The sequence below is a fragment of the Frankia sp. CgMI4 genome (assembly GCF_001756285.1).
Classification (GTDB): domain Bacteria; phylum Actinomycetota; class Actinomycetes; order Frankiales; family Frankiaceae; genus Frankia; species Frankia casuarinae.
In genome coordinates, this window is record NZ_MAQZ01000064.1 from 1 (window position 1) to 89845 (window position 89845).

Consider the following 89845-nt stretch of genomic DNA (forward strand, 5'->3'; position numbering starts at 1 on the left):
AAAAACCGGTGCGCCCGGTCGTGCGGCCACAGCGTGGACAGGCCCGCGCCGACGAGCATCCCGCACACCGTGCGCCGCCCGCCGGTGGCGAGCATCCCCACGACGAGCGCCCGGAACGTCCGGAACGACGGCGCGGTGAAACACGGCCGGAAACCCTCCAGCAGCACCGCCAGAGAAACCGGTATCGTCACGTCCGGGAGCATCGGCGTCCAACTTTCGGGTTGGTACAGGAAACGCTGATGCTCCCGCCACCAGCCCCTCGCGCTGGCCTTCCACCCCTCCGCCACGCACCGCGATACCACCGGCAGGCACCAGGGAATCATCCACCCGAAAGCAATCGGGAAAATTATCCAGCCGTTGCCAGACACTGATCTGGATCAAGAAAACTGCGAAACTCTAGTTACCTGCCCGTCTCGTTATCGGTACTGCCACCTGATCCATCCTCTTCCCCGCGACCCACCAGGGATCAATTTATGATCTGCTCGAAAGCAGCTTCATGTAGGTCTACCAGGCCAACCACGAGCGGCTCCCCGCAGCCGATGAAGGACGCGCGCCTCGACAGACAGGGGAGTCAGTCGTATATATGGCCTGGGCCTTGCTACCGAGCGCCGACCGCCCTAGACTCGACTGAGCGAGAGGTCATCTTCGGCGCGCGAGGGGAACTCCATCTGCATGTCACAAAAGAGCACATCGCGCAAAAATGTTCTGCTTATTTCCCTGGACACGCTGCGCGCCGACGTCGCATACTCAGGAATCTTCCCGACGTTGCGCGGACTCAGCGAGTCCAGCGTCATGTTCAGTCAGGCGATATCCTCTTCACCGTTAACCCCGGTCAGCCATGCCACGGTGCTGTCGGGCAGGCAGCCACCGGTACACGGGGTGCGACACCTGTTCCAGGAATCGATGAACTCTGAGGTGACGACACTCGCCGAGGTGCTGCGAGAGCAGGGGTACGCCACCGGCGCGGTCGTCGCCTCACCTGGAATGAACGCCTGGTACGGTCTCGGCCGCGGCTTCGACCACTATGACGATTGGGTTCCCCCGTTGGCCGACGGTGGTGACGCGCTGCGGGTGGTCGACGTCGAACTGCGCGGCACCGCGATGAAGCGGGCGCCGATGGTCACCGAACGGGCGTTGCGGTGGTTCGAGCGCCAAGGGCCGAGGCCGGTGCTGCTGTTCGCGCACTATTTCGACTCCCACTGGCCCTATGAACCACCGGAGGACGTGGGCATTCCCGTGCGCAACCCTTACGAGGGCGAAGTCGCCTACATGGACCGCAGCGTCGGACACCTGCTCGACGGGCTGGTCGAGCGCGGCCTTGTCCTCGAGGACACCGCTGTCGTGCTGTTCTCCGACCACGGCGAGGACCTCGGCGGCTGGTACCCCGACGACCATGCGGGCGAGCTGGGCCATCCTGAGGAGCGTGGGCACGGCACCCTGCTGTTCGACGTGACCCAACGAGTCCCGCTGATCGTGCGTGCGTCGTGGRCAGGCTCGCCGGGCACTGTGGTGGACAGCCAGGTTCGGCTGGCCGACGTGATGAGCACAATCCTGGAACTAGTGGACGTTCCCGCGCCGGAGACCGACGGGGTGTCGCTGGTGCCAATGATGAAGTCGGGCACCACCGCCGAGGACCTGCCCGCCTACTGCGAGACGTTCTACCGGCTCGAACTCGCCAAGGCAGACCCGCGCTGGCGCCACCTCAAGGCGCTCACCGCGGTCCGCAAACCCGACCACAAGATCATCTGGGAACGCGGAACCGAGAACGTGGAGCTCTACGATCTGGTTAACGACCCGGCGGAACGCTCGCCCTACGGGTTCTTCGGCCAGGCCCCGCGAAGGGGTTCGGATGAGTCTTGACGCATCCTCGTGGACCGACGCCGAGGGCGTGCCGGTGGTACGGCTGCTGCGCTGGCGCGGGGAGTGGTCCGCGGAAGACCCGGATGCCAACTTCCGTGCCGAGGTCGCCGACTACACCCGGCTCGAACCGCTGACCACGGTGAGCACCCTGGCGAGCAGGCTGGAGATCCCGGTCGGCGCGCTGGTGCGCTACGTGCTGGCGAGATGGGCCACCGGCGGYAGCGCGGGGCTACTGGAACTGGGGCCCACAATGGTGCGCAGGATGTGGGAGCCGGTACGCACCGCCGAGGAGGCCGACTCCGACGAACATCGGCTCGCCGCCTACCATCAGCTGCGGCAGATGCTCTCCTGGCTCAAGGTTCCCTTGGACGATCCAACGGTCTACCCGGTGGCCGGTGAGTGAGGCGGGCGGGCTCCCACCCGCGGCGAGGGTGGCCGGCGGAGCGTCAGGGGCACGCTGTTGCGCCATTCACCTGCACCCCGCGGCTGCAGCTCTACGGGTTCGCTCGACGGTCGTAGACTGGCCCCGGACACGATCATCCTCGCCCTCGACGATCAGCGTCGGCTGCCCACCGCGCTGCGCGCGGAACTCGGGCGGCACGTACCCGACTAACGTGCGGCGGRCACGCTGCCTGCGGTGGACGACGCAGGCTGGGTGGCCGGCGAGCGGTGCGGAATGGTCGACGGCCCGCGCCCGCAGGTGGCCCGGACCTGGTTGGGCCTAATGGTCGCTGACCGCAGGCGCCCCCCGAGCCGGTTCAGTCGCTGCTGGAGGGTGGTCCGGCAACGCCGCCGGCTGCCGGTGGCGGTCGTCGAGCAGGTGCGCGCCCCGCGTCGTAGCAGCCTGTCGAGAGCAGCGCAACCATGACGATCAGGACTCAAGCCACTGAACTGGCCGCTCGGCTGCCGGCCGGCCCGACTGTGCGCGAGCGTGAGCCGGTGGCGGGCGGGCGGGTCACCCGCGACGACGTGGCGCGGTTGGCGGGCACCTCGACGGCAGTGGTCAGCTACGTGGTCAACGGTGGCYCGCGACCGGTCGCGGGCGCCACGAGGGCCAGAGTGCTAGCTGCGATTGAGCAACTGGGGTACCGGCCCAACGCCCTGGCCCGAGGGCTGAGCATGCGCGGGGTAATGCTGCTGGGGCTGGTGGTGCCCGACGCAGCCAACCCGTTCTTCGCACGGTTAGTCCACGCGGTCGAGCGGGCAGCGGCCCGCCGGGGACACCTGTTGCTGGTAGGCAACACGGCGTTTTCCCCTAGCGCGGAAGAGCACTACCTTGACGCATTCTCACGGCTCTCCCCCGCCGCGCTCWTCGTAGTCAACTCCGCGGATACCCCCGGGATCCGACACGTCCTGTCGATGCTGGACTGCCGAGTGGTGCTGCTCCACAAGCGAGTCATCGGCTTCCACGGGCCGCTGGTCATCGGCGACGACTACCGAGGGGGCTGGCTGGCCGCCGAGCACCTGGTCGGCCATGGCCGTAAGAGGCCGCTGTGTCTGAGCGGTCCGGACCGGGAGTCCCCGGTGGCCGACCGCGAGCGGGGGTTCTCCGCCGCGCTGCGGGCTGCGGGCGCCCCCGTCACCTCGGTGCTGCGCAGCGGCTTCCTCCGTGCCGAGGCCATGCGCGCTACGCTGGCGGCCATAGCGGGCAGCTACCAGCCGGACGCGATCTTCGCTACCACCGAGGAGCATGCGCACGGGGTGCTCGCTGCGGYGCGGGCTGCGGGGGTGCGGGTGCCCGACGACCTGGCCGTGCTGGCCATGGACGGGCTACCGGAAGGTGAGTTCGCCGCGCCGCCGTTGTCGACCGTGGCGGTAGACATCGCGGGCTTCGCCGATATGGCGGTAAACGAGGCCCTGAACCCCGGACCGGGCGACACCCGGGTAACCGTCTTCGGCGTGCGGCTGGTTCCGCGTCTCAGCTGCGGGTGCGCCCCGGCGCCCGCTCGGACCAGTACGTCCACTACGGACGTCTGATCCGGGCTCACCCACATGAACCCGTCCCCGATGTTGAGGAGCAGACATTTGCCGACCCCCCATAACCGGGACCGGTCGGCGCTACGGATCCTGCTGACGAGCATGATCGGCAGCGCCATCGAATGGTACGACTTCTACCTGTACTCCACCGCGTCGGCGCTGGTACTGGGGCCGCTGTTCTTCCCTAAGAGCTCGCCTCAGGCCCAGATCCTGGCTGTGTTCGCGACCTACGCAGCCGGCTTTCTGGCCCGGCCAATCGGTRGCCTGCTTGCCGGACACCTCGGCGACCGGGTCGGGCGCAAGTCGATCCTGGTGCTGACTCTCGGCGTGATGGGGATGGCCACGTTTCTCGTCGGCCTGCTGCCTACCAGCAACCAGGTCGGGGTGCTGGCCCCCGCGCTGCTGATCGTGCTGCGCGTGTTGCAGGGGATCGGCATCGGCGGCGAGTGGGGCGGCGGGGTGCTGCTGGCGGTGGAGAACGCCCCACCGGGCCGGGGCGGATGGTACAGCAGCTGGCCGCTGCTGGGGTTCCCGGTCGGCCTCGCGTTGAGCACCCTCACCTGGACGGCGCTGGCCCAGCTGCCCAGGCAGGAGCTACTGTCCTGGGGCTGGCGTCTCCCGTTCCTGGCCTCTGTGGTGCTGGTGGGCATCGGACTGTACGTGCGACTGGRCATCGCCGAGACCCCTGAGYTCAGCCAGGCCAGGGCCGCGGGCGAGGTGGTGYGGCTACCGGTGGCACAGGTCCTGCGCGAGCAGCCGCGCCACGTGCTGTGCGGGCTACTGGCGGCGCTCGGAGTGGGCAGCACGGTCTCGCTCTACAGCGTCTTCCTGCTGTCCACCGTGGCCACAGGAGGTGGTCGCCACGATGTCGCGCTGACTGCACTGGTCATCAGCGCCGCGTTGCAGTGTCTCTCGATACCGCTGTTCGCCACACTGTCGGATCGGATCGGGCGCAAACCATTGATGGTGTTCGGTTACGCGGTCGCCGCAGCGACCACCGTCCCKGCGCTGCTGTGGTTCGACAGTGGAAACCTACTCGCGGTGAGCGCAATCTACGTCATGGCCATATCGATCGGGCACGGCGGCTGCTATGGTAATCTCGCGGCATTCCTCTCCGAGCTGTTCCCGCCTACCCGGCGATTCTCCGCGCTTGCGGTGACGTACCAAGTTGGTGTCACCGTCGCCAGCTTCCTCCCGTTGGCCGCCACAGCGATTGCCTCCGGCACGCGCATGACCGTCGATGTCGCACTGCTGTTCTGCGGTGTCGCCACCGTCGCCGCGATCGCGACTTCCCTGGCACCCCARCCTTTMATGCCATCCACCACCACCCCCGTAGGCGATCATGTAGCTACCGTGAGCTAATCACACTCGTCGCTCCCCTTTGCTGATCTGAGAGAGGACATCCACATGGCGACCCTACCCGACCTCGGTGATGCCGACGCCCTGCGGGACTGGCACACCTCCTTCCGTGCGATCCGCGAACACCAACGGATGTACTGGGATGACGCCGTCGGCGCGTGGCTGGTAACTCGGCACGCCGACGTCGAGATGGGCCTGTACGACCACCGGCTGTCCTCACAGGGCCCGACGTCATTCATGGCCCAACTGTCCGCCGAAGACCTGGCGAAATTCGCCGACCTGCAACGATTCTACGAAAGCTGGATGGTCTTCTCCAACGAGCCTTACCACACCGTTGTGCGCGGGTCGGTGCAACGCGTGCTGACCCCGAGAGCGGTGCAGAAACGCCAAGAGGCGGTCCGCGCCGCGGCGCGGTCACTGTTGGACCGGGCCAGAGCGGAGGTCGTCGACGTCAACAGCGACTTCGCCAGACCGCTGGCCACGGCGGTGATCTCGGAGGTGCTCGGTGTTCCAGAGCAGGAGTGGGACAACTGCTCCCGCTGGTCRCACCACATCATCGACTTCATCAGTGCGCCGCAGCCGGATGCGTCGCGGGCCATGGCTGCGGCGGAGTCCTACGACCAGATGTGCGACTATGTCTACCACCTGGTGGAGGAACATCRCCGCACCGGCCGCGACGACTCGCCGATGCTGGCCGTGGCCGACGTCGGCGCGCACGCGGTGGTGGGCACGTTCGCGCAGTTCATGACCGGCGGCTGCGACCCGATCTCGGCCGCGATCGCCAACGCGGTGGCCACGTTGCTCGCCCACCCCGACCAGATGCAGAGACTGGAGCGCGACCGCTCACTGATCCCGACCGCGATAGAGGAGTTCATCCGTTACGAGTCCCCATTCACCCTCGTGCCCAGAGTGGTGACCGAGCCGATGACCGTGGCCGGGCAGCACCTCCACGAAGGCTCTCGGGTACTGTTCATGCTGCTGGCCGCCAATCGCGACCCTGGTGTGTTTGAACGTCCGGACGAGGTGGACGTCGGCCGTTCACCCAATCCGCACCTGGGCTTCGGCAAAGGCAGCCATTACTGCATCGGCGCGGGCTTGGCCCGGCTGGAGATGACCGAGTCGATCGAGGCGATCATCGACATGGCGCCGAACCTGGAGTTGGCAGGCCAGGTGGAATGGTCCAGCAGCTTGGGTCTGCGGTCTGCGGTGAAACTCCCGGTATCGGTGTCCCGATAGCGCCCACCACGTGACGGTCAATTCGGATACTGGCCGCTGACCGCGGTCACGCTGACGTCCGCCACCGTGTTCGAATAGCCGGCGTGCGCGGGCGACAACACTTCTGGCGCGACGCATGCTGCTCGCGCAGGTGGTTCGCAGGGCGCCATGCATACCTGGATTTGGCTCAAGCCACGCCTTTTCAGTTCGATCAATATAGCCGTCCCCAGGCATCACACTGGGGTGCGGGCTGGAGAGGCTCATGCGCAGATGACGCTGGACGAGCGGGTGGGTGAAGGGCGTGTGCTCGTTGACCGACAACGAAGCGGCCACTCCGCTTGCGTGGCCCTGGTAGGAAGGGCTGAAGGGCCTCGGTGCCTATTTTCCACCAGTCGCTTTCGGAACGCGGATCCGATGCCGTGAACCGRTGCGAACTGCACTGCCRTCTCGACGGCTCGGTCCGGCTGAACACACTGGCCAACATGGCCGCAGCAGCACGACTGACCCTCGTCGCGCCCATCGAGCGTCTGGCCGTCGCACCGGAGGACGTGGGAGATCTGCCCTCCTTCCTGACATACATCGACATTGCCCTGGACGTGCTGCAGACCCCGGATGCGCTGCGCCGGACCGCCGCTGAACTGGTCGCGGACTGGGCCGCCGATGGGGTCGACTATGGTGAAGCCCGCTTCGCTCCGCAGCTGCACACCCGCGCGGACATGGCGATCGACGATGCGATTATCGCGGTGGCCGACGGSTTGGCGGAGGGAACGCGCGCACATGGAGTCGGCTCCGCGCTGATCGTATGTTGCCTACGCCAGCAGTCTCCGGAGATCAGTCTCATGGTCGCCGACGCCGCCGCGCGGCTACGGCACGTCGTCGCTGGTCTGGATCTGGCGGGCGACGAGCGGGTCCTTGGCGCGCGACACGTCGAGGCATTCAACCTGGCGCACAGCCAAGGTATCCCGGTGACCGTTCACGCGGGCGAGGCGGTCGGTCCCGAGAGCGTGTGGGAAGCGTTGGACGTGCTCGGCGCCTGGCGTATCGGGCATGGGGTACGCAGCGTCGAGGAAGCGGCGCTACTGGATCGTCTGCGCCGGGATCAGATCGTGCTGGAAACTTGTCCACGCTCCAATGTGCTGACRCGGGCCGTGCCCGCGCTGGCGGCACATCCAGTGGCGCGTTTCCTGAACGAGGACATCCGCGCAACGGTCAACACCGACGCGCGCACCACCGCTGCTACCACTCTCACCGCCGAGCTGGATTCGCTCGCCCGGGAGTTCGGCTGGAGCGATGACGAACCCGAACTGCTATGCCGCAACGCCGCCAAGGGCGCCTTCGGTCCGCTGCTACCGACATGGCCGAAAGTCTCATAACCATCCTGCTCACTGCGGGGATGTGTGACGAGTCGACCAATGCCTGGTACAGGACAATCTGTCCGGCGACGTTGCGCTCGGGCAGCAGTGCCAGGYAGACGCTGCCAGACGCGGGCCTCGGCCCAGCCGTGTCGCCGCCGCCAGAGGTCGCTCTCCACACCCCGAACAAACCCGTCGGCGAACATCTGCCCGCAGTGGCACCGCGAGCACCGGGTCGCGGCAGGTCAGGTCAGAGCCGGCAGGCCCAGCACACGCGCGGCCCAGGGCAGGGCGATGCGTAGCTGAACCAGCTGGATGCCGCGGACCCCCGGTGCGTCGGGGATAGGCGGCTGGCCTGCGCGCGCGGCGAAGAAACCCGCCACGTGCGCGGCCATAGCCGGGTCGAGGTCGGCTACGACCCGCTCGGGTAGCGGACCGCCCTCGGCACGCAGGCTCGGCAGCCAAAACGCGATGTCAAACTCAGGATTGCCGATGGCGGCGTGGTTCCAGTCGAACAGGACCGCACGGCCTTTGCGTAGGAAGACGTTGTCGCTGCGTACGTCGAGATGGAGGGTGGAACGCCCGGCGAGCGTCTGGCTGTCGGCCGCGCCGAGCAGAGCAGGCAGCGCCCGGTCCAGCCAGCCGTGCGTGCACAGGCCGAGCGAGAGGAAAGGGCCGGGGTCTTCTGCGACCAGCCGCCAGCCCTGCTGGCAGTAGGGGCTGGCCTCGATAGCCGRCAGGTCGGCGGGGRCGGGCACCCGGTGYAGCTCGGCCAGGCTTGTCTGCACTGCCTCGATCGCCTCGGGAGTCCACGGCGGCGGCCACTCGCCGTCGGAGAGGTTCTCCAGCACCAGCATCGGAGTCGCGCCGTCGTCGTCCCACCCTAGCGATTCAGGCAGGAACGACCCACCCAGTGAGGAGTAGACCGCGTGCTCGGTACGTAGCCAGGCCCCTGTCTCCTCATTGACCGCCTGCTTGACGAAGACAGAACGGCCCCCGGCCAGCTCGACGACCCAACGACGGTTCGGGGTGTAGCCTCTGTCGGTGATCGCGCGGGCGGCAACCACACGATCACCCAAGATCCGACGCAGCCGCTCGGCATCGGCCAAACTGAGTTCCACGACGGCATCATACTGACCATGAGTCAGCCACCCGCATCTGGATGAAGTGACGTGGGGCAACCTGCAGCGTCGGTGCTGCATAGCCAGACGAACCGATCACACGGTGACGGCACCCCCGGGCACGTCCGCCGGCATCAGCCTGCGTGGACCGATTCGACTCGGCCCGGTCCCGACCGCAGCAGCACCCCGCACACCAGCAGTCCCACGACCACGATCGCGGCGATGGCYAGAAAAGCGCCGTGCAAACCCTGGTTGTTCGCCTCGGCCTGGCCCGCCCCGCCGTCGAGGGCGGCAGTGGACCGCCAGGTGACAATCGCGGCGAGCACGGCGGGACCGATCGACTGCCCAATGTTCATGCCAACGTTGAGTAGTCCGGACGCAACACCCTGCCGCTCAGCTGCGACGGTGGCCGTGGCAGCAACGGTGATCGCGACGAACGCGATGCCCTGGCCCAGACCGAGCAGGATCATCGCGGGAACCAGCAACGGCACGCCACCACCGGTGGGCAAGAACGCCATCGCCACCTCGGCCACCGCAGCAATTGCCAGCCCGACAGGCAGGCTGCGGATGGGGCCGATTCTAGCGATCAGCAGGACTCCGACCTTGTTGCCTACGACCATGAAAAGCGTAACCGGAATAAACATCAGTCCGGCGACGAGCGCGGACATTCCGCTCACTGCCTGCAGATACAGGGTGATAGCGAAGAACTGCCCTCCGAGGGCGGCACCGAAAAACACCGACATCAGGTCGGCGACAGCCACCGGACGGACGCGCAAGATATCGCGGTGCATCAGCCGATCTGTGCTCCGCCGCTCCATAAGCACGAATGCTCCCAGTAGCACCACTACGGCCGTTGCCCGGACCAGGGTATCCGCAGCGGCAGAGACCGGACCCTCGGCGACCGTCCATACCAGAAGACCCATCGCCGCGCCTGCCGTTAGGACCGCGGGAAGACGGAACCGGGGCCCAGCCTCGGTCTCCCTGGTCGCGTCGACGGCGATCAGCCGTGGCGCCAAGACCAAGCACAGCAACCCAATCGGGACATTGACCAGCAGGACAGCCCGCCAGTCCAGTGCCCAGGTCAGTACCCCTGCGGCCGGTCCCCCCAGGGCCAGGYCGCCCGCACCGGTGACACCCCACCAACTCAGCGCCCTCGTACGCTGTTTCCCCTCGGGGTATCGCGTGACGACCAAGGCTTGGGCGGCCGGGGTGATGAGGCCCGCGGCGRCACCCTGCATGCTGCGGCCAACCAGCAACGCGGCGGCCGAGCCTGACACCGCGACTACCGAGGCGACGACGAATAGYGCGAGTCCCACCAAGAGCACCCGGCGCCGCCCGAACACGTCCGCGGCTCGGCCACCCAACAGCAGGAACGCAGCGAAGGCCAGCCCGTAAGTCGCGGTGACGTAGGTCAGCCCACGATCAGTGAGACCGAGGTCGTCCCCCATTGTTGGCAGCGCCACGAAGACGACGGTGAAGTCCATCGCGATCAGCAGGTGTTGGATGTTCAGCAGAAGGAGCGCACCAGTCGGGCTGGATTTATCAGCGTCAAGGTCGCGCCCGCCGCGAATCGCCCGACTCCCCCTCTTATTAACCATTTCACCCGATTCCTGATTGGATAAAGATTGCCTGACACTGGGCCTCGGTGGGCTACCGAGGCCCAGGCAGGCCGGCGAACGCGGCGGCTTCCAGGGTCAGCCGGCAGATGAAGCGTTTACCGCGGTCATGCAACGTCACCGCCAGGTTTGCAGCCGGAGGCGATCACGAAGAGCATGTGATCGACAAACAGGCCGTTTCGCTGGTGCACCGAGTGCAGGCGGCTGAACTCAGGCGAGGCAGAGCGGTACACCTCGCGGATGGCCTCTCGGGCGGACTCGTCGATAGCGCCGTTGTCCGACCAGACATCGACGTCCTCGATCGAGACATACCGCTCGGTCCGCAGATCGGTGCACCCCGAGCTGGCAACCAGCTTCGCCATGTCCTCGGGTAGGAAAAAGTGGCGCCGTACCGGATTGCGCAGACGCAGCACCTCGAAGTATTCGTCGCGGTCGTCCGGTCCGTAGGCACACAGGTTGATCAGTATGAGCCGCCCGCCCGGCCGCAGTACCCGCACCATCTCGCGCACCGCATCGGGCAGGCGCATGAACTGCACGCCCTGCCTGCACACCACGACGTCGAAGCTGGCATTGGGCCAGGGCAGTTCCTCCGCAGGGCTGATGACCAGCTCGTCGAGGTGTGGCCGGGCCTGAGCAGCCATGTCCTCGGTGATATCGACCCCGATGACTGCGCCAACCCTGCCGTGAAACAGTCGCGATACCAATCCGGTCCCGCAGGCAACGTCCAGCACGCGGTCGGTCGGACCCGCATTGGCGACACGCACGATCACTGCGCCTAGCTCGTCGTCGGTACACCAGGAACTGGACATGTCATAGGTGCGAGCGCGGGCACTGAAGTGGCCGACGACGTTTTCACGGTCGATCCCGGTCCCTTCCCGGCCGAGCTCCAGCCTGTTGATTTTCACGCGTCTCCCATTCATCACCGGGTTCTCAACTGGGGCAGTTCCATTGGCACCCGGGTGCGCGCCCACGCTGTCAGCCGCAGCGAGCGCACCGTCGCGTCGCGCCGGAGCCTACGGGTGTAGTTACGGTCCCGGCACAACGAACGCACCTCGATCACGGTGCGCAGTCCAGCCGAGCGCAGCGCCATGGCGACCATCGAAGGCGCCACCTCCTCCGGCGCGGCGTCGGCGTCCGAGCCATGGTCGTAGCCCAGCCGCCGGGCCAGCGGTGCAGCCACCGCAGCCACCTGCCTACGCTCGGCGGCGGTCAGGCCGGTGCGGTGCGCGCCKATCCGGTCGGCGCCGACCGGCTGCGCGGCCCGTCTCCAAGACTCGGCGAGCGCGCCGATCCGACGCGCCCCCGATGTGAGATGATGGTGCAACATCCCGGCATGCATGGGCTCGCCGAGAAAGGAGCAGAGTTCGTTCAACGCGCCCTCTGGCTCGGTCACCAAGTCCTCGTAGCGAAGCAGGTATACCACCGCGGGCCCGTGCCGCGCCAGCGCCGCGTCCGCGCACCGCTGCTCGCGTAGCCATAGCCGGGCCATCCGATAGGGCATGCTTGGGCCGAAGACCGCACGCTTGGCCGAGGCAGCGACGTCTAGGGGATCCCGGACCAGCCAGACGAACCGGGCGTCGGGATAGCGGCGTAGCACCTCGTCGATGTGGTCGACCATGAACGTGCTCTTGCACCCCCACCGCGGCTTGTCCTCGGCCTCGCGGTACTGTTCGTAGATCGCGGCTACAACGCCGAACGTGGAGGCGTCGGACTCGCGGACCACGCGTGCGAGATCTACCGGATGCGGCCAAGGATGCAGGTGAGCACGCACGATCCGCAGCGCGTCGCGGGCCAGCCGTGTGCGGTTGGYCGCAACACCGAGGTCTCCGTAGGACGCTGCCAGCGGGGCCAGGTACCTCATCAGGTGCGGCGGGTGCGGGACCGCGATGGCGGGGTGTGCGTCGAGCATGAGCCGCAGAAGATTCGACCCGGATCGCTCAGTACCAATAATCAGGACAGGGCGCGCCGACCCAGGTGGTGGAACGGCGGCGCTCACCACAACCACCGCCGCTCAAGCCGATGCGGCCGCGACATGCGCCGGGGCGGCCTTAACCATCCGCGCGGCCCCGCTGGGGATCAGGCTACTACCCAGGGCGGCCACATCCGGGCTGGCGCACCTGTCCAGGGTGAATCGCTCCGAGCCGGGGGCCAACGGGCCTGCCGCAGAGCTGAACYCCCGCCGCCAGTTGCGGCCCGCGTATGACGTCGACCGCTCCAGGCCGTCGTCGGGCTGCGGATGAAAGTACTGGAAGTTCTCGGGGAAGTGCTTGAAGTTCATCACCGGCCMCGGCTCGTAGGAGTCATAGATGCGCTTGTAGGCATCGCGGCAGACCTGCTCGGGCAGGCCACTGACGTTGAGAAACTCGTCCTCATACAGCGCCTGCTCGGTCGAGAGCCAATTCAGGTGGTCAATCTCGGAGCGGATAAGACCGGAGGCGATGGCYTGTTGGTAGACCGTGGTTCCCGGCATGGCCGACAGGTACTTGACTCGGGTGACATGGTTGTAGGTCTCKGCGAACTCCACCATGTGTCTCAGCGATTCCTCGCTCTCGTTGGCCAGTCCGACGATGAGYAGGGACCCGAAGCGCACGCCAGCGTCGAAGGTGGTGTTCATCGCCCGGATAGTCAGGTTCTCGCTGCTGCCCTTGCGGGCCTCACGGAGCACGTCCTTGCCYAGCGACTCCACGCCGTAGAGGATGATATCGGCGCCCGAATCACGCATGGCATCGGCCCTTGGCTTGTCCATGTCCGCACACCGCGTCAGGCACGTCCAGCCGATGTTGTATGGCTTGATGACGTCGCACATCTCGATGGTCTGGCCGCGGTGCGAGCTGAAGGTCAGATCGACAAAGAAGCAGAAGTCAATGCCATAGCGAGTCTTCAGCCAAGCCATGTCCCGATCCATCTTTTCCGGGGATTTGGCCCGTACTTGCGGAGTGGTGCGATAGCAGAAGGAGCAGTCCATCTTGCAGCCGCGGCTGTAGGAGGAGATGATCTGAGGCTGGAGGCCATTGTGACCCTGAGACTGCGGYCACAGCTCCAGCCGCATCCTGGGCAGCGCGTCGAGATCCATCATTTGACCCCGAGCAGGCGTCCGCTTGACCTCACCCTCCTTGGTGCGGTAGCAGATCCCACGGATACTGGGCAGGTCGCGCTCCCAACGAYCCGCCGCGTAGCTCTCCATCAGCTCCAGGATTGTGATCTCGCCTTCGCTGATCACTGCGATGTCGCAGGCGGTGTCGTTCATGAACACGTGCGGCACCGAGGTGACCAGCGAGCCGCCGCAGATGATCGGCACGTCCGGTTCTGCTTCCTTCATCTTAGCCATAAGCTCGCGACAAAAGGGGAAGTTGTCCTCGAATGTGCACACGCCCAGCACGTCGGTCTGTCCGACGATGGCATTGTAGGCCTCGTTTAGCGGGTCCAGCGAGTACCGCACGTCGATAATGCGCACCGGATAGCCCGCGTTGTGCAGGACAGTGGAGATGTAGCTGGCGCCCTCGTACGGGGAGGTGAGGAAGAACTCCCACCCACGCGGCATACTGAAAGGAGAGGGGCCGACGACCAGTGTGAAGCGAGGCAGCGATGGGTTCGTCGCCACCGGAGTAGAATCCTGCTCTCGCATCTGAGCCATGTAGCGGTGGTCGACGGTGTCGTCGGCGTTGGTATAGAGCTCAAGTGCCAGGGACTTACGTGCCATTGCAGTGTCCTCCCTGAAGAAGTGATATCGGCGTGGCCACCGGAATACGATTCGGCCGACTACCAGGTGCATGGCGCTAGTCGTCGACGGGCGCCGGATGACCGATATCCCAATCGTAACACCGCAGCCCAATAGGTCACGACAGGAAAACCGAAACCACCCGGAATAACTAGTGCCAGACCGCCCGCGCGACACTCGAATGAAGTTGCTTTCAAGCAGATCATAAAATGTTTCCTGGTGCGCCGCGGCGAAGTGTCGGGGCAGGTGGCAGCGTCGATGCGCCGAGGCCAGGAGGTAACAGATACGGCATGGCCCTCGACTGTTCACGACAGTTCCCACACCAGGCTGGCCCTCACCCAAAGGTGCCATGGGCCGCCGGGTCGCAGCTTCCTGAAAACAGTCGCCCGCCGCYGCGCCTGTCTGGCAGAACCACCGGCCATCGGCGAGGTTGCGAACGACCCGCGGGGGCTCTGGTGCATCGGCGGAGTCCGCTGTCCGCGACCGCCGATCGGTCGTGATCGAGTGATGCGTCGACGTCGTGTCCGTCCACTGGTGACAACTGGTTCCGACGTCGGAGTGCGCCGGGTTCCGGTTCCCACCCGAGGTGATCACCCTGGCGGTCCGCTGGTACCTGCGGTTCGCCCTGTCGTACCGCGACGTGGCGGAACTCCTCGCCGAACGCGGCCTCGAGATTGATCACGTCACGGTCTACCGGTGGGTGCGCCGGTTCACCCCGCTGCTGATCGACGCGGCCCGGCCATGCCGGCACACACCGGATGATCGTTGGTTCGTCGACGAAACGTCGGTGAAGGTCGCCGGACGATGGACCTGTCTGTACCGGGCCGTCGACCAGGTCGGCCAGGTCATCGACGTGGTGGCCGGCGAGAAGCGGGATCTCGCCGCGGCCCGCCGGTTCTTTACCCGCGCCCTGTCCCACGGCCGGCGGCCCGTCGAGGTGACCACCGACCGGGCCGCCTCCTCCCCACGAGTCCTCGACGAACAGCTCCCTGCCGCTCCTCACATCGACGACCAGTACGCGAACAATCCGATCGAGGCCGACCACGGCCGGATCACGGCACGACTACAGCCGATGCGATCGCCGCGCGGGACGGAACGGGTATCGCTGGTCAAGCTCGCTGGCGATCTCCAGGTGGATCATCCCGTGGCCCGCAGGCCGCCGCGGATGTCTTCCATCACTGCTCATGGGACGGTCCGCAGGCCTGATCCCCGCTTCCTTCTCTGGGCTGCGAGGTGCTGGCCAGAGGTGACCGCCTCGGGTCGGCGGGGGTGCTGCCAGGGGTCCAGAGCGCGCAGCGCGTCCGCGACCCGCCGCAGGGTTTGCTGGTCGGTGCGGTAGGCCACCGGTTCCACCGGTTGCGGCCCTGCCACCGGCGTTCGTGTCGGCATCACCGGAGCCGTGATGGCCGTCGTCGGGCGCAATCCACCCGGAATCTGCGCCCAGACGACCTTTCCGCCGGTACGCGCCCGGAACCATCCCCATCGGGTGCTCAGCGCATCGACAAGGGTGAGACCGCGTCCGTGCTCGTCGAAGGCGTCGGGGCTGGTGAGCTGCGGACCCACCTCGCTGCTATCCCACACTTCGACGAGCACGTGTCCGCTCGCGGCGGTGAGCCGTATCGCCACCACGTCGCGCGGGTGGCTGGCCTTGACGGCATTGGACGCCAGTTCACAGGCGACGGCTTCGGTGATCGAGACYGCGGCGCGGCTCACGAACCATGCGGTCAGCGTGCGAACCGTGCTCGTGCGCACGTCGGTCACGGCGGCGTCGGTGGGTGGGAAGTGCGCCACGGCCACCCGGACAATGGGCGTCGGGTCACCGCTCATGCCCGCGGCCCTGGCCGTGTCGCCTCTGGCTGTCTACGGCACCACACAAGCTCATCCCCGCCTGTCGTTGCGGTTGGTGACGCTGACCCCGCCGGGCCTGGCCTGGCGGCGGTGCATCCGGCGGGGACAGCGGACGGTGTGAAGGACGTGCCCGCGCTGATGCGGCCTGCGTGACCTGATCTGCGCGGATCGTCCCCCTGGCAAGCCGATGATGGGCCTGTGGACTTCCGGATGCAAGTACGATCGGAAGTCCGTTCGGACTTGTTGTGGTCCTGTGTGGGCGGCGACGCACGCAGCGGTGCCAGACTGTGGCGCCAGCGGGGCAAGGCGGAGTGGAGGGGTCGTGGCGGCACGATCGGGGCCAACGGTTCGACGACGCAGGCTCGGGGTCGAGCTGCGCCGCCTGCGCGAAGCGGCCGGGCTCACCGCCGCCGAGGCGGCCAAGGCGATCCGCGGGTCGGAGGCGAAGATCAGCCGGATGGAGAACGGGCTCGTCTCGTTCCGGGCGATCGACGTCAGTGATCTTCTGCACGCCTACGGCATCACCGACGACGCCCGACGTGAGGCGGTCCTCGCGCTGGCCAAGGAGACCCGGCAGCAGGGCTGGTGGCACACCTACGGGGATGTGGTTCCGCGCTGGTTCGAGGTGTATGTCGGGCTCGAAGCCGAGGCGAGCCACATCGCGACATTCGAGATGTTGCTCGTTCCCGGGCTACTCCAGACCGCCGACTAYGCCCGCGCGGTGATGCAGGCCGCCACGCCGCTGCTGGCTGATGCGGAGATCGATCGTGCCGTGGATCTCCGCCTCGGTCGTCAGAAGGCGCTGRCCGCCGACCCACCGCCGCAGCTCTGGGCGATCCTGGACGAAGCCGCGGTCCGCCGTGTGGTCGGTGGGCCCACGGTGACACGTGCCCAACTCGCCCACCTGATCGAGATGTCCCGCCGTCCCGAGATCACTATCCAGGTGCTGCCGTTCCGTCTCGGGGCCCACGCGGGCATGGGTGGATCGTTCATCCTGCTGGGCTTCCCCGACGGGGACAACACACCGGAGATCGTCTACATCGATCAGGCGACCGGCAGCCTGTACCTTGATCGCCCGGCGGACGTCAGTCAGTACCGGGAACGGATGGATAGGCTGCGGGCATCAGCCCACGATGAGGACGCATCACGCCGCCTGATCGTCGACGCGATGGAAGGTGTTGACGATGACCACAACCCGTGACACCCAGTTGCACTGGCGCAAGAGCAGCCATAGCAACGGCAACGGCGGGGCCTGCGTCGAAGTCGCCGAGCTGCCCGACGGTGGCCGTGCGGTCCGGGACTCCAAGGACCCCGGCGGGCCCGTCCTCGTGTTCACGGCGGCAGAGTGGACGGCGTTCCTCGCTGGCGCACGCGATGGCGAGTTCGGTTCCTGACAGCGACGTAGCGGCGTTGCTGATCTCCCAGTCGTGCGCCGTGGGTGAGACGGGCGCCTTCCGCCCGGTCTTCGTCTCCCGACGCCGACCGCTTCTGTGCGCCGTGCTCAGCCCGGCGTGATCTGCGCTACACCGATCGGGACACCGCCGGTCTCCCGTCTTCGATGATCAGGCGGGACGGCTTGACGGGACCAGGCGTCGCATCGGCCTACAAGGTGACCGGACATGGGTGGAGCCTCCGAGCCGTGGGCTCGGAGGCTCCAGGTGGCGCGGTCAGTCGTCGTTGCTGATGCGCCGATGCCGGTCCTGATAGGTGAGAGCGTCTCGGATCGTGTCGCAGCGCGAGGTGAGTTCGCGTGCTTCCGCGAGTGCGGCATCCCGAACCTTGATCACAGCGCGGCGTGATCCGTACTTTCCGCCGTAGATCTGCTGGGCGACGATGGCGAACACGCCGGTACGTCCAAGATCTTCAGCGCGGCGAGCGACAGCCATGATCCTCCGCAGCGTCGGGAAGTCGCGYCCGTCTCCCCATGCCGCCGCGAACACGACATCGGAGACGCCAGCGAGGAACGTCACCGCCGCGAGGTGATGCGCCTGCGACTCGATCTCTCCCGCGCTGGTCTCGCGGCGTGGGGGACGGTAGCCGTTGCGCTGGGCGGCGGACTTGACCRCCCACGCACGGACGGTGCCACGGTCAACGATGAACATCTCCCCGTCCTGGGGCTGGTACTGCCAGCGGTCGGGCTCTCGGGTGGCGACATTGACGGACGCGACGACGCAGTCCCGGACGATCACACCGAGCCTACGCGCGTAGATCAGGACGGCGTCGTGGGCGACGTCGTCGGACACGTCGTCCGTGCCATAGGGGGCGTAGCCGTTGCGGCTGATGGTGGCGCTGCGGTCGGCCCGCTTGCGGGAGCGGGACGCGTCGAGCTTCCGGCAGTAGCGGCGGGCGTGACCGACGATGGCCTCCCAGTCGGCTTGGGTGACGCGCGCCATGTCCTCGCGGGTGGCGGCCTCACCGGGAACGGTCGACGGAATCTCACGGGAAAAGAAGACATGCGACATGGAAAGACTCCACAGAAGGGTGAATTGGCGTCGCGCGCCGGGCGCAACGCGCCGATAACTAATAATCCCCCACCGGTACCGAGAAATCAATATCCCCAGACCATCTTTTCTGGAATTTCCCAGGCATCGCGCGTCCATTTTTCGTCGACAAAGATGCACCCATCACGCCTGCGGGGAGGGCGAAATAAGAATCGGACGAATAGCAGAAGAGGGCGGAAGGCGTGAAATCGTAGAATGGAAGATGTATAGAAAAGCGGGAGGGATGGAGGGATTCCTTTGCGGGGAAGTCTTCTATTCGGGAGGGCGTGCCGGTAGTGCCCGGAATTCCAGTCGACCGCCGCCAGCGAACGGCCAGTCCCCACAGGGTCCATCGATTATTAACAAAGCTCCGAGGAGCTAAAGTCGGGCTGTGTTCTGGTACTGCCAGCAGGCCGCTGACCTGCACCAGCGTGCGAGTGGGGGGTAGCGGCTCAAGCAGGCGACCGGATTGGCTGACGGACGGGCCCACCGTCGGGGTGCTGGTMGGGCTGAAGGGGCCAGGTATAGATGAGCAGCGGCCACCGAAGATGCGGACCGCATGAGCAGCGGTGGTCAGGTCTACTTGAGTAGCGCGCTGACCAGGGCAAACGCCTCGCTGGCAGTTCGCTGGGCACTGCCGCAGCCGGCGATCCGCTGCTTAAGTATCCCGGCCGCGCACCTCGGAGCGCTGCTCAGATAGACGCGAACTCCCAGGTCCGGCTGCTCATTCTCAGYCGATCCCCACAACGGCTGCGGGGAAGGGCCAGATGGGCAGCGCGACGAAAGCGAGCACTGCGCAGGAGCGGCGGGGGCCGGGTCCACCTTGAGTAGCGCGCTGACCAGGTTGGATGTCTCGCTGGGCACGCGGGCCGGCGTTCCGGTACCTRCCCATGCTGGCAGTGTCCGCGGGAACGTCGCCTCGGTGGGCAGCAGGGCCCGGGGCGTTTACTTGCGAGCTGTCCCTATCACGGGATGCGGGAAAGATGAGCGGCGGCGACCGGGTAGGGGCGCTGCGCGGGCAGTGGAGTTCCTACCTTGAGTATGGCATCTGGCTGGTACGTGTCTCGCTGGCGRCTTGGGCTGCCGCTGCTGCGGGACCTGCTCACCGATTCCGATTTCACTCTCGGATATGCGATTTCGGATTTGTCGCATTGTTTGAGGGTCGGTTTCTTATTCTCGATGGGCTGCTGCCCACGCTACTCGCTGCCCCGATGGGCAGGGGTCGCGGTTGGTGGTCAGCCTCCGCCGGTGGTCAGTGCGGGCACGGAGATGACGCTGACCTGGGCGGTGGAGATGGTGGTGAGCCCGTTGAAGGTGCCGTTCTGGCCGCCGCCGGCCCAGGTGACGTTCCAGGTGACGGTGGCGGACACGGGGAAGACGCCGCCGGGTTCGTCTTCGGAGTCGGTGGTGTAGGTGTGGCCGCAGTCGGGGGAGGCGGCCGTCGGGTCGACGGTGGGCTGGTAGGGGGTGCCGGGGCCGGTGCAGCGCACGTCGGTGCCGTCGCCCATGGACCATACGACCTGCGCGGGGGTGGCGACCGCTTGCACCGAGACTCCGCCGGCGGCGGCGGTGGCGGAGACGGGTCGCCAGCTGGCGGGGTCGAGCCACATCCAGGTTGGTAGTCRCACGAGCTGCCGTCTGGTTGGGCTGAAGGCGATGGCGGGGCCTTGGAGGCGCAGTTGGTTGCGGGCCTGCTCGGCGAGGGTGGCCGGGTCGGGTGCGGTGGCTGTGGGGCCGGCCTGCCCGTCCGCGATCCATACCGGTGGCCGGTAGAGCGCGTCGTGCCATCCGTCGCCCTGGCACTGGTATACGTACCAGGCTCCGGGCTGCCCGTCTGCCGCGGTGGCGACGGGTTGCACCTGTGGCGCGCCGAGGCGGTCCAGGGCGGCGACGACGCGCGGTCGGCTGCCCTGTGGAGCTGGGCGGAAGGCTACCGGCCGGATCGGGTCGCCCTCGGGCTGGAAGTCGCTGCGCGTGTAGGCGCAGCCCGCGAGTTCCGAGGGGTCGAGTGAGAGGTCACCGGGCGGACGTGCGCTCTTCTCCCCGCCGCCGCGGCCGGTCGAGGTGCCGCCCGGCGGCCCGGGCCGGACGTCACGGCGGGGTGGTGTGGGCGCGGTGCCGTTCGTGCCGGCGCTTACCTCGCAGCCGGGGTGGGGGTTCTGCGCGCAGTCCGCGGTGGCGTAGCTGTCGGCGAAGGCGGGTGCTGTGGTCGCGAGGAAGCCCAGCAGGCAGGCGCCGATGAGGACGCTGCGGGTCAGCATGACCCGACCGGTTCGACCGCGTACCGGGTGACCTTCCATGATCCGTCCTGGTGCAGCCGAACCTCGGAGGTGACCGCCCGCCGGCCGCCGGGGTCGTCGGTGAACGACGGGCCGGCGGTGCGGTAGCGCAGCCAGTTCGCGCTGTCCGCGCAGTCGAACAGCATCACCGTCGTCGGTGCCTGGGTGGGGCTGACCGAGGTGACCTTCGGATGCAGTACCGGCGCGCCGCGCGACACCAGCCCGTTGTAGTGATCGGCGTACAGGCCCCCGGAGGCGACCTGCAACGCCGATCMGGAGGAGTAACGCGCGAGGTCCGCGGACCGCCAGTTCGAGGTGTGGCTGGCCTCGGCGATCGCGTGCCACAACCCGTCATACGCAGCGACCGCCCGCTGACCGGCGAGATCCGCCGGCGACGTCGGCGACGGCGACGCGGTCAGCCGCGAAGGAGCTGCCGGACCGGTCGAGGGCGCCACCGGTTCCGGCCCCGTGTCCTTACCCGAACTGCACGCCGCAACGGCCATCGTGACAGCCAGCAGCGCGCTGGCGGCCGTGTGACGGGCCAGATGGTGGCGACGGCCGGTCGCGGACGGAGAAGCCACAGCGTCCACCTCGCATCGACTGATGCCGGTCCGTCACCTCTACGCCGCGGACCGTCTCTTCTCCTAGCCTGCTCCGCCGGACTTCGAACCGTTCGTACCAACTTTTCAGTCAGTACGGCACGCCAGCATGATTTGACCCTTTCTAGCCAGCGAGCGACTGGTGCCCAGGGACCAGGAGGAGCCATCAGAACGGACCATTCACCGCTGGCAGCGGGAGAAAGGGGCCTCCAGGTCGCTGCCGTTGGCCGTGGTCGGCTCGGGCGTGACATCTGCGGTTGTCGGTGATCGGCGCCAGCTCCGTGTCCCATCCGCAGCTCGGTGGGGGCGTTTGCGGCCCGAAGCCGTGAGCGTGAGCGAGCGGCTGCGGCAGGGCGCGTCGGGGATGGCGAGCGCACGGAGGGGTCAGCGGTGGGCTCTGCGGCGGCGGGCTCGTCGACGTTCGGCAGCCTGGTGGCGTAGGTCGGTGAGGAGATGGGACACGGCCTCGTCGCGGGTTGGGTAGTGGCGTGCGGGAGGGAAGACCGAGGTGTGTCCTGGTGCCTGGGGAAGCCAGCCGCGCGGCCGGTTCCTGACCATGYCCGTATAGACGGGGCGCAGGGTGCCGCACAGCACGCCGTCGACCAGGACGCGGTAGCCGCTGCCGGTCCGTTCCAGGATGTACTCGCTGTCCTCAGTCAGTCCCGCCGCAGTGGCCAACGCCTGATCCATCTCCGACAACGGCGGCGTCGTCCGCGCACGCGGCGAACGCGCCGTACGAGGCCGGGCCGCGGCGGAAGGCGCGGCGGCCCTCTCCTGTGGGTCGGAGAACGGCGACGGGGGCGGCTCCTCCGAGATGACAACCATGGTTGTCGCCTGGTCCGAGACGATCTCCGGCGCGGCGGGTTCGGTCGGGGCTAGATCCAGTCTCTCCTCAGCGCCGCCGGAGTGCCGGGCTACCGCGCTCCCCTCCCGCCTCACCGCAGGCTCGACAACCCGAGTTGTCGAGTCGGAGGCCGTTGGCTTCGACACCTCAGGCGACGGGCGGCCAGCCGGGCTCCCCGTGCCCTCCAGCTCCTCCCCGACGACCCGCGGTGTCGCGGGCTGTCGGGCGTCCACGAGCCGGGGGAATCGCTTGCGGGCTCCTTGCCGTGTGATCCCGAGGGCGCGGCCGATATCGCCGTAGGACGCCCCCTCGGCCGCCGCCCGTGCCGCGAGCGTCCGGATCTCCGTCTCGATGGACCGCGCCCGTTCCCGGGCCTCGGCCAACGCGCCGAGCGCGGCCGTGCGCGCGTCATCGTCCACGCGACAACCGACGTTGTCGCGCCCGCCTTCGACAGTCATGGTTGTCGTCTCCTCCTGATCCCTGGTAGGGGATGACACGGGCCAGCGTGAGCAGCTGGCACAGCTGATCTTTTTCGGCCAGTGATCGCTGGCAGCCTGTGCCCGTGTCACAGCGCGGCAGGTCAGCCGTTGGTGGGCCAGGAAGGCTTGTCGTCCCCTGCCCTGCGCTCGCCCTGCGGCCCACGGTCGGTACGGCGTCCGGTTCGTCTCCGGCCCGGTCCCACGCGGTGTGGATCCGGTTTCGGCCCCTGGCCGGACCGAGTCCGGACCCGGACTTCACGGAAGCGGACAGCGGACTCTGGGCGATCCCGAGGCGAGTGCCTTCCTCCGCGGGCGACGCGGACCCCAAGCAGCGCGCCGCGGGACGTTCAGGCGACCGGTCAGCGATCACGTCGGCAGATGGGAGGCGAGGTCGGGGATGTTGGCGGTCAGAAGGCGGTGCAGCGCGGCGCCGGGGGTGCGCTGGAGCGAGTGGACGGGGCTGGTGAAGTACTCGGGGTCGTCGAAGACCGGTTCGCCGTTGGGTCGGCGGGTGAACGGGACGCGGCCGTAGTCGACGCCGTCGGTGTCGTCGCAGCTCATCCAGGTGATCGCCTCCTGCTCGTCGGCTTGGACGGGTGCGGTGTGCAGCGGCCGGGCCTGGATGATCTCGCCGTCGTCGTACCAGACCTGGGGAACGGCGAGGACCCACCGGTGGGTGGCGTTGCTCTGGGCCTGGGCCGCGGCGCGGATCTCGAAGGCGAGGGCGGTGGCCCAGCTGCAGAGGTAGTCGTAGTCGCTGACGATCAGGTTCCGTGTGCCGTGGAGTCCGAGGATCGCGGGCTGGTCGCCGGCGCGGACGGCGCGTTGCACGCGGGCGGTGATGTCCTCGATCAGGGTCCAGGTGTGGGTGTTCATGGGCTTTGTTGTCCTCTCCGGTGACGGTCGCGGCAGGGTCCGAGTCCGGTCCCTGCCTGCTATGCGGGTGCGGGCCGGTCCCGACCGTCCRCCTCGGCTGGACACGCCGCGCGCGCCGGCCGGTGGCGGTGCCGCCCCTTCACCTCTATGCGGGCCGTGCACGGCCCCGACCGTCCGGGCCGCGCCGAGAAGACGTGAGGTGAGGTGCCGCGGCCGATGGTGCCGGAAACAGCGACGGTCCCGCCGCATGCCGGGGGGTGGGCACGAGGGCGGGACCGTCGGCGAGCGTGGGGGCGGTCAGGCGGCGTTGTACTGCCCGTCCACACCGGTCGGGGGCATCGGCGGTGGCGGGCGCAGCCGCCCCTCGCGGGTCGGAGGGCTGGCGACGGCGTCCGTGCCGCTGGYGGCGAGACGGTTGGGCCAGAACTGGCCGAGGTGACGCAGGCTGAGGCGACCAGGCCCGGTCGGGCCCAGGGGAAGCCAGCGGGCGAGCGTGGGGTCGAGGTGGTCGTCGGTCGCGGTGAGGTCCGCGGCGGTGGTGGCCACGGGTACGAGGGCCGGCTGGCCGAGTCCACGGAGCGTGGGCGCCAGCGCTTTGCGGGCAGCGACCTCGCGGCGGGTGGTGGGAAACCAGAACAGCACCGGCGTGGTGATCCGGGTGGTGGTCGCGAGCTTGTGGTAGTCGAGGAGCTTCACGGCGAGGCGACGCGTCGCTTCGGTGCCCTGGTCGAGTTCGAGGAACCAGTCGAGCGTGACACCGCGCTCGGCCCAGCGGCCGTAGGCGTCGGGCCGCACGATGTCCCCGAACGCGAAGGCACAGCGCTCCTGCGACCACCAGGCGGTCAGCCGGGCGGCGCTGTCGGGCTGGCGGGCGTGGTGGACGAGGTGGGTGAACATCTCGTTGACCACGACACGGTGCGCGAGATGCAGGGAGTGGGCGATGCCCTTCGCCCGGTCATGCTGATAGCCGATCTTCTTCGGGTCCAGGTCGTCCTCGTGGGCCAGGACCGCCGCCCCGGCGACGTCGAGAATGTAGTGCATGGGCGCCAGGCCGCGGGACACCAGCGGTTGAAAGCGGTCGAGGACCCGCCACCGGTAGAGCCCCAGCAGGCGGATGTTCGCCGAGCGCTGCGACGTCCAGCCAAGCCGGGTGATCTGATGGGTGGTCAGTACCCGATGCTCCCCGACCATCCGGGCGAGCCACCGGTCCCGGGCAGTGAGATGGCGAACCAGCCAGAGCTGATGGTCGCCTCCGGTCACCGTGCGAGCGGAGGGCCGGGCGTAGGTACGGCGGCCGACATGACGCTGCTGCGGAGGATTCGTGATCATACGGTGGCGGCTCCCAACCCAGGACGGTGCAGGCGACGGCGACGAGAACGACGGCAGCCCGGAACCCGAGCAGCGGGACGGCGCGTGAGGCCGGAAGGCGCAGACAGTCGCGGCATTCCGTCGGACGCCCACCGCTGCGCACGCCCTCGAAGCAGCGCGGCAAGCATCGTGCCGTGCCGATGTCCGACGGGCACGCTCCGACGTCCATGGCAGCCCGGGACAGCACCGAGCGAACGCCGATGCTCAAACGGCCCCGCGCACCAGTTACATGACACGATCCACAAAAGCTAACCCGAATCGTCGCTTAATCCAACCGGCCACCCGTTACCCCGCCGCGCCCACCTCACCGCCTCCCAGAAAACCGTGTCCATAGCGCGAATCCGGGACCTGTCGGGTAGGGAGCGGATAGCCTCTGACCTGCGACATCACCCTTGATCGCCGACGTCACGCGGCTCTTCCTTTGGCGCACGGACGGGGGGTCCGGTGGGTAGGGGCAGCACGATCGCCACATGTCCGACAATCCAGAACGAAAGCCCCTCACTTGCTGTGACCCGAATCACGTCTCCGGTGGGGCTGGGTGTTCGACAACCGGGGCCGCCCGCTGTCGCGCCTCAGCGGAGTTCGAGGATGTGACGCACGTGGTGTTGCCGTGACGAGGTTGTCGGCCTGGAGGACGCGAGCTGCTTCGTCCGGCCCGCTCACGAACTTTGTTGGTGTGGCGAGGCGACCCTCGCGGCCCCCACAACGGAGTCGTACTCGGTCATGATCCGGCCGGTCGGAATACGGGTGGGGAAGCGCATCACCCGTCCACCCTCCCTCTCGATCACGTGACCCAGAGAGCCGACAAAGTCGTCGCCAAGATAGCCGGTCTCGTTGATGATCCATCCCTGGGGGAACTCGATGAGGCTCCAGGGCCGGATCGGATCGCTGCTCGGCCGTCCGAGGAACGCGACCGCGATCTCCCGGGCTCTTTCCGTGTCAATCATCGGCGTGCTCCGGGTATCCCCGGTCGACGACCGCGTCGTACTCGTGCAAGATCCGGCGGGGCGGCACGAACGAGGGGAAGCACATGACGCGGCCGGCGTTCTTCTCGATGACGTACCCCGCCGCGCCGACGTACTCCTCGGTGAGGTGCGCGGTCCTGTTGATCAGCCAGCCCTGGGGGAACTCCTGGAGACTCCAGGGCTGCTGCGGGTCCTCGGCGGGGCGGCCGAGCAGGGTGGCGGCGATCTCCTGTGCCCGCTGTTCGTCGATCACAGCTCACCCTCGGAGGCGAGGAGAGCCGCGCCGATCAGCGGCCCGTCCGGCCCGTAGGCGGCGGGGGTGAGAACGGCCCGGTCGGCCAGGCGGGGAACCGCCCGTTGGCGCAGCGCACGTTGGGCGGCGCCGAGGTAGCCGCTGTCGGGGCCGGCGGCGCTGAGGGCGGCCTGCGCGAGCCCCCCACCGATGGTGATCACGTCGGCGCCCAGAATGTTCAGGACGGTCGCGGCGGATACCCCCAGCCAGTAGCCGGCGGCCTCGAACGTGCGGCGGGCCGCCGGGTCGCCGTGTTGGGTCTTGTGGACGAGTTCGGCCACGGTCGGGACCCGTGTGCGCGGGGCTGGGGAGGTGCGCCGCGCCGCGGCGGGCTGTGACGGCTGGTAGCCGCGGCGCACGGCACGCGCGCCAGCGAGGGTTTCCACGCAGCCGGTGCGGGTGCAGGAGCAGCGCAGCGTGCTGACCGGGTCGACGAGAATGTGACCGAGACCGGCAGGGCCTGGCGGTGTGCCCTGCGCGAGCTGTCCGCCGATCGCGATGCCTCCACCGATCCCGGAGCCGAGCGCGAAGTGGACGTGGGTCCCGGTGCGCCCGCGCCGCCGGTATTCCGCCCAGGTCGCGGCGGCGCCGTCGTTGACGACATAGACCCGCCCTCGCAGGTCGGGGAAGAAGCCGGCGAGCAGGGTGGGCCAGTGGATGCGGGTGTAGCCCTGGATGGCCCCGGCGCGGATCACGGTGCCGTCGGCGTCGATCGCGCCGGCCGTCGCGATCGCGACCCGCTCGACCTCGACCGCGCCGGTCAGCGCCGCGAGGATGCGTTCCTGCACGGCGTGGAACGTCGGTGTCGGGGGGAGCCGCAGCACGGGAAGCGCGGTGACGATCTGGCAGGGCGGACCGGTATCGACGATCGCCTGTTTGATGGCCGACGCGCCGATGTCGAAAGCGTGGACTTTCATCGGTGCACCACCGTCCAGACACCCACCCCGATCATCCCTATGATCAGGGCGTTCCCCGTTCCCGCGATCAGGGCGGCGCGGACTTCGCGGTGGTGTCCCTGCCGCAGGGCCTGGCGGATCAGATCCGCGTACCACCCCAGGAGCAGGCTCATCGCCGCACTGACGGCGACGACGATTCCCACGCTGGTGAGCGTCATCCCGGTTCCTCCCCTCGTTCCCGCACCCGTCGTTCGCCGTCGGTGGTCGCGAGCGCCGCGCAGTACCTCTCGTAGAGAGGGCCGGCCCGCAGGCTGCGCCGCCAGAAGCCGGCCAGTACCTGCTGGTCGCGGTCGCAGTGCGCCGCCGCGAACGCCAGCGGCACGGCCCCGGCCAGGTCCGCGAGCCGCGCCCGCCCCTGTGTATCGATGTCTGCCATCCACGTGTCCCGCCCCTGGATGTGCGAGGCCGCTCCGCCCGCAGGGGCGACGGGCAGAGCGGCCGTCCTACCGGCACACGATCATGGACAGGAGGAAGGCGACGCCCAGGCCAACCGAGACGTAGACCAGCCCCCAGCCGGTCTGGCCGGCTTCGTCGACCGCTCTGCGTACGGCCGGGTCCATCTCCTCCCACCGTTCGCCGTCGTCCAGGTCGACGATCTGCCATCGCCGCCGGGCGTTCATCCGCGGATCGGCGGGGTGCCGGTGGCCGTGGCCATGAGCCGCCGGTAGACGGCGGGCGGTGTGGTCTCGGAGCCGAGGCGTCCTGGTGGTCTGTGGTAGCCGCTGCCACCGATCGGCAGCAGACGCAGCCCCCCGGCGACATCGAGCAGCCGGCGGCGGGTGTCTTCGTCATGCTCGGGGTGATCAACCTCGATGCCGGCCAGGCCGCGCGCCGCCAGATCCCTCAGAAGGTCCACGGGCAGCGACGCGCAGGGATAGGCGAGTGCGGCGACGCCTCCGGCGCCGCGGACCACGGTCAGCGCCGCTGTGATGTCCGGCTGCCGTGACGCGACGTGGAACGGGCCGCCGGCCCCGAGCCAGCCCCGTCCGAGCGCGGCGTCGAGGGTGGGCACGATGCCCGCGGCGACCAGGGCTGCCGCGATGTGCCTGCGGCCGACCGGTCCGCCCCGGGTCTGGGCGGCTACCTGCGGCCAGTCGATCGGGTAGCCCTCCATGTGCAGGAGGCGGACGGCGCGTCGTGCCCGCAGCTCGGCGCTGTCGCGGGCCCGGCCGAGCAGCTCGCTCACCGCCCGATCGTCGGGGTCGAACAGGTAGGAGAGCAGACGGACCGGCCTCGGCCGCCCACCGACGACCGCCTGGCAGGAGATCTCCACACCCGGCACCAGCGTCATCCTCGCCGGCAGCACCGCGGCCGCCGGATCGATCCCCGCCACCGTGTCCCGATCGGTGATCGCGAGAACCTTGACGCCGGCCACGACGGCCTGCGCGACCAGCTCGTGCGGCATCAGACTGCCACCGGACTCCGACGTGTACGCGTGAAGATCAATCATGGTGCCGTCCGGCCCTGGAAGTGGGGATGTCCACCCGTAGGCGAAGGAACGCCCCCCGCGTGGGCGCGCTCGCCCGCCTGCTCCCGGCTTCCGCGATCCATGGGCCGGTGCCGGGCCGGATCGGGGCCGGCAGGGACACCCCTACCGACCCCCTCCGGATCCTGCTCGCGGCGCGTACCGTGGCGGTCGCCAGCGCGGCACGCAGCTCGATCCGGCTGTAGGACGATCGCGCCGGTCCCAGCCGGTGGCCCCCGCGACGACGGTCGCCGCTGGTCATGCGGCCCGCTGGGCACGCAGAAACATGACCGGGGAATGCAGTCGTAGCGCACCATGGACGTCGACGGCCCGGTGGCAGGCCGCCGCGTACCGGCGTGCGACCCGCGCGTCGAGACCCACTCGCACCGCCGCCACCGGTGACGGGCCGACGGGTGTTGACGTGTACAGGTACTCCTCGACACCCTGGTGGTCCAGGTCGGCGGTCATCCGCAGCATGTTGACGTCGGCGGGGTGCAACCCGGGGCGGCCGGTGGACATCACCTCGATCAGCGGGTCCCACGGATGCGGCGCCTCGGCCACCGCTGCGCCGACAGCCCGGCCGATCCGCCGTGCGTCTTCGTCGGTGAGACCGGGCAGGTCGCTGGCGGGTTGACGCAGATGCGCCAGCGTCACGGTGAACACGACCTGCCCCGACCGGGTGAGAACCCGGCACGCCTCGTCGAGCAGCGAAGTCGGATCCGCCGGGGTGATGCCGTCGACGGCGACCATGTCCACCGCGCAGTCGGCGACGGGTAGCCCCGCCGCCAGGTCGGCCACGATCCGCCCGCCGCCGCTGTCCGCCTCGCCGATGGCGAGCGAGGGCACCAGGGCCACGACACGGGCGGCCTGACCCATCCCCGCGACGATGCCCGCGACCAGCGACAGACCACCGCCTGGCAGCAGCACCAGCACCCGAGGTGTGTGGATCATGGCTTGCGGGCAACCGCGCTGTAGATGCTCACCTGCGCGTCCGCCAGCTCCTCCACCGGCCCGCCCGGCCGCCACCGGTGCGCCACGACAAGGCCCGGGTTCACCAGGTCCAGCCCGTCGAAGAACCGTGCCACCTCCGCGCGGCTTCGCAGCTGCCCGGCGATGCCCTGCGACCGGTAGGAGTCGGCCGCCCGGGCCACCGCCGGGTCGAAGTCGCCGGTGGCGTGGCTGAGCATCAGGTAGCTGCCCGCCGGCAACGCGTCCATCAACCTGGCCACGATCGCGTACGGCTCCGCCACGTCGGGGARGAAGTGCAGGATTGYGATMAGGGACAGGGCCACCGGCCTGGTCAGGTCGAGCGTGTCCGCGAGCACCGGCGAGGAYAGGATCGACTCCGGGTCCGCGAGATCGGCCTCCACGTAGGCCGTGCGTCCCGCCGGCGTGCTGGTCAGCAGCGCCCGCGCATGGGTCAAAACCAGCGGGTCGTTGTCGACGTACACGATGCGCGCGTCCGGGGCGACGCCTTGGGCGACCTCGTGGGTGTTGTCGGTTGCCGGCAGCCCGGTGCCGATGTCGAGGAACTGCCGTATCCCGCAGTCGGCTGCCAGGAAGCGCACCGCGTTGCGCAGGAACGCCCGGTTCACGAGCACACCTTCATGGATCGGGCACTGTCCGGATCATGGCCTCGGCGACAGCCTGGTCCGCCGGGTAGTTGTTCTTGCCGCCGAGCCAGTAGTCGTAGATCCGGGCCAGGTGCGGCACCTCGGGCCGCAGACCCGTCGGCACCGCCGCCTCCGGAACCGCCGACTGGAAGTTCCAGCCAGCGACCGCGCTGTCCTGTTCCGCCACTGCTGTCATACCCCTTGTCGACTCAGCCGGGATTGGTGATCGTTTCGTTGTGGTCCAGACACGCTAGGGGAGCCTTCGCGTGAACCCCTGCCCGTCCCGAGGCGGCCTCGGCAAAGGGCGCCGTCCCGCCGGGCGTTGGCTACGAAGCCACTGGGCGGTGCCCGCGGGGTCGTCGCCGAGGACGGGCAGATCCGTGATCAGGCCGTCGACCCCGGCGACACTGAGCGGCCCCACGGTGCGCGCACCGACCCCTCCCTCGGCCAGGAGACGCACCGTGTGCTGGTGCCCGGTCGCCTCAACGAGTCTGCGAGCAGCGTGCAGGCGGCGCAGAGCGGCCAGGGTCAGCGCGGCGTCCCGCGCGCCGCCAGGTGTGCAGACGACCACGAGCACGTCGATCGCGCCGAGGTAGGGGCGGGCATCGACGACCCGGGTGTCCACCCCGAGTGCCAGGCCCGCTGCGTTGCCGTTGTCGCGAATGCGATGCAGGGCACGCGCGACGTCATCGATCTCGGCTGGCACCGTGATCAGATCGGCGCCCGCGGTCGTGACCGCGTCGATGAGCGCTATCGGCCGGCGCGCCAGCAGGTGGGCGTGGAACGGGACCGTCGTCCGAGGGCGCAGGGCCGCAAGCATCGCCGGGGAGAACATCAGGTCAGGCCCGAAGGACCCGTCAGCGATGTCGAAGTGGACCACGTCAGCGACGCCGCTGGTCCGATCGAGCTCCACCCCGAGCGCGGCCAGATCCGCCGACCACAGCGACACGTCAAGCAGAAGCCGACCATGGGGAAGTGCAGCCGRCCAACCGGTCGGCCGGCTCGCCGAGGGCGTCTGCTCCGTCGTCATCGGCTGCGCAACCTCTCGACCCCGGGGAATGTTCGAGATCATGGTTGCAGTCGTCGCGAGGCTGGTCATTCCCCCGCGCACGAAGAAACCATTCGCGCCATTGCACGCTGCTGACCAGCGATGATGGTTCACCGACAGGCGACTTCTTCCACCGCATGAATCCGGTTTTGGAGATCGCCAAGGACCGTATGCTGGGCGAATGGCCTTGAAAGCGCGTCTACGGGGCAGGGAGACCGACCTCGCCCTGCTCTCGCGGGTCCTGCCCACGGGTGACACTCAGGTCGTCCGCGACGCGGAGGACTACTACCTCACCTCGCCGGCGGTGGACTACCGGCCCGAGGGCACGGACTTCCACGAGGCAGCGGCTGAGGTGCTCGCCTGGGTCAACGGCATCGGCTGGCTGAACAGCACCGGCTTCCACGCCGTCGAGCTGACCGGGATGTACGACGACGGTGATCGACGTCATGCCGTCCTCACGCCCAAGACGATCAGATTGACCACCCGCATCGGGAGCGTCGTCATAGGAGGAGACGCGGTGGCCTCCGAGCCGCCACCGCCGCCGGGCCCTCCGCAGGCGGCTGCCGCGGCCCGCGGTCCGGCGCTCGCTGAGGCCCTGGCGATTCTCGGCCGGACCACGCACCTTGGGTGGGTCGAGCTCTACAAGGTGTGGGAGATCATGCAGGACGGCCGCGACCCGGTCGCATTCGGCTGGGTGACGAAAGCCGAGGCGCGGGCGTTCACGCAGGCCGTAACCATCCCGGCATCAGCGGGCAGGCCGCACGCCACGCCCGGATGCCCGGCACYCCGAGCAAGACGTCGGCCATGGACCTCGCCGAAGGTCAAGCCTTCGTACGGCGGGTGGTCCTCGCCTGGATCGCGGCGGAATCGAACTGACGCCGGCGACCTATGGCTGGAGCTGCCGGGGAGCAACGACAGCGGCGACGGCCATCGCGGCATGGTCGCTGAGGCCGTGGTGGCGGGGGGCGTGGACGTAGTCGCAGCGGGTCAGGTCGAGCCGGTCGGTGGTGAGGAAGGTGTGGTCGAAGCGGTAGCCGTTGCCGCCGCGGCCGTACCAGCTGTGGCCGGGGGCGTCGGGGTGCAGGGTGCGGTAGGCGTCGGTGAGGCCGGCGTCGGTGAAGGAGCGGTAGAAGTCGTGCTCCCAGCGGCCGAAGACCGGGTAGTGCGGGACGTGGCCGGGTTCGACGACGTTGAGGTCGCCGGTGACCACGACCGGCCCGTCGAAGCCGGCAAGGACGCCGGGCAGGGCGCGGGTGACGGCGTGTTGGAAGGCGCGCTTGTTCTCGTTGCGGCGTGYGGCCGGCCCGCGGGACGGGACGTAGAGGCCGACCAGGYGCAGTCGCTGTCCGCCGACCCACAGGTCRACGGCGGGTGCGCGGTGGGCAAGCACGTCGATGCCGGCGGGCACGGGTTCGAGGGGCGTATGGCGGGAGGCGATGACCGTGCTGTAGTCGGGCTGGTCCGGCCGCGGGGCGTGGAGGTGGGTGTAACCGTGCTGGGCGAGCGCGTCGAGGRGCGCGTGGCGACCGGGTCCGTGGCCGACCTCGGTGAGCACGACGAGGTCCGCGTCGGGTTGCTGTCCGAGCCAGGCTGCTTGGCGGCGGGCCCGGTCGGGTGCGGCGTGCTGGGCGTTGAACGTGACGAGCCGCAGCTCGGTCGTGGATGTGGGAGCGACCGGCGTGGGCGGGTTCGGGAACAGRGACTGCTGCGGGTTCATTCGGGCAGGGCCGTTTCGTCGAGGAAGACTTCGCCGGCGGCGTCGAGGTCCTGCTGGAGCTGGCCGAGAGTGGCGCGGACGAAGCTGAGGTCGTCGCCGGACAGCGGTGTGTCGAGGGCGGTGAGGTTCTCGCGGACCTGGTCGGGGGTGGTGAAGCCGACAAGGACGGCCGCGCTGTCGGCGCGCTGGAGGCTGTAGGCCAGTGCCACCCGGACCAGGTCGCGGGTCGACGGGCCGAACCGGTCGCGCAGAGGTGCAAGGTGGCGCTCGACGAGTGCGAGGGCATCCGGGGTATACCAGCGTTTGCGTTGCCGATGATCCCCGGCACCGAACTGGGGTGGCCGACGCGGGTCGTGCTTACCGGTGAGCAGGCCCTGCCCGAGCGGCTTGTTGATCAGGATGCTGATGTGGTGGTCGGCGGCGAGGGTGAAGATGTCCGGCTGGCCGGCGGGCGGCGGTGGGGTCAGCGGGTTGTGTCGGACGGCGAGGAAGTCGGGACGGATTCGCTCGAACAGGACCCGGAACCGGGCGTGCTTGTCCGGCCGATCGGATCGTGGCTGTATGAGCCGGTCAGGGGCGTAGCGGTGCGGGCCGCGCATCCCGACGCAGCGCACCAGGCCCTGGCGTTGGAACTCGCGCATCTGGGCGACGGCGCCGTCGAGGTAGCGGTCGTCGGGGCCGAACTCGCTGGTGTGGAAGAAGTAGATGTCGAGCCGGTCGGTGCGCAGGTTCTCCAGGCTGGTCTCCAGCTGGCGGCGCATCGCGGCGGGCAGATAGGCGTGGGCGGCGGTGCCCRCAAAGTAGCCGACCTTGGACGACAGCACGAGACTGTCCYGGTCGACCTGCTCGACGAGGTGGCCGAGGAGACGTTCGGAGTGGCCGTGGCCATAGACGTCGGCGGTGTCGAACAGGTTCGCACCCAGGGTGTAGGCGAGTTCTAACCCCGCGCGGGAGGCGTGGTCGTCGGCGGTGGACCAGCCCATCGGCAGGCCCAGGTTGTGGTCGGGTCCGCCGATGGCCCAGCAGCCGACGCCGATCGGGTGCACCGTCAGCCCGCCGGCCAGCGCGCGGGGCGCGGGAAAACGTTCTTCCGTCATCTCGTTCACCTCATTGTCTGCCGACGATTGCTGGACGGGCCTGTGCATGGGCGCCGCTGACTGTGACGTTAAGGTCACCGGCATGACGACTCCGGACCCTGACACCCCGCTGAACCTGGATGCGATCAGGGCGAAGGGGTGGGCCGACCGCAGCGACTTCCCCACCGCCGAGTTCGACCGCGCCGAGGCGTTCTACACGGCGATGCGCGCCCACGACGAACGCCTGCACGCGGTGCGCGCGAGGGCGTCGGAACTCATCGAGCGGTGGACCGGGCATCGGCCGCGGGACGTCGGCTCGTTCGGAACCCGGTTGAACCTGGAGACCTCGGATCTGGATCTGGGCATCGGCTACCCGGTGGAACGCCGTGCCGAGCTGATGGCCACGCTCGACGGGACCGCCCGCTTCCTCGGCGAGCGCTACACCAGCTTCTCCACCACCCGGCTGGTGTTCAGCTTCACCGTGGACGACGTCGAGATCGACCTGAGCGCGCTGACCGTGGACGACTTCGCGGTCGCCTGCCGAATGCTCGACCAGATCGACGAGGCGATGAGCCACGACGAGCGGGTGTGTCACACCTGGGTCAAGCACCTGCTGCGCCAAGCCGGCCGGCTGGAGGACTACGCGGCCTGGAAGCTGGTCACCTACGCCCGGTTCTGCCCAGAGTTCAACTGGGTGCCGATCCCGGAAAAGACCGGCGCCTGATCTTCCGATTCGGGTCCGCCGGTCAGCTGGCACAGGCGTCCGCCGCGTTGATCAGCGTCCAACCGCCGGCTGCGGACCATCGCCGGTGTTCGGTGACGAGCAGTGCGGCGTGTTCCCGGCCGAGAACAGGCAGCAGGTCGTGCACAGCGGCGGCGAGGACGCCCCGCAATAGAGCGAGACGGTTCTCAATCCGCTGCCAGATCCGCACGTCCAGGATCGCCTCGGCCGTCGGATCACGGTGCAGCGGGCGGGTGTCGAGTTCGGTGATCAGGTCGCCGAGGACCGTGTAGCTGGCGTCCTTGAGCACGCCGCGGGCCTCACGCACCTGACGGCGCGGGGCGCCGTCGAGGACCTTCTCCAGCGACTTGAACGTGTAGTCGAGGGCGAAGTGCCGGTCGACCCAGCGCTGCGCCCAGCTGGCGGCTACTCCGATCCGCCAGTCGGCGTAGCGGGCCTCTACCCGGCCCATCGACGGCGTCACCGCCCCGGCAAGTCCAGCCTGCTGGACTCGGCGGGTGTAGGCGGCGCCGATCAGGCACTCCATGCTGACCAGCAGGTAGGAGATCCCCTGGTAGAACGGCTGGCCCGTGCCCGCCGCCGCGGCGAACCGAGCGTCCCGGACTCCGCGGACGACCTCGGCGGGCGAAAGATCGGGTTGCGGGGCCAGGAGCAGATCGGTGCGGCCCTGGAACGCATGTGTGGCCTTCAGCTCGTCGAGGGTCATCAGCGGGTCGAAGGTGATGTAGGTGAACCGGGTCGGGACGCCGAGTGCGGACAGGGTACGGACAGCCAGCAGGTTCTGCTCGCCCGTGGTGTCCTTCGCGAACCGGTCCAGAATGCTGTCGACGCCGGACTCGACGCCGAACAGCATCCGCCGCAGGCCCCGGGCGACCAGMGCCCGCCACATCTCGGCGCGTTCGACGTGCCAGCCATGGCTCTGGTCGGGGTCGACGACCTGGTCGACGCGGCAGCTGGATTCCCACCCGAACCCCGCCCGGTGCAGCAGACTGGCCAGCTCTAACGCCCTGCTGGTCGCGTCGGGGGCGCGACCGAGGAATTCCTCGTCAACCAGGTACAACGTCCGCGACACCTGCGGGTAGCGCTCGAAGACCGCCGAAAGCTCACCCAGGAGCCACGGCAACCGGCCCGTACCGGCCCCCACCCAACTGCCCTTGTGGTCGCGTGGGCAGAACGAGCAGTAGCTGGTGCAGCCCCGGCTGGTCTCCAACTGCGCGACACCGTGACGGTCGAACGTCGCCGGCAGCAGATCGAGTTCCGGAACGACGTCGGCCGTCACGTCCCGGGTGACGGGCTTCGCGGTCCGCCGCCGCCCGACCGCCAGCCCACCCCCACGTGGTGCCCCCGCGTACCCCAGTCCGGGCACGTCGTCGAGGCCGCAGTCGCCGTGCCAGTGCGCCAGCAACGCGCCGATCGTCGCCTCGCCACCCGCCCTGGCGACCAGCAGCGACGGGAACCTGTCCAGCAGKACCCGCTCGACCCGCAGGGTGAGACTGCCACCGGCGACGACCAGCGGCGGATCATCCTGGGCGTAGACCGATTCCAGCAGCTCGACGAGCAGGTCGTACTGGCCGAACGTCGCCGAGACCCCGAGGATGTCCGGCCGGTCGCCGTCGATGCGGGCGACGAGGCCATCGAGGGAGAGCCCGAGCTGCATGTCGRCCAAGGCCACTGTTCCGAGCAACGTGTCCCGGGCCGCCCGCGCCACCGTGCTGATCCCCAACGGAAACCGCGGCAGCGGGAACGTCTCCGGGTGATACAGCGCCGCTAGCAGGGCGCTGGGCCGCGACAGCCGCCACACGGCCCGCTCGTCCAGGTGGGCCAGCGACAGCCACGACGCCGGGTCCTCCAGGATCAGTTGTTCGCGCGTCCACGCTGGCCAGGCCCGGGAGCGGTGTGGCTGGCCGGAGAGATCCGCGACGACCCACCGGCCGTCGGTCCGCTCGACGACGGCCAGACGGCGATCGAGCGGTCCCGCGATCCGGACCCGACCCACGTGGCCGGCGCACCGCTGCTCTACCCAGCCACGGAACACAGCCGGATCGAGCAGCAACTCCCACCGATCCGGAGACGGGAAGTCGGGACGCACGCCGGCGCTGCGTAGGGCGACGGACAAGCGAGCCAAGGGCTCATGTGGATGCTGCTCCACGGCTATGCCTTCCGGAGGGACGGCGCTCGACCGCGATGCGGGCGCCCGTTACCGGAGCAGCCTCGGCGGCCTGCGGGTAGCTCCTGTCACTGTCCGCCGCCGCGACTTGCTAATCATTCCCCGTTCCGCGAAGAAGTTCGTTCGGCGCCGCGCTATGCCGCTACCTGCGCAGACGGCGACATACGGCGCCGTAACTTCCACGACGATCTCGGATCTCACGCGGAATTGTTCGTGGATACCGAATGCCCATCCGAACGTGGAGGCGCGCCCGGGGTCACACCCAGGCCGGGATCGAGTTGGCGCTGATGGGGCGTGCGACGCTGGCCGGTCCGGTTCGCTTTCTTGGGCAGCACTGGCGACGGCGCAGACCTACAGATGCACCGGGATCGCCCGGTGCTTCACCGGTTTGGGTCATGTTGACCCTCGCACGCYGCCTGCCTCGCTGGAATCCCGACGACCGCGCCCAGCCGACGACAACGTCAGTTGCGTACATCGCGGGTCAACCCAGCCCGCTCCTGGTCGAGGACCGGCGCTCGTTCAGGCTTGTGGCTATGGCGCGCGTGGTTCATGCGGGTGGTTCGAGGCGGCCGGGGTGGGCCCGGCGAGTGCGGCTGGGCGCGGTCGGACACGCCGACGCCTCCACGGTGAGATCGGACGGCCGGTGCCCTATGCTGACATCTCGGATCGGCCACAACATCTGGCACTGCTCGGGATGTGGTGGCGCTATCTGTTGTGATCGTCTCCGGATGTGAGTATGCGGCATCGACGCGCCGATCGAGAGGAACGTGTTGTGGTTGACGCAACATCAACGATGGGAACCCAGCCGCCCAGTGGCGTGRCACGGCGCGCGCCACGGCATCGCGAGTCCGTGACGAGGTCGTTCACGGTGGGCGGCGCTTACGGCTTCGTCATCACGTCCCTGCACGCTGACGGTTCGCTGGCGGACGTCAATCTGATCATGGCGAAGCAGGGGTCGACCCTGCGCGGGATGACCGAGACCCTCTCGTTGGCGATCTCGACTGGTCTGGCGCACGACGTACCGCTGGTGACGTTCGTTCGGCAGTTCATAGACCTGCGGTTCGAGCCGGCGGGGCTAACCGACGACGCGGAGATCCCACAGGCCACGTCGATCATCGATTATGTGGTGCGGCGTCTGGCCTTGGATTTCCTGCCGTTGGAGGAGCGGGCCGCGTTGGGTGTGCTCACGCCGTCGGAGCGCGCCACGGTGGCGACCGGGGTGACGCCGGTGCCGAAGGTTTGGTCGGACACGCCGGGGATGCCGATGTTCGTACCGTTCGAGATCCCGGTCCAGGTCTCGCGCTGAGGGGCCTTCTGCCTGCTGGATTGTTCAGGTGGCGTGGTCCGTGAGGGCGTGATGTGCCGCAGTCAGGGCGCTGTCGATGTCGTCGCTGATCGTGACGGAAGGCAGCATGTCGAAGCTGCATCGGGGTGAGCCCTTGGCGATGATGACGGGTTTGCCGTAGGCGAGCGCGCAGCCGATCTCGGCCGTGACGCCGTCGCTGCGCCGGCTGAGCGGGTAGGCGAGGAGAAGGCGCGCGCGGGCGATGTCGTGGATGCAGAGCTGGGCCGCGAGTTGGTTGACGACGATGCCTGCGTCGAACTGGCTGCTGGGTCGGGTGAGGGGGTCGAGGTCGAGCCAGCGGGCGGTGGATTCCAGGGGCGGGGGCAGGCGGGCGCGGATACGGCGGATCTCGTCTCGGTCGCGCAGCGTCGCCGCGAGGTAGACGCCGTGGCGAGGGGTGGCATCGCCGGCGAGGCTCTGTGGTGTCCGCTGCTGGGTGCGCCGGAGTTGTGGGGCTGGGCTGGTGGCCGGCGCCCAGAGGTTGACGGGTGCGCTGCGGGCCTGCCGGTAGGGGGTGATCGGGCAGTAGGCGTAGGGCGTGTCGTCGGCGAGACTCGGCAGTCCGATCCGACTCCGCTGATCATCAATATGGTTGATGTCGGCAATCGGGTAGAGGAAGCGCGGGCGGTCGTCACGAATGAGGACGAATGTTCCGTACAGCTGCTCCTCACCGCGCAGGGAACGGTCCCGGTCCGTCAGGAGAGCCAGCTGTCGCGGGTCGGCCCCGCGGTGCTGCCACGTGCGCGCCAGATCGCGGAGGAGATCGTGGCGGGTCTCGGTTTCGGTGTCGGCGTGTTGGAGGAGAAGCCAGGCGGCGTCGCTGGCGGCGCACGAGGCGGGAGACGGCCAGCCCCATCGGTTCAGTGTCGTGAGGACCGCGGTCGTCGCGGCAGTCGAGACGGACGCGAAGGTGGCGAGTTCGGGTGTGCCGGCAGTGAGGTGTGCCGCTCGGTGCGGTAGCAGCGTGAGGGGTAGCGGCCAGCCGGGGTAGTCCAGGGCTGCGGCGACCTGGGCTTCGAGGCGGGGGTCGGTGACAAGCCGGGTCAGGACGGCGAGGAGCGCCTGCTGTTCTTGCTCGGCGAGCGTGATGAGGTCAGCCCACGCGGCGACGGCGGGTGATGTCATGAACTGGCCTCCTGGTCGCTGAGGAGCTGGCGGGCGCGGACGAGGTCGACCTTCCCGGCCGGGGTCCTGGGTATGGCGGCGACGACCCGCACCACCCGTGGGATCTTGTAGCCGGCGAGGTCGCCACGGATGTCACCCAGTACCTGTGCGAGTCTGCCGCCGGCGTGGAGCTGGAGGAGGCCGCCGACGGTGCTCCCGAGCCGCGTGTCGGGGACGGCGAGGATGGCGGCGTCGGCGACGTGGGGGTGGGCCAGGAGGACGGCGGCGACATCGGGGGCGTACACCTTCTCCCCGCCGGTGTTGATGCAGTCCTGCTCGCGGCCGAGCAGCGCGATCCTCCGACTCGTCTGAAGCCGGACGAGGTCTCCGGACAGGAGGTAGGTGCGGCCRTCATAGGCGCGGACGTAGCGGTGGGGTGGAAGCGTGCCGTGGGGGTGCAGACCGACGGGCAGCGGCCGGTGGACCGCGACCTGTCCCGTCTCACCGACCGCGGTCGGGGTTCCATCAGCGTGGAACACCCGGGCGTGTCGGCCGAGGTCGAAGGACCCGGTCGCAGGTACGTCTCCGAGGCGGGCGAGTGATGATCCCAGGCCGGTGGCCTCGGTGGCGCCGAGGGTTTCGACCAGCCGCAGGTGTGGGACCAGGGCGAGGAGTTCGGTCTTGACCTGGTCCGTCCACGGCGCGCCCGACGAGGTGACCGTCCGCAAAGCGGACAGGTCAGCGCCGAGGCGGGCGCCAAGCGCGCTCGTGAGCGGTCGTGCGTAGGCGTCGCCGACGATCGCCAGGGTGTCGGCGCGCTGCTGCACGACCGTGTCGAGCACCCTGTCGGGGTCGTAGGACGACCCTGGCAGGGTGATCACTGTGCCGCCGGCGCAGAGCGCGCCCATCGCGCGCGTCAGACCCGAGCCGTGGCTGAGGGGACTGGCGACGACGATGCGCGCGTCGGCCAGCGTCAGGGACGCCATCCGGGTGAGAGGGCGGGACAGGTCGTGGCGGGCCCAGGGGTTGTGGGCGTTGAGGTTGTCCAGGATGTCGGCGACGCGCCAGAGCACGGMCTGGGGTGTGCCGGTGGTCCCACCCGTACATTTGATCATCAAAGGCGGTCGCGGCCCATTCGCCGGCGGCGACGAGGATGCCCGCGGGGCCGCGGAGGTCAGGAGCAGCCCGTGGCCTCCGAGGGGGCGGATCGGTACTTCCTGGCCAGGTTGGCAGCGGGCGTGGAGCGTCGCGACGTCTGGGACCTGGACCGGATCGGCGATCATTGCGGCGGGCTGGAGCAGGCGGTGAAGCTGGTCGAGTTCGCGGGCACGGTAGCGGGGGTTGAGCTGCGCGGGCGTTGCGCCGAGACGGAGCACGGCAGCGAGGCTGACAAGGTGTTCGGGGATGTTCGGCAGGCAGAGGGCGACGACCTGGCCGGCCTGCACTCCGTGCCGCCGCAGGGTGCGGGCGAGGGCCGCTGATGCCGCGTCGAACTGCGCCCACGTCCACGCCTGATCGCCGTGGATCAGCGCGGTCTGGTGGGGCTGCTGCGCGGCGATGCGCTGCCAGAGAGCCGCGAGGGTCCACGGGGTTGTCATGGCAGCGGCCGGCTGGTGGTGGGGGCGAGATCGTCCACGGTGCGGCGCATGAGATCGGCGTGGGGATCGCTCTCCCAGTCCCAGTCGCTTCCGTCCAGTCGTGGGTCGAGGGCGGCGACGACGTGCCGCAGCCGAATGCGGGGATGGGTGCCGGTCGGGACCGGGTAGACGGTCAACGCACCGCTTTGATCACGCACCAGGATGTAGGAGTGGGCCGGGTCAGCGGGCAGGTCGACCAGGGAGGYGATGGGATGGCCGGTGAGCCGCTTGGCCAGCCACCCGCGCAGGTTCGCCTCGGTGGGGAGCAGGTGCAGGTGGCCGTGTTCGATCCGCCGCTGCCCGGCGGCGTTCAGGCCGTACTCGAAGCCCAGCACCGGGCTGTCGTAACGATCGGCGAGACGTGCGGCCATCTCCCGCATCAGCGCGTCGACGCCGGCGCGAGCAGTGCGGTCGAGTGCGCCCAGGGACAGGACATGGCTTCGGGGGACGAGGAGCAGGTAGCCGGCGACGTACGCCCCGATGGTGGGGACCGCGGCGGCATACGCGTTCGCCGCCAGGATGCGGGGCGCTGCCACGGTCAGGTGCCGTTGCAGCGCGCAGTCGCTGACGGCCGGGTCGAGGGCGTCACACAGGTCACAGGTCGACGGCATGGGCAGTGGCCTCCGACGGGCTGAGACGGATCAGGTCAAGGCGGCTCGGCCGTTCGGGCGCGGCGAGGCGGGTGGCGCAGTAGGCGTGGATCTCCTCGGCCGTCAGCGTCGGATGCCGGGTGCATGCGCGGGCAGTCAGACGATGGCCGTAGACGGCGTCGGGGACCACCGACACCGTGCAGTCGCTGATCGCGGGGTGAGCGGCGAGCACGACACGGACCTGGGCGACGGCGACGTTGACGCCGCCGACGATCGCCCGTCCAGGCACGGCGACGGAGGCGACATGCAGCCGTCCGGTGCCGTCGAGATGGCCGCGGTCACCGACGCTCTGCCACGCACCGGATGGTGGGCATGCCCCGGGAACAGGGTGGCTGGCGAGCCCCACGCGGCTTCGCCCTTCGATCGTGCCGACCGTCCCCGCGGGAACCGGCACCCGCTGCGGCCCGGTGATCCGTATCTCGGCTCCGTCGATCGGGACGCCACCGTCGGCGGCTCCGACGCGCAGCGTGCCGTCGTATTCGGCGGTGCCGTAATACTCCGCGAGCCGGTCGCCGCCCAGCAACGCGAGCAGACGCCCGCGGAGGTCGGGTGGGCAGGGCTGGGAGGAGTAGACCAGCCTGTCCACCGACGAGGCGGCCTTCGCGACGGCGGTCTCGCCGGCGTCGTCGAGCAGCCGGCGCAGCTGCGTGGGCACGAGGAACGCCCAGGTCGGCCGGTGGCGGCCCGCGTAGGTGACCCACACCTGCGGGGTGAAGACCGGACAGATCACGACGGTGCCGCCGAGCAGGATCTGCCGCACGGCGAACTCGAACGGGCCGTTGAGGTGCAACGGGGAGCCGATCAATGCTCGCCCGTCGGGGCGCAGGCCGAGCGCGAGCGCCTTCCGCGGGACGCTCGGGGGCTCCCCATGTGTCACCAGCGGGCGGTAGAGGCCGTCACAGACGCCGACGATCGCCTTCCACGGCTCGCATCCGCCAGCCGGAGCGCGCGGGAAATCCGGTGTCGACACCGCGGCCCCACGGGCGGACAGCGGCAGGGGGATTCCCCCGGCCAGCCAGGTGGCGAACACCTCGACGAGGAAATCCGCCTCCGACCGGGCGGTGACGGGACGCAGCAGGCCACGGCCGCCCTCACCGCCAAGATCACGGGCAAGACGGTGGGCGTCCCGGCCCAGCTGGCCGAAGGTGCACGCACCCCCGGAGTCGATCACCGCGGGCTGGTCGCGGCGATCACGGGCCAGTCGGTCGAGGGCGACGGTGATCTCCTGCCGCCATGCCTGCGGGCCGGTCACGTGGGGCCGTCCGCAAGACCGGCGGCGGTGGGAGGTGTCCAGGTGGAGGCGGCAGCCTGCTGTAGATCGTCCGTGAGCCATCCGCCTCGCAGGCCCTGCTCGACGGCACCGGGCCGGCGGTCGGGGGCCGGCAGGGTGATCCAGCAGCRCAGCAGGTGGCGGGCCTGCCGGGGGTCGGGCGCGTCGGTGTAGGCCGTGCGGGAATGCAGAACACAGTGGTTGTGGACGATCTGGAGATCACCGGGCCGAAGTTCCATGTCGCAGGCCAGCTGGTCGGCGACCTCGTCGAGGAGGTCAAACGCCGCGAGAGCTGTCGGGGACAGCGGCACACCGGTGACCGTCTGCGTCTCCAGGAGCGTGTGCCGCACGAAGCGGACACTGAAAAGCCCGCGGTACGCGCAGAAGATCGGCGAGAGGAACGTCGGTGGGCCGCCGGGGATGTTCCCGCCGGCCATGTGGAAGTGAAACGGCTGGTAGAGCTCGGCGACGAGGTTCGGCGCGCTCGCGAGCATCGCGTTGTGCACCGCCGCGGCGGACGCCACGCGGCTCATCCCACCCCGGTCCGCGGGGCGCCGGCACAGCAGCAGCGTCGCGTCGGCGCCGTCAGTGTGAAACCACAACCGTTCCGCGGTTTGGTGTCCCCGTACCCGGCCGTCACCGAGCTGCCGGCCACTCGCCCGAACGCGACGGACAAGCTGCCCGTCGCGGCTCTGGGTCGCGATCCGTCCCAGCCGGGCCGCGATGCCGCGGATCAGCACGAGGCACTCGCGGTCGTCGAGATCCTCCACAGGTAAGCCCCGGAGTACGGCGAAGCCGTGTCCCACGGCGACCGCCGTGGCGAGCGCGGCGAGCGGCGCGTCCAGGTGCGGCAGGAGAACGTCCTGGTCTGTGAGGTCACGGTCGTGGAACAGGTCTCGGGATGCCAACCGGRCACTCGCCGCGCGCACCGCCGCGGCCAGGTCGGCGCGGTGCGCATCGTCGATCCGCTGGAGATAGGCATCGGGATGCAGCTCCCGACCGGTCCAGAGCGGTGCATGACCGGCTGTCAGCTCGGTCGGTATGAAAATGGAGTCGATGGTTTCCGCCATAGCGGACCTCCGATGTTGAGTCGCCGATATTAATGGGCGAAAAGTGCACTAACGGCGCGCCTGCGCAGTAATGGCGTCGCCCGYGAGCCAGCCTGTTTCCGCCGCGCCGATGATGCCGCCGGTGAGCCCGGGGCCGTCGCCCACGAGATACAGTCCCGGCTGGCCTGGGGCTTCCATCTCGTCGGTAACCGTGAAACGTGATGCCCACCGTTCCACCGCGGGCCCGTAGAGAAAGTTATCCKGGTGCAGAACCCCCGGACACAGGGAGGCGAGCCGGAAAAGAAATGTTTGTAGCGCGCTCACGATCGCTGTCGGGAACTCGGCGGTGAAGTCGYCGGGCGCGGCATCGGGCAGGCTCGGCACAAACTCGCCTACCGCCTGGCTGGTKGGCAGAGGCGTGTCCGGAAGGAAGGCGCCGAGCCGCTGGCCGATCAGCCCACCGTGGCGGCGGTTGATCGCGGCCACGAGCGTGCGGGCATCGTCAGCGGTGAGGGGCAATCTCCGGCCGGCCGTTGCAATAATCGCGCTGTTGGAGCGGTTCTCGGCATGCGCTGAGGTCGCATGCCCGCCTACCAGGGTCAGCCCGTGATAGTCGGCCGCGACGACGTCGCCGCCGTAGCACACGCAGTGGGTTCGGACCTCGACCCCATCGGGCCCGCTCCAGATGACCTTCGGGTCGGTGGCTATCTCCAGCAGCGGTCCGAGGAACTCCTTCGCTCCCTCCAACCGGAACCCGATCTTCGGTTGGGCGTCGTCGCGGCCCAGGCCCRGCTCCCGACCCACGTCCCCGAGCCACGATGCGCCGACCTTCCCCGGGGCCAGGACGACGTTGACCGCGTGGACCCGCCTGACCCCGGGACCATCCAACTCCAGCTCCCACCGGAAATCGGAACGTCCTGACGGGCGGATACCGATACACGTCGTACGGCAGGCGACCGTCGCCCTCGCCGCCAGACGCGTCCGCAACCGGCTGAGCATCCGAGGTAGCTGGTCGGTCCCGACGTGACGGACCGGATAATGAACATATTCTAATCCGGCGACCTTCGCGCGTTTCTCGAAATTTTCTGCGGCTTCGGYGTCCCCGCCGTGCAGGTCGGCCCGCTCGCCGGAGCGAAGAACCTCATCGATCGCGTGCTGCCGCGCGGAAACGCGAGAAGGATCGAATCTGTGGCTGACGGTGCTCCCGATCCGCGGTGACAAGCACAGCTTGCCGTCCGAGAACAGCCCGGCACCGCCAAACCCCCGGGTCACCACGTCCCCTCGGCTATCGGAGCCCAGAGCGCCAATCCGCTCCTCCACATCGTCACCTCCGTCGAGGAGGAGAAGGCCCGGCGCGGGCACATCAGATCGGTAGGCTGCAATCAACCCCCCGGGGCCGGCACCCACCACGACGGTATGGAAAACCCGCGCATTCATCATCGTTCCTCTCGATGGGTTACAGGTAGAGGTGCGCCGCGCAATCAACCTGACTCATGCCGGTAGCGAGGCAAGAGCGACCRGAAGGCGCAGCAGGGAAGAAGAATCGACGGCAATCAGGGTGAAATGCCGGTCACGAGTCTCCGCCGATATCAATGCGCCCTTTCCTCCACCTGRCATCGACGGCGGCGGACCAGAGAAAAGCGCGAGCAGTCGAGGAATTTCTCCAACACTTGAATACTCTCAGGCATGCGGGAAGGAGTCGTTCGAGCGGCGGGTCAGGAAACGCTCACGTGATGCCAAGATTCCRACCTTCCGGCCAAAGGGTGCAGCGTGCACCAACGCGGCGCTCGCCCCGGGTGGCCCACTGACCGGGACGAGAAACTCACGAGGTGACGCCACTATCCCCAGCGGACGGGCGCGAACCATTCCCTTCAGCGCGAAGCTTCGGTTCGGGGCCGCGGAGCGCCGTGAGCTGGGCAGATGYCTCACTTGAAGGAAGATCATTGCCGCTAGGGATGGCGAACACTCGGGAAACGTTCGGGAGCAGGGTGAGACGAGGGGGCGGACCGTGTCGACTCGCCGGTCCTCTCGCTGGTTGAGAGGAACGACCAGCCGAGCTGAGATTTCCATGGTATGGAATGACAGCCGACACGGGACCCGGAGTACCGGATTGCCGGCTCACCAATGGMGTCAACATGTCGTCTATCCAGTCCCACCGCCGGCCGAGTGTGATGGTCCGGACATATTCGATCCGCTTTCGCAAGGATCAGTTGGCTCGCTAGCAAACGGTACRGATGCCGTCGTAGCGCTTTCTATGTCTCCCACCCGGAGATGGCAAAGTTCTCCCGCCGCCTGTGGAGATCGATGCCGACACGGGTGTATGGATACGTGCTGTCGGGAATCTCGTCGAGGGGAAACCAGGCGATCCGGGCACACTTTTGGGGTTCCGCGTTGACGGGTTCTCCGTGCCAGCACTCCGGCTGAAAGAACAGGCCAAGGCGCGCTTCCCCGCGCTCGTTCCGGAAGTGGACCGTCGAAGCGAGAGTAAGCGAGGCGGGATCGAGATGAAGGCCAATTTCTTCACGGCTCTCGCGGCATAGCGCGGAAGCGGCGTCCTCACCATCTTCGAGTTTTCCTGACGGGACGTTCCACCAGCCGTCGGCGAATCCCGTGCCGGATCGCAACGCGAGCAGGACCGCATCATCGCGGATGAGCAGGAGCATGACGTCGATGACGCTGCGGTACCCCATGGTGGCAGTATCTCCCGACTGTGCTGAGGAAACGGTCAGCGGCTGGTCGGGTTGAGCCCGAGGGTCGTGAGCTGCTCGGCGATCCAGCCGACCCGCGCGCTGGTGGACATGTTCGGTGGAATGTCGAAGATGCGCTGCCCGACGGTGGCGCAGATGCTGCGCACGACGCGGTCGGCGGCGGGTTGGATGTCGAGGACCTTGGACCGGTAGGGGTCGCCGATCTGGTGCTGGTCGAACTTGTCGCAGCAGTAGAAGACCGCGTCGTAGACGGACGCCCAGGCCCGGCAGAAGGCTTCCATCGCGCGCAGGACCGGCGCGTGGGGTCCCTCTGGGCCGCCGGGCAGGACGAGCCAGGCGTAGGCGAGGACGTTCGCGATCGTCTTGTCACAGATGATCATGGTGTGTTGGCGTGCGACGCGGAGTTGGCTGGACAGCTGGGCGGCGAACAAGTCGACCTCGGTTTCCAGGTCGAACTCGCCGCGGCCGTGCACGACGATCTCCTCGATGAACGGGGAGTTCCGAGCCGGTTCGGGCACGCAGGCGACGTGCACCCCACGCTCCCGGAAATGTGCCGCCAGGGCATGGGTGAGCGTGGTCTTGCCGGAGGCGTGGGTACCCTCGACGGCCACGACGAGGCAGTTGCGCAGCATCAGCGGACTCCTTCCGCGGCCAACGTCTGGTCGTCGCGACCAGCCGGTACGGCAGGCACGGACGAGGGCCGTGCTGGAGGGGTAGTCGCGGGAGTCACAGCCGTTGGACCTGCGGCAGGGATGTCGGTGGTCTGGTCCCAGGCGGCGGCCTCGACGACATCGTCGAGATTGAGCTGGTCCCACTGATAATGGCCCGTGCTGCGCGCCGCGACGAGCGCGATCGCCAGCGCGCGGAGAACAACCTGCCGAAGGATCTGCGGTGCCCCCGCCGAGGCGCCATACCCCACCCGTGCAGGGTCGGCAGAGGTACCCGACTCCGCGAACAGGCCGTGGAGATGAAACGCGGTACACACGTCTTCCAGTACGACCGGCGTGGAGCCGCGCGCCGTGTCGTGAAGACGCGCGAGACTGGGCTGCGCGGTCTCGCCCGGCCAGGCGGCGGCGAGGGCGGTGATTCCGCGTGTAGGTGCGCCGGCGGCGGCGAGCCTCGCCAGGTCGTCGGCGAGCCGGTGGCCTGCGAGGATCGCCGCCMGGCGTCGGGCCTGCACCAGCAGKGCATCGAGCCCGGCGGCGACGAGGAGAGTCTCCGCCGGGTCCTCGGCCGCGACGGCGTGGAAGCCGAACCGCAACGTCCTCTCGGTCACCGCCAGAGTGCGGCCCCGTGGCAGCCGCAGGTACACCGCTCCCATGGCGTCCGGCGACGCGGCGCGGGTCAGGACGGTGAACGCGGCCAACAGCGGTGTGCGTTCGGCGAACGGCCGCCGCTCGGCACCAAAAGGTGTGTCGGCCCAGCCCAGGTTCGTTGCCTCACGCATGGCTGATCCGCAGCAAAGGACGCCCTGATGGCGGTCRCTCGGCGCGGGTGAGGGCGCGGATCGAGCGGCCCAGGTATTTGGCGTAGTGGTTGCGCTGGAACCGGTACCGCGCCCAGATCGCCGCGATCGGCTCGTCGAGCAGGTTGCCCAGCGGTTCGAGTAGGTCGGGGGCGCCGTAGACCGGCCAGGCACTGGCCTGCCCCGACGGCCCGACAACGATCATGTGGCCTTCGGTGTCCGGGGTCCAGGCCGTCAGGCGCAGTGCCGGCCGCCAGTCGTGCACCGTCCGCAGCTYGGCCAGCCGGTCGAACATCAGCGTGGCTTCGTCCAGGCTGATGAACTCGTGGTCRGCGAGGTCGAGCGCGTTGCCCTTCTTCAACGGCAGGATCAATTTGAGCTTTCCGGCGTCCAGCAGGTCGGCGATCTGGTAGGTGAACGGCAACGCGGCCAGCGTCGAGCGGTAGACCACCGCCGACAGCGACAACGGCAGCCCGGCGTCCTGGAACGCCCGTATCCCGGCCATCACCGCGTCGTAGTCGCCGCGGACCCGGTTCGTCGTCGCCCGCGGCCCTTCCAGCCCGACGTTCACGAACGCGATCTTGCCGGACAGGCGCGCCGCGTGCTGAAGACCGCGGGTCGCGTTGGTCGGCACGCCGATGACCGTCCCAGCGAACAGGTCGACGATGTCCACGAAGTCCCGGCGCAGCAACGGCTCACCGCCGGACAGGAACACCCGCGGCACCCCGGCCAGATTGTCCCGCATCCGCTCCAACGCATCCAGCGTGGGGTCCGGCTCCTGCAACGTCTCCGAGCAGAACGAACAGTCAAAATTGCACCGCTTCGTCACMTGAAGGATCACCGACAGAGGGCCGGCCGCCGTCGAGGCAACCGAGTCCAGGTCCGAGGACGCCGCGAGGTTGAAGTGGTGCCCGTCGGTGAAGACCACAGGTTCATCAGCGCGGGAACGCCCCTCGTCGCARGCGGACCGCGCCGCGGGATCGACGGCAGGTACGGATGGGGAATACGCGATCATCAGGCCCTTCTCKACGTAGGCGCGCACGGCGACCGGGCCAGCTGACCGCCGCCTTCCTGACGGTGAGCTGCCGCGCCGACGCTGAACGTCCCCAGCGTCCCAAGAGACCCACATGATGGTCATTCCCTGCGGAGCGAACATCTGATTCGTGCGGGTACAGGCCGCTGACCTGCCCGAAGACCTGCCGATGAGGCTTCATGTTCGGATCGATAGCGGCGAATCGTTCGTGTGCCTGTTGGGTATTGTGGCGCGCCACATGTGATCAACAACGTGTGCGCCCGGCGCGGACGTCCCCGCGCGTGCAGGTTGGAGGTTCTCAGCTGGGTTCGGCGCCGTGAGCTCGGGCGATGTCGTCGATGCGCCGAGCGAGATCGAAGTCGGCGTCGGTGATCCGGTGACCGGCATCGTGCGTGGTGATGCCGAAGCGGATGCTGTCCCAGCGTAGGTCGATGTCGGCGTRGTGACCGATCAGCCGCTCGATGTCCGCGACGTGCACGATTAGCGCGACCGCGCCGTGGTAGCGGATGCCGAAGGTTCTCGTGATCTCGTCGTCGACCCGTGACCAGCCGGGTAGCTCACGCAGTCGTCTCTCGATCTCGTCGTCGGACAGGGGCACGGGCGCAGCCGTCATCACGGGTCCTCCTGCGCGGAGATTTCGCTGGCGGGCCGGGCGGCGGGCAGCGAGTCCAGAACGGGACGCCAGGCGAAGGTGGTGGTGCCGTCGGGGGGACCGATCGCGTTGGTCGGCAGGACGGTGAACCCGTAGGCGGCYAGGTCGCGTAGGGCTCGGGCGAAGGCCGGGTGGGCGGCGAGGGTGGGTTTGACGTAGGGGGCGACGACGACGGGCAGACCGAGTCCGATCGCCTCGTTGACGACGCCCAGCGCTGAATTGTCGTTGATCCCGACGGCGCACTTGTTGATCGTGTTGAAGGTCGCGGGGACGACCGCCACGGCGTCCGCGGGCGGTAGGCGAGGCTCGTCTGGCTGCCGGGGTCGCGAGCGGATCGGGTGGCCGGTTAGCTCCTCCAGAAGGCGCACGTCCAGCCAGGTCGCGGCGGCCGGCGTCGGAATGAGGCAGACGGCCCACCCCTCGCCGCGGACGTGGCGGATCAGCTCGTTGATCTGCGCGGCGGGCGGGGCCGCGCAGACGACCAGATGCAGCACCGGTCGCCCAGCCGTCACGCCGCGACTCCGGCCTGCTCGGCGACGTCCCGCAGGACAGAGACGATGGAACCGCGGGCGCGGCTCAGCAGCGTCGCCAGCACCGCCCGAGCGGTCGGGTCGACCCGCAGCAGCTGTGGAGCTCGCCGGGCGACGTCGAGGATGTGCACGGCCGCGACGGCGTCCTCGCCCAGGCGGGCGTGCCCGTCGGCAAGATCTAGGTGCAATCGCGCACGCCTGCCCACCAGCGGGGGAGGCAGCAGACGCGTGTCGATCTGTTCGCCGACGGCGACCGCCTCCGTCGGATCGTCGAGCGTCAGGGCCGCGGTGAGGGTGTGGATCGCCACGTTCGTCGGCCCGAACGCCGACCACAACCGGTTGTCGTCCCGGCCCAGCGTGCCCGCCTGCTCGGCCGCGGCGGTGAGCCGGCGGCGGGCTTGCGCCCGCTCACCCTGACGGACCGAGGTCATCGCCGCGAGCAGGAGAAGGGCGCCCCGCGCGGAAACGATGTCGGGGTGGTCCTCGTCGCCTCGCCGCCGGTTCAGGGCGTCGAGTGCGCTGAGGGCGACCCGTTCGGCGTCGGCCAGCCGCCCTGTGTCGTGGAAGACGCAGGCGATCTGCCTGCGTGCGGTCGCCAGAAGCACTGGCGTGTCGGCGGCGAGCGCCGCGTGTTGACCACGGTCCGCGGCCAGCCACGCTAGATCGTGGTCGCCGGTCCTGGTCGCGAGCTTGGCGGCAGCGATGTACGCGACAGCCTGAGACCGCCGGACCGCGCGGTGGTCCACGCCCGCCGGCGAATCAGCGACCAGCGTGTCGATACCCCGCACCACCGCGGGAAGGAGCCGCGCCGCCCCAGCATAGTCGGCCCGCTGATACCGGTTGTGGCACTCCCGCCCCCGCGCCTCAAGGTCAGCAAAGGCACCCGCCGAGGTCACGCCAGGGTCAGCGGACCACTCCGCTGGAACCGTGACGGCCTCCCGCAGATCAGCAAGAAGATCGTCCCCGGCCGGTGCCCTACTGGTGTTTACCGACACGGCAGGCGCGGCCGGTTGTCGGGGCGTCACCGCGGCAACCCCCGAGATCGACACGGCGAGCAGGAACTGCTGCCGGTTCAATGCGGTCATCAGCGGCGCCTCGACGTCCACCGCCTTGGTGCGCGCAAGGGAACCGACAGCGCTCGCGGGCACGCCCTCCACGCGGATCGTGCTGATGAGGAGCAGGTCTGCTGGGGGCATCTGTTCGCGGTCATCGAGGTCGATCAGGTTGTGGATACTGGTGCCATAGACCTCGGCGAGCAGCGCGAGGAACTGCGGTGTGGGCCGGCGGCGGTTGTTCGGTTGCGGCCACAGCTCCCGTTCGCATAGCCCCGGCCCGGTCAACGGAGCGGCGCCGCCCGGGTCGAGGCCAACCCGGGCGGCATGAGCGTTGATGTGCCCAGCGGCCTGCGCCTGGGTCCAGCCGTGCGCGACCCGGTGGGCGGCGCGGGGACGGTAGCTATAACGGCGGGCGAACTCGGTCGCGATCTCGTCGTGGGACATGCCGACCGCGCGCATCCGCGCCCGCAGCTCTTCCTGCTCGACGCGCTGGCTGGTCTTGCCCATGCCGCTGTGCCCCTTCCCTGGCCGTGGACGGCAATCCGTTTCGGGCTTCGGTCACCGACCGCCATCGCAACCGTAGTCGTCGGCGCACGGCCAGAACAGAAGGGCTGAGCGGATCGAAGTCACGGCATCGTGCGGTCGTGCCGGTCGCGGCGCCCGCGAGGGCGGACTAGGCCACAGGCTGCTGGCTCCTCGGCACGATCTGGGCGACGAGCACGGTCGTGTCCTTGTGGGCTCCTCCGGAACGAATCGGCATGGTCGCTACGGACAAAGCGACGCGCGCGGCAGTGTTCTCGCAGGTCAGCGGCTCTGCGAAGGGGTGAACAGGATGTTCGTAGTGGAGGGAATGACTTGCGTCCCCGCGTCGGCGATCGTTGTCAGGCGTCGCCGTTTCTGGCCATGCGTCAGCGATGTGGCCTGTCGCTGGCTTTCCGTCATCCGATCTGGCCTGGGCTGGTTCCCACGGCGTCCGATCTGGCATCTTGTCGGCTCGCCCGCGAGCCGAACGGCGTGGGAGTCGGTCTCTCCGCTAGAAAGGGGCCAGATCGGATGACGGCCGGCGGGCTCGCACACGACACCGCACATGGCCCCGCCTCAGGTCAGTCACTCCCGGTGGGTCAGATCGACTGTCGCCTGGCAATCGTGGTGGGAGCGACTCCCTGGAGGAACACGGCGGTCACGCCCACACTGGTCAGCTCGGCCGGCGCGAGAGAGCGAGGGGCTGTGGAGGAGGTCTTCGGGTCGGTCCGCCTTGCTGGAAGGATCGTCCACGTTGACGACGGCCGCCTGAGGCGCGGCGGTCCGCATGAGTGGAGGACGCAGAGGGAACCCGCTGATGGACCCCGAGTACGAGCTGAATCTGCGCCTAGTCGACGCCGGCCCTCTGGCGAGTGGCGACGCCACCCAACACCAACGATGAGCGCGGCTCCRGTAACACGGGTCCGTCAGTTTACACGACGACCAGCGACTGACCGTTCTTCCGCAGGCCCCTGCATTCCTAAAGTCACAGAGCGCCCCTGCCGCCTGTGCCTGCGTGCTGCGCTGCGCTGCGCGTCGAGAACAGAACACGCACAGCCCGCCGGGCGGGTACTCCCCGAAGCGCGATGGGGGTGTCCCTCCCAGACCAATTCCGCAGCCAAAGGCGAATGCCCCGGGCATCCAGGCCACGGGCCGCTGTCCAATCCCGCAGTGAGGATTCGATGACCATTCAGCATGAGGAGAGTTCCACCGCGGCTGCTGTGTTGCGCGCGGCCATGGTTGRCGAGCTGCGGGAACTCGGCGCGGTCCGTGACCCGAGGGTGGCGCGTGCGTTGGYCGTGGTGCCGCGGCATTTGTTCGCGCCGGGCGCAGATCTGGCAGCGGCGTACGCGGCTACAGGGACGGTCGTCCCGGTGCGCGACGCGGTGGGTCGGATGGTCAGTACGGTGTCGGCGCCGCACATCCAGGCGATGATGCTGGAGCAGGCGCGGGTGGYGCCGGGGATGCGGGTCCTTGAGGTCGGTTCGGCGGGCTACAACGCGGCGCTGCTCGCGGAGCTCGTCGGCGAGACAGGCGAGGTCACTACCGTCGACATTCTGCCCGGGGTTGCCGAGCGCGCCCGGCGTTGTCTGGACGCGGYGGGCTATGGCCGGGTGCGGGTGGTGCTGGCCGACGCCGAGGGTGGCGTGCCCGACCACGCGCCCTATGACCTGGTGCTGGTGACGACGGCGGTCCGTGACATTCCCTCCGCGTGGACGGACCAGCTCGCGCCCGGCGGCCGGCTGGTTGTGCCGCTGCGGCTGCGGGGCCAGACACGCTCGGTCGTGTTCGAGGCCGACGGCGGGCGGCTGGTTGGCCACGACGCCCAGGTCTGTAGTTTTGTCCCGCTCGCGGGTGCTGGGGCTTTCCCGGAGCAGGTGCTGGCGTTGGACGGGGACGATGTCGTGGTCCGGCTGGACGACGCGGCCCCGGTGGACGTGGACGAGGTCCGCCAAGCGCTGACCTGGCCGCGGGTGAAGACCTGGTCGGGTGTCCACAGCGGCGAAGAACCGTTCGATGACCTGCTGCTGTGGCTCGCGGTCGGCCTGGAGAACTCTGGTCTGCTGCTGGCCCGGCAGGCTGCGGTCACGCGGGGGACAGTCGCCCACGCGTGGAGCCTCGGCATGCCGGCGGTCGTAGGAAAAGGCAGTCTCGCCTACTTCTCGCTMAGTGCGAAGGTTCCCGGCCGTGTGTCCCGCGAGTTTGGCGTTCAGGCCCAGGGTCCCGCCGCCGAGCTGCTGACCTCCCAGTTCATCGAACGGATCCGCGCGTGGAAGGCCGATCGGCCGGCCCGTATCGAGGCATTCCCCGCGGGTACTCCGGACGCCGCGCTGCCCGCCGGCGGCGTGTTTCTCGATCGCCCTCATCGGCGTGTCGTCGTCTCCTGGCCGTCCGGCCCGGAGGTTCCCGTCTGAGTGCGGGAACCGTCRTGGCGCCTCACGGGAGGGCACACGCCCTCCCGGCTGGCGTGGCCATCCGGCCGTAGGCGCCAGCACGGCCACGGCGATGTCTCTATTCCCTATTCCTTCTCAAGGAGGTTCCGTGACCCCCCAGAACGCCCCCGCGCCGGTCGTCGATCCCGATTCCGCGCTTGACCTCGACGAGTTCGACCTCGACGTGACGGTGGTCGAGTCCGGCCAGCTCGTCGAGGAGCTGATTCGCATGACCGACGACGGCTGCGGCACGACCTGCCAGAGCGCCTGCCCGAACACCTGCCCTGGCGACTGAACCCGGCCGGAACATGACCTGAGCCCGGTCCGGCCGACAAGCTGCCTGGCCGGACCGGGCTCGCCGGACAGGAATGACGACCATGCCGACCATTCGCGACCCAGGCGGGTCCGCTGCACCACGCTCGGCGATCCCGCGAGCCACGCCGTCAGAGGTCCGCGACTCCGACTTGGCGAGCGGCCCGCAGGTCGCCGGGCTCGGCGCTCGGGCCAGCGACGCGCTGTACAGGGTGGCTGGCCCGGGTGTCGTTCGGGTGGCCGAACCGATGCCAGGTCTGGCCGCGCTGCCTTGGCCTGACCTTGGGGACGGGGGCGAGGAGACCGAGCGGTGGTGCCAGTGRCTGCGCGAGGCTTGGGCGTGTGCGCCGTTCGCCGCAGCCGTGCAGGCCGCGAGCCCAGTGCTCGCGCGCCGGATCGCCCAGGTGTGCGCGGGCGGCRATCTACCCGCACGGCAGGCACGTAGCGCCGTGCTGTCGCTCATGCGGTACCGGTTACGGCTGGTGAGCCGAGCTACACCGTTCGGCCTGTTCGCCGGGGTCGGCCCGGCCCGGCCCGGTACCGCGCTCACCGTGTATGAAGACCCGACRCACCATCGCATGCTGGCACGGGTGGACACGGCGTGGTTGTTCGATGTGCTTGACCAGCTCGAAGGCGTTCCGGGTGTTCTCGACGTCCTGCCCGTCCGCGCGAACGATCTCKCCTTCGTTCGTGATGGTCGGCTGGTACTGCCGTTCGAGGGCCCGCGAGYCGGGAGCGACGCCGAGGTGTCCACAGCCGAGACCTCGGTCCGATACACACAGGCTGTCGCGGCGGTGATGAAGGCTGCGGCCGGACCCGTTCTCGTCGGGACGTTGGCCGCCCAGCTCGGCACCGAGTTCCCGGCCGCGCCTGCGCGGGTGCTTCGAGGCATGCTCTCGACACTGGTCGAGCGGCGGTTCCTGCTGTCCGGGCTTCGGCCACCGTCCACCGAACTCGACCCGCTCGGCGCGGTCCTCGCGACGCTGCGGGCGATCGGTGCCGACCCGGTACCCGAGGCGGCCGATCTCGTGGACGCCCTGCGCCGCCGCTCTCGCGGGCTCGCCGACATCACGGAACCGTGGACGTCACAGCCGGCGACCCCAGACACCGCAGCCCCGACCTCAAGCCCCTCCGGGCGCCGGCCTCCCATCGCCCTCGACATGCGGGCCGGCGTCGGGCTGGAACTGCCTCGGCTGCTCCTCCGAGAGGTAGAAGCAGCCGTCGACCTGCTGGTCCGGCTCGCGCCGGCACCCCGGGGCAACGCCGCCTGGCGCGACTATCATGATCGATTTCTTGAGCGCTTTGGTGCCGGCGCGTTCGTGCCGGTCAACTCCCTGATCAATTGTGAAACCGGGCTCGGCCTGCCCGCCGGATACCGGGGAACCACACTCGGCCCGGCAACGGCCGGCCCGCTCTCGGACCGCGACGCGCTGCTGCTTGCCCTGGCGCAGACCGCGGCGGCCCGCCGAGACCGCGAAGTCACCCTTGATGCCGAGTCGCTCGCGCTGCTCCGCACGAGCGACGCGGTGGGCTGGACCTGCCAGCCCCACACGGAGCTGCGGTTTCGGCTGCACGCAGCAGACCGCCGCGCGGTGGAACGCGGCGCGTTCGACCTCGCTGTCGAGGGAGTCTCACGGGCCGCCGGGACAACTCTGGGCCGCTTCCTCGACCTCGCCAACGAGGCCGACCGCGAGGAGATGACCTCGGCACTTCGCGCGCTGCCGACCCGCCAGCCGGGGGCACTTCTCGTCCAGTTGTCGGGTGGCACGCTGTCGGCCACCGCTGCRAACGTCTCCCGCGCGCCGCGCATCCTGGACCATCTCATCGCGCTCGGCGAGTACCAGCCGCCGGACCGCGGGATGATCCCCGTGACGGACCTCGCCGTCACCGCAGACGGTTCGGGTCTGTGGCTGGTCTCGTTGTCCCTGGGCCGACCGGTGGAGCCGGTCGCGTTCCACGCCGTCGAACWCACCCGTCACGGACACCCCCTGCTCCGGTTCCTCAGCGAGATCGGCACTTCCCGCGCCGCCCCCTGCGCGCCGTTCTCCTGGGGCGCGGCCCGACGGCTGCCGTTCCTGCCACGCCTGCGCCACGGGCGGACGATCCTCGCCCCGGCCCGCTGGCTCCTGGCCCCGGCTGACCTGCCCGGACCGGACGCCACCTTCGCCCGGTGGAGCGACGACCTCGCGGCCTGGCGGGACCAATGGGGCGTTCCCGACCAGGTCTTCCTCGGCAGCGACGACCGCCGCCTCCTGCTCGATCTGACCGAGCCCGCCCACCTCCACCTGCTGCGCGCAGACTTGGGCCGCGCCACGCGGGCAACCCTGCGGGAAGCACCGCCGCCTGACGCAGCCGGATGGATCGGCGGGCGGACCCACGAGATCGTCCTCCCGCTCGCCGCACCTCCGACCCCGACGGCGGAGGTACCGCGCCCACGGCGCCCGGCGCGGATCGCGACCTCGGCGGACGCCCATCTACCCGGAGACGGCGCCTGGCTGTACGCCAAGCTCTACGCCCAGCCCGACCGTCAGGTCACCATCCTCACCGAACGCCTCGCCAGCCTGTGGGAACACTGGGACACCCCGCCGCTGTGGTGGTTCCAGCGATACCAGGACCCAGCCCCACATCTGCGGCTACGAATCCGCCTCATCGACCCTGACGGGTTCGGCGACGCGGCCCGGAGAGTGGGCCGCTGGGCGACCGCACTGCGCCAAGCCGGCCTACTGGACCAGCTCCAGTTCGACACCTACCTTCCAGAGACCGGCCGCTTCGGCGGCGCCTCGACGCTCGCCGCCACGGAGACGCTGTTCGCCGCGGACTCCACCGCCGCACTCGCCCAGCTCGCAGCCTCCGCCCGCGGTGCCACCCACCCCCATGCGCTGGTCGCCGTGAGCCTGCTCGACCTCGCCGCGGGCTGCCTACCCGGAGACGACGCCGCCCGCTGGCTCGTCGAGCAGCTACCACGCACGCAGGGACCGCCGATCGACCGCGCGCAGCACGACGCCGCCGTTCACCTCGCTGACCCGCGCGAAAGCCAGGCGACGATGCACACCCTGCCGGGCGGGAAGGAGATCCTCACCGCCTGGGCGCGCCGCCGGGCGAGGCTCGCCGACTATCAGACGGCGCTCACCTCGGCCGGCGACGGACTCACGACCCGCGGCCTCTTGCCGACGCTGATGCACCTCCACCAGTTCCGGATGACGGGGCCGTCCGTCCAGGCAGAGCGCGACTGCGCCCGCCTCACCCGCGCCGTTGCGCTCAGCGTTCTCCGCCGCCGGGAGATGGCATGAATCCAGGCACCGCGGAAGACACCGGCCGCGACACGCTCTCCAGCCGGGCACTGGCCGCCTCAGCGGCAATCGCGGACCAGCTCGCCGACCCCGCCGCCGTTCCCCGAGGCCCTGGCCGGCGGCGAGGCCAGTCCCTCGCGGGCGGTGCAGCCGGCATCGCGCTGCTCCACCTCGAACGAGCCCGCACCGGCCACGGCGACCCCGCCATCGCCAACGCCTGGCTACGGGCGGCAACCCGAGACCCAGCCAGCGCAGGGCCCAACGCCTCCCTCTACTTCGGCGCCCCCACCCTCGCCTTCGTACTCGACGCCGCAGGCCGCCCAGACCAGCTCACCCAAGCGGTCACCACACTCGACACCGCGACCATCGCGGTCACACAGCGACGACTTGCCGCGGCTGACGCCCGCCTCCGCGCGGGCCTCCGCCCGCCGCTCGCCGAATTCGACCTCATCCGCGGCCTCGCCGGCCTCGGCCGCTACCACCTACGCCGCCAGCACCCGATCATCACCGATGTCCTGACCCACCTCGTCCGTCTCACTCAGCCCCCTGCCAGCGGAGACGGACTACCCGGGTGGTGGACCGACCTCGACCCCAGCGGCGCATCCTCCCGTGACTACCCACACGGTCATGGAAATGCCGGAATGTCCCACGGCATCGCCGCCTGCCTCGCCCTGCTCGCACTAGCCAACAGCCGCGGCACCGAGGTCGACGGCCACCGGGAAGCGATCGAACGGATCTGCGCCTGGCTCGACGGGCACCAGCAGCCTGGCATCRCTGGCTGGCCGGGCATCGTCACCCCGACACCGGGCCATGACGTCAGGCAGCAGCGGTTGTCCTGGTGCTACGGCACCCCAGGGATTGCCCGTGCGTACCAACTCGCTGGACTCGCCACCAGTGACCCGAGGCGCTGCGAGAAGGCCGAAACCGCGTTGCACGCATGTCTCGACGACGCGGCTCGCCTCGAACTGACCACCGACATCGGCTTGTGCCACGGCCTGGCAGGGCTGGTCCACACGACATCCCGGGTCGCGGCCGACGCCACCACACCCGAACTCGCCCAGCTCCTGCCCACCCTCGTCGCCCGGCTGCTCGACCAATACCCCACCGCGCCGCACGACCCGGAGCTTCTCGATGGCTTGGCCGGGGTGGCGCTTGCCCTGCACACCGCGGCCCTCGGCTCCGCCCCCGTGACCGGGTGGGACGCCGCCTTGCTCCTCGCGTGAGAGAACCGATGATCCGCAACGACTCCGACCCCCGCCCGTGCATCGACGACGCACCTCAAAACGACGAAGACGGGTGTTCGCCGCGCCACCCCTGGCGGCAGGCYACCATGCACTTCGCCGACTACGCCCAGGCCGATGCCGCCGGCCGGGACCTCGGCGCCGCGCTGGTGGCCGCCGAAAATGATCATCTGCTGGATGCGTGGTGGTTCATCCGCAAGTCCCCCTGCTGGCGGCTCCGCTTCCARCCGACCTCACCGGTAGACGACGCGGCAACCAAAGCGGTCCACGACCATCTCCATGCTCTGCGCGAGCGCGGCCGGATTGCCGGCTGGAGCGAAACCCTGTACGAACCGGAAACCTTCGCCTTCGGCGGCCCGCCCGCCATGCAGATCGCGCACCGGCTCTTCCACCAGGACAGCCGCCACCTGCTCACGACCGCGCCCCGCAGCCGCGCCCGCGCCCGAGCGCTGTCGATCCTGGCCTGCGTGAGCCTGATGCGCTCCGCCGGCCAGGACTGGTACGAACAAGGCGACATCTGGGCCCGGGTCGCCGAACACCGCCGCTGCCCACCCGACCTTGTCAGCGACAGCCGTTCCCTGGAGCCCAGCCTGACCCGCCTTCTGAGCGCACAGACGCCAGACACCAACGCCCTGGGCAAGGACGCGGATCTGGCTCACTGGATCGGTGCCTTCGGCGCCACCGGCCGTGACCTTGGCCGGCTCGCTCATGACGGCACACTCCAGCGCGGGCTACGCGCGGTCCTCGCGCACCACATCATCTTCCACTGGAACCGCGCAGGGCTATCCCACGACGCACAGGCAGTGCTCGCCCGCGCCGCAAGCACCGTGGTCCTCGGATGACCGCCAGCCCGACCACGCCGCCGCCCCTTCCCCAGACGGTGGCGAACTGGTTTCCCCTGGTACCCCGGCCGCGTCCACCGACCATCGACCGGCGACAGCGGCTCACCGAGATCGAACACCTCGCCCACTCCGCACCGGGAAACGCGCGCAGGACGACCAACGCTGCCGAGGCTCTCAACAAGGCCGCGCTCCTCGCGAGCGACTGCGGACTGCCCGACCTCGCCAAGGATCTCTGCTGGCGCCAGTTCCACGTCTTCGACAACGCCGGCCCCCAGCCCCCGGCCCTCGCGACAGCCGTACTGCAACCGCTGATCAATCTCGGCCGGCTGGAGCTCCGTGCCGATGACCCCGACCGGGCATACACGTTCTTCAACCAAATCCACCACGCGGTCCGCACCTCGACCGCCGTCGTTCTCGACGGCGTCACCGTCAACCCTGCGCGGTTGTTCGCCGACGACAACACGCTCCTCCGGGCACGCCGGTTTACCTGGACCGTCCTGCTCGGCGACGGGACACGGGCGTTGGCGCGCGCGGGCCGCTGGGACGACGCCGTTGCCCACCTCCACCGACACCACGGCATCGGACGACGGCTCCTCGACGGCCGCCAGACCCTCATACTCGCGAGCCACCTTGCAGGAGAATCCGAAGCCGCACGCACCGCGCTCGCCACCAGTGTCACTCCGACACCCTGGGAACGAGCGGTCGCCGCCGTTCTCGGAATCCTCTGCCGACACGGCAGCGAGCCGCAGGCGATCGGAGCGGCGCTCGATGACCTCCGCGCCAGCAGCCGTGACCCGACCCACCCTGTATTCCAGAACCGGCTTGGCCTAACGCTCCTAGACCTCGCCACCGACGCCACCGACCAGAAGTGGATTGCGTCCGCGATCCTCGCCGGCCTCCGCGACGGACACGACGGGCGGTGCGCGGCTGATGCCCTCGCCCACCCCCGGCTACAACAGCACCTTTCCCCCGCCCATCGGGTCGACCTAGTCKAGCGAGTCAAGACCGCTGGAATCYAGCGACCTCCCCCGACCACCTTCCGTGACGCGATGACGACAGCCACGCTGGCCGCGGAACGCGGACTCCGCGACGCGCTCGCCGGGCCATTGGAAGGCGGCCGGTTGATTACCCGCCGTCCTGACCAGAGTGCAGCTCGCGGAGAAGCAGGTTGAKCGGGGCGTGCTCGATGTCTTTATGCTCGTACCAGGTGCGGAGGAGTTCTTCCGCTCCGCGGAGCATCGCGTCCGGCAGTCCGACGGTCCGGTAGCTCTCGGCCGCTTGGGCGAGTTCGGGTCCCCACCGCCAAGCRCGGGCCGCGACAGTGGCGAAGAAGTCTGGTTCGGCGAGCGCCGGTCGGCTTCGTCTGCGGGCCTCGTCGGTGAGCGCTTGCTGGACGCCGTATTCGGCGGCCAGTGCGTGCGCGAGCGCGGCGAGAACCCGCGACGTCTTCGCGAACGACGAGTGGGCGATCTTCAAGGCGGACGCTGYGCCCACCTGGCCGTCGAACACGATGACCTGCACGGTTGATCCGGTGAACAGCCCGGAGATCTCGCCGGCGTGGCGGGCATCCCCGGCCAGGTACATGCGTGTGGTGTCCTGCCGTGTCGGGACCGGGCCGATGAGGCAAGCATCAACGATGGTGCCGCCCGCAGCGGTCATGAGCCGCTCGATGGCGCGCATACGTTCCGGGTTGACGGCATTGGCGTCTACGTACAGACCCGTAAACCCCGCCGCGGCCACCGCCCGTGCCACGTCAAGCGCGGCCTCCGGTGGACACAACGACATCAGGATCTCGGTGCTGYCGCAGAGGTCGTCCAGGCGGCTGACGGGCAGCAGGCCGGCATCCTGGGCCCGTTGCAACGTCTGCGGGCTTCGTCCCGTGGGGCAGTACAGCACCTCGTGCCCTGCGGTCCGCAAGATCTCGCCGATCCGCGCGCCCATGCTCCCCGGGTGTAGCAGCCCAATCCGGCGGGGCGTCACGAGACCTGGTCTCCTTCATAGCCGGCGGCCGAGGGATTTGCTGCCGTAGGCCGGGACCGCACCACCATCTCTGATCTGATCGCGCAGCCCGACGGCGAGTGCCTGCCCTCGGTAGGCCGGCCGGTCGAGAATGGTCAGCACCTGGGTGAGGCGTCTCGCACTCTCGACGCGCCGGACCGACAACATTTCGATCACGATACGGACCGCGGACATCGAGGGGACAATGCGCCGTCAAGTCAGAGCGGTTCGGCATTGTGGGCCTGGGCGATGGCCTCGATGCGCCGTGCGAGATCGAAGTCGGCGGTGGTGATCTGATGCCCGGCGTCGTGGGTGGTGATCCCGAAGCGGATGCTATCCCAGCGCAGGTCGATGTCCGCATGGTGGCCGATCAGCCGCTCGACGTCGGCAACGTGCACGATCAGGGCGACTCCACCGTGGTAACGGACGCGGAACGACTTGGTGATCTCCTGGCCAGCACGGGCCCAGCCGGATAGCTCGCGCAGCTGCGCCTCGATCTCGTCGTCGGCCAGGGGCACGGGAGCGTCCGCCACGTCAGGTCTCCTTCTCCGGGGCGAAGATCTCATCGATGTCGCGGCCGACGGCCGCGCCTTTCAAGGGTTGCGCCGCTTGTCGTAGGCCGGCGAGCTCGCGGCGAATCCGCACGGACCCAGTTTCCACCGCCAGGGCCGCCGCAAGTCGCCCGGCATCGACCGCGCGCCCGACGTCGCCGCTCTGGACGCACGCGGTGGCCTGCCGGGCGAGAAAAACACCGCGGTCTCGCCGGGCGTTGGCAGGCGTCGTGTCGAGGATCTGCCGCCACAGGCCGGCAGCGGCCGTAACCAGGCCCAAGCGTCCGTAGCAGGTGGCGCGTTGCACCTCCAGGTAGGCCGACGTGCGACGGCATGCGTTGCCCCACGGCAGGCCGTCGTCGCATCTCTCGACGAGCGGAGCCGCCTGGTCCAGGGCGGAGTCGACGGTGGCGCGGTCTCCGACGAGTGACGCGCCGTGGGCCTGCTGCTGGAGCGCCAGGACCCGCATCTTCGGGCTGAGTCGACCGGCGTCGGCCAGGACCGCGCCACACAGGTCGAGCGCGCCGAGCCCGTCAGCAAGATCTGTGCGGACTGATGCGTGGTTGAGCAGCGCGTAGGCGACGAGCTGCGGGTCCCGGGAGCGTTGTGCGACCTCCAAAGCGACGCCCCGCCAGACGGACGAAGTTTCAAGGTCACCGGCATCCTGATGGAGCCAGCCGATCAGCGAGGCATAGGCCGCGCTGGAGCGCAGGAGGGCCAGCCGCGTCTCCCCGCGTGCGGTCGCCACCAGGTTGCTGATGAGCGTGTGCTGAACGGTGACGGTACTGATCAGCTCGCGGGGACCGAGCATCACGTCCGCTCGGTAGTGGCCCTCCAGCTGCTGGCCGAAGTAGTCGACGAGCGCCGGGTCGACGTGCCGCGGGGCGGTTCTCCCGAACGTGAGCGCGGTAGCCGTCGCGGTGACGAAGTCGCGTCGGTCGATGTGGGCCGGAGAGCCTGGCTGGACGAGCCCCCGGGCGGAAGGAGCAGCCCGGGGCGCAGGCAGAATGCGGCCAGCGGCAGGCTCGATGCGATCAACGCGGCTGATCAAGAGGGTGTCGGCGGGAGTGAAGTGTTCGCGGTCGTCGAGGTCGATGAGGTTGTGGATGTTGGTGCCGTAGACCTCGGCGAGCAGCGCGAGGAGCTGGGGGGTGGGCCGGCGGCGGTTGTTGGGGAGCGGCCAGTTCTCCAGCTCGGACAGGCGGGGGCCGTCCATCGGGGCGGCGCCACGGGGGTCGAGGCCGACCTGGGCGGCGTGGCTGTTGATGTGTCCGGCGGCTTGTACTTGGGACCAGCCGTGCGCGTGGCGGTGCGCGGCGCGGGGGCGGTAGCCGTAGCGGCGGGCGAACTCGACGGCGATTTCGTCGTGGGACATGCCGGCCGCGCGCATCCGCGCCCGCAGCTCGTCCTGTTCCGCCCGCCGGCTGGACCTACTCACTCCAACGCCCCGCTATCTTCTCCACCAGTGTGTCGGCGGCTTTGAACGTACGAAAAGGATTCGTGCACGCCGCGGCGAATCGCCGTCACAGCCTACCTCCTTTCGCGGCGTTGAACGAATACCCGGTTCTATTTTATCGTGCGCCATGCGCTGACGCGATTTCCTGAATGCGCCTGGCGAGCTCGATGTCGTGTTCGGCGACGTAGCCGCCGATGTCGCTGGAGCTGATCGACACATGCACGGTCTTGTATCCGAGTGTCGCGTCGGAGTGGTGGCCGAACTCGTCCTGGATCGCGGCGATGTGCACGATGAACGCGGCGCCCTGGATGTGGGGTATCGAGTAGAGCCGTTCGATCCGCCGGCCGTCGGTCGTCCATCCGTCCAGGGTCTTGAGGTGTTCGTCGATCATGTCTCGGGTCAGCGCCTCAGCCATGCTCTCTCCCGGTCTCGTCGGTGGTGAAGGGTGTGAGCACGTCGGCGAGCTCCTGGCCGAGGGGGTGCGCGCGCCACGGAGCCATCGCCGCCGCGACCGCGGCCAGTTCTCGCCGGGCCCGCGCGGAGCCGGTCTCCACCGCGAGCGCGCTGGCCTGGCGCGTGAGGTCTACCGCCCGCTCTGGTTCTCCCTGCCGCGCGGCGGCGACCGCGTGGCGCGCTGACCAGACCCCGACGTCCCGGCGGGCAGAGGCCGGGGCAGCGGGGATGATCTGCTGCCAGAGGCGGTCAGCGTCGTCGGCGAGACCCAGCCGTCCATAGCAGGTTGCACGCTGCACTTCGACGTAGCCGTCGGTGCGGCGGCAGGCCGTGCCGTATTCCTCGACCTCGACGTGCTCCACGAGCCGGCCGGCCTGATCGAGGAGGAGATCAACCTGGCGACGGTCACCGCGCAGCGACGCGCCGTGTGCCTGCTGCTGCAAGGCGAACACCTGGACTTCGGGTGCCAGCTGCCGGGCGTCACCCAGCGCGGCCTGGCACAGGTCGATCACGGCCGCCGCGTTTCCCAGGTCGGTGAAGGCCATCGCCCGATCGACCAGCGCGCAGGCGACGGCGTCGCGTTCCCCGCAGCGGTGGGCCAGTTCCAAGGCCGCGTCGTGGCAGCGCATCGCGGCGACCGCGTCTCCCGCGTCGAGCCACAGCCAGGCCGCGAACGCGGCGAACGAGGAGCCGACCTTCGCCAGGCCCCGGCGGGTCGACCCGTCCGCGGCATCCAGCAGTTGCGTGATGACCTCGTATTGGGAGGCGACCGTGCCGATCAGGGCGCCGGCGCCGAGCAGCATGTCCGCGTGGTAGTGGCCCTGGAGCTGGCCGTCGAAGTAGGAGATGAGCGCCGGGTCGACGTGGCGGGCGCGGCCGGCGCCGGCCAGACCCGCCACTACTGCTGATCCCGCGAGAAGAGTGAACCCGCGGCGGCCGAGAGCGTCCACCCACTCCATGCTTCCAGCAGGCCCGTCGAGACGCAGCCCCCTGGCCGCACCATGACCGCGTCCCGACTGGACGCACGGGGCCGTGGGGCTGAAACACGGGGCCGCGGGCAGTGCAAGGTTCACCGGTGATCCCGTCGGCGGCGTTGGCCGAGCGTCCTGGCGTGTGGTGGTGATGACCAGCATGTCTGCTGGGGGCATGTGTTCGCGGTCGTCGAGGTCGATGAGGTTGTGGATGTTGGTGCCGTAGACCTCGGCGAGCAGCGCGAGGAGCTGGGGGGTGGGCCGGCGGCGGTTGTTGGGGAGCGGCCAGTTCTCCAGCTCGGACAGGCGGGGGCCGTCCATCGGGGCGGCGCCACGGGGGTCGAGGCCGACCTGGGCGGCGTGGCTGTTGATGTGTCCGGCGGCTTGTACTTGGGACCAGCCGTGCGCGTGGCGGTGCGCGGCGCGGGGGCGGTAGCCGTAGCGGCGGGCGAACTCGACGGCGATTTCGTCGTGGGACATGCCGGCCGCGCGCATCCGCGCCCGCAGCTCGTCCTGTTCCGCCCGCCGGCTGGACCTACTCATGCTTTCTCCGCGGACCTGTCCGGTCCCCGAGCACGTCCTCCGCCRGCATTTCGGGGCAAACAGGTGCCGCGCCGCCTGCTCGGCCTCCACCGTCGCGGTCGGTGCTGTCGGTTGCCGAGGTGAGCACCAGGCTTCTCCTCCGCTCGGCCGGCGGGTGACGGTCTGTCAACCCTACGACGTCGTGGATCTATCCGGCGTCGATGGATCAGTAGGGGCACGGCGCGCACAGCACGAAGATCAAGCCGGGCGCGGCGCTCCACCAGGATGCCCGGCGTCATGAGCGGAGACATTCCCCTCGTCGCGAACCTTTTCTTCGGCTGCTATGAAGCCGCTGATCTGCGGAAACGACGTGCGGCAGTGCGATTTGTTCGGCGCCACACGGGCCAAGAGTTCGCGGACCTCTATCGAGCCGGCCGGGTGCTTGTGGCAACCGACTCGTGGGGGCTGGCACCGCAACAGCGCACATAGATGATCATGGCGGCGATGTCGACGCGGGTACGGGCCTCGTCCAAGCCCAGGCCGAGCCGTGCGGCCCGGTCATAGTCGTCCAAGGCCGAGCACAGGTCGGCCCAGTCGGGGTCCGTCGGGTCGAGCGGTGGGGTGAAGGTGGCGAGCAGACTCGCCAGTTTTTCGGGGGGCAGGAGTTCGCGCATACGCGCGAGCAGAACGATGGGACGGAGCGCGGGCGGGACTGTGTGTCGGTGAGATCGCATGGAGGTGGCTTCGTTGTTGGCGGTCCGGGTCGGCGTGGAGCCGCCTCACCGCCGGCCGCGACGGAATCGCGGCCGGGACCCGGACCGGGGAGGGGAAAACGAGGAGAAGCTGCCGACCATCTGTCCATCGGTGCTGATGAGGGCCACGTAGCCGTCGAAGCGCAGTCCCCAGGCGACGACGTGGATATCGCCGTAGGAGGGTTCGGCGACGATCGCGAACAGACGGGGCGCCAGGACGTGCACGAGCGCACTGAGCAAACCCACGTCGGCCTGACCCGGCAGGTCGGCGTCGACGATGGCGGGGCTGTCGGTGTGGGGATAGTCGACGGTCACGGTTGTTCTCCGGCCGGTGGTCTGGGTACCGCCCCTTGTTTCGAGGGCGGGTGTGCTGGAGCGTCGCGGGCCGCGGTGACGGCCCGGCTGAGGGCGGTGGYGAGAGCGTCGGCTTCGTCGAGGGTGAGGGCCTCGCTGTCGGGGTCGTCGTCCCCGACAGCGAGGGAGATCAGGGGGTCGTAGATGGTCGTGGAGGTCACGTACTGTTCGATGGCCACCTGGACGGCGGTGCCCTCGCGTATCCCGGCGATCTCTGGCAGGTCGATCACGATGAACGCGGAGATGTGGTAGTCGCCGGGGCCTGCCGGCTCTACCTGGAGGTGGCCGGTTGGCTGGTCGCACCACGGTGGGCAGGCGGCGTCCACAGGCTCGCTCACGGGGTCGTCACCTGTTCGCCGTCGCGTGGGTCGCCCGAGTTTGTGATCGTCGTCCAGTCGTCGCCCAGGTTGCGCAGGGCGTCGAGGACGCGTTGCAGCAGCGCGTGGTCGAAGATGTCCGCATCCGGTCCGCCGTCGCTGGTGGGGGGCGGCGGGTCACGGCGCGGCAGATCCTCGGCCGGCTTGTCCGGAAGGTGYTGGATGGGTGGCAGGTCGTGGGCGAGCGCCGCCCAGACGATCTTTCCTTTGGTGCGGTAGCCGTCGGGGGTGCGGACGCGGACTGGGTAGTAGCCGAGATCGMGGGCGAGCGCGGCGACGAGAGGCAGACCCCTGCCGTTTTCGGCGTCGGGCCCGGCGGTCCGGCGGGTTGGGCGGCCTGGGCCGCCATCCCACACCTCCACGATCAGGTCGCGGTGGCTGTAGGTCAGGCGCATCCCGATCCGGGACCTGGTGTCCTGCTCACCGTGGGGACRGCGTGCCTCGTGGGAGGCGGCGTAGGCGTTGGTGATCAATTCTGATGTCACGCAGGTCGCGGAGTCGATCAGGCTGTCGAGGCCCCAGCGGCGCAGCTGTGCCGCGACATCGTGGCGGGCGGGTCTGACGGACTGTGGGCGGGCCGGGTAGTGCCGGATGTACTGCGGCAGCGGCTCGGCAGGCTGCTCAGGCGTGGTGGACGGGGTTATGGCGAGCACGGTGGTCATACGGATTCTCCTGACACGGASGCGGAAAGCGGCCCTCGCGCTGACGCTGCGGGTGCGGCCGGGGGTGTAGGGYCACTGCCAGCCGCCMTGGACGCGACAGGCTGGGCCGGAGAGACCACGTGATCCCCGGCCGTGTCGGCGGGAGCGGTCGGGCGGTCGGGCGGGGAATCCGGGGCACGGGCAGGGGCGGTGTCGGCGACCAGCGTCAGGTTCTGGTCTGCGAGCAGGACCAGGTCGCACGGCCATGGCCGCCCGCAGCCCGCGCAGACGGCGCCGTGACGGACGTGGGTATCGAGCAGGCGGACCGCGGCGCCTCGAAGCCGCTCGAAGTCACGATCGAGCGGGTCGTGACCCTCGTTGTGCGGTGACCGGCTCACCGGGGCGCGGTGCAGCGTCGTGACCATGAAGGTTCGCCTTCCGTGGGCGGGGTCCGCGACGGTGCATTCAGCGCCGCGCGGTCGTCGTGGCCCTCTCGACGTCGTCGTCGTCCGCCGGGCGGCCGGCGAGCGCGGCCAGGGTGGCGTTCAGCGCGGGCAGAGCGCCTCGCCGGCGCAGCTCACCGGTGAGGGTCTTGACGTCGGCCAGCGCCGGCAGCGGACGAGCCGCCAGCTGGCCGATGGCCGGGTCGAGGGGCAGCGCGGCGGGCAGTGTCAGGGCGGCGACGACCGTGTCGTAGACGGTGGCCGCCCAGGTCGTCATCACGAGGGTCAGCCAGCCGTTCCACTCGGCGCCATGGGCGGCCACCCGGCCAGCAAGGTACGCCTCGATACCCTCGACGAAGTCCGACCGCACCGTCGGTGGGCTGTCGAGGGCCAGCAGATGCAGGTGGCCAAGCAGGGTTCCGATGTCCGCGGGCTCTCCCCCCGGCCCCAGGTCAGGGGACACCAGCACCGGGCGGGACGAGGTTTCCGGGTACAGCACGTGGCGTGGTGTGAGCCCGCCGAACGCGATCCCGGTTCGGGTGACCAGCAACGGATCGAGCTGGGCGGCCAGCCGCGTGAGCCGTAGGGACAGGGTTCCCAGCAGCGCGCCCAGCTCGCCGGTCCCGGCTGGCTGCGCGGGAGCTGAATGAAGGTGATTCACCGAGTGGGCCAATGCCTGGGCGAGAATCCGAGGGTGCGTTCGCAGGGTCGTCGGCGCGGCCACCTGCCGCAGCTGCTCCGGTGGGTCGCGGTGCAGTTCACCCAGGTCGTCCATGAGCGTCGTCAGCAGGTGCGTGAGGGCCGCCGGGCGGTCCTGGAGCCTGCTGGTCAGGCTGGCGCCGGTCACCCACGGGGCGAACATCACCCCGCGTACCGTGGCGATCGGGCCGGCGACCCGCAGACCGCTGTAGGCGACGAGGGCGGTGAGCTGTTCGGCTTCCCGGGCGGTCGCGTCCTCCTGGGCCGTCGCGTCCGCGTCGCCCGCCTCGTCGCTCAGCACGGCGGCGAGGTCGCCGCAGTCGCCGAGCACCACGCCAGTGAGCGGTGTGCCCGCGGGGCGCAGCGTCGCGCACAGCGTCTCGGGACCGACGTGCACCTGGCGCAGGATCGCGCTGCCAGCCGTGAGCGTCGGTCCGAACGTCGTCTCGGTCCGCGGCCACAGCGCGGCGGTCGCGGCGGCGATCCGTCCCTCGGCGTGCTCCACCAGCCGGCGGACGTCGGCCGCAGGCCAGCAGGTCGAGCAGCCCGGCGGCGGGCTCATCGGATACGACCGACGCCGGCGTAGACCGGCAGCCGTCCGGCGGCCGTCGTCGCCCGGCGCTGCCGGTCGTCCTCCCAGCCCGGGAGCAGGACCACGCCGGGCTCGACCAGCTCGGTGCCGTCGAAGAACCCCGTCACCTGGTCCCGGTCGCGCAGCTGGAACGGCGCGGTCGTGCGCCGGTACACCTCGGCCGCGTCCGCGACGTCCCTGCCCTGCCCGTCGCCGGTGGCGTGGGTCAAGACCAGGTAACTGCCCGCCGGAAGGGCGTCGCGCAGAGAGGCGACCAGCCGTTGCGGGTCGGTGTCGTCGGGGAAGAAGTGCAGGATCGCCACGAGCAGGAGCCCGACCGGCTGGGACAGGTCCAGCAGGCCGGTGATCTCCGGGTGGGTCAGGATCTCCTCGGGCCGGGCCAAGTCGGCTTCCACCGCCAGCGCCTTTGGATTGGACGCGARCAGGATCTGGCTGTGCGCGACCGCGACGGGGTCGTGGTCCACGTAGGCGACGCAGGCGTCCGGCGTGACCTGTTGGGCGACCTCGTGGACGTTGCCCATCGTCGGCATGCCGGAGCCAATGTCGAGGAACTGGCGAAGGCCGACCTCGCCGGCGAGAAAGYGGACTGCTTCACCGAGGAACAGACGGTTGACCCGGGTGGTGTCTCGGATCTGCGGCCACGTCTCGATGACCCGCGCCGCGGCTTCCCGATCGGCGGGGAAGTTGTGTGCCCCGCCGAGGAAGTAGTCGTAGACCCTGGCCACGTTCGGGCCCTCGGGCGCCGTTGGKGCGAACGTCTCCGGCTCCATCAGGACCGCCCCCGCGACGATCGTCCTGCTCCGACGAGGGCGCCCCTCGGCGATCGGCGCGGCCGTCCCGGTCTGTCGTCCGGTCCGGGGCTGGCCCCGAGACGGGGGTTACAGGGCGTCGCGCAGTCGATCCTCATCATGGGGGCGGCCCTCACTGACCGTAGGCATAGGGGAACCGTTACACCATCGTCCTGACGGCGACGGCCGGTCATTCCTGCGGCGACGAAGAAGCTGTTCGTCGAATCGAACCCCTGTTGACCTGGAGAAACTCTCATGGAGGCGGCCGTTGCTTCGAGCCAGCGGCGCCTCCTGGTACGCGAGATGTGATCGTCCGGTAACCAGGATCGTGTCGGCGGTCACACCGCCCGAGCGCGCCGACGCAGCGTGCCGGCCCCGCCCTGCGCCTGACTGCAACCGGCCGCGGTGGTGAACGCCCCGTGCTGCCGGTTCACGTGCACCGCGACAGTCGCCCAACTCGGCGAGACCACGCGCGACGGCCAGGCACCGACCAGGCCACGCCGCGGGCGACGTGACCGTACGGCTACCGTGAGACGGACTGATTGCTTTTGCGGGCTCTCCGCCGGGAGAGCCTGTCGCCGGCGAGGGGATATCCCGGATGTCCAGGCCCAAGGCCAGCCTGCGCGCCGAACAGGACGACCTGCGCAGTCGGATGCGGGATCGCGGGATGACGCATCAGGAGATCGCCGCGGAGTTCGCCCGCCGCTACCGGTTTCGCCCTCGGGCGGCGCATCGGCATGCGTTCGGCTGGACGTTGACACAGGCCGCGGACCGGATCAACGCCTACGCCGCCGAACACGGGCTCGACCCCACGGGCAAAGCACCGATGACCGAGCCGAAGCTGAGCGAGCTGGAGAACTTCCCCCGGTCACGCGTGCGCCGGCTCATGCCCCAGACCCTGGCCCTGCTCGCCGGCGTCTACGGCACCGATGTTCACACCCTGCTCGACCTCGACGACCACGACCATCTCAGCCCCTCAGATCRGCTTCTCCTTACCAGCATGGGCGCCTCCGCGCCGGCCCCGGCCCCGTCTGCGCCGCCAAGTCGGGCCCTGGCCGGAACGCCGCCCCTGGCCCGATCCGCAGCCGACCGTTCGCGGGACCGACCGGCTCGCGGCCCGGCCTTCGATCTTGTGACCTGGCCTGTCCTGGCAGTGGGTCAGCACGAGCCGGTCGAGGAGCGTCTCCGCCATGTCCGCGACCAGCCCCGATCCGTGGATCTGGTGACGATCGCGCTCCTGCGCCAGCGGGTCGAAGACCTCGATGCCCAGTACGACCGCACGCCGCCGACAGAGCTGCTGCCCGAGGCAGGCCAGCTGCTCACTCTCGTGAGCTATCTGCGTTCCCAGACACCGACGATGCGGCTGCGCCGGGAACTGCTGACCGCGGAAGCCGAGGCGGCGATCCTGATGGGCCAGCTTGTCTGGGATGCCTCCCAGCGACGCGACCACCGCCAGGCCCACACCTATCTGGACCGGGCCGCCGCCGCAGGCCGGGAGCTGCGCAATCCGATCGCGGAAGGACTCGCGCTGCTGCGCTCCACGATCGTCGCTCTGCACGGTGAGCGGGCCCCACAGACGGCGCTCGATCTCGCTCGCCGGTGCATGGCGGTGACCGAAGGCTCCAGCGACGTCCTCGCCGGGCTGGCCGCCCTGCACGCCGCCGAGGCGTACGCGATGCAACGCGACACCGCCGAGTGCGAACAGCTGCTCGGCCACGCCGAACACCTTCTGGGCAGGACCGACGCCGCGKACGAGGCGAGCTACCTGTACTCGCCCAGGCACATCCCCCGCATGGCCGGCTCCTGCTACCTCTTCCTCGGCCAGCCGAGGACGGCCGAGGAGCTCCTGGGACACGCCTACTCCCACCTTCACAACCCGGCCAAGGCCGACGCGATCGTCCTGGGGAACCTTGCGCTCGCCCAGATCCGCCAAGGCAAACCCGACGAGGCCGCGCACGCTTTCAGCCAGGCCCTCGATGTGGTCACCCRCACGCGGGGCGGCGGCGGTATCACGATGGCGTTCACGATCAGCCGGGAACTGGGGCCCTGGCGCCATGTGCCGGCCGTCCGCGACGCCTGCGACCGTCTCCTCGATGTCATGGCGCCCCCAGTCCCTACAACCCCATGAACCGCGACGTCCACGACGCCAAACAGCAGGTCCGCGACCGGATCTGGGCCCTTCTGGAAGGCGAACAGGCCGCGCCACCGGGCGTCCATGGGTATATCCCCGCGTTCACCGGCGCCGAGGTCGCCGCCACGCGGCTGGCCGCCCTACCCGCGTGGACCTCGGCGCACGTCGTGAAGGCTGTGCCCGATCGGGCGCAGCAACCCGTCCGCGCCCACGCGCTGCGCGACGGCAAGACCGTCTACATGGCCGTGCCCAGACTGGCCGAGCCGCTGCCGTTCTACCGTCTCGACCCCGCCGTGCTGCCCCTGCCTCCCGAGCAGGCCGCCGACCGGCACGTCGCCGCCACCATCGCCGACCCGGTCGGCGTGGACGACATGGACCCCGTCGACATCGTCGTGTGCGGCAGCGTCGCGGTCAACCGAGCCGGCGTTCGGCTCGGGAAAGGCGCCGGCTACTCCGACCTCGAATTCGCGCTTCTCCAGGAAGCCGGGCTCATCCAGTCCACCACCATCATCGTCACCACGGTCCATGACCTTCAGGTCGTCGATGACGACCTCCCGGAAACCCGCCACGATTTCAGCGTCGACCTCATCGTCACCCCCACCCGCACCATCACCTGCGGGCCACCCCACCGCCCGGAGGGCCTCTACTGGCAGGATCTCGACGACGTCACCGTCAGCACGATCCCCGTCCTCGCCGCCCGACGAGCGGCCTGGCTGCGGTTCCCGGGGACTCCTACAGCGCCCGAGAACAATCAACCTCGTCGCCGCGCCGACGAACACTGACCCGCACGACACAATATTGCTGTTCAGCGTTCTTATTTGGCGCACGCACCGTGCGCTCTCCCCGGTGGCCGCTAGGCCCAGAGCATGCACCAACGTGGCCTATCTCGATCTTCGCAGGTCGGCGGTCTCGGGCGGCTAGGCCGCCGCGCCTCGTCGCGGAGTCTCAGGACACGGGCATGCCGGTGGGCGCGCCGCACCGCGCGGGATGCGTCCCTCGCGCGGGAGCGTTTMGCGCCAATCGGTGTGAAGAGGATGCGGCTCACCGACGGTCTCGGTGCAGGTCAGGCAGGGCGCGCGACCCCGAATCACCTCTTCGCTCCTCGGGGAATGACTCGCGCCCGGCTCCTTGAAACGCTAGCCCGCGTTCCGCCAGCCATCGAGCCGTGCCAGCGCTGGCACCCGACCGAGCCCACGACGATCAGCCCACTACCGACGCCATGGTCGGCTGCCACGCGGCCATCGACAGCGAGGCGTGACACAACGCAACGCTCGCAACAGCGCCAGTCCTTTGCTTCCAAATCCATCACCGTCACGAGCGTTATCAACCAGCCCGTCCAATCCGGCGACCACAACCGGGGGCGGACCCGGAAGGGAGTCCGAGTGTCCGACAGCACCTCCAGCTACGAGGGTTACTGCCTCAAATGCAAGGAGAAACGCCACTACACCGGCGAGGTCCGGATCAGCGAGTCCCGCCGGCGGATGGCCCGAGGCTCATGCCCTGTCTGCGGCTCGACGATCAACCGCATCCTCGGCAAAGCGTGACCCGCGCCAGGCATGTCCACCGTCGCCCGCCCCGCCGTTGACAAGGTCCGGTGGGGCAGGCGGACCTCCACGCAGCGCACCACCGTCTGCGGATCGTCGAAACCTTGCATGGACACAAGAAAAGCCCAAAGACTAGGGAACAGCGGAAGTGGCGTCAGTGACGGACGAGGACAGCACGGTCGGCGGCTGGAACTTTCAATCAGCGGCCAAGGAGACAGCTGCGACGACGGATCTCCGCACCGATGCACCCAACTCTGCGCGCATGTACGATTACTATTTGGGCGGTAAGGACAATTTTCCCGCCGACCGGGAAGCYGCCGAGCAGGTGCTGGCAGCATTTCCCCAGGCGTGGACGGTGGCCCATGAGAACCGGGGTTTTCTGCGGCGGGCGACGCGGTTCCTCGCCGCCGAGGCGGGGATACGCCAGTTTTTGGATATCGGCACTGGCATCCCGACCAGCCCGAACCTGCATGAGATAGCGCAGTCGGTAGCCCCCGATACCCGGGTCGTCTATGCGGACAATGATCCCGTCGTCCTGGCGCATGCCCGTGCCCTGCTGACCACCAGTCCGGAAGGCGCCACCGCCTACCTCGATGCCGACCTTCGGGACCCGGAGAAGATCCTTGGCTCGGCGGAGGTACGTGCCACTGTGGACCTGAGCCGGCAGGTCGGGCTGTCACTGATCGCGATCTTGCACTTCCTGCTCGACGACCACGACCCCTACGGCATCGTGAAGACGCTGCTGGACGCACTACCCGCTGGTAGCTTTCTGGCGCTCACGCACGCCACCGCCGACTTCGCGCCCGCCGAGGCGGACCGGGCCGCTGCCATCTACCGGGACCGCGGTATCCCTGCCCAGGCCCGCAGCCGAGCCGAGGTCGAGCGATTCTTCACGGGCCTTGATCTGGTCGATCCCGGGGTCGTCGTCGCACACCGCTGGCACCCCGACGCCCCCAACACCGCCGGTGATCCAACGGACGCGGAGGTGTCCTGCTACGCGGCCATCGCGCGCAAGCCGTAGGCCATCCGAACTGCGTCCGGTTCCAGGCGTGCCCACAGGGGATGACAGATGACAACGGCGAAACCGGCGACGACGCCTGCTGGCCAGGTCGCGGAGGCGGTGCGGGCCGTCCTCGCCGGAGAGGCTCTCCCCGAGGTCGCCGCCCGAACCGGTCTGTCGGCCGTGGATCTGCAAGCCGCCCTCGCGACTTACCACGCAGGCGGCAAAAGGGCGGTCGAGGCGCGATCCGCGGGCCGCTGGTACACCGTCCGCGTCGTCTTCGGCGACCGGACGCAGGCCGAGACGACGATGTCGACCATCGTGGCCCCGGTGCTCGACACGCTGTGCGCGAGTCGTCGGTCGGTCGGGTGGTGGTTTCGGCGGGAGCCTCGTGCCTGGCGGATCTACCTGCATAATCCCGACCTCGCCGCCGCTGGCCAGGCGATCCGTCGGCTGGGACGAACCGGAACTGTCGCCGCGACYGTTCCGGAGCCCTACGAACTGGACCCGCAGCCCTTCGGCGGACTTACCGGCGCCGCCATCGCCCAGGATCTCTTCGTCGTTGAGAGCCGAGCCGTCCTCGGCTACGCCCGCCTGGCCGATCCGCCGCTCGGCCGCCGCGAGCTGTCCGTCGCCGTCCTGGACACCCTGATGATCGCCGCCGGACTCGCCTGGCCCGCCCGCGGCGACGTCTACACCCGCCTCGCCGCGACCCATCCCAACGTCGACCCGACCGGCGCGCGCCGCCTCGGCGCGGAACTGCTCGCATCCCTGACCGACCCAGCCTCCGACCTGGCATTTGCGTCCGCCGCAGCGTGGACGGACGGCTGCGCCGACGCAGGCGAACGGCTCGCCGACGCCGCCGACAACAACCTGCTGACCCGCGGACTCGTTGATGTCCTGGCCACCATCGTCAACGCCCACTGGAACCGTCTCGGGGTGCCCGCAGCCACCCGGGCCGCATTCGCCCACGCGGTGACGCACCTCTACTCTCCTTAGGGATGTCGCCACCGAGATTGCCGATCGGTGGCGATTTGGCCACCGGAACGGATCGCGTCGCCAGAGTCGACAGGGCGAACGTCGAGGACCGCGCGAACCTGCGCCACCGTGCCACGAACGGACTGGTGTTTCCTGGACAAACGCCTCGCCGACCTCGAAGCGCAACTCCTCGGCTCCCACCGCGAGCCCCGCGAACGGACGCTGCGGGACGGGTGAGTGGACGACGAACCCCGCCTATCCTGCGGCGGGCGGTGCCGATCACCGGCCGCGATCTCTCACGCGGGTATGGATCAGGGCGCGAGCGTCCGTCCCCACAGGATGAGGCCGCCGGTGACCAGCCCGTCCTCCCGCGCGGTGGCCAGCTCGGTTGCGCGCCGCTGTTCGGCGTCKGGATCGCCGGAGGGGATGCGCAGGCCCAGGTGTGGGCCGTGTAGCACCAGAACCTCGCCGTAGTGGCGGGCCGCGGTGATCCAGTCGGCGGGGAGAGTGCACAACGCGTACACGAACAGGTTGCCGTCGGGCTGTTGGAGTTGGAGCCCACCGCCGTCGCGGGGCCATTCCCCGAGCAGCCATCCGTCCAGGTTGGGCAGTCGGTGCACGCCGAGGGGGCCGATGCGCTGCATGCCCTGTGCCAGCGCGAGTTCGGTCCACACCTCCTGTCGTGGCGTCGGGTTGTCGGGGTGGGTCCACAGCGCCTGGTGGCGTTCGATCAGGGCGACCGGGACTTGCGGCAGGTCGGGGCTGAACCGGGGGATGCCGAGGTCGTCTCGATCGAGGGCGGCGTGCCCGAAGCCCAGGGCAGGATCATCGAGGTAGGTGGGCCGGCCGAGGGCGGAGAAGTCGGCCAGGATTTCGTCGAGCTGCCGGTCGTTGATCTCCATGGGTCTCCCGTCGGGTTCGGTCATGGCCGCGACACCGTGGTAGCGCTGTCCAGGCRTCGGTGCAGGAGCGACAGCGTCGAGAACAGATCCAGGGCGTCGGGCTCGGTGATGGTCCATCCCGCCGTGGCCCGTGGCGTGTGGGCCGGAGGGTTACGGAACGTGCCGAACACCCCTTTGAGCAGGTTCGCGAACCCCGTGTGCTCGCTGATCTCTGTTTCAGTGYGGAAGGCGTTGATCCGCAGGGAACCGGTCTTGACCGCGAAGCAGTAGTCGACGAGGGCGGCGCCGTCGAGCTGCGAACCGCCGAGCTGCCGCAGCCGTTCCGCGAGTCCCTTCGTGGCCTCGAACACGGCGTGGAACAGCGACTTGCGAAGGATCTACTCCTCGCAGTACCGGGTGACCTCCGGGTGCACACCTCGGCGGGTGAGCTCGGTCCGTAGCCGTCCCGCCAACGCGGCCACCTCATCCAGGGTGGTCGCCCTCCGCGCCCGCGCCACCTTGCCCTCGTCGCTGACCCGGCATCCGACCAGAGCGAGAGGTTCGGCCAGACCATCGCGCAGAGCCTCGAACCGGGCCGGGTCCTCCAGGTAGCGGCCGGGCGCCATCRCCTCGGTGATTAACCCGATGATGCAGTTGYTCGCCTGATTGGCTTGCTGTTTGCTCATCAGCGCGGCCCACAGCCGGTCCCGTTTGCTGGCGCCCGGCTGGACATCGGCGATGCCGAGCATGCCGAGCAGCCGGTCGATCTCTCTACCGGTGAGTCCCGRCCGGTCCGTGCGGCCGAGGACGTCGCAGATCCCCTCGACGACCGCCGGCGGCCACATCGGGTACCGAGTCGTCATCGCCGCCCCCCGCATACCACCATTGGGGGATCATCCTCGCAGACCGTCAGGTCTCACTCGCCTGCCCTCGGTCGGTTCCTCTCACGAGGGAAGCTGCGGGTTGCTGCGCTGCGCCTGCGCGCCGAGAGCCGTGGTCTCGTAGGTGACTGTGACGGGCAGGTGATCTGAGGCGCTGCGCGCGAGCTCGGTCCGGGTGACCTCGACCGCGCGCAGGGCCGGGGCGATCTCGGCGGTTACGCGGATCGCGTCGATCCGCCGGTCTCCGAAGGTGTTGCCGGGCCAGTGCCCGACGGTGGCYTCCCACGGCCGATCCAGCACGACCGCGGCGTCCGCGAGCCCGCCCGCGTACAGCACCTCGCCCGGCTCCCGGTCGGCCCGGTGCCGCCGGCGGCCCCGCTCGTCGTAGCCCCACACCGTCTGGTAGATCAAATCCGCGTACCAGTCGCTGTCGGCATACGGGTCCGGGTCGTAGTAGGAGCCGTCCGGCCGCCGGTCGGCGCCGACGCAGTTCCAGTCCGCGCCGATCAGGMCGGGCGGGCTGCCCTCGGGTCGGGTCATCACCGCCACGACCCGCTCCATCTGGTCGGCCCGCATGTGCCGGCCGAACGGGGTCGCGTGGTGGCTCGCGTGCTGTATCTGCCGTCCGGCAATCTCGATTGTGATCTTCGCGAGGGCGTGCCAGAAGTCCGCCGCCCCGTATGTGCGGAACGACCCCGGGACCACGCTCAGCCCCGGCCGCCATAGCAGGCCGACGTGGAAGCGCTGCCGGCCGGCGGCGATCGCGGGCCGGTTCGGCTCGTAGGTGCACTCCATCCCGGCGTCGTCGGCGAGGGTCCGCAGCCGCCCCGCGGCGACCTCGACATCGGGGGCGATGATCTCTTGGACCGCAACCACGTCCGCGTCCAGACCGCGGATCACCTCGACAACTCGCCGGTAACGCTCCCGCTCGTCCGGACTGTCGGACGCGAAGAGGTCGAGGGTGTTGTACGTCGCGAACCGAACCTGGGCCATGTGACGATTTCCCTTCCATGCGGGTCCGCGACGATGCGTCGCGGAAGGTCCGTGAGCGGCATGACGGGCCGGCCACCCGCTTTTCACCAGCCGACAAGTCCCAATATTTGATCATGTCTGCTGTCGCACGCCCGCCGTCGGCGCGCGAGCATGGACAGGAGCGTCCCGATGTGAGCAGGACGGGTGATGCCGATGAGGGACGAGAAGACGCGGCGGCGCCGTGACGTCCGCGACGCCGAGTACCGGGCCGCTCTCGGCCTGTCAGCCGACGGCCCGTTGCCGGCGAGCCTGGGTACGGTCGGTGGCTCCCGCGGCGGTGGTCATGCTGGCCGGATCAACCAGACGACCGCCGGACGGCCAGCTGGTTGGCGTCATCCCACCCGGTCGGCGCGGAGACGCCGGGGCAGGCACGGAGGTGAGCACGATGGGCAGCAGCGGTAGCAGGTCTGGACGGAGTACGACGAGCAGCGCGAGGTCGTCACGGTCGACGCCGATGACGGGCAAAGCGGCGTCGCGGGTGYAGTCGGCCGCGGCCCGCAGCCCCTCGGGCAGGTCGRCCCGGACCGGGTTCGCGCCGCGAGCGCAGTCCGCAGCCGCACGGACCCCAGGCCCGGCCAAGCCCCGATAGCCCACCGGGTCAGTGGACGCGGCGATGCGGGTCCGCGCGCTCGTCGCCTTGGGAGGGTCGAACCGCGGGACCGCGCACGCAGGTCAACCGTCCGCAGGTCCGATATCCGGTGTCCAGACCTGCTGTGTGGTGATGCGGTGAGTCTCCAGGACGGCGACGACGTCCGCGGACGTCAGATGTCGTCGCGTGAGCAGCAGCCGGGCCGTCTGCCCCACAGCCGCCCAGAGCCCCGGGTCGCCGAGCAGCCGGGACGCGTCGAGGTGAGCACGCTGGAGATCAATGATGAATCCCTGCGCGGCGAGCCGCTCGGCCTCGGCCCGGTCCGCGCCGCCCCCAATGGCCCTTACACAGCGGTGCAGCTCAGGGTGACCGTAGCCAGCGGCGCACAGCCACTGTGACTGCCCGACGGCACCCGCGGCGAGCCAGACCGCGAAAAGCTGAGCGTCGCCGGGCCCGGTAAACGACACGACGCCGCCAATGCGGACGGACCTGTCACTCTCCAAGGTCGCGTGCAGGAGCGGCAGGCCGACGGCGGTCCCGACCACGGCGTGGGACGCCTCATGCACCGCACCGGCCTGCCAGTAGACATCGTCGGCGAGACGGCTGGTGCACCACACCGCCTCCGGTTCCTCGGCACCCGTCGGCGTCGGAGTCCACGGTCCCAAGAACTGGCCGTGTACTGCCCTGTGTGTCGCGTCGTCGCGCTCACGCCAGCCAGCATCGCCCTCGCTGGTGCCAGCCACGGTGCCCACCCGGCCAGCTCCGTCACCCGCCATGCAGCGACCCCCGACCCGGCGGCCCCGCCTGCGGGCCGCAGCCGACCATCCGCCGTGCCGACCTGCCGCACGTTCCTACTGCTCCGTCCGCGGGTCGCATGGTCAGGGCGCGAGCTGCCGTGCGGCGCGCAGGACCGCGGCGATGACGAGCGCGGACGCCAGGAGGCTCGCGGTGAGCAGTGCCCCTCGCCCGATCGCGTCGCCCAGGTCAGAGGTCACCGCCAGGCCCACGGTCACCGCGCCCCCGATCGGGACAGCAACCCCGGCCGCGGCCAGCGGGAGCACCCACCGCGGTGCCGGGCGCCGACCGGGCGCTGTCCACCGCTGACTCCCCTCCATCATCGTCATGATCAGATCGCGTTCGCGTAGGTACCGCTCCTGGAGGTGTTCGTGCGCGTTGCGGGCCCCCTGCGCGGGCAGGCAGGTCAGCGCCGTCTCGATCGAGGTCAACGCGGCATCGAGGTCGCGGCATCGACGCTCGCCGCGGGCCCGCCGGTACCACCACAGGTGCGCCTGTGGAGTCGCGGCCACGGTGTCGGTCGCGTAGCGGCGCAGCAGTTCACCTTGGCCCTCGAAGGGGCCGGCGACGTCGAGCCCGTGCAGGCAGATGTCGGTGACCTCACGGCTACGCGGCTCGGCCGTCCATGCGGCCTCTACCAGCGCCACCCCCCGCGACGTGTCCCTCATACCGCATGCGGCGAACGCACTCAGYGCGGTGAACAGCGGGCCGTCGCGGTGCGGGCCGGACGCCCGCGCCAGCATGGACGACGACACGAACCGGTCCAACGCCTCGAACCAGAAATCGGCGCGGAGCTTCCCTGCGTGGTAAAGCGCGGCGAAATAGGCCACCTCAGCGGAGCCGGCGCTGTCGCGCACGATCCTGCCTGTGGCTGTGGTGACGTCCGCCRCGGGCTCGACGGTGTCCCGGGTGATGAACGCGTAGCCCAACGCCCATTTCTCGACGATCTCCGTTCGGACCGCTTGATCTTGGCAGTGGTCGATCAGCCAGCGGGCGCAGCGGGCCGCGACCTCGACGGTCGGCTCCGCCAGGAAACGGCGCCGCCAGTAGCGGTCGGCACAGCCGAGCCAGGGATCGGTGGCGAAGTCCGCCGACGGGATGTCGAACGGAGGTTCGGTGCCTGCATCGATGTACTCGCCCGCGACCGCTTCGCAGACCTGGCCGAACTCCCGGCTCACGCCGACCGACTGTCGCAGTCGGGACAACGGGTCATCGGTCATGGGCCCGAGTCTGGCACCGCGTCACATCGACCGCTCCGCAAATTTGCATCCCGCCACGCGGGCGGGATACGAGCTCGTCCCGAGGACCGGGGATTCGGCACCCAGCCACCGATCCCACTCCTGGGGATCGCCCGTCAACGGTATCGTCACAGGTGTGACCTCGGCTTATCAACGGACTGTGACCGCTACCGAGGCAGGGCCGATCCGGCTCTTCTTGGCTGCGGCTGGCACGAACGTCGCCCTCGTCGGTGACGGCGACGCCGACCGCGCACAGATCACCCTCTCGGCAGCCACGGCCACGGACACCGACCGCTACCTCGACACAGCCTCGGTCGTCGACAACGGGACGGAAATCCGCATCGGGGTCGCGCTCGAACCCGTACCCGGCAATCGCGGCGTCCGCAACTACGTCGGCGGCGGCACCGTCGACGGGTCGRTCATCCAAGCCGGTAACATTCACGGCGGCATCACGTTCAACGGCGGCGCCCTGCGCATCGAGACCGGCGCCAACCCGTCGGTGGAGATCGCCGCTGTCCTGCCGGCCGGCTCTACCGTTCAGCTCCGCGGTCAGCCAGCCTCGTTGCGGACCACAGGCAGGCTCACCATCAGCCAAGTGTAGCTACTTCTTCACCTGGTAGCCGCCCGGAGTCACAAGGGGGGGCGAGAAAGCGAGCAGGGCCGTGTACCGCTCGTTCCGCCGCTCCCGATCGTTAGTACCGGGCCTCCCGGCCGACGGTCGCGGCTCTCGATATGTGTGCCGCCCTGTGAGCGGACCCACCACCGCTACCGAGGATGACGACGCCTGAAAATGATCAGCCTCGTCGTCGCGCTGACCAACGCGACGAGAAACAGCAGACTCCCGCCGAGAGCCGCCTGCATCCCCAGACGGGCCGCAAATCCAGTCCATCGGGGGCGCCCAATCTCCCACAAGAATCACCAGGACGCCTTCGAGCACGACAACGAGCAACACAATGCCCAGCAGCGCGCCGGGGTCCTGGAGTCGACACTGGAGATGGCGTACCGCCGCCCTGTCCTGGTCTGCCGCGGACCCGACGCGGTGGATTTCCGCGATGATCCGCGCCGGTCGTGGGCCCGTTGTCCTCGGCCGCGATCCCGCGCCCACCGAGATCACGATGCTCTCGCGGTGAACGCGGGATCGGCGCCTGTCCGTCGATCACATGGCCGGTTGGGGCATACCGTCGAGGTGGCTGGAGATGCTTTCGATCTGGGTGTGGATGTCGGTGCGTAGCTGCGCGACCAGTTTGCGCGCGGTGGGAGTACCGACATGAAGGCGCTTGCGCAGCGTTTCCGCGGAGATCGGGCGCTGGTACTGCTGCCAGTGCAGCACGTCCTCGGCCCGAGCCCGATGCAGCAGGTCCTGATCGCGCGCCTTGCGACCAACCTGAGACGGCCCCGTTCGCGCCGGCCGCATCTCGGTGGTGGCAGGCCGTTCTGGCTGCGCGTGCGGTTCGGCTGCCACGAGACCGTGCGCGCCACCGCCCGCGGGTGCACCTTCCGGCAGGCCATCAGACGGGGTTGGGCGCATGGCCTGAAGTAGTCCCGGGCCCACTTCCGACCATCCGATAAGCAAAAGCGGACCAACCGCATCAAATGCCGCTTTGCCGTAGTCCCCGGCGATCAGGGGTTCCGCGATGTTGAGCGCTAGCGTTACAGTGCTAGCGAAGATGAGCATGCGCCGTGCCGCTCGCAGCACATCCACGGGCCCGCCATGGAGGGCGACGTGCCGCGTGCCGAGCAAAAGCGCGACCACCGACAGATCCACGGCCGGGGCAACCAACGGCGCCACCCAGATCGGGACGCCAAGACGCAAGCCAAGGGCAAGTACATTGCCGAAGCCGAACAGGAACGTCAACCCGACAACGATCCCGACGATGACCGTCACCAGACGGGCCGGAGTCTCCGGAACCGCCAGGTCTACGGAACGCCTGTTCGATTCGGTAGATGATGTTACGGTCGGCGCGGTCACTGGGCATCGTCCCTGGTCAGGGCCCGGGTAGCGACCGGCCGGACAGTGATTTCAGGGCCAGCAACCAAGATCGATCGGTTCGGATGCTGGTACACATGGTCCACCAGTTTTTTGATCATGCATCCGACCTGGACGAATGCGGTTTGCGATCTATCACTTTGAGGTCCGGCTCTGTGGAACGGTGCTGGTCAGGACCTCGGCCGCTGGTTCGAGCCCCGGCTGGACGACCACTTTGCCGCCGTGCGAACCGCGTCCGCCTCGTCGAGGTACTGCGTAGCGGCGACTTCCGGCGACGACACCCGTCGTCGCCACCGGCAGCGACCGGGTCAGCACCAAGAACGTGCGGGGCAATCTGTTCGCCGAGGGCCTGGACAGGGATGAAGGGGACAGTCACGTCCAGATGCCGTCCGCCATTGTCGTGGCCCCGGACCCGGACCGGACCCCCGGCGCCGCCGTATTGGGTGAGCCGGCAGGGACCGTGAGCCGGCAGGACAATGTACATGGCCCTGACCGCTTCGTGTCTGTGGCCTCTCTCGTGGACGTCCTCGATTCGGCGGCGGAGATCATGTCTGACACCTCCCGCGCACACTTCTTCGGCAACCTCGACGAACTGGTGGCCACCTCGCGGCTGGTGGTGGACCGCCGGCCGGCAGCAGGCACCCGCGGGTGCCGCGGGCCGTGTACCCCGTCGACTACGGCTACTTGGAGGGCACCGTGGCCGCGGACGGCGGCGGTATGGACGTCTTCCGCGGCAGCGCCGCCGGCGCCGGTGTGGTGGGATTCTTCGTGACGGCGGATCCGGGCAAGCGCGACGTGGAGGTCAAGGTACTGATCGACTGCACCGCCGACGAGGTCGAGCGTGTGCGGCGGCTGCTCGACGACGTCCTGGGGATCGGCGGCCTGCTCGTGCCGCGGTGCACGGAGACCGCCACTACATGAGAGCCACACAGGCTGGCCGAGCCCCCGGGCCGTTCACATTCGCTGTGCCAAACTGCGGGCGGCCGTCGTGGCGTGTGGCGGGCGATGTTGGTCTGCCCGTGCCTGACTATTCTTCGGCTGGTGCCGACCCTCATCTGGATCAACGGTCCGAACGCCGTCGGGAAGACCCAGGTCGCCCACAACCTGCACCGCAGACTGCCCGGAAGCTTCATCAGTGACCCCGAGCACCTCGGCTTCGCGATGCGCCGGATGCTCCCGAAGCCCCGGCGCATGGACTTCCGGGACGTCCCCCTGTGGCGCCAGGCGGTCAGCGAAATGCTCCACCTTGCTCTCCAAGGGCCCGAGGACCCGGTGATCGCGCCGATGACCATCCTCGACCCCGGCCTGCTCGGCGAGCTGACGGCCTCGGCCCGCGCCGCCGGGCACCGCGTCGAGCACGTCACGCTGCTTGCCGACCGCACGACGATGATCCGCCGCATCCACCGACGCGGTGAGACGTCCCGCAGTTTCAGCGCCCGCCAGCTCGACCGTGCCCTCGACGTCCTGCGGGCTCCCGAGTTCGCTCGTCATCTCCCCACCGACACCCTGTCGATCTCCGCCGTGGCGGATGACGTCGCAAGCCACACGGGGTTCACGCTCAGCCCTGACACATCAGGGCGACTCGTGCGACAGGGACGCCAACTCGCCGTCCAGCTCCGCCACATCCGCCTTAACGCTTGAAGATCACTCGACTATCGGCAGCCATGCCGCCGCAAGCGCGTCAGAGCCGCTGGCCCGACGGCTCGCGAAAAACCGGGTGCGCAGACGTGGCACCAGCAGGGACCATGGGGCGTGGCCTGGTTCATGACCGGAAGCATTGAGGAGTTTCTCGCGGTGGCGGGCGAGTTTCTGATGTCCCAGCTGGCCGAGAACACCGTGTTGGTCACCGTCGCCGAGACGCTCCAAGCGCGTGGCATGGCGGCATTCGGGGATGCGGCTCCCCTGTTCGGTTGGTGGCTGGAGGCTGGCGGACCCATCGAGAGCGCATTCGTGCATACCCCACCGAATCCCGTCCTTCTGACGACCGTTCCGCCGCGGGCAGTCGAGTCGCTGGTCGCGTCCTGGCCGCGCGGAAGGCCGCTGTCCGGGGTAAATGCGCCAGCGCAGGTGGCCAGCGCATTTGCCTCGTCCTGGCACCAGGGGACAGCTGCCGCGCCATCTCTTCATCGCCGGGAGCGTTTGTATCGGCTCGGAGACCTCGCAGCGCCCCAGCCAAAGCCCGCAGGTCGTCCTCGTGCGGCCGAGGCAACCGACAAGGACCTGCTCGTGGCCTGGGTCACGGCGTTCCAAGAAGAGACCGGTGCGGCCGCCGGCAACGCCCCGAGGCGGGTCGATGACCGTCTCAGCTATGGCGGCTTCACCCTGTGGGAGGTCGACGGTGCGCCGGTGTCGGTGGCCGGAATTACCCGGCCGGTAGGCGGGATGATCCGCATCGGGCCGGTATATACCCCGCCGGGCTTCTGGCGAAGAGGCTACGCCGGGGCGGTGACAGCGGCGGTGAGCCAGACCGCGCTGGAAGCGGGAGCGCGCGAGGTCCTGTTGTTCACCGATCTGGCCAATCCGACCAGCAACAGCGTGTATCAGCGGCTCGGCTTCGAACCTGTCGAAGACCGCGTCGTGCTGCTGTACGAGCGCACGCCCACGCCTTCGATCTGACCGGAAAAGCGATCCAGACAGCGATGCCGCGCACTGAGTCAACCTCCCCTGGAGAGCGGTGGTTCTTCTCGCGGCGTGACTGGCGGTCGGATCGGCAACCCAGCACAGCCGCGGTCTCGGACCAGCCATGTGACGATCGGAGCCCACCGTCGCCCCTACGATCAGAGCCGTGTCCGGTCGCGATCTTTGCCGACGGTTCTACGAACAGGCAGTTCGGCCGCTGATCCCTGGCGTGCCCCACGCTGCCGCGTTGCTCGGTGAGGGTTCCGAGGTACTCGGCTTCGACGACGAGGTCTCCACGGACCACGATTTCGGCCCCCGCGTGCAGCTGTTTGTCCCGCCAGGTCTCGATACCACGCCGATCGAGATCGCCATGGAGAGGCTGCCAGCGCGGTTCGACGGTTTCCCGGTTGTCTATCCCGACGGGGACCGATACGACGGCTGGCCACATCACCAGGTGGAGGTGACCACTGCGCGGGTGTTCTTCGTCGACCGGCTCGGCGTCGACCCGGCCGACGGGATGGATCTGGCGGACTGGCTGCTGGCCCCGACCCAGATCCTGGCCAGTCTCACAGCCGGTGTGGTCCTGCACGACCCGCTCGATCTGCTCACCGCGCGGCGCCGGGCGCTGGCCTGGTACCCAGACGACGTCTGGCGCTACGTCCTGGCAGCCGGCTGGCTGCGGGTCAGCCAGGAAGAACCGTTCATCGGCCGCACCGGCAGCCGGGGCGACGACCTCGGCTCGCGCATACTCGCCGCCCGCCTGGCCCGTGACCTCGTCCGGATCGRCTTTCTCCTCGAATGCCGCTGGGCCCCGTACAGCAAATGGCTGATGACCGCGTTCGGGCAGTTGACCCTCGCGGACCAGGTCGGCGAGCACCTGGGCCGCGCGCTCGATGCGCCGCGGTGGCGGGACCGCGAAGCAGCGCTGTGCGCCGCGGCCAGTCACCTCGCCACCGCCACCAACCGGCTCGGTCTGGCCGAGCCCGTCGACCCCGCGCCGCGACGCTTTCACTCCCGAAACATCCAGGTACTCGGCGCGCAACGCCTCACCCGCGTGCTGACCGACGCGATCAGCGATCCGGGGCTGCGGGCCCTCCTCACCCGGCTCGGACACCAACCCGACGGCCCGCTTGGCCATCTCCCCGGCGCGATCGACCAGGCTACCGACAGCGTCGAAATCCTCACTCAACCGAACCGCCGCCGCGACTACGCAGCCCTCCTTGGCCTCTGGTCCTGAATGTTCCGGAGCACTGATCCGACGGCGCGCGGACGTCGGGGTGCCTCGTTCGAGCTGGGGATGGGCGCGGTGGCCGTCGGTGGATAGCTACCAGCGCATGGTCGGCGTAGAATCGAGCGAAACGAGCATGCCGATCGCCCCGATCGCCTCGATCGTCCTGGAGGCCGTTCATGACCTCACCCACCCGACCCGAACCGCTCCACGACGAGACGTACCTGCCAGGCGAGGACACCGGTGAGATCATCGACTTCCTGGCCGCGCTTCGCGACCGCGGCCGGCAGACCGCCGACCCGCGACCTCGGCTCACCGGCCCGGACGGGCACAGCGTCGAGCTTCCCGAGCCGATGTTCAATGTCCTTCTGCAGGTCGCCGCGGCGATGAAGGCGGGCCTAGCCGTCACGGTGGCGCCGCACCATCTGACGATGTCCACCCAGGAAGCCGCGGACCTGCTCCGTATCTCCCGCACCACCCTGGTTCGGCTGCTGGAGAGCGGCGCCATCCCGTTCGAGAAGCCCAGCCGCCACCGCAAGGTCCGCCTCGACGACCTCCTGGAGTACCGCCGACGCCAACGCCACGCCGCCGACCTCGCCTTCGCCGACATGGTCGCCGATACCGAGCGTCTCGGCCTCTACGACGTCAGCCCCGACGAGACCCGGGCGGCACTGAAAGCCGCACGCAAGAAGACCGAAGGCTGACCGGGATGTTCTCAGCGCTACTCGACACCTGCGTCCTCGTGCCCAGCAGGGCGCGCGACATGCTGCTTGAGATCGCCAGCACCGGTGCCTACCGGCCGCTCTGGTCGAGCGAGATCCTGGACGAGCTCGAACGGACCCTGCGCACGCTGCTCGCCAAGCGTGGCGTGTCACCAGAAGAAGCCGATGCCTACCTCACCCGCCTCTTCCGGCAGATGAAGACCACCTTCCCGGACGCCCCCGTGACCGGCTGGGAACGGCTCGTGCCGACCATCGAACTCCCTGACCCCGACGACCGGCACGTCGTCGCCGCCGCCATGGCCGGCCGAGCCGACGTGATCGTTACCGACAACCTCACGGACTTTCCACCCGCCGCGCTTCCCATGCCCCTGACTCGCCAGTCCCTCGACGACTTCTTCCTTGACGAACTCGACCTCCACCCGGACCTCGTCGTCAAGGCCGTTCGTGCCATCGCCGCCCGGACCGGCAGATCCGGCCCCACGCTGACCGCCTACGACATCGCTACCTACCTGCGTGCCCACGGCGCCCCGGCATTCGGCGCACGCCTTCTCGTTGCACTCGATCAGACGGCAAGACCGGCTCCGTAGCGACGTGGCCCGGGCTCAGCGCATGTCTGGTCGCTCGCCCGCACCACAACCCCCGCAATGACGGTCAGCAGACGGGCGGAAGTGCCAGGAACCACCAGGTCTGCGGAACGCACGTTCGAACCGGTTGTCGATGTTGCCGGTCGGACGGTCACTGGGAATCGGCCCTGGTCAGCGCCCGAGTGCCGACCGGCCGGATGGCGATTTCAGGGCCTACAACCAAGATCAGTCGATTCGGATGCTGGTGCACATGGTCCACCACGCAGAGTAAATAGCCTCCGACCCGGCTAGATAGCTTTGACCTATGAATCGAGCCTGGCTGTCTGCGTCCATCGCCACAGGTAGTCATGCATGAGCGGCTGGTTCGCGCAATGCCGGGACTCCTACGCCGACCGGCTCATGCGGTCACTCTCGGCGTCCGGCACGGATCGCCGCGCCCGAGACGCAGCCGTCCGGTGTCCTGTGCCGGGTTGCCGTTCTGGCGGCGAAGGCCAGCCGGTCAGGTGGCGCGGCCAGCGGCGGGAGCTGAGGCCGGGCTGAGCATGGCGGCCAGCGCTGCCATCGCATCGGGAATGGACCTCTCCGCCCCCAGCGAGGGCGCCGACAAGCTGCTCGCGACCCTCGACGTCCGCCCCGTCAGCGACTGGCGCGATGTCGAGGGTGGCCTGTTCGCCGTCGTCGACGAGACCGCGGCGGTGCCGACCGCCGGCTGACCCCTCCGAGACCACGAGCGCCCCGGCCTGGGTCCAGGCCGGGGTTTCTCTTTGCCCGGACAAGGTGGGGGCGGCGCGCGCGACCAGGCGGCGCGCGGCGGGCACGCAGTGGATCGCGACCTGCGGTTTCGTCGGGAACCGGTAGTTCTTGGACGGT

Annotated in this window: 91 protein-coding genes and 2 pseudogenes; 33 read left to right on the forward strand and 60 right to left on the reverse strand. The window is 69.3% G+C overall.

The window, feature by feature from the left end:
• Positions 1–191, reverse strand: a pseudogene (locus Manayef4_RS25915) (transposase); the annotation flags it as partial.
• Positions 192–672: 481 nt separating this feature from the next.
• Here Manayef4_RS25915 and Manayef4_RS10275 point away from each other — a divergent pair.
• The 6 genes from Manayef4_RS10275 to add all read left to right on the forward strand — a co-directional run bounded on the left by Manayef4_RS10275 (position 673) and on the right by add (position 7784).
• Positions 673–1860: a sulfatase gene (locus Manayef4_RS10275; protein WP_070131442.1), complete on the forward strand. Its 1188-nt coding sequence runs from the start codon at positions 673–675 to the stop codon at positions 1858–1860.
• Positions 1850–2263: a DUF6027 family protein gene (locus Manayef4_RS10280; RefSeq protein WP_011436204.1), complete on the forward strand. Its 414-nt coding sequence runs from the start codon at positions 1850–1852 to the stop codon at positions 2261–2263. Before Manayef4_RS10275 ends, Manayef4_RS10280 begins: the two co-directional genes overlap by 11 nt.
• 461 nt (positions 2264–2724) lie before the next feature.
• Positions 2725–3837, forward strand: a complete 1113-nt coding sequence (locus tag Manayef4_RS10285) for a LacI family DNA-binding transcriptional regulator (protein WP_083282382.1) — start codon at positions 2725–2727, stop codon at positions 3835–3837.
• A gap of 48 nt (positions 3838–3885) precedes the next feature.
• A complete protein-coding gene (locus tag Manayef4_RS10290) occupies positions 3886–5199 on the forward strand; it encodes an MFS transporter (RefSeq protein WP_070131443.1) in 1314 nt (437 codons plus the stop codon).
• A gap of 45 nt (positions 5200–5244) precedes the next feature.
• Positions 5245–6432, forward strand: coding sequence for a cytochrome P450 (locus tag Manayef4_RS10295; RefSeq protein WP_070131444.1), 1188 nt, complete (start codon positions 5245–5247; stop codon positions 6430–6432).
• Positions 6433–6785: 353 nt separating this feature from the next.
• Positions 6786–7784, forward strand: coding sequence for an adenosine deaminase (add, locus tag Manayef4_RS10300; RefSeq protein ID WP_070131445.1), 999 nt, complete (start codon positions 6786–6788; stop codon positions 7782–7784).
• A 224-nt stretch (positions 7785–8008) separates the two neighbouring features.
• Here the strand turns inward: add and Manayef4_RS10305 are convergent, their stop codons facing one another.
• The 5 genes from Manayef4_RS10305 to Manayef4_RS10325 form a co-directional block, all read right to left on the reverse strand.
• Entirely contained in the window at positions 8009–8884 is an 876-nt protein-coding gene (locus Manayef4_RS10305; RefSeq protein ID WP_070131446.1) for a phosphotransferase, read from the reverse strand.
• A gap of 134 nt (positions 8885–9018) precedes the next feature.
• The gene (locus Manayef4_RS10310) at positions 9019–10482 is read right to left on the reverse strand and encodes an MFS transporter (RefSeq protein ID WP_083282383.1); all 1464 of its coding nucleotides are present in this window, start codon (positions 10480–10482) and stop codon (positions 9019–9021) included.
• Positions 10483–10607: 125 nt separating this feature from the next.
• Positions 10608–11405, reverse strand: a complete 798-nt coding sequence (locus tag Manayef4_RS10315) for a class I SAM-dependent methyltransferase (protein WP_011436211.1) — start codon at positions 11403–11405, stop codon at positions 10608–10610.
• 14 nt (positions 11406–11419) lie between these two features.
• On the reverse strand, positions 11420–12505 hold the full coding sequence (locus Manayef4_RS10320) for a sulfotransferase (protein ID WP_349257437.1): 1086 nt from the start codon (positions 12503–12505) through the stop codon (positions 11420–11422).
• A 6-nt stretch (positions 12506–12511) separates the two neighbouring features.
• Complete coding sequence (locus Manayef4_RS10325) at positions 12512–14200, reverse strand: radical SAM protein (protein ID WP_070131478.1); 1689 nt, start codon at positions 14198–14200, stop codon at positions 12512–12514.
• 559 nt (positions 14201–14759) lie between these two features.
• On the opposite strand from Manayef4_RS10325, the pseudogene Manayef4_RS22835 reads away from it, so the two are divergent.
• Positions 14760–15296 (forward strand): annotated as a pseudogene (locus Manayef4_RS22835) (IS6 family transposase); the annotation flags it as partial.
• A 104-nt stretch (positions 15297–15400) separates the two neighbouring features.
• Here the strand turns inward: Manayef4_RS22835 and Manayef4_RS10335 are convergent.
• Positions 15401–16015 (reverse strand): ATP-binding protein, encoded by a 615-nt coding sequence (locus Manayef4_RS10335; protein WP_236701556.1) that lies wholly within the window; start codon positions 16013–16015, stop codon positions 15401–15403.
• On the opposite strand from Manayef4_RS10335, the gene Manayef4_RS25920 reads away from it, so the two are divergent.
• The 3 genes from Manayef4_RS25920 (at position 15906) to Manayef4_RS10345 (ending at position 17460) form a co-directional block, all read left to right on the forward strand.
• The gene (locus tag Manayef4_RS25920; protein WP_235609218.1) at positions 15906–16187 is read left to right on the forward strand and encodes a hypothetical protein; all 282 of its coding nucleotides are present in this window, start codon (positions 15906–15908) and stop codon (positions 16185–16187) included. The genes Manayef4_RS10335 and Manayef4_RS25920 overlap by 110 nt on opposite strands.
• 201 nt (positions 16188–16388) lie before the next feature.
• Positions 16389–17267: a helix-turn-helix transcriptional regulator gene (locus Manayef4_RS10340; RefSeq protein WP_070131448.1), complete on the forward strand. Its 879-nt coding sequence runs from the start codon at positions 16389–16391 to the stop codon at positions 17265–17267.
• Positions 17251–17460, forward strand: coding sequence for a DUF397 domain-containing protein (locus Manayef4_RS10345; RefSeq protein ID WP_011436218.1), 210 nt, complete (start codon positions 17251–17253; stop codon positions 17458–17460). The genes Manayef4_RS10340 and Manayef4_RS10345 overlap by 17 nt, the downstream gene beginning before the upstream one ends.
• Positions 17461–17733: 273 nt before the next feature.
• On the opposite strand, the gene Manayef4_RS10350 is transcribed toward Manayef4_RS10345, so the two are convergent.
• The 13 genes from Manayef4_RS10350 to Manayef4_RS24920 all read right to left on the reverse strand — a co-directional run bounded on the left by Manayef4_RS10350 (position 17734) and on the right by Manayef4_RS24920 (position 28654).
• Complete coding sequence (locus Manayef4_RS10350) at positions 17734–18528, reverse strand: hypothetical protein (RefSeq protein ID WP_070131449.1); 795 nt, start codon at positions 18526–18528, stop codon at positions 17734–17736.
• Positions 18529–19781: 1253 nt separating this feature from the next.
• Complete coding sequence (locus tag Manayef4_RS10355) at positions 19782–20807, reverse strand: ATP/GTP-binding protein (RefSeq protein WP_254665570.1); 1026 nt, start codon at positions 20805–20807, stop codon at positions 19782–19784.
• A complete protein-coding gene (locus Manayef4_RS10360) occupies positions 20801–21406 on the reverse strand; it encodes a hypothetical protein (protein WP_070131479.1) in 606 nt (201 codons plus the stop codon). The genes Manayef4_RS10355 and Manayef4_RS10360 overlap by 7 nt, the downstream gene beginning before the upstream one ends.
• A 402-nt stretch (positions 21407–21808) precedes the next feature.
• Positions 21809–22726, reverse strand: coding sequence for a hypothetical protein (locus tag Manayef4_RS10365; RefSeq protein ID WP_070131451.1), 918 nt, complete (start codon positions 22724–22726; stop codon positions 21809–21811).
• Between the two features lie 387 nt (positions 22727–23113).
• A complete protein-coding gene (locus Manayef4_RS10370; RefSeq protein WP_011436223.1) occupies positions 23114–23623 on the reverse strand; it encodes a hypothetical protein in 510 nt (169 codons plus the stop codon).
• A gap of 297 nt (positions 23624–23920) precedes the next feature.
• On the reverse strand, positions 23921–24952 hold the full coding sequence (locus Manayef4_RS10375; RefSeq protein WP_070131452.1) for a replication-relaxation family protein: 1032 nt from the start codon (positions 24950–24952) through the stop codon (positions 23921–23923).
• Between the two features lie 698 nt (positions 24953–25650).
• Positions 25651–25938 (reverse strand): hypothetical protein, encoded by a 288-nt coding sequence (locus Manayef4_RS10380; protein WP_011436225.1) that lies wholly within the window; start codon positions 25936–25938, stop codon positions 25651–25653.
• A complete protein-coding gene (locus Manayef4_RS10385) occupies positions 25931–26209 on the reverse strand; it encodes a hypothetical protein (protein ID WP_011436226.1) in 279 nt (92 codons plus the stop codon). Before Manayef4_RS10385 ends, Manayef4_RS10380 begins: the two co-directional genes overlap by 8 nt.
• Complete coding sequence (locus tag Manayef4_RS24900) at positions 26206–27165, reverse strand: ROK family protein (protein WP_011436227.1); 960 nt, start codon at positions 27163–27165, stop codon at positions 26206–26208. The genes Manayef4_RS10385 and Manayef4_RS24900 overlap by 4 nt, the downstream gene beginning before the upstream one ends.
• A complete protein-coding gene (locus Manayef4_RS24905; RefSeq protein ID WP_023841614.1) occupies positions 27162–27362 on the reverse strand; it encodes a hypothetical protein in 201 nt (66 codons plus the stop codon). Before Manayef4_RS24905 ends, Manayef4_RS24900 begins: the two co-directional genes overlap by 4 nt.
• A complete protein-coding gene (locus tag Manayef4_RS24910; RefSeq protein ID WP_023841615.1) occupies positions 27359–27580 on the reverse strand; it encodes a hypothetical protein in 222 nt (73 codons plus the stop codon). Before Manayef4_RS24910 ends, Manayef4_RS24905 begins: the two co-directional genes overlap by 4 nt.
• 67 nt (positions 27581–27647) lie before the next feature.
• Positions 27648–27824, reverse strand: coding sequence for a hypothetical protein (locus Manayef4_RS24915; protein ID WP_023841616.1), 177 nt, complete (start codon positions 27822–27824; stop codon positions 27648–27650).
• Positions 27821–28654 carry a PHP domain-containing protein gene (locus Manayef4_RS24920; protein WP_011436229.1) on the reverse strand — a complete coding sequence of 278 codons (834 nt, stop codon included), beginning with the start codon at positions 28652–28654 and terminating at the stop codon, positions 27821–27823. The genes Manayef4_RS24915 and Manayef4_RS24920 overlap by 4 nt, the downstream gene beginning before the upstream one ends.
• 59 nt (positions 28655–28713) lie before the next feature.
• On the opposite strand from Manayef4_RS24920, the gene Manayef4_RS24925 reads away from it, so the two are divergent.
• The gene (locus tag Manayef4_RS24925; RefSeq protein WP_157493461.1) at positions 28714–28875 is read left to right on the forward strand and encodes a hypothetical protein; all 162 of its coding nucleotides are present in this window, start codon (positions 28714–28716) and stop codon (positions 28873–28875) included.
• Positions 28876–28927: 52 nt separating this feature from the next.
• Here Manayef4_RS24925 and Manayef4_RS10410 read toward each other — a convergent pair whose 3' ends face one another.
• The 6 genes from Manayef4_RS10410 to Manayef4_RS10435 form a co-directional block, all read right to left on the reverse strand.
• A complete protein-coding gene (locus Manayef4_RS10410; RefSeq protein WP_011436230.1) occupies positions 28928–29620 on the reverse strand; it encodes a hypothetical protein in 693 nt (230 codons plus the stop codon).
• Positions 29617–30264 (reverse strand): SAM-dependent methyltransferase, encoded by a 648-nt coding sequence (locus Manayef4_RS10415; protein ID WP_083282388.1) that lies wholly within the window; start codon positions 30262–30264, stop codon positions 29617–29619. Before Manayef4_RS10415 ends, Manayef4_RS10410 begins: the two co-directional genes overlap by 4 nt.
• Before the next feature lie 10 nt (positions 30265–30274).
• Positions 30275–30478 (reverse strand): SAM-dependent methyltransferase, encoded by a 204-nt coding sequence (locus tag Manayef4_RS26630; RefSeq protein WP_023841618.1) that lies wholly within the window; start codon positions 30476–30478, stop codon positions 30275–30277.
• A 54-nt stretch (positions 30479–30532) separates the two neighbouring features.
• A complete protein-coding gene (locus tag Manayef4_RS10420) occupies positions 30533–31312 on the reverse strand; it encodes a ribulose-phosphate 3-epimerase (protein WP_083282389.1) in 780 nt (259 codons plus the stop codon).
• A 904-nt stretch (positions 31313–32216) separates the two neighbouring features.
• On the reverse strand, positions 32217–33047 hold the full coding sequence (locus Manayef4_RS10430) for an endonuclease/exonuclease/phosphatase family protein (RefSeq protein ID WP_070131454.1): 831 nt from the start codon (positions 33045–33047) through the stop codon (positions 32217–32219).
• Positions 33044–34144: an aldo/keto reductase gene (locus tag Manayef4_RS10435; RefSeq protein ID WP_070131480.1), complete on the reverse strand. Its 1101-nt coding sequence runs from the start codon at positions 34142–34144 to the stop codon at positions 33044–33046. Before Manayef4_RS10435 ends, Manayef4_RS10430 begins: the two co-directional genes overlap by 4 nt.
• Before the next feature lie 82 nt (positions 34145–34226).
• Here Manayef4_RS10435 and Manayef4_RS10440 point away from each other — a divergent pair, with 82 nt between their 5' ends.
• Entirely contained in the window at positions 34227–34847 is a 621-nt protein-coding gene (locus tag Manayef4_RS10440; RefSeq protein WP_035733777.1) for a hypothetical protein, read from the forward strand.
• A 22-nt stretch (positions 34848–34869) separates the two neighbouring features.
• Here Manayef4_RS10440 and Manayef4_RS10445 read toward each other — a convergent pair whose 3' ends face one another.
• Positions 34870–36990, reverse strand: coding sequence for a radical SAM protein (locus Manayef4_RS10445; RefSeq protein WP_254665571.1), 2121 nt, complete (start codon positions 36988–36990; stop codon positions 34870–34872).
• Positions 36991–37900: 910 nt separating this feature from the next.
• Between Manayef4_RS10445 and Manayef4_RS10450 the strand changes: the two genes are divergently transcribed.
• A complete protein-coding gene (locus tag Manayef4_RS10450) occupies positions 37901–38338 on the forward strand; it encodes a hypothetical protein (protein WP_023841624.1) in 438 nt (145 codons plus the stop codon).
• A 24-nt stretch (positions 38339–38362) separates the two neighbouring features.
• On the opposite strand, the gene Manayef4_RS10455 is transcribed toward Manayef4_RS10450, so the two are convergent.
• The 13 genes from Manayef4_RS10455 to Manayef4_RS10515 all read right to left on the reverse strand — a co-directional run bounded on the left by Manayef4_RS10455 (position 38363) and on the right by Manayef4_RS10515 (position 52037).
• Entirely contained in the window at positions 38363–39502 is a 1140-nt protein-coding gene (locus tag Manayef4_RS10455) for a DUF6624 domain-containing protein (RefSeq protein WP_011436241.1), read from the reverse strand.
• Positions 39499–41079 (reverse strand): AMP-binding protein, encoded by a 1581-nt coding sequence (locus tag Manayef4_RS10460; protein ID WP_070131456.1) that lies wholly within the window; start codon positions 41077–41079, stop codon positions 39499–39501. Before Manayef4_RS10460 ends, Manayef4_RS10455 begins: the two co-directional genes overlap by 4 nt.
• Positions 41076–41729, reverse strand: a complete 654-nt coding sequence (locus tag Manayef4_RS10465; protein WP_070131457.1) for a hypothetical protein — start codon at positions 41727–41729, stop codon at positions 41076–41078. Before Manayef4_RS10465 ends, Manayef4_RS10460 begins: the two co-directional genes overlap by 4 nt.
• Entirely contained in the window at positions 41713–43020 is a 1308-nt protein-coding gene (locus Manayef4_RS10470) for an AMP-binding protein (protein ID WP_023841625.1), read from the reverse strand. Before Manayef4_RS10470 ends, Manayef4_RS10465 begins: the two co-directional genes overlap by 17 nt.
• Positions 43017–44108, reverse strand: coding sequence for a TauD/TfdA family dioxygenase (locus Manayef4_RS10475; protein ID WP_070131458.1), 1092 nt, complete (start codon positions 44106–44108; stop codon positions 43017–43019). The genes Manayef4_RS10470 and Manayef4_RS10475 overlap by 4 nt, the downstream gene beginning before the upstream one ends.
• Before the next feature lie 48 nt (positions 44109–44156).
• A complete protein-coding gene (locus Manayef4_RS10480) occupies positions 44157–45359 on the reverse strand; it encodes a dehydrogenase (protein WP_254665572.1) in 1203 nt (400 codons plus the stop codon).
• 980 nt (positions 45360–46339) lie between these two features.
• The gene (locus Manayef4_RS10485; RefSeq protein ID WP_237704574.1) at positions 46340–46750 is read right to left on the reverse strand and encodes an NUDIX domain-containing protein; all 411 of its coding nucleotides are present in this window, start codon (positions 46748–46750) and stop codon (positions 46340–46342) included.
• A 62-nt stretch (positions 46751–46812) separates the two neighbouring features.
• Entirely contained in the window at positions 46813–47427 is a 615-nt protein-coding gene (locus Manayef4_RS10490) for an AAA family ATPase (protein WP_011436248.1), read from the reverse strand.
• Complete coding sequence (locus Manayef4_RS10495; protein ID WP_070131460.1) at positions 47427–48242, reverse strand: hypothetical protein; 816 nt, start codon at positions 48240–48242, stop codon at positions 47427–47429. The genes Manayef4_RS10490 and Manayef4_RS10495 overlap by 1 nt, the downstream gene beginning before the upstream one ends.
• Positions 48235–49188 carry a radical SAM protein gene (locus tag Manayef4_RS10500; protein WP_254665573.1) on the reverse strand — a complete coding sequence of 318 codons (954 nt, stop codon included), beginning with the start codon at positions 49186–49188 and terminating at the stop codon, positions 48235–48237. Before Manayef4_RS10500 ends, Manayef4_RS10495 begins: the two co-directional genes overlap by 8 nt.
• 403 nt (positions 49189–49591) lie before the next feature.
• The gene (locus Manayef4_RS10505) at positions 49592–49906 is read right to left on the reverse strand and encodes a 4a-hydroxytetrahydrobiopterin dehydratase (RefSeq protein ID WP_070131461.1); all 315 of its coding nucleotides are present in this window, start codon (positions 49904–49906) and stop codon (positions 49592–49594) included.
• Positions 49906–50457, reverse strand: a complete 552-nt coding sequence (locus tag Manayef4_RS10510; RefSeq protein ID WP_011436252.1) for a flavoprotein — start codon at positions 50455–50457, stop codon at positions 49906–49908. The genes Manayef4_RS10505 and Manayef4_RS10510 overlap by 1 nt, the downstream gene beginning before the upstream one ends.
• Positions 50454–52037: a hypothetical protein gene (locus Manayef4_RS10515; RefSeq protein ID WP_011436253.1), complete on the reverse strand. Its 1584-nt coding sequence runs from the start codon at positions 52035–52037 to the stop codon at positions 50454–50456. The genes Manayef4_RS10510 and Manayef4_RS10515 overlap by 4 nt, the downstream gene beginning before the upstream one ends.
• Positions 52038–53233: 1196 nt before the next feature.
• Between Manayef4_RS10515 and fxlM the strand changes: the two genes are divergently transcribed.
• The 6 genes from fxlM (at position 53234) to Manayef4_RS10545 (ending at position 61341) form a co-directional block, all read left to right on the forward strand.
• Entirely contained in the window at positions 53234–54466 is a 1233-nt protein-coding gene (gene fxlM, locus Manayef4_RS10520; protein ID WP_070131462.1) for a methyltransferase, FxLD system, read from the forward strand.
• Positions 54467–54593: 127 nt separating this feature from the next.
• Complete coding sequence (locus Manayef4_RS10525; RefSeq protein WP_023842039.1) at positions 54594–54779, forward strand: FxLD family lanthipeptide; 186 nt, start codon at positions 54594–54596, stop codon at positions 54777–54779.
• Between the two features lie 82 nt (positions 54780–54861).
• Positions 54862–58086, forward strand: coding sequence for a lantibiotic dehydratase (locus Manayef4_RS10530; RefSeq protein ID WP_175443361.1), 3225 nt, complete (start codon positions 54862–54864; stop codon positions 58084–58086).
• Positions 58083–59309, forward strand: a complete 1227-nt coding sequence (locus Manayef4_RS10535) for a lanthionine synthetase C family protein (RefSeq protein ID WP_070131463.1) — start codon at positions 58083–58085, stop codon at positions 59307–59309. The genes Manayef4_RS10530 and Manayef4_RS10535 overlap by 4 nt, the downstream gene beginning before the upstream one ends.
• Before the next feature lie 8 nt (positions 59310–59317).
• Positions 59318–60169 (forward strand): thiopeptide-type bacteriocin biosynthesis protein, encoded by an 852-nt coding sequence (locus Manayef4_RS10540; RefSeq protein WP_011436259.1) that lies wholly within the window; start codon positions 59318–59320, stop codon positions 60167–60169.
• Positions 60166–61341, forward strand: a complete 1176-nt coding sequence (locus Manayef4_RS10545; protein WP_070131464.1) for a hypothetical protein — start codon at positions 60166–60168, stop codon at positions 61339–61341. The genes Manayef4_RS10540 and Manayef4_RS10545 overlap by 4 nt, the downstream gene beginning before the upstream one ends.
• On the opposite strand, the gene Manayef4_RS10550 is transcribed toward Manayef4_RS10545, so the two are convergent.
• The 10 genes from Manayef4_RS10550 to Manayef4_RS10595 all read right to left on the reverse strand — a co-directional run bounded on the left by Manayef4_RS10550 (position 61295) and on the right by Manayef4_RS10595 (position 68265).
• Positions 61295–62149, reverse strand: coding sequence for an NAD(P)-dependent oxidoreductase (locus Manayef4_RS10550; RefSeq protein ID WP_139140059.1), 855 nt, complete (start codon positions 62147–62149; stop codon positions 61295–61297). The two genes, Manayef4_RS10545 and Manayef4_RS10550, sit on opposite strands and share 47 nt — an antisense overlap.
• 15 nt (positions 62150–62164) lie before the next feature.
• Positions 62165–62362 (reverse strand): hypothetical protein, encoded by a 198-nt coding sequence (locus Manayef4_RS10555; protein ID WP_023842037.1) that lies wholly within the window; start codon positions 62360–62362, stop codon positions 62165–62167.
• Between the two features lie 23 nt (positions 62363–62385).
• A complete protein-coding gene (locus tag Manayef4_RS10560) occupies positions 62386–62700 on the reverse strand; it encodes a 4a-hydroxytetrahydrobiopterin dehydratase (RefSeq protein WP_011436262.1) in 315 nt (104 codons plus the stop codon).
• 1 nt (position 62701) lies between these two features.
• Positions 62702–64156, reverse strand: coding sequence for a hypothetical protein (locus Manayef4_RS10565; RefSeq protein WP_011436263.1), 1455 nt, complete (start codon positions 64154–64156; stop codon positions 62702–62704).
• 133 nt (positions 64157–64289) lie between these two features.
• Positions 64290–64589, reverse strand: coding sequence for a 4a-hydroxytetrahydrobiopterin dehydratase (locus Manayef4_RS10570; protein WP_011436264.1), 300 nt, complete (start codon positions 64587–64589; stop codon positions 64290–64292).
• Positions 64582–66141 (reverse strand): hypothetical protein, encoded by a 1560-nt coding sequence (locus Manayef4_RS10575; RefSeq protein ID WP_011436265.1) that lies wholly within the window; start codon positions 66139–66141, stop codon positions 64582–64584. Before Manayef4_RS10575 ends, Manayef4_RS10570 begins: the two co-directional genes overlap by 8 nt.
• A 401-nt stretch (positions 66142–66542) precedes the next feature.
• Positions 66543–66854: a hypothetical protein gene (locus tag Manayef4_RS10580; RefSeq protein ID WP_011436266.1), complete on the reverse strand. Its 312-nt coding sequence runs from the start codon at positions 66852–66854 to the stop codon at positions 66543–66545.
• 45 nt (positions 66855–66899) lie between these two features.
• Positions 66900–67187, reverse strand: coding sequence for a hypothetical protein (locus Manayef4_RS10585; protein WP_011436267.1), 288 nt, complete (start codon positions 67185–67187; stop codon positions 66900–66902).
• The gene (locus tag Manayef4_RS10590) at positions 67184–67564 is read right to left on the reverse strand and encodes a hypothetical protein (RefSeq protein ID WP_070131466.1); all 381 of its coding nucleotides are present in this window, start codon (positions 67562–67564) and stop codon (positions 67184–67186) included. Before Manayef4_RS10590 ends, Manayef4_RS10585 begins: the two co-directional genes overlap by 4 nt.
• Positions 67561–68265 (reverse strand): ATP-binding protein, encoded by a 705-nt coding sequence (locus tag Manayef4_RS10595; protein ID WP_070131467.1) that lies wholly within the window; start codon positions 68263–68265, stop codon positions 67561–67563. Before Manayef4_RS10595 ends, Manayef4_RS10590 begins: the two co-directional genes overlap by 4 nt.
• 119 nt (positions 68266–68384) lie before the next feature.
• On the opposite strand from Manayef4_RS10595, the gene Manayef4_RS10600 reads away from it, so the two are divergent.
• Positions 68385–68633: a hypothetical protein gene (locus tag Manayef4_RS10600; protein ID WP_011436270.1), complete on the forward strand. Its 249-nt coding sequence runs from the start codon at positions 68385–68387 to the stop codon at positions 68631–68633.
• Between the two features lie 76 nt (positions 68634–68709).
• Here Manayef4_RS10600 and Manayef4_RS10605 read toward each other — a convergent pair whose 3' ends face one another.
• Together Manayef4_RS10605 and Manayef4_RS10610 are read right to left on the reverse strand one after the other, a co-directional pair.
• Complete coding sequence (locus tag Manayef4_RS10605; protein ID WP_011436271.1) at positions 68710–69948, reverse strand: hypothetical protein; 1239 nt, start codon at positions 69946–69948, stop codon at positions 68710–68712.
• Positions 69945–70703 carry an SAM-dependent methyltransferase gene (locus Manayef4_RS10610; RefSeq protein ID WP_254665574.1) on the reverse strand — a complete coding sequence of 253 codons (759 nt, stop codon included), beginning with the start codon at positions 70701–70703 and terminating at the stop codon, positions 69945–69947. The genes Manayef4_RS10605 and Manayef4_RS10610 overlap by 4 nt, the downstream gene beginning before the upstream one ends.
• Positions 70704–71364: 661 nt before the next feature.
• Between Manayef4_RS10610 and Manayef4_RS24930 the strand changes: the two genes are divergently transcribed.
• The 5 genes from Manayef4_RS24930 to Manayef4_RS10635 all read left to right on the forward strand — a co-directional run bounded on the left by Manayef4_RS24930 (position 71365) and on the right by Manayef4_RS10635 (position 76440).
• A complete protein-coding gene (locus Manayef4_RS24930; RefSeq protein WP_175443362.1) occupies positions 71365–72894 on the forward strand; it encodes a tetratricopeptide repeat protein in 1530 nt (509 codons plus the stop codon).
• Positions 72891–73679 (forward strand): 5-formyltetrahydrofolate cyclo-ligase, encoded by a 789-nt coding sequence (locus Manayef4_RS10620; RefSeq protein ID WP_011436274.1) that lies wholly within the window; start codon positions 72891–72893, stop codon positions 73677–73679. The genes Manayef4_RS24930 and Manayef4_RS10620 overlap by 4 nt, the downstream gene beginning before the upstream one ends.
• 600 nt (positions 73680–74279) lie before the next feature.
• Positions 74280–74441 (forward strand): DUF5679 domain-containing protein, encoded by a 162-nt coding sequence (locus tag Manayef4_RS24935; protein ID WP_162865199.1) that lies wholly within the window; start codon positions 74280–74282, stop codon positions 74439–74441.
• 148 nt (positions 74442–74589) lie between these two features.
• On the forward strand, positions 74590–75462 hold the full coding sequence (locus Manayef4_RS10630; protein WP_011436276.1) for an SAM-dependent methyltransferase: 873 nt from the start codon (positions 74590–74592) through the stop codon (positions 75460–75462).
• A 48-nt stretch (positions 75463–75510) separates the two neighbouring features.
• Positions 75511–76440, forward strand: a complete 930-nt coding sequence (locus Manayef4_RS10635) for a thiopeptide-type bacteriocin biosynthesis protein (protein WP_011436277.1) — start codon at positions 75511–75513, stop codon at positions 76438–76440.
• A 290-nt stretch (positions 76441–76730) separates the two neighbouring features.
• Here Manayef4_RS10635 and Manayef4_RS10640 read toward each other — a convergent pair whose 3' ends face one another.
• The 7 genes from Manayef4_RS10640 to Manayef4_RS10665 all read right to left on the reverse strand — a co-directional run bounded on the left by Manayef4_RS10640 (position 76731) and on the right by Manayef4_RS10665 (position 81817).
• Positions 76731–77321 (reverse strand): hypothetical protein, encoded by a 591-nt coding sequence (locus Manayef4_RS10640; RefSeq protein ID WP_011436278.1) that lies wholly within the window; start codon positions 77319–77321, stop codon positions 76731–76733.
• 20 nt (positions 77322–77341) lie between these two features.
• Positions 77342–77698 (reverse strand): TIGR02391 family protein, encoded by a 357-nt coding sequence (locus tag Manayef4_RS25360; RefSeq protein ID WP_349257438.1) that lies wholly within the window; start codon positions 77696–77698, stop codon positions 77342–77344.
• Positions 77699–78163 carry a hypothetical protein gene (locus Manayef4_RS25365; protein WP_217494106.1) on the reverse strand — a complete coding sequence of 155 codons (465 nt, stop codon included), beginning with the start codon at positions 78161–78163 and terminating at the stop codon, positions 77699–77701.
• Positions 78164–78244: 81 nt separating this feature from the next.
• Positions 78245–79174: an endonuclease/exonuclease/phosphatase family protein gene (locus Manayef4_RS10650; protein WP_070131470.1), complete on the reverse strand. Its 930-nt coding sequence runs from the start codon at positions 79172–79174 to the stop codon at positions 78245–78247.
• 261 nt (positions 79175–79435) lie between these two features.
• Positions 79436–79792: a hypothetical protein gene (locus tag Manayef4_RS24940; protein WP_175443363.1), complete on the reverse strand. Its 357-nt coding sequence runs from the start codon at positions 79790–79792 to the stop codon at positions 79436–79438.
• Positions 79793–79885: 93 nt separating this feature from the next.
• Positions 79886–80578, reverse strand: coding sequence for a hypothetical protein (locus Manayef4_RS10660; RefSeq protein ID WP_011436283.1), 693 nt, complete (start codon positions 80576–80578; stop codon positions 79886–79888).
• A 102-nt stretch (positions 80579–80680) separates the two neighbouring features.
• Positions 80681–81817 carry a hypothetical protein gene (locus Manayef4_RS10665; protein WP_070131472.1) on the reverse strand — a complete coding sequence of 379 codons (1137 nt, stop codon included), beginning with the start codon at positions 81815–81817 and terminating at the stop codon, positions 80681–80683.
• A gap of 178 nt (positions 81818–81995) precedes the next feature.
• Between Manayef4_RS10665 and Manayef4_RS10670 the strand changes: the two genes are divergently transcribed.
• Positions 81996–82436, forward strand: a complete 441-nt coding sequence (locus tag Manayef4_RS10670; protein WP_070131473.1) for a hypothetical protein — start codon at positions 81996–81998, stop codon at positions 82434–82436.
• A gap of 555 nt (positions 82437–82991) precedes the next feature.
• Here Manayef4_RS10670 and Manayef4_RS10675 read toward each other — a convergent pair.
• A complete protein-coding gene (locus Manayef4_RS10675; RefSeq protein ID WP_232235204.1) occupies positions 82992–83750 on the reverse strand; it encodes a hypothetical protein in 759 nt (252 codons plus the stop codon).
• 720 nt (positions 83751–84470) lie between these two features.
• On the opposite strand from Manayef4_RS10675, the gene Manayef4_RS10680 reads away from it, so the two are divergent.
• The 7 genes from Manayef4_RS10680 to Manayef4_RS24945 all read left to right on the forward strand — a co-directional run bounded on the left by Manayef4_RS10680 (position 84471) and on the right by Manayef4_RS24945 (position 89688).
• The gene (locus Manayef4_RS10680; protein ID WP_023841967.1) at positions 84471–84743 is read left to right on the forward strand and encodes a hypothetical protein; all 273 of its coding nucleotides are present in this window, start codon (positions 84471–84473) and stop codon (positions 84741–84743) included.
• Between the two features lie 84 nt (positions 84744–84827).
• Positions 84828–85463 (forward strand): ATP-binding protein, encoded by a 636-nt coding sequence (locus Manayef4_RS10685; protein ID WP_011436289.1) that lies wholly within the window; start codon positions 84828–84830, stop codon positions 85461–85463.
• 111 nt (positions 85464–85574) lie between these two features.
• Positions 85575–86438, forward strand: coding sequence for a GNAT family N-acetyltransferase (locus Manayef4_RS10690; protein ID WP_011436290.1), 864 nt, complete (start codon positions 85575–85577; stop codon positions 86436–86438).
• Positions 86439–86607: 169 nt separating this feature from the next.
• Positions 86608–87678, forward strand: a complete 1071-nt coding sequence (locus Manayef4_RS10695; protein ID WP_070131474.1) for a DUF4037 domain-containing protein — start codon at positions 86608–86610, stop codon at positions 87676–87678.
• A gap of 170 nt (positions 87679–87848) precedes the next feature.
• Positions 87849–88373, forward strand: coding sequence for a helix-turn-helix domain-containing protein (locus Manayef4_RS10700; RefSeq protein ID WP_011436292.1), 525 nt, complete (start codon positions 87849–87851; stop codon positions 88371–88373).
• Positions 88374–88378: 5 nt separating this feature from the next.
• A complete protein-coding gene (locus Manayef4_RS10705) occupies positions 88379–88978 on the forward strand; it encodes a PIN domain-containing protein (RefSeq protein WP_023841970.1) in 600 nt (199 codons plus the stop codon).
• A gap of 539 nt (positions 88979–89517) precedes the next feature.
• Positions 89518–89688 carry a hypothetical protein gene (locus Manayef4_RS24945; protein ID WP_023841971.1) on the forward strand — a complete coding sequence of 57 codons (171 nt, stop codon included), beginning with the start codon at positions 89518–89520 and terminating at the stop codon, positions 89686–89688.
• The last annotated feature ends 157 nt before the right edge of the window (positions 89689–89845 follow it).

Coding starts and splice junctions, on each gene's coding strand:
- Manayef4_RS10345 (WP_011436218.1), top strand. CDS start 17,251: ATGACCACAACCCGTGACACCCAGTTGCACTGGCGCAAGAGCAGCCAT.
- Manayef4_RS10370 (WP_011436223.1), bottom strand. CDS start 23,623: ATGAACACCCACACCTGGACCCTGATCGAGGACATCACCGCCCGCGTG.
- Manayef4_RS10380 (WP_011436225.1), bottom strand. CDS start 25,938: ATGATTGACACGGAAAGAGCCCGGGAGATCGCGGTCGCGTTCCTCGGA.
- Manayef4_RS24900 (WP_011436227.1), bottom strand. CDS start 27,165: ATGAAAGTCCACGCTTTCGACATCGGCGCGTCGGCCATCAAACAGGCG.
- Manayef4_RS24905 (WP_023841614.1), bottom strand. CDS start 27,362: ATGACGCTCACCAGCGTGGGAATCGTCGTCGCCGTCAGTGCGGCGATG.
- Manayef4_RS24910 (WP_023841615.1), bottom strand. CDS start 27,580: ATGGCAGACATCGATACACAGGGGCGGGCGCGGCTCGCGGACCTGGCC.
- Manayef4_RS24915 (WP_023841616.1), bottom strand. CDS start 27,824: ATGAACGCCCGGCGGCGATGGCAGATCGTCGACCTGGACGACGGCGAA.
- Manayef4_RS24920 (WP_011436229.1), bottom strand. CDS start 28,654: ATGATTGATCTTCACGCGTACACGTCGGAGTCCGGTGGCAGTCTGATG.
- Manayef4_RS10410 (WP_011436230.1), bottom strand. CDS start 29,620: ATGATCCACACACCTCGGGTGCTGGTGCTGCTGCCAGGCGGTGGTCTG.
- Manayef4_RS26630 (WP_023841618.1), bottom strand. CDS start 30,478: ATGACAGCAGTGGCGGAACAGGACAGCGCGGTCGCTGGCTGGAACTTC.
- Manayef4_RS10440 (WP_035733777.1), top strand. CDS start 34,227: ATGACGACTCCGGACCCTGACACCCCGCTGAACCTGGATGCGATCAGG.
- Manayef4_RS10455 (WP_011436241.1), bottom strand. CDS start 39,502: ATGACATCACCCGCCGTCGCCGCGTGGGCTGACCTCATCACGCTCGCC.
- Manayef4_RS10485 (WP_237704574.1), bottom strand. CDS start 46,750: ATGCTCCTGCTCATCCGCGATGATGCGGTCCTGCTCGCGTTGCGATCC.
- Manayef4_RS10490 (WP_011436248.1), bottom strand. CDS start 47,427: ATGCTGCGCAACTGCCTCGTCGTGGCCGTCGAGGGTACCCACGCCTCC.
- Manayef4_RS10515 (WP_011436253.1), bottom strand. CDS start 52,037: ATGGGCAAGACCAGCCAGCGCGTCGAGCAGGAAGAGCTGCGGGCGCGG.
- Manayef4_RS10555 (WP_023842037.1), bottom strand. CDS start 62,362: ATGTCCGCGGTCCGTATCGTGATCGAAATGTTGTCGGTCCGGCGCGTC.
- Manayef4_RS10570 (WP_011436264.1), bottom strand. CDS start 64,589: ATGGCTGAGGCGCTGACCCGAGACATGATCGACGAACACCTCAAGACC.
- Manayef4_RS10575 (WP_011436265.1), bottom strand. CDS start 66,141: ATGAGTAGGTCCAGCCGGCGGGCGGAACAGGACGAGCTGCGGGCGCGG.
- Manayef4_RS10580 (WP_011436266.1), bottom strand. CDS start 66,854: ATGCGATCTCACCGACACACAGTCCCGCCCGCGCTCCGTCCCATCGTT.
- Manayef4_RS10605 (WP_011436271.1), bottom strand. CDS start 69,948: ATGAGCCCGCCGCCGGGCTGCTCGACCTGCTGGCCTGCGGCCGACGTC.
- Manayef4_RS10620 (WP_011436274.1), top strand. CDS start 72,891: ATGAACCGCGACGTCCACGACGCCAAACAGCAGGTCCGCGACCGGATC.
- Manayef4_RS10660 (WP_011436283.1), bottom strand. CDS start 80,578: ATGGCGGGTGACGGAGCTGGCCGGGTGGGCACCGTGGCTGGCACCAGC.
- Manayef4_RS10685 (WP_011436289.1), top strand. CDS start 84,828: ATGTTGGTCTGCCCGTGCCTGACTATTCTTCGGCTGGTGCCGACCCTC.
- Manayef4_RS10700 (WP_011436292.1), top strand. CDS start 87,849: ATGACCTCACCCACCCGACCCGAACCGCTCCACGACGAGACGTACCTG.
- Manayef4_RS10705 (WP_023841970.1), top strand. CDS start 88,379: ATGTTCTCAGCGCTACTCGACACCTGCGTCCTCGTGCCCAGCAGGGCG.
- Manayef4_RS24945 (WP_023841971.1), top strand. CDS start 89,518: ATGGCGGCCAGCGCTGCCATCGCATCGGGAATGGACCTCTCCGCCCCC.